95 protein-coding genes and 1 tRNA gene (2 of these 96 running past the window's edge) are annotated in these 115,343 nt (G+C 66.7%); 61 read left to right on the top strand and 35 right to left on the bottom strand.

What is annotated here, in order from left to right:
* From relB to ABD719_RS10195, 26 genes are all read left to right on the top strand, one after another.
* On the top strand, window positions 1-184 hold the 3' portion of the coding sequence (gene relB, locus ABD719_RS10070) for a type II toxin-antitoxin system RelB family antitoxin (protein ID WP_344693245.1). The gene continues 50 nt to the left of window position 1, outside the view; the window shows 184 of its 234 coding nt (coding positions 51-234); the start codon falls outside the window, past its left edge; its stop codon occupies window positions 182-184.
* The gene (locus tag ABD719_RS10075) at window positions 175-537 is read left to right on the top strand and encodes a type II toxin-antitoxin system PemK/MazF family toxin (RefSeq protein WP_344693246.1); all 363 of its coding nucleotides are present in this window, start codon (window positions 175-177) and stop codon (window positions 535-537) included. The genes relB and ABD719_RS10075 overlap by 10 nt, the downstream gene beginning before the upstream one ends.
* A gap of 43 nt (window positions 538-580) precedes the next feature.
* A complete protein-coding gene (locus ABD719_RS10080) occupies window positions 581-1,501 on the top strand; it encodes a class I fructose-bisphosphate aldolase (protein ID WP_344693247.1) in 921 nt (306 codons plus the stop codon).
* Between the two features lie 105 nt (window positions 1,502-1,606).
* On the top strand, window positions 1,607-2,290 hold the full coding sequence (gene thiE, locus ABD719_RS10085) for a thiamine phosphate synthase (RefSeq protein WP_344693248.1): 684 nt from the start codon (window positions 1,607-1,609) through the stop codon (window positions 2,288-2,290).
* Between the two features lie 64 nt (window positions 2,291-2,354).
* Window positions 2,355-3,356 (top strand): L,D-transpeptidase family protein, encoded by a 1,002-nt coding sequence (locus ABD719_RS10090; protein ID WP_344693249.1) that lies wholly within the window; start codon window positions 2,355-2,357, stop codon window positions 3,354-3,356.
* 6 nt (window positions 3,357-3,362) lie between these two features.
* The gene (locus ABD719_RS10095) at window positions 3,363-3,947 is read left to right on the top strand and encodes a M23 family metallopeptidase (RefSeq protein ID WP_344693250.1); all 585 of its coding nucleotides are present in this window, start codon (window positions 3,363-3,365) and stop codon (window positions 3,945-3,947) included.
* A 33-nt stretch (window positions 3,948-3,980) separates the two neighbouring features.
* Window positions 3,981-4,544, top strand: coding sequence for an elongation factor P (efp, locus tag ABD719_RS10100; RefSeq protein WP_192123347.1), 564 nt, complete (start codon window positions 3,981-3,983; stop codon window positions 4,542-4,544).
* Window positions 4,545-4,689: 145 nt separating this feature from the next.
* Window positions 4,690-5,502: an inositol monophosphatase family protein gene (locus ABD719_RS10105; protein WP_192123342.1), complete on the top strand. Its 813-nt coding sequence runs from the start codon at window positions 4,690-4,692 to the stop codon at window positions 5,500-5,502.
* A 128-nt stretch (window positions 5,503-5,630) separates the two neighbouring features.
* Complete coding sequence (locus ABD719_RS10110) at window positions 5,631-6,005, top strand: NADH-quinone oxidoreductase subunit A (protein ID WP_344693251.1); 375 nt, start codon at window positions 5,631-5,633, stop codon at window positions 6,003-6,005.
* Between the two features lie 5 nt (window positions 6,006-6,010).
* Window positions 6,011-6,565 carry a NuoB/complex I 20 kDa subunit family protein gene (locus ABD719_RS10115; protein WP_344693252.1) on the top strand — a complete coding sequence of 185 codons (555 nt, stop codon included), beginning with the start codon at window positions 6,011-6,013 and terminating at the stop codon, window positions 6,563-6,565.
* Window positions 6,562-7,422, top strand: a complete 861-nt coding sequence (locus ABD719_RS10120) for an NADH-quinone oxidoreductase subunit C (RefSeq protein WP_344693253.1) — start codon at window positions 6,562-6,564, stop codon at window positions 7,420-7,422. The genes ABD719_RS10115 and ABD719_RS10120 overlap by 4 nt, the downstream gene beginning before the upstream one ends.
* 56 nt (window positions 7,423-7,478) lie before the next feature.
* Window positions 7,479-8,693 carry an NADH-quinone oxidoreductase subunit D gene (locus ABD719_RS10125; RefSeq protein ID WP_192124228.1) on the top strand — a complete coding sequence of 405 codons (1,215 nt, stop codon included), beginning with the start codon at window positions 7,479-7,481 and terminating at the stop codon, window positions 8,691-8,693.
* On the top strand, window positions 8,693-9,361 hold the full coding sequence (locus ABD719_RS10130; protein WP_344693254.1) for a complex I 24 kDa subunit family protein: 669 nt from the start codon (window positions 8,693-8,695) through the stop codon (window positions 9,359-9,361). The genes ABD719_RS10125 and ABD719_RS10130 overlap by 1 nt, the downstream gene beginning before the upstream one ends.
* Window positions 9,361-10,662, top strand: a complete 1,302-nt coding sequence (gene nuoF / locus ABD719_RS10135; RefSeq protein ID WP_344693255.1) for an NADH-quinone oxidoreductase subunit NuoF — start codon at window positions 9,361-9,363, stop codon at window positions 10,660-10,662. The genes ABD719_RS10130 and nuoF overlap by 1 nt, the downstream gene beginning before the upstream one ends.
* Window positions 10,662-12,656: an NADH-quinone oxidoreductase subunit NuoG gene (gene nuoG / locus ABD719_RS10140; RefSeq protein ID WP_344693256.1), complete on the top strand. Its 1,995-nt coding sequence runs from the start codon at window positions 10,662-10,664 to the stop codon at window positions 12,654-12,656. Before nuoF ends, nuoG begins: the two co-directional genes overlap by 1 nt.
* Window positions 12,653-13,708: an NADH-quinone oxidoreductase subunit NuoH gene (gene nuoH, locus ABD719_RS10145; RefSeq protein WP_344693257.1), complete on the top strand. Its 1,056-nt coding sequence runs from the start codon at window positions 12,653-12,655 to the stop codon at window positions 13,706-13,708. The genes nuoG and nuoH overlap by 4 nt, the downstream gene beginning before the upstream one ends.
* Entirely contained in the window at window positions 13,705-14,190 is a 486-nt protein-coding gene (gene nuoI, locus ABD719_RS10150) for an NADH-quinone oxidoreductase subunit NuoI (protein WP_344693258.1), read from the top strand. The genes nuoH and nuoI overlap by 4 nt, the downstream gene beginning before the upstream one ends.
* 46 nt (window positions 14,191-14,236) lie before the next feature.
* Complete coding sequence (locus ABD719_RS10155) at window positions 14,237-14,848, top strand: NADH-quinone oxidoreductase subunit J (protein ID WP_344693259.1); 612 nt, start codon at window positions 14,237-14,239, stop codon at window positions 14,846-14,848.
* Window positions 14,845-15,150 (top strand): NADH-quinone oxidoreductase subunit NuoK, encoded by a 306-nt coding sequence (gene nuoK / locus ABD719_RS10160; protein ID WP_192123320.1) that lies wholly within the window; start codon window positions 14,845-14,847, stop codon window positions 15,148-15,150. The genes ABD719_RS10155 and nuoK overlap by 4 nt, the downstream gene beginning before the upstream one ends.
* A gap of 4 nt (window positions 15,151-15,154) precedes the next feature.
* Complete coding sequence (gene nuoL, locus ABD719_RS10165; protein WP_344693260.1) at window positions 15,155-17,278, top strand: NADH-quinone oxidoreductase subunit L; 2,124 nt, start codon at window positions 15,155-15,157, stop codon at window positions 17,276-17,278.
* Window positions 17,279-17,285: 7 nt separating this feature from the next.
* Entirely contained in the window at window positions 17,286-18,845 is a 1,560-nt protein-coding gene (locus tag ABD719_RS10170) for an NADH-quinone oxidoreductase subunit M (protein ID WP_344693261.1), read from the top strand.
* Entirely contained in the window at window positions 18,845-20,296 is a 1,452-nt protein-coding gene (nuoN, locus tag ABD719_RS10175) for an NADH-quinone oxidoreductase subunit NuoN (protein WP_344693262.1), read from the top strand. The genes ABD719_RS10170 and nuoN overlap by 1 nt, the downstream gene beginning before the upstream one ends.
* Window positions 20,297-20,324: 28 nt before the next feature.
* Complete coding sequence (locus tag ABD719_RS10180) at window positions 20,325-21,038, top strand: biotin--[acetyl-CoA-carboxylase] ligase (RefSeq protein WP_344693263.1); 714 nt, start codon at window positions 20,325-20,327, stop codon at window positions 21,036-21,038.
* Window position 21,039: 1 nt separating this feature from the next.
* Window positions 21,040-21,870: a type III pantothenate kinase gene (locus ABD719_RS10185; RefSeq protein WP_344693264.1), complete on the top strand. Its 831-nt coding sequence runs from the start codon at window positions 21,040-21,042 to the stop codon at window positions 21,868-21,870.
* Window positions 21,871-23,508: a ribonuclease J gene (locus ABD719_RS10190; RefSeq protein ID WP_344693265.1), complete on the top strand. Its 1,638-nt coding sequence runs from the start codon at window positions 21,871-21,873 to the stop codon at window positions 23,506-23,508.
* Between the two features lie 5 nt (window positions 23,509-23,513).
* Window positions 23,514-23,795, top strand: a complete 282-nt coding sequence (locus tag ABD719_RS10195; protein WP_344693266.1) for a DUF1467 family protein — start codon at window positions 23,514-23,516, stop codon at window positions 23,793-23,795.
* 135 nt (window positions 23,796-23,930) lie between these two features.
* Here the strand turns inward: ABD719_RS10195 and ABD719_RS10200 are convergent, their stop codons facing one another.
* From ABD719_RS10200 to ABD719_RS10210, 3 genes are all read right to left on the bottom strand, one after another.
* Window positions 23,931-24,419 (bottom strand): hypothetical protein, encoded by a 489-nt coding sequence (locus tag ABD719_RS10200; RefSeq protein ID WP_344693267.1) that lies wholly within the window; start codon window positions 24,417-24,419, stop codon window positions 23,931-23,933.
* Window positions 24,420-24,480: 61 nt separating this feature from the next.
* On the bottom strand, window positions 24,481-25,917 hold the full coding sequence (locus ABD719_RS10205; RefSeq protein WP_344693268.1) for an AMP nucleosidase: 1,437 nt from the start codon (window positions 25,915-25,917) through the stop codon (window positions 24,481-24,483).
* Between the two features lie 68 nt (window positions 25,918-25,985).
* Window positions 25,986-26,465, bottom strand: coding sequence for a peroxiredoxin (locus ABD719_RS10210; protein WP_344693269.1), 480 nt, complete (start codon window positions 26,463-26,465; stop codon window positions 25,986-25,988).
* Window positions 26,466-26,570: 105 nt separating this feature from the next.
* Here ABD719_RS10210 and ABD719_RS10215 point away from each other — a divergent pair, with 105 nt between their 5' ends.
* The 9 genes from ABD719_RS10215 to trxA all read left to right on the top strand — a co-directional run bounded on the left by ABD719_RS10215 (window position 26,571) and on the right by trxA (window position 40,082).
* A complete protein-coding gene (locus ABD719_RS10215) occupies window positions 26,571-27,131 on the top strand; it encodes a YqgE/AlgH family protein (protein WP_425567151.1) in 561 nt (186 codons plus the stop codon).
* An 87-nt stretch (window positions 27,132-27,218) separates the two neighbouring features.
* Window positions 27,219-28,628, top strand: coding sequence for an adenosylhomocysteinase (gene ahcY / locus ABD719_RS10220; protein ID WP_192123299.1), 1,410 nt, complete (start codon window positions 27,219-27,221; stop codon window positions 28,626-28,628).
* 201 nt (window positions 28,629-28,829) lie between these two features.
* The gene (locus tag ABD719_RS10225; protein ID WP_344693270.1) at window positions 28,830-31,178 is read left to right on the top strand and encodes a sensor histidine kinase; all 2,349 of its coding nucleotides are present in this window, start codon (window positions 28,830-28,832) and stop codon (window positions 31,176-31,178) included.
* Entirely contained in the window at window positions 31,175-31,624 is a 450-nt protein-coding gene (tsaE, locus tag ABD719_RS10230) for a tRNA (adenosine(37)-N6)-threonylcarbamoyltransferase complex ATPase subunit type 1 TsaE (protein ID WP_344693271.1), read from the top strand. The genes ABD719_RS10225 and tsaE overlap by 4 nt, the downstream gene beginning before the upstream one ends.
* Window positions 31,625-31,629: 5 nt before the next feature.
* Window positions 31,630-32,598 carry an aminoglycoside phosphotransferase family protein gene (locus ABD719_RS10235; RefSeq protein WP_344693453.1) on the top strand — a complete coding sequence of 323 codons (969 nt, stop codon included), beginning with the start codon at window positions 31,630-31,632 and terminating at the stop codon, window positions 32,596-32,598.
* A complete protein-coding gene (locus ABD719_RS10240) occupies window positions 32,595-33,350 on the top strand; it encodes a nucleotidyltransferase family protein (protein WP_344693272.1) in 756 nt (251 codons plus the stop codon). The genes ABD719_RS10235 and ABD719_RS10240 overlap by 4 nt, the downstream gene beginning before the upstream one ends.
* On the top strand, window positions 33,343-36,294 hold the full coding sequence (locus ABD719_RS10245) for a PD-(D/E)XK nuclease family protein (protein WP_344693273.1): 2,952 nt from the start codon (window positions 33,343-33,345) through the stop codon (window positions 36,292-36,294). The genes ABD719_RS10240 and ABD719_RS10245 overlap by 8 nt, the downstream gene beginning before the upstream one ends.
* Window positions 36,278-39,697, top strand: a complete 3,420-nt coding sequence (gene addA, locus ABD719_RS10250) for a double-strand break repair helicase AddA (protein ID WP_344693274.1) — start codon at window positions 36,278-36,280, stop codon at window positions 39,695-39,697. Before ABD719_RS10245 ends, addA begins: the two co-directional genes overlap by 17 nt.
* A 64-nt stretch (window positions 39,698-39,761) precedes the next feature.
* Window positions 39,762-40,082: a thioredoxin TrxA gene (gene trxA, locus ABD719_RS10255; protein ID WP_192123273.1), complete on the top strand. Its 321-nt coding sequence runs from the start codon at window positions 39,762-39,764 to the stop codon at window positions 40,080-40,082.
* A 196-nt stretch (window positions 40,083-40,278) separates the two neighbouring features.
* On the opposite strand, the gene argJ is transcribed toward trxA, so the two are convergent.
* Complete coding sequence (gene argJ, locus ABD719_RS10260) at window positions 40,279-41,505, bottom strand: bifunctional glutamate N-acetyltransferase/amino-acid acetyltransferase ArgJ (RefSeq protein WP_344693275.1); 1,227 nt, start codon at window positions 41,503-41,505, stop codon at window positions 40,279-40,281.
* A gap of 437 nt (window positions 41,506-41,942) precedes the next feature.
* On the opposite strand from argJ, the gene ABD719_RS10265 reads away from it, so the two are divergent.
* Both ABD719_RS10265 and secA read left to right on the top strand, forming a co-directional pair.
* Window positions 41,943-42,260: a hypothetical protein gene (locus ABD719_RS10265; RefSeq protein ID WP_344693276.1), complete on the top strand. Its 318-nt coding sequence runs from the start codon at window positions 41,943-41,945 to the stop codon at window positions 42,258-42,260.
* Between the two features lie 84 nt (window positions 42,261-42,344).
* Entirely contained in the window at window positions 42,345-45,089 is a 2,745-nt protein-coding gene (gene secA / locus ABD719_RS10270; protein ID WP_344693277.1) for a preprotein translocase subunit SecA, read from the top strand.
* 240 nt (window positions 45,090-45,329) lie between these two features.
* Here secA and rimO read toward each other — a convergent pair whose 3' ends face one another.
* Window positions 45,330-46,661, bottom strand: a complete 1,332-nt coding sequence (gene rimO, locus ABD719_RS10275) for a 30S ribosomal protein S12 methylthiotransferase RimO (protein WP_344693278.1) — start codon at window positions 46,659-46,661, stop codon at window positions 45,330-45,332.
* Between the two features lie 69 nt (window positions 46,662-46,730).
* Between rimO and ABD719_RS10280 the strand changes: the two genes are divergently transcribed.
* The gene (locus tag ABD719_RS10280; protein ID WP_344693454.1) at window positions 46,731-47,816 is read left to right on the top strand and encodes an anhydro-N-acetylmuramic acid kinase; all 1,086 of its coding nucleotides are present in this window, start codon (window positions 46,731-46,733) and stop codon (window positions 47,814-47,816) included.
* A gap of 90 nt (window positions 47,817-47,906) precedes the next feature.
* Window positions 47,907-48,050: a hypothetical protein gene (locus tag ABD719_RS10285; protein WP_344693279.1), complete on the top strand. Its 144-nt coding sequence runs from the start codon at window positions 47,907-47,909 to the stop codon at window positions 48,048-48,050.
* 10 nt (window positions 48,051-48,060) lie between these two features.
* Here ABD719_RS10285 and ABD719_RS10290 read toward each other — a convergent pair whose 3' ends face one another.
* The 3 genes from ABD719_RS10290 to ABD719_RS10300 form a co-directional block, all read right to left on the bottom strand.
* On the bottom strand, window positions 48,061-48,375 hold the full coding sequence (locus ABD719_RS10290; RefSeq protein ID WP_344693280.1) for a hypothetical protein: 315 nt from the start codon (window positions 48,373-48,375) through the stop codon (window positions 48,061-48,063).
* Between the two features lie 68 nt (window positions 48,376-48,443).
* Window positions 48,444-49,013, bottom strand: a complete 570-nt coding sequence (locus ABD719_RS10295; protein ID WP_425567152.1) for a CHAP domain-containing protein — start codon at window positions 49,011-49,013, stop codon at window positions 48,444-48,446.
* A 61-nt stretch (window positions 49,014-49,074) separates the two neighbouring features.
* A complete protein-coding gene (locus ABD719_RS10300; protein ID WP_344693281.1) occupies window positions 49,075-51,249 on the bottom strand; it encodes a S9 family peptidase in 2,175 nt (724 codons plus the stop codon).
* A gap of 149 nt (window positions 51,250-51,398) precedes the next feature.
* Between ABD719_RS10300 and ABD719_RS10305 the strand changes: the two genes are divergently transcribed.
* Entirely contained in the window at window positions 51,399-52,745 is a 1,347-nt protein-coding gene (locus ABD719_RS10305) for a TldD/PmbA family protein (protein ID WP_344693282.1), read from the top strand.
* 5 nt (window positions 52,746-52,750) lie between these two features.
* On the top strand, window positions 52,751-53,524 hold the full coding sequence (locus ABD719_RS10310) for a 3'(2'),5'-bisphosphate nucleotidase CysQ (protein WP_344693284.1): 774 nt from the start codon (window positions 52,751-52,753) through the stop codon (window positions 53,522-53,524).
* A 303-nt stretch (window positions 53,525-53,827) separates the two neighbouring features.
* Here the strand turns inward: ABD719_RS10310 and ABD719_RS10315 are convergent, their stop codons facing one another.
* From ABD719_RS10315 to ABD719_RS10335, 5 genes are all read right to left on the bottom strand, one after another.
* A complete protein-coding gene (locus ABD719_RS10315; protein ID WP_344693285.1) occupies window positions 53,828-54,628 on the bottom strand; it encodes a LytR/AlgR family response regulator transcription factor in 801 nt (266 codons plus the stop codon).
* Window positions 54,625-55,797 (bottom strand): sensor histidine kinase, encoded by a 1,173-nt coding sequence (locus tag ABD719_RS10320; RefSeq protein ID WP_192123252.1) that lies wholly within the window; start codon window positions 55,795-55,797, stop codon window positions 54,625-54,627. The genes ABD719_RS10315 and ABD719_RS10320 overlap by 4 nt, the downstream gene beginning before the upstream one ends.
* 138 nt (window positions 55,798-55,935) lie before the next feature.
* A complete protein-coding gene (locus ABD719_RS10325; RefSeq protein WP_344693287.1) occupies window positions 55,936-59,304 on the bottom strand; it encodes a TonB-dependent receptor in 3,369 nt (1,122 codons plus the stop codon).
* A gap of 364 nt (window positions 59,305-59,668) precedes the next feature.
* Complete coding sequence (locus ABD719_RS10330) at window positions 59,669-60,667, bottom strand: 4-hydroxyproline epimerase (RefSeq protein WP_344693289.1); 999 nt, start codon at window positions 60,665-60,667, stop codon at window positions 59,669-59,671.
* 12 nt (window positions 60,668-60,679) lie between these two features.
* On the bottom strand, window positions 60,680-61,594 hold the full coding sequence (locus ABD719_RS10335) for a dihydrodipicolinate synthase family protein (RefSeq protein ID WP_344693290.1): 915 nt from the start codon (window positions 61,592-61,594) through the stop codon (window positions 60,680-60,682).
* A gap of 89 nt (window positions 61,595-61,683) precedes the next feature.
* Between ABD719_RS10335 and ABD719_RS10340 the strand changes: the two genes are divergently transcribed.
* Both ABD719_RS10340 and ABD719_RS10345 read left to right on the top strand, forming a co-directional pair.
* Entirely contained in the window at window positions 61,684-62,895 is a 1,212-nt protein-coding gene (locus tag ABD719_RS10340) for an NAD(P)/FAD-dependent oxidoreductase (protein WP_344693291.1), read from the top strand.
* Window positions 62,896-62,906: 11 nt separating this feature from the next.
* A complete protein-coding gene (locus ABD719_RS10345) occupies window positions 62,907-64,088 on the top strand; it encodes a M24 family metallopeptidase (RefSeq protein WP_344693292.1) in 1,182 nt (393 codons plus the stop codon).
* 153 nt (window positions 64,089-64,241) lie between these two features.
* On the opposite strand, the gene ABD719_RS10350 is transcribed toward ABD719_RS10345, so the two are convergent.
* Genes ABD719_RS10350 through ABD719_RS10360 form a run of 3 tightly spaced genes read right to left on the bottom strand, consistent with a single transcriptional unit; the run spans window position 64,242 to window position 69,409 of the window.
* Window positions 64,242-66,008 (bottom strand): DUF885 domain-containing protein, encoded by a 1,767-nt coding sequence (locus ABD719_RS10350; protein ID WP_344693293.1) that lies wholly within the window; start codon window positions 66,006-66,008, stop codon window positions 64,242-64,244.
* Window positions 66,009-66,017: 9 nt separating this feature from the next.
* Window positions 66,018-67,031: an Ldh family oxidoreductase gene (locus ABD719_RS10355; RefSeq protein WP_344693294.1), complete on the bottom strand. Its 1,014-nt coding sequence runs from the start codon at window positions 67,029-67,031 to the stop codon at window positions 66,018-66,020.
* Window positions 67,028-69,409, bottom strand: a complete 2,382-nt coding sequence (locus ABD719_RS10360) for a beta-L-arabinofuranosidase domain-containing protein (protein WP_344693295.1) — start codon at window positions 69,407-69,409, stop codon at window positions 67,028-67,030. Before ABD719_RS10360 ends, ABD719_RS10355 begins: the two co-directional genes overlap by 4 nt.
* A 105-nt stretch (window positions 69,410-69,514) precedes the next feature.
* Between ABD719_RS10360 and ABD719_RS10365 the strand changes: the two genes are divergently transcribed.
* Entirely contained in the window at window positions 69,515-72,292 is a 2,778-nt protein-coding gene (locus ABD719_RS10365) for a DUF5695 domain-containing protein (protein WP_344693296.1), read from the top strand.
* A 28-nt stretch (window positions 72,293-72,320) separates the two neighbouring features.
* Here the strand turns inward: ABD719_RS10365 and ABD719_RS10370 are convergent, their stop codons facing one another.
* The 3 genes from ABD719_RS10370 to ABD719_RS10380 all read right to left on the bottom strand — a co-directional run bounded on the left by ABD719_RS10370 (window position 72,321) and on the right by ABD719_RS10380 (window position 80,300).
* Window positions 72,321-75,407: a glycoside hydrolase family 2 TIM barrel-domain containing protein gene (locus ABD719_RS10370; protein WP_344693297.1), complete on the bottom strand. Its 3,087-nt coding sequence runs from the start codon at window positions 75,405-75,407 to the stop codon at window positions 72,321-72,323.
* Between the two features lie 393 nt (window positions 75,408-75,800).
* Window positions 75,801-77,792: a glycoside hydrolase family 3 protein gene (locus tag ABD719_RS10375; RefSeq protein ID WP_344693298.1), complete on the bottom strand. Its 1,992-nt coding sequence runs from the start codon at window positions 77,790-77,792 to the stop codon at window positions 75,801-75,803.
* Window positions 77,793-77,912: 120 nt separating this feature from the next.
* Window positions 77,913-80,300 carry a TonB-dependent receptor gene (locus ABD719_RS10380; RefSeq protein WP_344693299.1) on the bottom strand — a complete coding sequence of 796 codons (2,388 nt, stop codon included), beginning with the start codon at window positions 80,298-80,300 and terminating at the stop codon, window positions 77,913-77,915.
* A gap of 272 nt (window positions 80,301-80,572) precedes the next feature.
* On the opposite strand from ABD719_RS10380, the gene ABD719_RS10385 reads away from it, so the two are divergent.
* Entirely contained in the window at window positions 80,573-81,013 is a 441-nt protein-coding gene (locus ABD719_RS10385; RefSeq protein WP_344693300.1) for a MarR family winged helix-turn-helix transcriptional regulator, read from the top strand.
* Window positions 81,014-81,025: 12 nt separating this feature from the next.
* On the opposite strand, the gene ABD719_RS10390 is transcribed toward ABD719_RS10385, so the two are convergent.
* The 3 genes from ABD719_RS10390 to ligK are packed head-to-tail and all read right to left on the bottom strand — an operon-like array spanning window position 81,026 to window position 83,662.
* Window positions 81,026-81,931, bottom strand: coding sequence for an amidohydrolase family protein (locus ABD719_RS10390; RefSeq protein WP_344693301.1), 906 nt, complete (start codon window positions 81,929-81,931; stop codon window positions 81,026-81,028).
* A complete protein-coding gene (locus tag ABD719_RS10395; RefSeq protein ID WP_344693302.1) occupies window positions 81,928-82,995 on the bottom strand; it encodes a 4-oxalomesaconate tautomerase in 1,068 nt (355 codons plus the stop codon). Before ABD719_RS10395 ends, ABD719_RS10390 begins: the two co-directional genes overlap by 4 nt.
* Window positions 82,988-83,662 (bottom strand): 4-carboxy-4-hydroxy-2-oxoadipate aldolase/oxaloacetate decarboxylase, encoded by a 675-nt coding sequence (ligK, locus tag ABD719_RS10400; protein ID WP_344693303.1) that lies wholly within the window; start codon window positions 83,660-83,662, stop codon window positions 82,988-82,990. The genes ABD719_RS10395 and ligK overlap by 8 nt, the downstream gene beginning before the upstream one ends.
* 120 nt (window positions 83,663-83,782) lie before the next feature.
* Between ligK and ABD719_RS10405 the strand changes: the two genes are divergently transcribed.
* From ABD719_RS10405 to ABD719_RS10435, 7 genes are all read left to right on the top strand, one after another.
* Complete coding sequence (locus ABD719_RS10405; RefSeq protein ID WP_344693304.1) at window positions 83,783-84,928, top strand: LysR family transcriptional regulator; 1,146 nt, start codon at window positions 83,783-83,785, stop codon at window positions 84,926-84,928.
* A 74-nt stretch (window positions 84,929-85,002) separates the two neighbouring features.
* Window positions 85,003-85,878 (top strand): NAD(P)-dependent oxidoreductase, encoded by an 876-nt coding sequence (locus tag ABD719_RS10410; RefSeq protein ID WP_344693305.1) that lies wholly within the window; start codon window positions 85,003-85,005, stop codon window positions 85,876-85,878.
* Window positions 85,875-86,897, top strand: coding sequence for an amidohydrolase family protein (locus ABD719_RS10415; RefSeq protein WP_344693306.1), 1,023 nt, complete (start codon window positions 85,875-85,877; stop codon window positions 86,895-86,897). The genes ABD719_RS10410 and ABD719_RS10415 overlap by 4 nt, the downstream gene beginning before the upstream one ends.
* Window positions 86,894-87,316, top strand: a complete 423-nt coding sequence (gene ligA, locus ABD719_RS10420) for a protocatechuate 4,5-dioxygenase subunit alpha (RefSeq protein WP_344693307.1) — start codon at window positions 86,894-86,896, stop codon at window positions 87,314-87,316. The genes ABD719_RS10415 and ligA (ABD719_RS10420) overlap by 4 nt, the downstream gene beginning before the upstream one ends.
* The gene (locus tag ABD719_RS10425; RefSeq protein ID WP_344693308.1) at window positions 87,316-88,173 is read left to right on the top strand and encodes a class III extradiol dioxygenase subunit beta; all 858 of its coding nucleotides are present in this window, start codon (window positions 87,316-87,318) and stop codon (window positions 88,171-88,173) included. Before ligA (ABD719_RS10420) ends, ABD719_RS10425 begins: the two co-directional genes overlap by 1 nt.
* Window positions 88,164-89,105 (top strand): Gfo/Idh/MocA family oxidoreductase, encoded by a 942-nt coding sequence (locus tag ABD719_RS10430; RefSeq protein WP_344693309.1) that lies wholly within the window; start codon window positions 88,164-88,166, stop codon window positions 89,103-89,105. The genes ABD719_RS10425 and ABD719_RS10430 overlap by 10 nt, the downstream gene beginning before the upstream one ends.
* Before the next feature lie 87 nt (window positions 89,106-89,192).
* On the top strand, window positions 89,193-90,200 hold the full coding sequence (locus ABD719_RS10435) for an aldo/keto reductase (protein WP_344693310.1): 1,008 nt from the start codon (window positions 89,193-89,195) through the stop codon (window positions 90,198-90,200).
* Here the strand turns inward: ABD719_RS10435 and ABD719_RS10440 are convergent.
* From ABD719_RS10440 to ABD719_RS10455, 4 genes are all read right to left on the bottom strand, one after another.
* A complete protein-coding gene (locus ABD719_RS10440; RefSeq protein WP_344693311.1) occupies window positions 90,197-91,513 on the bottom strand; it encodes an MFS transporter in 1,317 nt (438 codons plus the stop codon). The two genes, ABD719_RS10435 and ABD719_RS10440, sit on opposite strands and share 4 nt — an antisense overlap.
* Window positions 91,514-91,589: 76 nt before the next feature.
* On the bottom strand, window positions 91,590-93,701 hold the full coding sequence (locus ABD719_RS10445) for an acetate--CoA ligase family protein (RefSeq protein WP_344693312.1): 2,112 nt from the start codon (window positions 93,699-93,701) through the stop codon (window positions 91,590-91,592).
* 8 nt (window positions 93,702-93,709) lie between these two features.
* On the bottom strand, window positions 93,710-94,555 hold the full coding sequence (locus ABD719_RS10450) for a p-hydroxycinnamoyl CoA hydratase/lyase (RefSeq protein ID WP_344693313.1): 846 nt from the start codon (window positions 94,553-94,555) through the stop codon (window positions 93,710-93,712).
* Between the two features lie 46 nt (window positions 94,556-94,601).
* Window positions 94,602-96,053 carry an aldehyde dehydrogenase gene (locus tag ABD719_RS10455; RefSeq protein WP_344693456.1) on the bottom strand — a complete coding sequence of 484 codons (1,452 nt, stop codon included), beginning with the start codon at window positions 96,051-96,053 and terminating at the stop codon, window positions 94,602-94,604.
* Window positions 96,054-96,133: 80 nt separating this feature from the next.
* On the opposite strand from ABD719_RS10455, the gene ABD719_RS10460 reads away from it, so the two are divergent.
* The 5 genes from ABD719_RS10460 to ABD719_RS10480 all read left to right on the top strand — a co-directional run bounded on the left by ABD719_RS10460 (window position 96,134) and on the right by ABD719_RS10480 (window position 101,564).
* Window positions 96,134-96,565, top strand: a complete 432-nt coding sequence (locus ABD719_RS10460) for a MarR family winged helix-turn-helix transcriptional regulator (RefSeq protein WP_344693314.1) — start codon at window positions 96,134-96,136, stop codon at window positions 96,563-96,565.
* A gap of 192 nt (window positions 96,566-96,757) precedes the next feature.
* On the top strand, window positions 96,758-97,285 hold the full coding sequence (locus ABD719_RS10465) for a MarR family winged helix-turn-helix transcriptional regulator (protein WP_344693315.1): 528 nt from the start codon (window positions 96,758-96,760) through the stop codon (window positions 97,283-97,285).
* A gap of 48 nt (window positions 97,286-97,333) precedes the next feature.
* A complete protein-coding gene (locus ABD719_RS10470) occupies window positions 97,334-99,601 on the top strand; it encodes a TonB-dependent receptor (RefSeq protein ID WP_344693316.1) in 2,268 nt (755 codons plus the stop codon).
* 62 nt (window positions 99,602-99,663) lie between these two features.
* Window positions 99,664-100,197 carry a hypothetical protein gene (locus tag ABD719_RS10475; protein ID WP_344693317.1) on the top strand — a complete coding sequence of 178 codons (534 nt, stop codon included), beginning with the start codon at window positions 99,664-99,666 and terminating at the stop codon, window positions 100,195-100,197.
* Window positions 100,198-100,259: 62 nt separating this feature from the next.
* Window positions 100,260-101,564, top strand: coding sequence for a YceI family protein (locus tag ABD719_RS10480; protein ID WP_344693318.1), 1,305 nt, complete (start codon window positions 100,260-100,262; stop codon window positions 101,562-101,564).
* 536 nt (window positions 101,565-102,100) lie between these two features.
* Here ABD719_RS10480 and ligA (ABD719_RS10485) read toward each other — a convergent pair.
* From ligA (ABD719_RS10485) to ABD719_RS10495, 3 genes are read right to left on the bottom strand one after another with little or no spacing between them, the layout of a single operon-like run.
* On the bottom strand, window positions 102,101-104,284 hold the full coding sequence (ligA, locus tag ABD719_RS10485) for an NAD-dependent DNA ligase LigA (RefSeq protein ID WP_344693457.1): 2,184 nt from the start codon (window positions 104,282-104,284) through the stop codon (window positions 102,101-102,103).
* Between the two features lie 38 nt (window positions 104,285-104,322).
* Window positions 104,323-105,981, bottom strand: coding sequence for a DNA repair protein RecN (gene recN / locus ABD719_RS10490; RefSeq protein WP_344693319.1), 1,659 nt, complete (start codon window positions 105,979-105,981; stop codon window positions 104,323-104,325).
* A 58-nt stretch (window positions 105,982-106,039) separates the two neighbouring features.
* Complete coding sequence (locus ABD719_RS10495; RefSeq protein WP_344693320.1) at window positions 106,040-107,041, bottom strand: outer membrane protein assembly factor BamD; 1,002 nt, start codon at window positions 107,039-107,041, stop codon at window positions 106,040-106,042.
* Between the two features lie 119 nt (window positions 107,042-107,160).
* Between ABD719_RS10495 and ABD719_RS10500 the strand changes: the two genes are divergently transcribed.
* Window positions 107,161-107,985: a class I mannose-6-phosphate isomerase gene (locus tag ABD719_RS10500; protein ID WP_344693321.1), complete on the top strand. Its 825-nt coding sequence runs from the start codon at window positions 107,161-107,163 to the stop codon at window positions 107,983-107,985.
* A 70-nt stretch (window positions 107,986-108,055) separates the two neighbouring features.
* Here ABD719_RS10500 and ABD719_RS10505 read toward each other — a convergent pair whose 3' ends face one another.
* From ABD719_RS10505 to yajC, 4 genes are read right to left on the bottom strand one after another with little or no spacing between them, the layout of a single operon-like run.
* On the bottom strand, window positions 108,056-108,430 hold the full coding sequence (locus tag ABD719_RS10505; protein WP_344693322.1) for an Mth938-like domain-containing protein: 375 nt from the start codon (window positions 108,428-108,430) through the stop codon (window positions 108,056-108,058).
* Between the two features lie 22 nt (window positions 108,431-108,452).
* Window positions 108,453-109,439, bottom strand: coding sequence for a protein translocase subunit SecF (gene secF, locus ABD719_RS10510; RefSeq protein ID WP_344693323.1), 987 nt, complete (start codon window positions 109,437-109,439; stop codon window positions 108,453-108,455).
* Window positions 109,440-109,452: 13 nt separating this feature from the next.
* Window positions 109,453-111,054 carry a protein translocase subunit SecD gene (gene secD / locus ABD719_RS10515; protein WP_344693325.1) on the bottom strand — a complete coding sequence of 534 codons (1,602 nt, stop codon included), beginning with the start codon at window positions 111,052-111,054 and terminating at the stop codon, window positions 109,453-109,455.
* Window positions 111,054-111,392 (bottom strand): preprotein translocase subunit YajC, encoded by a 339-nt coding sequence (gene yajC, locus ABD719_RS10520; RefSeq protein WP_192123186.1) that lies wholly within the window; start codon window positions 111,390-111,392, stop codon window positions 111,054-111,056. Before yajC ends, secD begins: the two co-directional genes overlap by 1 nt.
* A 235-nt stretch (window positions 111,393-111,627) precedes the next feature.
* Here yajC and ABD719_RS10525 point away from each other — a divergent pair.
* A tRNA-Pro gene (locus ABD719_RS10525) sits at window positions 111,628-111,704 on the top strand.
* Window positions 111,705-111,760: 56 nt separating this feature from the next.
* Here the strand turns inward: ABD719_RS10525 and ABD719_RS10530 are convergent.
* Window positions 111,761-112,720, bottom strand: coding sequence for a 3-keto-disaccharide hydrolase (locus ABD719_RS10530; protein WP_344693327.1), 960 nt, complete (start codon window positions 112,718-112,720; stop codon window positions 111,761-111,763).
* Between the two features lie 17 nt (window positions 112,721-112,737).
* Window positions 112,738-113,742, bottom strand: a complete 1,005-nt coding sequence (locus tag ABD719_RS10535) for a LacI family DNA-binding transcriptional regulator (protein WP_344693328.1) — start codon at window positions 113,740-113,742, stop codon at window positions 112,738-112,740.
* Between the two features lie 179 nt (window positions 113,743-113,921).
* Between ABD719_RS10535 and ABD719_RS10540 the strand changes: the two genes are divergently transcribed.
* Both ABD719_RS10540 and ABD719_RS10545 read left to right on the top strand, forming a co-directional pair.
* On the top strand, window positions 113,922-115,121 hold the full coding sequence (locus ABD719_RS10540) for an MFS transporter (RefSeq protein WP_344693329.1): 1,200 nt from the start codon (window positions 113,922-113,924) through the stop codon (window positions 115,119-115,121).
* On the top strand, window positions 115,118-115,343 hold the beginning of the coding sequence (locus ABD719_RS10545) for a sugar phosphate isomerase/epimerase family protein (protein WP_344693330.1). The gene runs 842 nt beyond the window's last position; 226 of the gene's 1,068 nt are visible here — the first part of the coding sequence; its start codon is at window positions 115,118-115,120; its stop codon lies off the right edge, out of view. Before ABD719_RS10540 ends, ABD719_RS10545 begins: the two co-directional genes overlap by 4 nt.

Here is a 115,343-nt window from a genome sequence, read left to right on the forward strand (position 1 = left end):
GGCGCGTACCCAGGGCCGCAGCAAGAGCGATATCGCTCGTGAAGCGGTGCGACGTTACGTCGACCTGCACGACGAAGCGTATCGGCGCGAAGCCCGCCGCCAATCCCTGCGCGCCTCGAAGCGCGAGGGTGAGCCTCATCCCATCTGGGATGCGATCGATACGGACGATGCGGCATGGAACTGACACCGGTAGACATCGCCCCCAGCGACATCAGGCATGGCGCGATCGTGCTGGTGGCGTCGGCGCCCGACCGCACCGATCGCGCCCGGCCCTGCGTCGTGGTCCAGTCCGACCTGTTCAACGCCACCCATCGCACCGTCACCTTGTGTCCACTGACCGACATCGTCGGTGGCGAGGCCCTGTTCCGCGTCGCCTTTTCGCCACGCGAGCACACCGGCCTGACCGTCGAATGCGAGGTGCAGATCGACCAGATCACCAGCGTCCGGCGCGAACGCATCGTGCGCGTCATCGGCCAGTCATCGCCAACCCGCATGGAACAGGTCGACCAAGCGCTGCGCCGCTGGCTGATGCTGTGATTCCACCGTTTTTTCTACCATCGTCCTTCTCAGGGAGATTTCCATGTCCACGACCGTGACGCCTGTCGTAAAGGCCATTCTCGACAAGTATGAAGCCACCAGCCCGGCGGTGAAGGGCAACCTTGCCCGCATCCTGATGCAGGGAAAGCTGGGCGGCACCGGCAAGCTCATCATCCTGCCGGTCGATCAGGGGTTCGAACATGGGCCGGCCCGCTCGTTCGCGGTGAACCCGGCGGCGTATGATCCGCACTACCACTACCAGATCGCGATCGATGCCGGCCTGTCCGCCTATGCCGCGCCGCTCGGGCCGCTGGAGGCGGGTGCCGACACTTTCGCCGGGCAGATCCCAACGATCCTGAAGGTCAACAGCTCGAACAGCTGGGCGACCAGCATCGATCAGGCGGTGACCGCCAGCGTGTCCGACGCGTTGCGACTAGGTTGCGCGGCGATCGGCTTCACCATCTATCCCGGGTCGGACGGCATCTTCGAGCAGATGGAGGAAATCCGCGAACTGTCCGAGGAGGCCAAGTCGGTCGGTATCGCGACGGTGATCTGGAGCTATCCGCGCGGCGGCAACCTGTCCAAGGACGGCGAGCTGGCGCTGGATGTCGGCGCCTATGCCGCGCACATGGCGGCGTTGCTGGGCGCGCACATTATCAAGGTGAAGTTGCCGAGCGCGCATATCGAGCAGCCCGAAGCGCAGAAGGCATACGAGGGTACCGACTGGTCGCAGCAGTCCGAGCGTGTCCGCCACGTCGTCCAGTCCAGCTTCGCCGGACGCCGGATCGTGGTGTTCTCGGGCGGCGCGGCCAAGGGTGCCGATGCGGTCTATCAGGATGCGCGCGACATTCTGGCGGGTGGCGGCAACGGCTCGATCATCGGCCGCAACACCTTCCAGCGCAGCCGCGAGGATGCGCTGGCGATGCTCGACAAGCTGGTGTCGATCTACAAGGGCGAGGCCTGATCCGGCCCGGTGGCGGCGCGGTGTGTGCCGTGGTCGCCACCAAACGTCATGCGCTTGGCTAGGTCGCGGCTTTCGTCGCGGATGGGGTAGGGTTAGAGGGGGCGGATGATCCAAGACCCTCTCGGCCCGCTCGACCCCGATTTCGCTGCGAACTTCACGCGCGATCTTCGCCGTCCGCCCTGTCAGCTCTATCTCGTATCGCCGCTCGACGTCGGCGGTGCTTTCCCGGACCGGCTGGCGCGCGCGCTGGATTCGGGGCCGGCGGCAGCATTCCAGTTCCGAGTCAAGGATATCGACCAGCACGAAGCGGCGCGACTGGCCGAACCGTTGCAGCGCATCTGCGCCGACCGGGAAGTCGCGTTCATCGTCAATGATTCGATCGCGCTGGCCAAGCGGCTGGGAGCGGACGGCGTGCATCTGGGCCAAGATGATGGCGACCCGCGTGAGGCACGCGAGGCATTGGGGCCGAGCGTGCAGATCGGCGTCACCTGCCATGACAGCCGCCATCTCGCGATGGAAGCGGGTGAGGCGGGGGCCGATTACGTCGCGTTCGGTGCTTTTTATCCGACCTCGACTAAGGAAACCAAGCATCGTCCCGAACCGGTTATTCTCAGCTGGTGGTCGGCGGTGTTCGAACTGCCCTCCGTCGCGATCGGCGGGATCACACCGGACAATGCCGCGCCGCTGGTGAAGGCGGGGGCGGACTTCCTCGCCGCGTCCGGTGCGGTATGGGGTGGGGACGAGGCGGCGGCGATGCGCGCCTTTGCCGACGTGCTCGCTGCACGATAGGCACGGAGCCAAGCGGGATGCCGCTCGTTTGATCCGACAGCGTAACAGTCTGATCGGAACATCCATGCGCCGTTTTCTGCTCCTGCTCGCCCTCGGCTTTGCCGCGCCCGCAATAGCGCAGCCGGAAGTTTCCCGCGGGAAACAAATCCCGCTCGACCGCAACCTGCTGAAGATGCAGGTCGTACTCGATCGTCTCGGCTTCTCGCCCGGCGTCATCGACGGGCGGGCGGGCATGTCGTTGACGTCGGCGATCAAGGGGTTTCAGGAAAGTCGCGGGTTGCCGGTGACGGGGCAACCCGATGCGCCGACCATGCAGGCGCTAGCCCCCTATTGGGGGACCGAGGCGACCAGGACGCTCGAACTGAACGCCCGTGTGCTCGCAGGGCCGTATCTGCCGGAAATTCCGAAGAGCGAGGTCGACCAGGCGAAGCTGCCCGGCCTCTACTATCGCAGCCCGCTGGAGAAACTGGCGGAGATGTTCCACACCACGCCGCGCGTACTGGTGGAGCTGAACGGCCCGCAGACGATGCTGATGCCCGGCACCAAGGTGGTGTTTCCGAACGTGCTGCCGACCAGTCGCGCCTATGACCCCGAGCGGACCGACGAATGGCGGGCGACGCTCAACATGCTGAACGTCGATGCGGTGCAGCCCGAGGCGTCGAGGATCGTGGTCGACAAATCCGACAAGGTGCTGCGCGTCTATGACAAGGCGGACAAGCTGGTCGCACAGTTTCAGGTGACGACGGGATCGCAGCACGATCCGCTGCCTATCGGTAAATGGACGATCAAGGGCGCGGATTATAATCCGAAGTTCCATTACAATCCCGCCCTGTTCTGGGATGCCGACAAGAGCGACGATAAGGCGCAACTGCCGCCGGGGCCCAATGGGCCGGTCGGGGTGGTCTGGCTGGACCTGTCGAAAAAGCATTATGGCATCCATGGCACCCCCAATCCCGAACTGATCGGCCGCAGCGAAAGCCATGGTTGCGTGCGGCTGACCAACTGGGATGTGGCGCGGCTGTCGGTGATGGCGAAGCCGGGAACGCCAGCCATCTTCCAGGAATAGCCAAGGATGACGAAGCTCGGCTGGGGCATCCTGATCGCGCTGGTGCTGGTGGTAGGCGGCTTCCTGTCGATGCTGTCCTTTTCGGGCGACGGCGAACCGGGCGTGCGGGAGCGCTTACGCCGTGCAAACCCGTTCATCCGTACGCCCGCGTCGCTCGTGATCCCGGTGGCGGGCGTCGCGCCGGCGGCGATCGCCGATAGCTGGGGCGATGCCCGCGGGGGCGGCGCGCGGGCGCACCACGGCACCGATATCATGGCGCCGGGCGGTACGCCGGTGCTGGCGGCGGCGGACGGCATGGTCGAGAAACTGTTCGACAGCCACCTCGGCGGCACGACGCTCTATGTCCGGTCGCCCGATCGGGGCATGATTTATTACTATGCTCATCTGTCCCGTTATGCGGCTGGAATCGATGAGGGGGCGGTGGTGCGGGCGGGCCAGCCGATCGCCTATGTCGGCGATACCGGCGATGCTGGGCCGGGGAATACCCACCTGCATTTCGGCGTACAGCGGATGCGGGCCGATGAGGGGTGGTGGCAGGGCCAGGACATCAATCCCTATCCCTTGCTTGCCGGAACGGCTGTGCAACGCTAAGTCGCGCCATCGCTCTTTCCAGCAGGTACAGTCATGAAGATCAGCGGCGTGGACATCCGTCCCGGCAACATCATCGAGTATGAAGGCGGCATCTGGCGCGCGGTCAAGATCCAGCACACGCAGCCTGGCAAAGGCGGCGCGTACATGCAGGTCGAGATGAAGAACCTGATCGACGGACGCAAGAACAACGTCCGCTTCCGCTCGGCCGAGACGGTGGAGCGGGTACGGCTGGATACCAAGGATTTCCAGTTCCTGTTCAAGGACGGCGACCAGCTGACCTTCATGGACAAGGACAATTACGAACAGATCACGCTGGATGCCGGCATCCTCGGCGATGCCGCCGCATTCCTGCAGGACGGCATGGATGTGGTGCTGGAACTGTACGACGAACGTCCGATCTCGGTAGAACTGCCCTCCACGATCGAGGCGATGATCGTCGAGGCCGATGCGGTGGTAAAGGGTCAGACGGCCTCGTCCAGTTACAAGCCCGCAATCCTTGACAACGGCGTCCGCGTGATGGTGCCGCCGCATATCGGCGCGGGTACGCGGATCGTGGTAGACGTATACGAGCAGACGTACGTTCGGCGCGCTGATTGAGGCTTGCTGACGAGACGAATAGCATAGCTATTTGTCTCGTCAGCAAGTCCGGCCGGCGAGCCCCGCTCGACCGACGGCACGGGCTTTGCCTGTGACGCGCTAATTGCCCCTCTCTCCTGAAGGGAGAGGGAGAAGGAAAACTACCATGCCTTCCCATTCCGGTCTCTTCACCGTCATCGAGCGGGCTGCACGCAAGGCAGCGCCGCGGCTGCGACGCGACTTCAACGAGGTTCAGCAGTTGCAGGTCAGCCGCAAGGGGCCGGCGGATTTCGTCAGCCAGGCCGACCAGCGTGCCGAGCAGACGATCTACGAGGAACTGTCGCGTGCGCGCCCCGACTGGGGGTTCCTGATGGAGGAGCGAGGCGAGGTGGCGGGCGATCCCGACAAGCCGCGCTTCATCGTCGATCCGCTCGACGGCACCTCGAACTTCCTCCACGGCATCCCGCATTTCTGCATCTCGATCGCGGTCGAGGAGCCGATGCCGAACGGCAAGCGTGAGATCACGACCGCGCTCGTCTATCAGCCGCTGACCGACGAAAGCTTCTGGGCGGAAAAAGGTCGTGGCGCATGGCTGACCGACCAGCGGCTGCGTGTATCGTCGCGCCGCGACATGAGCGAGGCCCTGATCGCGACCGGCATCCCCTTCATGGGTCATGGCGACTTCGTCGAATGGAGCCGCATCTTTGGCGCGGTCGCGCCCGAAGTGGCCGGCATCCGGCGCCTGGGCGCGGCGGCACTCGACCTCGCCTGGGTGGCGGCGGGGCGATTCGACGGGTTCTGGGAATCGGACCTGCAGATGTGGGACGTGGCGGCCGGCCAATTGCTCATCAAGGAAGCCGGGGGCTTCGTCACCGACTATCGTGGTGGCGACAAGCCGTTGGAGCGCAAGGAAATGCTTGCGGCCAACGATGCGCTTCACTCCAAGCTGCACAAGCTGGTGGCAGGCGCCCTGCGCTGACGGCGCGGTAGGCCTCGGCCGGTCGGCCCGTTGCCAGTTGCGAGTTATTCTCATGGCTCGCAAACCTTGCCGCTTGGGCTTCACCGGCCTAAAGCGATCACTATCCGTTCGCACTTGCGAGATGCCCATTGGTCGACCTGTCGCAATATCTGCCGATCCTGCTGTTCCTTGGTGTCGCGATCCTGCTTTCCAGCGCGTTCGTGTTTCTGCCGATGGCGGTCGGGCGGCTCACCGGTTCGCACAAGCCGAACGAGCAGAAGCTCTCGGAATATGAGTGCGGTTTTCCCGCGTTCGAGGATTCGCGCAGTCGCTATGACGTGCGCTTTTATCTCGTCGCGATCCTGTTCATCGTCTTCGATCTGGAGGCGGCGTTCCTATATCCATGGGCGGTCAGCGTGTTCAGCATCGGCTGGACCGCGTGGATCTCGATGATGATCTTTATCGGCGAACTGGCCCTGGGCCTCGTCTATGCGTGGAAGAAGGGAGCGTTGGATTGGGAGTAGTCGACATGCACTCCGGTCCCGTCGAACTCAGCCGTCCGGCCGGTGACGGCAGCGTGCTGCCGCCCGATCAGGGGTTTTTCGACAGCCTTAACGGCGAACTGACCGACAAGGGTTTCCTCGTCACCTCGACGGAGGAACTGTTCCAGTGGGCGCGTACCGGCAGCCTGTGGTGGATGACGTTCGGCCTTGCCTGCTGCGCGGTGGAGATGATCCACGTCAACATGCCGCGGTATGACCTTGAACGCTTCGGTGCCGCGCCGCGCGCATCTCCGCGTCAGTCGGACGTGATGATCGTCGCAGGTACGCTCTGCAACAAGATGGCTCCGGCGCTGCGCCGGGTATACGACCAGATGTCGGAGCCGAAATACGTCATCTCGATGGGCAGCTGCGCCAATGGCGGTGGCTATTACCATTACAGCTATTCGGTCGTGCGCGGCTGTGACCGGATCGTCCCGGTCGACATCTACGTGCCGGGATGCCCCCCGACGGCGGAAGCGTTGCTGTACGGGATCATGCAGTTGCAGCGGAAGATTCGCCGCAGCGGGAGCATCGAACGGTGAGGGCGCCTGCTCCCGCCTATGCGCCCGCGGGCGACACGATCGAGGTCGCACGCGGCGCGATTGGCCCGGCGCTGCTCGACGCGCGTGAGCGGGTCGGCGAGGTGCAGTTGTACGTCCATCGCGATGGGCTGATCGATGCGATGATCGCGCTGCGCGATACCCCGGGGCTGGAATATCAGCAGTTGATGGAGATCGCCGGGGTCGATTATCCCGAGCGATCCGAGCGGTTCGATGTCGTCTACAACATGCTGTCGCTTACGCGGAACCACCGCATACAGGTGCATGTCGCGACCGACGAGGAACAGCCGATTCCGTCCGTCACCGGCCTGTGGCCGGTTGCCGGCTGGCTCGAGCGCGAGGTGTATGACCTGTACGGCGTGCTGTTCACTGGCAATCAGGACCTGCGCCGCATTCTGACGGATTATGGCTTTCGCGGCCACCCGCTGCGCAAGGACTTTCCGATGACGGGCTATACCGAACTGCGCTATTCCGAGGAGGAGAAGCGGGTCGTGTACCAGCCCGTGCAACTGGCGCAGGATTTCCGTACGTTCGATTTCCTGTCGCCATGGGAAGGTGCGGGATATGTGCTGCCGGGCGACGAGAAGGCAGCCGCCCCGGCGAGTGGCCCTGCGGTGCCCCAGGCCAAGGGTGCGCAGACGCCACTGACGGCGGATCAGATTCAGAAGGCGGACGCGGCCGGCGCGCCGAAGCAGGCGCCCGCGGCATCCAGCGAACCCTATGCCAAGACGACGGCGGAAAGCACCGCCGATACCGGCAAGGGCGCGCCGCAATCCGATGCGACGCCGAAGCCGAGCGATCCCGATGTCGTTCCCACCAAGGCAGGGCAGAATCAGTGAGTGATGCACCCGTGATCGCCCCGGCGACGACCACGATCGACCCCCATGTCGATCAGATGCTGCACAATGTCAGCGCGTCCGATCCGTCGACCGGCGACGTGACGATCCAGAACTACACGATCAACTTCGGCCCGCAGCATCCTGCAGCGCACGGCGTTTTGCGGCTGGTGATGGAACTGGATGGCGAGATCGTCGAACGGATCGATCCGCATGTCGGCCTGCTTCACCGCGGCACCGAGAAGCTGATTGAGGCCAAGACCTATATCCAGGCTCTGCCCTATTTCGACCGACTCGATTACTGCTCGCCGATGTGCATGGAGCATAGCTGGGTGCTCGCGGTCGAGAAGTTGCTCGACCTCGAAGTGCCCGTGCGCGCGCAATATCTGCGCGTGTTCTTTGCCGAGCTGACGCGTATTTGCAATCACATGCTGAATCTCGGCAGTCATGTCATGGATGTCGGCGCGATGACGCCGAATCTCTGGCTGTTCGAAATCCGCGAAGACTGCATGAACTTCTTCGAGCGCGCGTCGGGCGCCCGGATGCACCATAACTACATGCGCCCGGGCGGCGTCCATCAGGACGTGCCGCTGAAGCTGCTGACCGATATCGGTGACTGGCTCGATACGCGGCTGCCGCGCCTGTTCGAGGATGCGATCTCGCTGGTGGCGGATAACCGCATCTTCAAGCAGCGTAACGTCGACATCGCCACCGTCAGCCGCGATGATGCGATCGCCTGGGGTTTTTCCGGACCGATGATTCGCGCGGCGGGCATCCCGTGGGATTTGCGCAAGTCGCAGCCCTATGACGTGTATGACCGGATGGAATTCGACATTCCGGTCGGTACGCGTGGCGATTGCTACGATCGCTTCATGGTACGCGTGGAAGAGGTCCGCCAGTCGGCGCGGATCATGAAGCAGTGCCTTCGTGACATGCCCGAAGGTCCGATCGCATCGGACGACCGCAAGGTGGTGCCGCCCAAGCGGGCCGAGATGAAGCGCTCGATGGAGGCGCTGATCCACCACTTCAAGCTGTATACCGAGGGCTTCCACGTCCCCGCCGGCGAGGTCTATGTCGCGACCGAAAGCCCCAAGGGCGAGTTTGGCGTGTATCTGGTCGCCGATGGCACCAACAAGCCCTATCGCTGCAAGATTAGGCCGACCGCGTTCAGCCATTTGCAGGCGATGGACTTCATGAGCCGCGGCCACATGCTGGCCGACACGACCGCCATTCTCGGCGCGATGGATATCGTTTTTGGTGAGTGTGACCGCTGATGGCTGATGCCGTTCATATCCCCGATGAGGCTGAAACCCGCGCGCGTTGGGGCTCGTTCAAGTGGAACGACGAAAACCAACGCAAGGCGAACGAGATTCTCGGCCGCTATCCTAAGGGGCGGGAGCAATCAGCTTCGATTCCTTTTCTTGACCTGGCCCAACGGCAGGTCGGGGCGGAAACGCAGACGCAGGGCTGGTTGCCGGTCCCGGTGATTGAATTCGTCGCGCGCGCGATCGGCGTACCGTATATGCGCGTTTACGAGGTCGCGACTTTCTATACGATGTTCAATCTGGCGCCGGTGGGCCGTTATCACGTGCAGGTATGCGGCACGACGCCGTGCATGCTGGCCGGATCCGACGATGTTCTCGCGGCATGCAAGAACCGCGGACTGGTGAAGGGCGGTACGACGCCTGACGGCCTGTTCACGCTGACCGAGGTCGAGTGTCTGGGCACTTGCGCCAATGCGCCGATGGTCCAGATCAACGACGATAATTACGAAGACCTCGATTATGATCGCACCATCGCGGTGCTGGAAGCTCTGGCCAATGGCCAGACACCCGAGCCGGGATCGACGATCGGGCGGCGGGCCAGTTGCCCGGAGGGCGGGCCGACCTCGCTCAGGCAGATGGTCGATGCCAACCATGATTATCGGGGGGAGTGGGCGTAATGCTCGCCGACAGGGATCGAATCTTCACCAACGTCTACGGGTTCCAGCCATGGAATCTCGACGCGGCGCGTGCGCGGGGCGACTGGGACAATACCAAGGCGCTGCTGGAACTCGGCAACGACAAGATCATCGACGTCGTCAAGGCATCAGGTTTGCGCGGTCGTGGCGGGGCGGGATTTCCAACCGGCACGAAGTGGTCGTTCATGCCCAAGGAGCCAAAGGCGGAGCGGCCCAATTTCCTCGTCATCAATGCCGATGAATCCGAGCCGGGCAGCTGCAAGGATCGCGAGATCATCCGCCACGATCCGCACAAGCTGATCGAAGGCGCGCTGGTTGCGGGCTTCGCGATGCGGGCGCGGGCGGCATATATCTATATCCGCGGCGAATATATCCGCGAGGCGGAGACGTTGTTCGCGGCGGTGGCGGAAGCCTATGCCGCCGGCCTCATCGGCAAGAACGCGTGCGGGTCGGGTTATGATTTCGACGTCTTCGTCCATCGTGGCGCGGGTGCCTATATCTGCGGCGAAGAAACCGCGATGCTCGAAAGCCTGGAGGGTAAGAAGGGCCAGCCCCGGCTGAAGCCGCCATTCCCAGCGGGAGCGGGGCTTTATGGCTGCCCGACGACGGTCAACAACGTCGAATCGATCGCGGTCGCGCCGACGATCCTGCGGCGCGGCGCCGAATGGTTCTCCAGCTTCGGCGCAGAGAATAATCGCGGGACCAAGCTGTTCCAGATCAGCGGTCACGTGAGCAAGCCGTGCGTGGTCGAGGAGGCGATGTCGATCAGCTTCCGCGAGCTAATCGAGACGCATTGCGGCGGTATCCGGGGCGGCTGGGACAATCTGCTTGCGGTCATCCCAGGCGGATCGTCGGTGCCGCTGGTGCCCGCCGCGCAGATCATCGACGCGCCGATGGATTTCGACGGGCTGAAGGCCGTTGGCTCCGGCCTGGGCACCGCCGCGATCATCGTCATGGACAAGTCCACCGATATCGTTCGCGCGATCAGCCGTATCTCGTACTTCTACAAGCATGAAAGCTGTGGCCAGTGCACGCCGTGCCGCGAAGGTACCGGCTGGATGTGGCGGGTGATGGAGCGGCTGCGCACCGGCGACGCCGACCTGTCCGAGATCGATATGCTGCAACAGGTGACCAAGCAGGTCGAAGGCCATTCGATCTGTGCGCTGGGCGATGCCGCGGCATGGCCGATCCAGGGTCTCATCAAGCATTTCCGGCCCGAACTGGAGCGCCGGATCCACGAACGCGGGGGTGACCTCGCACCGATGCAGGAAGCGGCGGAATAATGCCCAAGCTGAAGGTAGACGGGATCGAGGTCGAGGTGCCGGCCGGCGCCACGGTCCTGCAGGCGTGTGAAGCGGCGGGGAAGGAAATTCCCCGCTTCTGCTATCACGAGCGCCTGTCGATCGCGGGCAATTGCCGCATGTGCCTCGTCGAGGTGAAGCCGGGTCCGCCCAAGCCACAGGCATCGTGCGCGCTGCCGGCGGCGGACAATCAGGAAGTCTTCACCACGACGCCAATGGTGAAGAATGCCCGTGAGGGCATCATGGAATTCCTGCTTATCAATCATCCGCTCGATTGCCCGATCTGCGATCAGGGTGGCGAATGCGATCTTCAGGACCAGTCCGTCGCCTACGGTCGTGGCGCGTCGCGCTACGCCGAGAACAAGCGCGCGGTGACCGAGAAATATATGGGGCCGATCGTGAAGACGATCATGACCCGCTGTATCCAGTGCACGCGCTGTATCCGGTTCGCGGAAGAAGTGGCGGGCGTCGAGGAGATCGGCGCGATCTATCGCGGCGAGAACATGCAGATCACCTCCTATCTGGAAGAGGCGGTCACCAGCGAGCTGAGCGGCAATGTGGTCGATCTGTGCCCGGTCGGGGCGCTGACGTCGAAGCCCTATGCCTATGAAGCGCGGCCGTGGGAACTGCGCCGGACGCTGACGATCGACGTGATGGACGCGGTCGGCACCAACATCCGGCTCGACAGCCGTGGGCGGCAGGTGCTGCGCTGCGTGCCGCGGATCAACGAGGACGTGAACGAGGAATGGGCGTCGGACAAGACGCGCCATGCCGTCGACGGTCTGGTGCGGCGCCGGCTCGACCGGCCGTTCATCCGGCGTGACGGCAAGCTGGTTCCGGCGAGTTGGGACGAGGCATTCGCCGCCATCGCGGCGGTGCCGCATGGCGGTCATGTCGCGGCGGTTGCCGGCGATCTGGTCGATTGCGAAACCATGTATGCGGCCAAGGCGCTGGTTCGCGCGCTTGGGTCCGATCTGCTCGAAGGCCGGCAGACGGGCATGGATTATGATACGTCGTCGCTGGCGGCGGTGAACTTCAACACGACAATCGCCGGTACCGAAGAAGCGGATGCGATCCTGCTGGTTGGTACCAACCTGCGCTGGGAAGCGCCACTGGTGAATACGCGCGTCCGCAAGGCGATCAAGAAGGGTGCGAAGGTTTTCGCGATTGGGCCGGAAACGGACCTTACCTATAAGGTGGAGTGGCTGGGCGCCGATCTGTCGGTGCTGGGCAATCTGCCGCAGGCGGTGCTGGACGCCTTTGCCGGCGCGACGAAGCCGATGGTGATCATCGGCGGTGCGGCACTGAAGGGCGCGCATGGCGCCGCCGTGAAGCTGGTCGAGACGCTGGGTCTGGTAAAGCCCGACTGGAACGGCTTCAATGTCGTCCATATGGCGGCCTCGCGGATGGGCGGGCTGATGCTCGGTTATGCACGGCAGGGCGGGATCGCCGACCTGCACGATGCGAAGCTGGCATTCTTCCTTGGCGCGGATGAAGTGGATTTCAGCCGCTTCACCGGATTCAAGGTGTTCGTCGGCCATCACGGCGACAAGGGCGCAGCGGCGGCGGATGTAGTGCTGCCGGGTGCGAGCTACGCGGAGAAGTCGGGCACCTGGGTCAATCTGGAGGGTCGGGTCCAGCGTGGTGAGCGGGCGGTATTCCCGCCGGGCGACGCGCGTGAGGACTGGAGCATTTTCCGGGCGCTGTCCGATACGATGGGCGTGACCTTGCCATTCGACAGCTTCGCGGGCGTGCGCGAGGCCATGTTTGCCGAAGTGCCGCCATTGCGCGAACAGGGGCTGGTGTCGTTCGATTGGCGGGCGCCGACGCTCGACGGCACGCCCTCGGGCGTGCTTGCCGGCTATCCCATCAAGGATTTCTATCTGACCAACGCGATCTGCCGCGCATCGCCGACGATGCAGCGTTGTTCGGCCGAACTGGTTCATGGCGAGACGTTCGCGGAGGCCGCGGAATGACCGCTTTCTTCAATACCACCGTCGGCTTGCCCTATGACTGGGCTTGGTTCGTCGCGACGATCGTCGGCATCCTCGTCATCGCGCTGCCGCTGATGCTGGCTGTGGCGATGATCATCTATGCCGATCGCAAGATCTGGGCAGCGATGGCATTGCGTCGCGGTCCCAACGTCGTCGGCCCGTTCGGCCTGCTGCAATCGTTCGCGGACGGCCTGAAGGTCTTCCTGCAGGAAACGATCATCCCGTCGGCAGCGAACAAGGGCCTGTTCCTGATCGCGCCGATCATCACCTTCACGGTCGCGCTGATCGTGTGGGCGGTGGTGCCGTTCCAGGCGGGGGTGGTGCTTGCCGACATCAATGTCGGGCTGCTCTATGTCCTCGCGGCCTCATCGCTCGGCGTGTACGGTATCATCCTTGCCGGCTGGGCATCCAACTCCAAATATCCGTTCTATTCGGCGTTGCGTGCGGCAGCACAGATGGTCAGCTATGAAGTCGCGATCGGCTTCATCCTGATCTCGATCGTGCTGTGGTCGGGTACGTTCAACCTCAGCGGCATTGTGATGGCGCAGAAGGGCGTGTTGAACACACCGATCAACGGCTTCTTCCTGAACCCGCTGCTGTTCCCGATGGCGATCATGTTCCTGATCTCGTCGCTGGCGGAGACGCAGCGGGCGCCGTTCGACCTGACCGAGGCGGAATCCGAGCTGGTCGCAGGCTATCAGACCGAATATTCGTCGATGAGCTTCGCGCTCTACTGGCTTGGCGAATATGCCAACGTCATCCTGATGTGCGTGTTGAATGCGACGTTGTTCTGGGGGGGCTGGTTGCCACCGCTCGATTGGGCGCCGCTTTACGCCGTGCCGGGGATCATCTGGCTGTTCGCCAAGATGATGTTCTTCTTCTTCGTGTTCAGCTGGATCAAGGCAACCGTGCCTCGGTACCGCTACGACCAGCTGATGCGACTGGGATGGAAGGTGTTTCTGCCAGTGTCGCTGTTCTGGGTTTTCCTCGTATCGGGCGTCCTGATGTGGATGCGCGTAGGATTCGGGTCATGAGTGTCGCGCAATATGTGAAGTCGTTCTTCCTTGTGGAGTTCGTAAAGGCACACGCGCTGACCTTGCGCTATTTCTTCAAGCCCAAGGCAACGATCAACTATCCCTACGAACGCAACCCGGTCAGCCCACGGTTTCGCGGCGAGCATGCGTTGCGCCGTTATCCCAATGGGGAGGAACGCTGCATCGCGTGCAAGTTGTGCGAGGCGGTATGCCCGGCACAGGCGATCACAATCGAAGCCGAGCCGCGTGACGACGGCAGCCGCCGGACGACTCGCTACGACATCGACATGACCAAGTGCATCTATTGCGGCCTATGTCAGGAAGCATGCCCGGTCGATGCGATCGTCGAGGGGCCAAACTACGAATTCTCGACGGAAACGCGCGAGGAACTGATCTACGACAAGAGCAAGCTGCTCGATAACGGCGATCGCTGGGAGCGGACGCTTGCGGCAAACCTTGCCGCCGACGCGCCATACCGTTAATGCGCGCCCACTTCGTTCCAAACGCCAGGCAAGGGGGCCTGACCGCGTGATCCAGGCAATCGCCTTCTATCTCTTCGCCGCCGTGGTGATCGTGTCGGGCGCGCTGACGATTTTGTCGCGCAATCCCGTCCATTCGGTCATGTGGCTGATCTTGGCCTTCTTCAACGCCGCCGGCCTCATGGTGCTGGTGGGGGCGGAGTTCATCGCGATGCTCCTCGTCATCGTCTATGTCGGCGCGGTCGCGGTGCTGTTCCTGTTCGTGGTGATGATGCTCGACATCGATTTTACCCAGTTGCGGGCCGGCGTGGCACGGTACGCCGGTATCGGCCTTGCGATCGCGGTGGCGTTGGCGGCCGAGGTGATGATCGCGCTGGGCGCATGGAGCGCCGGCAAGATCGACCTGACGCGTCGGGCTGCACCGGTCGATCCGACGGTGCCCAATATCCAGGCGATCGGCAATCTGCTCTATACGCGCTATGTCTTCGTCTTCGAGGCGGCGGGGTTTGTGCTGCTGGTCGCGATGATCGGAGCGATCGTGCTGACCCACCGTGAACGCGGCGGCAGCCGGTACCAGAATATCGCCCGTCAGAATGCGCGGCGTCCACAGGACGCGACGCGCAACGTTCAGCCGCCGATCGGGCAGGGGGTGAAGTTGTGATCGGATTGATCCATTATCTGGTCGTAGCTGCCGTGCTGTTCACCATGGGGGTGCTGGGCATCTTCGTGAACCGCAAGAACCTGATCGTCATCCTGATGGCGATCGAGTTGATCCTGCTGGCGGTGAACATCAATCTCGTCGCCTTCTCGGCCTATCTCGGCGATCTCGTCGGGCAGGTGTTTGCGATGTTCGTGTTGGCGGTGGCCGCCGGCGAATCCGCTATCGGGCTGGCGATTCTCGTGATCTATTTCCGCGGTCGCGGCACCATTGCGGTCGACGACGTCAACCGGATGAAGGGATAAACGGTTGATCCTCGCTATCGTCTTTCTGCCCTTGCTGGCGGCCGCCATTGCGGGGCTGGGCAACAAGGCTTTGGGTTTCGTGCCCACCAAGGTCGTCACAACCGGCGCGTTGTTCGTTTCCTGCGCGTTGTCATGGCCGATCTTCATCGGCTTCCTGTCGGGATCGTCGGTCGCCAGCGTCACGCCGGTACTGACATGGATCGTCTCGGGCGACATGACCGTCGACTGGGCGCTGCGGGTCGATGCGCTGACGGCGGTAATGCTGGTCGTCATCACCAGCGTGTCCGCGCTCGTCCACCTGTATAGCTGGGGCTATATGAGCGAGGACCCGGATCAACCGCGGTTCTTCGCCTATCTGTCGCTATTCACTTTTGCGATGCTGATGCTGGTGACGGCCGACAGCTTGGTGCAGATGTTCTTCGGCTGGGAGGGCGTCGGTCTGGCGTCTTACCTGCTGATCGGTTTCTGGTTCCGTAAGCCGTCTGCCAGCGCCGCTGCGATCAAGGCGTTCGTAGTCAACCGGGTCGGCGATCTTGGCTTCATGCTTGGTATCTTCGGCACTTTCCTGGTGTTCGGCACGGTGTCGATTCCAGAAATCCTGAATGCTGCGCCGGGTATGGCCGGATCGACCATCGGGTTCCTCGGACACCGCTTTGATACCATGACAGTCCTGTGCCTGCTGCTGTTCGTAGGTGCGATGGGCAAGTCGGCGCAGCTTGGTCTCCACACGTGGCTGCCCGACGCGATGGAGGGGCCGACCCCGGTGTCGGCGCTGATCCATGCCGCGACGATGGTGACCGCAGGCGTGTTCATGGTCTGCCGCCTGTCGCCGATGTTCGAGGTCGCACCGGTTGCGCTCGATGTCGTGCGTATCGTCGGCGCCGCGACGTGCCTGTTCGCCGCGACCTGTGGTCTGGTGCAGACGGACATCAAGCGCGTGATCGCCTATTCGACGTGCAGCCAGCTCGGCTACATGTTCTTTGCCGCGGGCGTGGGTGCATACGGGGCGGCGATGTTCCACCTGTTCACCCATGCCTTCTTCAAGGCACTGTTGTTTCTGGGCGCGGGGTCGGTGATCCATGCGATGCATCACGAACAGGACATGCGGTTCTATGGTGGCCTGCGGAAGGAGATTCCGTTGACCTTCTGGGCGATGATGATGGGTACGCTGGCCATCACGGGCGTCGGCCTGCCGGCGGTATTCGGAAATCCGCTGGGCATCGGCTTTGCCGGCTTCCATTCCAAGGACGCGATTATCGAGGCAAGCTGGGCGGCCGGTCAGCCGGGCGTGTGGTTCGTCGGTGTACTGGTGGCGCTGCTGACCAGCTTCTACTCGTGGCGGCTGATGTTCCTGACCTTCTGGGGCGCTCCGCGCTGGGCTGCGTCGGAACATATCCAGCATGCGTTGCATGATGCCCATGGGCATGGTGCTCATGACGGACATGGCCACGGCAACGATGGCCATCATGCCGACGAAAGCCATGGCAATCCCGCACAGGCCGAGGATGCGGGCGACGCTCCCTCCACGCATGGTCCTGCGCAACGAGATCTGCCGGTCGGTACGGGTGGCTACCATCCGCACGAAAGCCCGATCCCGATGCTGGTGCCGCTTGGCATCCTGTCGGTCGGCGCGGTCGCCGCTGGCTTTGCCTTCCATAGCTATTTCATCGAACCGGAGTCGGGCGAGCATTTCTGGCGCGGCGCGCTGGCGTTCCGCGAGCATCTGATGCACGCGATGCACGAAGTGCCGGTGGCTATTAAGTTGTCCGCGACGATCGCGATGCTGCTGGGATTGTTGACGGCATGGTACGCCTATATCCGCAACACCGCCTTCCCGGTTGCGATGGCCGAGCAGTTCCGTGTCCTGTACGGTTTCCTGCTACGCAAATGGTATTTCGACGAGTTATATCATCTGATCTTCGTACGGCCTGCCTTCGCCATCGGTCGTTTGCTGTGGCACCGGGGTGACGAGCAGACTATCGACCGGTTCGGTCCGAATGGATCGGCCTGGCTGGTTCAGTTCGGCGCACGCGGTGCGGCCAAGCTACAATCGGGATATCTCTATTCCTATGCCTTCGTCATGCTGATCGGGCTTACTGCCGCGGTCACCTGGGCCATTGCGGGTTGATCGGGTGATGGACGGCTTTCCTATCCTTTCCGTGATGCTCGCGATCCCGGCCATCGCCGCGATCGCCTGCCTGTTCCTGTCGGCTGACGGGGCACGCTGGACGGCGCTCGGTGCGACCTTCGTCGATCTGGCGCTCGGCATCCTGCTGTGGCTCAATTACGATATCGGCGGTGCCCAGTGGCAGTTCGTCGAACAAGGCATCCGCCTCGGATTCTTCAGCTGGGATCTGGGCATCGATGGCTTCGCGCTGATGCTCATCATGCTCAGTGTATTCCTGATGCCGATATGCATCGGTGCCAGCTGGCGCTCGGTGACAAAGCGCGTGCCGGAATATATGGCGGCGTTTTTGCTGACCGAAGTGCTGATGATCGGCACCTTTGCGGCGCAGGACCTGTTCCTGTTCTACCTGTTCTTCGAAGCCGGTCTGATCCCAATGTATCTGATCATCGGTATCTGGGGCGGGGCGAACCGGATTTACGCGTCATACAAGTTCTTCCTCTATACGCTGCTCGGCTCGCTGCTGATGCTGGTGGCCATGCTGTACATGGCGGGAACCGCAGGCACATCTAGCATCCCGGCGCTTCAGGCCTATGATTTCCCGGCTGGCGTACAAACGTGGCTGTGGCTGGCTTTCTTTGCATCGTTCGCGGTCAAGATGCCGATGTGGCCGGTGCATACCTGGCTACCGGACGCGCACGTTCAGGCGCCGACCGCGGGATCGGTGATTCTGGCGGGCGTGCTGCTGAAGCTGGGTGGTTACGGCTTCCTCCGCTTCAGTCTGCCGATGTTCCCGGAGGCGTCGGGTGGACTGACCTGGCTGATCTTCGCCTTGTCGGCTGTGGCGGTCATCTACACATCGCTGGTCGCGTTGGTGCAGGCTGATATGAAGAAGCTGATCGCCTATTCGTCGGTGGCGCATATGGCGATCGTGACGATCGGGCTGTTCGCGTTCAACCGGCAGGGTATCGAAGGCGCGATGATCATGATGCTCAGCCACGGACTGGTATCGGGCGCGTTGTTCCTGTGCGTGGGTGTGATCTATGATCGCCTGCATACGCGGGAGATTGCGCGATATGGCGGCCTGAGCATCAACATGCCGCGCTATGCGATCCTGTTCCTGTTCTTCACCATGGCATCAATCGGCTTGCCGGGCACCAGCGGTTTCGTCGCCGAGTTCCTGGCGCTGATGGGAACGTATCAGGTGTCGACCTGGACGGCCTTGCTCTGCACGACGAGCATCATTCTGGGTGCGGCGTATATGCTCTATCTCTACCGGCGTATCGCCTATGGCGAGATTCCGTCGGACGAGGTCAGGGCGATGCCGGACCTTTCGCATCGTGAGTTGTGGCTGATGGCGCCGATCGCGGCGGTGGTGTTGTGGATGGGTGTGTATCCGGAAAGCTTCCTGGCGCCGATGCGCAAGGACGTCGCGGTGCTGCTCCAGCGTATCGACCGCGCGGCGCCGGCCAGCGACTCCCGTCCGACCGCAGGCAATCCGGCGGCTGCGGCCGCCCATGGCGCGGCACATGCGCCCGAACACGAAGCGACGCCCGGGGAGGCGCACTGATGGATTATGCCGCCAATCTGGCGATGACGCTGCCCGAGCTGGTGCTGGGCGTCGGCGCGGTCGCGCTGATGCTGGTTGCCGCCTGGGCTGGGCCGGCATCGACCCGCGCCGTATCATGGGCCGCGGTGGCCATTCTGTTGGGGGCGGGGATCGCATTGACCGGTCCGGCAGGGTCGGGTGGTGACGCTTTCGACGGCCTGTATCGCGCAGACGCGTTTTCTACCTTCGCCAAGGTGTTGATCTATGGGGCGACGGCTGTGGCCGTTTTGATGGCTCCCGGATTTTTCCAGCGGACATCGGGCGACGACCTGCGCCCGGAATATCCGGTGCTGTTGCTGCTCTCCGCGGCGGGCATGGGTATCATGGTATCGGCGTCCGACATGCTGACGCTGTATGTCGGGCTCGAACTGCAGAGCCTGTCGGCCTATGTGTTGGCGAGCTTTATGCGACGCGATACGCGCTCTGCGGAGGCGGGGCTGAAGTATTTCGTACTGGGTGCGCTGGCGAGCGGTATCCTCCTTTACGGCATCAGTCTGGTCTACGGGTTTTCCGGAACCACGCAATTCGACGCGATCGCCGGCGCCTATGCGGCACCGGGCCGATCGATGGGGTTGTTGTTCGGGCTGGTCTTCGTGTTCGCCGGATTGGCGTTCAAAATGGCGGCGGTGCCGTTCCACATGTGGACGCCCGATGTGTATGAGGGCGCGCCGACTCCGGTCACCGCCTTTTTCGCCTCTGCGCCGAAGGTGGCGGCCGTTGCGCTCGGCGTGCGTGTGGCGGTCGAGGCGATGGGACCGGCATTGGCCGATTGGCGTCAGATCGTGATCTTCGCCGCGCTCGCTTCGATCTTGCTCGGCGCGGTGGCGGCGATCGGCCAGAACAACATCAAGCGGCTGCTGGCCTATTCGTCGATCAACAATGTCGGCTTCGCGCTGATCGGGTTGGCGGCGGGGACGCCCGAAGGGGTTGCCGGGGTACTGACCTATCTGGCCATCTATATCGTGATGACGTTGGGCAGTTTCCTCGTCGTGCTGGAAATGCGCGATGCGGACGGTCAGCCCGTCGAGGCGATCGACAGCCTGGCGGGGATGTCGCGGACACGGCCCGCCTTGGCGGCGGCAATGGCGATCTTCATGTTCTCGCTCGCCGGTATTCCGCCATTGTTCGGTTTCTACGCCAAATTCGCGGTCTTTGCGGCTGCGGTGGATGCAGGCCTGTTCCCGCTCGCGGTCGTCGGTATCGCGGCCTCGACGATCGGTGCCTATTATTACCTCCGGATCGTCAAGACGATGTACTTCGACGAGCCTGCGGTCGCGTTCGTCAAGGGTGACGAAGGGCCGTTGACGGGTGGCCTGATCGCGCTGAGTGCCGTGGTGATCTCTCCTCTCGGTTACCTGCTGATCCCGGCATTGGCTGCCTGGAGCCTCACGGCTGCCCGATCGCTGTTCTGACCGCACGACGACCGCCCCGGGGGAAATGGTGATCCACACCGTCCGGGAGACGGGGTCGACAAATGCCGACCTGCTGTCATTGGCGCAGTCTGGGGTAGCCGAAGGATATTGGCTGCGGGCCGAGCGGCAGGTGGCTGGGCGCGGGCGACAGGGACGTCATTGGGCATCACCGATCGGTAACTTCTATGCAAGCACGCTGGTACGGGTGCGGCGCGGCGATCCCCCCGCCGCTACCCTGGCATTACTGGCGGCGGTCGCGCTCGACGAGGCCATCGGCATTTTCCTGGCCGACCATGTGGCGATGGCGCTCAAATGGCCCAACGACCTTTTGCTGGCTGGAGCCAAACTCAGCGGCATTCTCCTCGAACGTATCGATGATGCGGTCGTGATCGGCATCGGGGTCAACCTCGCGCATCATCCCGATCTGCCTGACCGCGCGACGACCAGTCTGGCGGCGCGTGGTGTAAACGTGCTCCCGTCGACACTGGGAGAGGTATTGGCGGAAAGCATGGTGCGCTGGCTGACACGGTGGCGTGGCGAGGGGCTGGCACCTGTGCGGGCACGCTGGCTGGCGCGCGCGCATCCGCCCGGCACCGCCTTGACCGCCCGGCTGCCCGATGGCGGCAGTATCGAGGGGCTGTTCGACGGGCTGGATGCCGATGGCGCGCTGCTGCTGCGGTTGGCGTCCGGCGAGCGGCGTGTCATCCATGCCGCCGACGTCTTCCTGCTCGAAGGGGCCTGACATGCTGCTCGCGATCGATGCCGGCAATACCAACGTCGTCTTCGCCCTGGTCGAGGGCAGCGATATTCGGGGGCGCTGGCGCATTGCCACCGATCCACGGCGCACCGCCGACGAATATGCCGTCTGGCTCAGCCAGTTGCTGGCCCTCGAAGGTTATACCCGCGATGTGGTGGAGGCGGTGATCGTCGCTACGGTCGTGCCGCGTGCGTTGCATAACCTTCAGGTACTGGCATCCAAATATTTCCGGACAGAGGCGCTGATCGCCGGGCGGGCGCCGGTGGAATGGGGCATGGCCATCGATGTCGACGAGCCCGCCTCGCTGGGTGCCGACCGCGCGGTCAACACGATCGCGGCGCACGCGCTGCACCCCGGCGATCTGATCGTCATCGACTTCGGCACCGCCACTACGCTCGATGTCAGCGATTATCGCGGCGCCTATAAGGGCGGCATCATCGCACCCGGCATCAATCTGTCGCTGGACGCTCTGGTGACGGCCGCGGCGAAATTGCCGCGCATCGCGATCGAGGCGCCGGCGACGGCCAGCGTGATCGGGCGCAACACGGTCGACCAGATGCACATCGGCATCTATTGGGGCTATATCGCGATGATCGAAGGGCTAGTCGCCCGCCTGAAAGCGGAAGTCGGCCGACCGGTAACCGTGATCGCGACGGGCGGCCTCGCCACCCTGTTCGAGCGTCATACCGACGTATTTGACCGGATAGAACCCGACCTGACCATCCAGGGACTGGCGATGATGTGGCAAAGCGCCCATATCGGCAGGACCACGCCCCCGCCGGGCGACCATCCGGCGCTTCCGACAAGAAAGATTTGAATGACTCCCAAGAACGAACTTCTCTTCTGCGCCCTGGGCGGCTCCGGCGAGATCGGCATGAACGTCAACCTTTATGGTTGTCGCGGTAAATGGTTGATGGTGGATTGCGGCATCACCTTCGCCGACCCGGCTTATCCCGGCATCGATGTGATCCTCCCCGATCTGCAATTCATCGAGGATCGTCTCGATGATCTGGTGGGCATCGTGCTGACCCACGGTCATGAAGATCATATCGGCGCGTTGCCGTATCTGGCGGAAGACCTCGGCGTGCCTCTCTATGCGACGCCGTTCACCGCCGGGCTGATCCGTGGCAAGCTGGACGAAGAGGGTATCTCCGATCGCGTCAAGCTGAAGTTGGTCGAATATGGCAAGCGGATCGACCTGAAGCCCTTCGGCGTCACCTTCGTCCCGCTGTCGCATTCGATCCCCGAGGCTTCGGCACTGGTGATCGACACGCCCGAGGGCAAGGTGTTCCATTCAGGTGACTGGAAGCTCGATCCCACGCCGGTGCTGGGCAAGCCTGCCTCGCCGGAAGAACTGACCGCGATCGGCGATGCCGGGATCGACGTGCTGGTCTGTGATTCGACGAACGTCTTTAACAAGGAAGCCTCGGGTTCCGAAGCCAGCGTCCGCAAGGGGCTGGGCGAGACGATCGCGCGGGCCAAGGGGCGGGTGCTGGTGACCAGCTTCGCCTCCAACGCGGCGCGTCTGCATACATTGGGTCAGGTCGCGCGCGAAACCGGCCGGCGGCTCTGCGTCACCGGTCGGTCGCTCGACCGGATCCTGAAGGTAGCCAAGGCGACCGGCTATCTGCTCGATTTCCCGGAGACGATCGATCCGGAAGCGGCGATGCGCCTGCCCAAGAACAAGGTGCTGATCGTGGCGACCGGCGGTCAGGGCGAGGCCCGTGCCGCATTGTCGCGCGTGGCGGAGGGGTCGCATACCATCTCACTGGACGCCGGCGACATGGTGATCTTCTCGTCGAAACAGATTCCCGGCAATGAGGTGGCGATCGGCCGCATCCAGAACCTGCTGGCGGGCAAGGGCGTGGAGATGGTCACCGAGCGGCAGGCGCATGTCCACGTCTCCGGTCACCCCGGCCGTCCCGAACTCGCCAAGATGTACGAATGGCTGCGTCCGGACCTGCTGGTGCCGACCCATGGCGAGATGCGGCATATGATGGAGCAGGCCAGGTTCGGGCTGGCGCAGGGCGTCCCCAATTCGATCGTGCAGAAGGACGGCGATATAGTCCGGCTGCTGCCGGGGCCGGCCAAGAAGATCGGCAATGCGCCGATCGGACGGCTGGTGCTGGATGGCGATGTGATCCTGCCCGCCGATGGGTCGACCGTGAACGAGCGGCGCAAGCTGGCGTTGAACGGTCAGATTTCGGTCGCGGTGGCGATGGGCAAGGATGGTCGACTGATCGGGCGGCCGCAGATTCGCGTGCAGGGCGTACCGGTCGAAGACGAGCGGCAGGCGTTCGTAGACGATGCGGTCGACGCCGCGGCACAGGCAATGCGCGGCAACCGGCGCGGTATCGATCGCCAGCGTGAGGACGTGCGGCTTGCCGTGCGCAAGATCGCGACGCGCTGGACGGGTAAGAAGCCGATCGTCGACGTATTGCTGATCGAGGCCTGAAGGCCATGCGCTGGACGTCGGCTCTGGCGATATATATCCTGTTCTGGTCGTTCTCCGTCTTCCTCGTCCTGCCTTTCGGGGTCAGGACGACGCATGAAGCGGGGGGCGACCATGTTCCCGGAACCGCTGAAAGCGCCCCGCACGAATTTCGGGCAGGGCGGATCGCCTTACGGGTGACGGTGGTGGCGACCGTACTGTTTGTGCTGTTCCAGCTCAACTATCATTATGGCTGGGTCACCCCGCGCGATGTTGACCTGTTCGGTCGAATGGACATGGAAACGCGCTAGCCTGGCATTGAGCGATAGGGCAGATCGAGATTAATCAGTGGCTTGACTAGGACAGGTCAAGCCTCGTTATAGGTGCGGGCGGACAAATCGCCCATGTGACGGCGATCGATGTTCTGATCGCCGTCACATGGTCGATCAGTCTACGGTCTTTGCTGGCACCGTATTTTCGTCTGCTATACCCGCGTCGAAGGAGGCGGAAGAGTCACTGCCATCCGGCTGATGCGCGATCGCTTTGGTCTTGGCGATGGCAGGATCACCAGGTTTGGCAGAACTGCCGCGTAAGCTGAACAGGGCAGCGGCCGCTCCCGCAACCGCCAGCCCGGCGCCGATCGCCGCAACGCCCCACTTGCCGCCGACCCGATCGGTGGCGGTCTTTGCAGCTGCCCTGGTGCGCGTGGCCGCCTTCCGTGCGGGGGTCTGCCGCGATGCGGCGGCGGCGGTACGCTTGGTCTTGCGGGGCTTGGGCGGAGCCTTTGCCTTGACCGGTTCCGCCGCAGGGGCGGTCGCCGGTTTCGCCTTTGCTGTCCGGGGCTTGGCGGCGGCCGACTTGGCCGGAGTGGTCGAGCGACGACGGGCCGGCTTTTTTGGCGGAGTATCGGCGGCGGACGTGTCGGTATCGGCCATGATCGGCTCCCTTGGATTAGTTCCGGGAGCGTAACGCCACCGTCACGCGATGGTTGCGATTCTAGCGGAAGGGGGGCTCGTTGAACGCGCGGAGCTTGCGGCTATGCAACTTAGCACCTTCGAGCCGCAACTGCTCACATGCTTCGATTCCGATCCGCATATGCTCGCTGATCGCACGCTCGTAGAATCGGTTAGCTTGGCCGGGCAGTTTCAACTCGCCGTGTAGTGGTTTGTCCGACACGCATAGCAACGTGCCATAGGGTACCCGGAAACGATAGCCCTGTGCCGCGATCGTGGCCGACTCCATGTCGATGCCGACCGCCCGGCTGAGCGAGAAGCGCAGCGCGGAGCGGGAATAGCGCAATTCCCAGTTGCGATCGTCGGTGGTCACGATTGTGCCGGTGCGCAGGCGACGTTTCAGCTCGTCACCCGATTGGCCGGATACGATCTCCGCCGCCTTGGCCATCGCGACCTGCACCTCGGCAATGGCGGGTACGGGGATTTCGGGCGGCAGCACGTCGTCCAGCACATGGTCGTCGCGCAGATAGGCATGGGCAAGGACATAATCGCCAATCCGCTGCGACGGGCGCAAGCCGCCGCAATGGCCGATCATCAGCCACGCTTCCGGGCGCATCACCGCCAAGTGGTCGCAGATCGTCTTCGCGTTGGAAGGACCGACGCCGATATTGACCAGTGTGATGCCGGTATTGTCGTCCGCCATCAGGTGATAGGCCGGCATCTGGTGACGGCGCCACGCGCTGTCGGTGACGATCGTATCGACGTCCTCGGGCCGCGTGATCATTACATTGCCGGCGCCCGACAGCGCGGTAAAGCGGCTGTTCTCGCCCAGCTGCGATGCAGCCCAGCGAACGAATTCATCAACATAGCGGTGATAGTTCGTGAACAGCACGAACCGCTGCACATGCTCGGCCGGGGTGCCCATGTAATGGCGCAGCCGGGCCAGGCTGAAATCGGTGCGCAGGCCGTCGAACAGTGCGAGCGGGCGGGTGCCGTCCGCGGTCATCCACAACCCATCGGCGATCTCGTCGCCGATATGCGCCAGTTCGGTCGCAGGGAAGAAGCGGGACAGTTCCGAAGCGGACACCTCGTCCAGACTGAGCGCATGGCCGGGATCGAGGACATAGGGGAAAGGTATCTCCTGCCGCCCGGCCACCGCCTCGACCGTGACGTCATAATCCTCGATCAGCAGGTCGAGCTGTTCGGTCAGATAGGCGGCGAAGGTCGCCGGCTTGGTCACGCTGATCCGGTATTCGCCGGCCGATACCAGTCGGCCGAACGAGCGCAGCGGCGCGGGCCGGCCATGCTCGCCGGCGAACCGCAACCGGATTTCGGGATAGGCGAAGCTGCCGTCGGACCGTGCCGCCGCATCGGGCACGGTCCGATCGGTGAGATAGGCAGTCAGTGCCGCCTGCAACCGCGTGACGGAGGCGGTGTACAGGCGGTCGAGTTCGGCGACGATGGTGGAAGCGGTGGACATGCCCGATCGCTACGCCCCGACGAAGACGGAGGCAAGACATCGCCACCGCGCCGCCCGCCATGCGATCCCTACAGGGCGCCCAGCAGGTAATCGCCCGAACTGACGCGGAATTCGCCGGGCTGCTCGACGTTCAGCTGGGTCACCACGCCATCCTCCACCAGCATCGAATAACGCTGGCTGCGCGTGCCCATCCCGAACTTGGAACCGTCCATCGCCAGCCCGACCGCAGCAGCGAATTCCCCGTTGCCGTCCGCCAGCATGGTGATGCCCGCCGCCTCCGCCTGCTTCGCCCAAGCCTGCATCACGAACGCATCGTTGACGGATGTGCAGGCGACCTCGTCGACGCCCTTTTCCTTCAGCAGGTCCAGATTATCGACGAAACTGGGCAAATGGCGCGCCGAGCAGGTCGGCGTGAAGGCGCCTGGTACCGCGAACAGGGCGACGGTGCGGCCCGCGAAGAAGTCGGTGCTGTCGATGCTGTCCGGACCGTCGTCGGTCACCTTGACGAGGGTGGCGGAGGGAATGTGCTGGCCGATGGCGATGGTCATGGTGATCTCCTGAAGTTCGGGCGGCATGTCGATGGGGCATGCCGCCATTTCAAGCAATCATTCCGGCGTGGCGGAGGCGGCCATGACGCGCTATCATGACGATACGTGTCGCAAGCCGCTTATCTTACCGGACAATTCCTGTTGGCGATGCCCAGTATGGGCGATCGCGATTTCGATCATGCGGTGATCGCGATGTGCGCGCACGATGCCGAAGGGGCGGTCGGGATCGGGCTGGGTGACGTGATCGGGGGGATCGGCTTCCATTCGGTGCTTCGGCAATTCGGGATTGACCCGGGCGATGCGCCCGACGCGCCGGTCCATGTCGGTGGTCCAGTGGAGGTACGTCGTGGTTTTCTGATCCACTCGCTCGACTGGATGGGGCAGGATTCGGTCGACGTGGCCGGACGCTGGGCATTGTCGGGGTCGCTCGATATCCTGCGCGCGATCGCCGCTGGAGCGGGGCCGCGGCAATGGGTGATCGCACTCGGCTATGCCGGCTGGGGCGCGGGGCAGCTTGATGGCGAACTGGCGACCCCAGGCTGGCTGCCGGTCAAGGGAGGGATCGACCTGCTGTACGATGTGCCTGCCGCCGACCGCTGGCAGCGTGCCTTTGCGGGGGCGGGGATCGATCCGCGCCTGCTAGTGAGTGGGGCGGGAACCGCCTGACCTGATATAAAGATATCTTTATATTTGATCGCGAGGGACGAAGCTCGTAAGGACGGGCTCATTCATTCGCGTTCAGGAGCATCACTCGTGGCCACCGCACTTGCCGCCGAGACCAACGACTACGTCATCCGCGACATCGGCCTCGCCGATTTCGGCCGGGCGGAAATCCGCATCGCCGAAACCGAGATGCCCGGCCTGATGGCCTTGCGCGAGGAGTTCGGCGCGTCGCAGCCGTTGAAGGGCGCGCGCATCACCGGCTCGTTGCACATGACGATCCAGACTGCGGTGCTGATCGAGACGCTGACTGCGTTGGGCGCCGACGTGCGCTGGGCGACGTGCAACATCTTCTCCACGCAGGATCATGCCGCCGCCGCCATCGCCGCCGCCGGTATCCCGGTGTTCGCAATCAAGGGCGAGACGCTGGCCGAATACTGGGATTATGTCGGCTCGATCTTCGACTGGGGTGACGAGACCGCCAACATCATCCTCGACGATGGCGGCGACGCCACGATGTTCGCGCTGTGGGGCGCGAAGCTGGAAGCCGGCGCCTCGTTCGGCGAGCCGGAGAATGACGAGGAGGTCGAGTTCCAGCGGTCGGTCAAGGCGTTCATCGCCAAGCGTCCCGGCTATCTGACCGAGACGGTGAAGAACCTGAAGGGCGTATCGGAAGAGACGACCACCGGCGTCCATCGCCTGTACGAGATCGCGAAGAAGGGCGAGCTGCCGTTCCCCGCGATCAACGTCAACGACTCGGTGACCAAGTCGAAGTTCGACAATCTGTACGGCTGCAAGGAGTCGCTGGTCGACGCGATCCGTCGCGCCACCGACGTGATGCTGGCGGGCAAGGTCGCCTGCGTCGCCGGTTTCGGTGACGTCGGCAAGGGCTCGGCCCAGTCGCTCCGCAACGGCGGCGCACGCGTGATGGTGACCGAGGTCGATCCGATCTGCGCGTTGCAGGCGGCGATGGAGGGCTTCGAGGTGGTGACCATGGAGGACGCGGTGACCCGCGCCGACATCTTCTGCACCGCGACCGGCAATGCCGACGTCATCACCGCCGATCACATGAAGGCGATGAAGCCGATGGCGATCGTCTGCAACATCGGCCATTTCGACAGTGAGATCCAGATCGCCGCCCTGTCCAACTACAAGTGGACCGAGGTGAAGCCCGGCACCGACCTGGTCGAGTTCCCGGACGGCAAGCAGATCATCGTGCTGGCCAAGGGCCGGCTGGTGAATCTGGGTTGTGCGACCGGCCACCCGTCGTTCGTGATGTCGGCCAGCTTCACCAACCAGACGCTGGCGCAGATCGAACTGTGGACCAAGAGCGACCAGTACAAGAACGAGGTCTATGTCCTGCCCAAGCACCTCGACGAAAAGGTCGCGGCGCTGCACCTGGAGAAGCTGGGCGTGAAGCTGTCGCAGCTGACGCCGAAGCAGGCAGGCTACATCGGCGTGCCGGTGTCGGGGCCGTTCAAGCCGGATCACTATCGCTACTGATCCCGTGCCGGTTCCGGTGGGAAGCGGCATGACACTATCGACGGGCGTCGGCTTTTGCCGGCGCCCGTCGTCGCGCCGGGGCGATCCGGGCTTGCATGATATGGACTTTGGCGTAACCCAATGAACCGATCGTGAGTGTAACTGGCAGACCGAACCGATGATCCTTCCCCGTCCATCGGCGCCATGCCGTGGCGGCCGACGATGATCGTCATCCCGAACCTGACGGCAGTCGCGATCGGTGCGGTCGTGTTCGTGCTGCTGGCCGCCGGCGCCGCGCTGCTGTTCGTCGGCCTGCGTGCCCGGCGGCAGGCCTTGCAGGTGATCCACGACAATCGCGCGCTTCAGGCGATGCTGCGGACCAGTTCGTCGCTGGCGATGGTGGTGCGCGGCGACGGCCGGGTCGATATGCCGCCCAGCCTGGCCGACTGGTTCGGCCTGACGGTGCAGCCCACCTCGCTGGCCGCGCTGCATCAGGGCGATGCCGGGCTGACCGCCGATGACGCCGCGATGCTGGAACATGACGTATCGATCGCCCAGAAATCCGGCCGTCCGTTCGACCGGGCGATGCGGCCGCAAGGGTCGCCGCGATCGCTGACGCTGCGCGGCACCCGCGCACCGTCCGAACTGGGGCAGGGCGTGATCGTCGTCTGGGTCCATGACGCGACCGAGACGAGCGGAGAGATCGAGCGGCTGCGCGGCGTCAACGCGCGGATGCGCGATGCCTATGACGCGCTGACCGGGCTGATCGAGGCGGCACCGATGCCGATGTGGTATCGCGGTGCCGACATGCGGCTGGCGATGGTCAACTTCGCCTATGTCGAGGCGGTGGAGGGCCGCGATGCCGCCGATGTGATCGCGCGCGGACTGGAACTGATCGAGGGGTCGGACCGGGGCGGGCCGCTGGCCGGCGCCACCGCCGCGCGCAGTCATGGCCGCCCCAGCGAGCAGGTGCTGCCCGCCACGATCGATGGCGAACGCCGGACGCTGCGGGTGATCGACGTGCCGCTGCCGACCGGCGGGGTCGCGGGGTTCGCGGTCGATATCGAGGATCTGGAACAGGCCCGCAGCGGCGCGAAACGCTTTGCCGATGCGCAGCGCGAGATGCTCGACCGGCTGTCGGCGGGTGTCGCGCAGTTCGGGCCTGACCGGGCGCTGGTGTTCTTCAACCAGCCGTTCCGCCGGATGTTCGCGATGCGCGCCGAATGGCTGGCCGACCGGCCGGAGTTCGACCGGGTGCTGGAAAGAATGCGCGAGGCGAATCGCCTGCCCGAGGTACGCGATTTTCCCGGCTGGAAGGCGGAACGGCGCGGCTGGTTCATCGGCGCGGAAGGACCCACCGAGGAGAACTGGCATCTGCCGGGCGGGCTTCACATCCGCGTCGTGGCACAGTCACTGCCAGAGGGCGGGCTGCTGCTGGTGTTCGAGGACCGGACCGAACAGGTGCAGCTGGCGAGCGCGCGCGATACGTTGCTGCGCGTCCGCACCGCCACGTTCGACAATCTGTTCGAGGCGCTGGGCGTATTCGCGGCGGATGGACGGTTGCAGCTGTGGAACAACCGGTTCCGCGCGCTGTGGGATGTCGACGAGGAATTCCTGTCCGGGCACCCCCGTGTCGATGCCTTTGCCGAACGGGTGGCGAGCAAGCTGGCCAGCCCCGGTCGTGCCAGCCTGATCCCCGATCTCGTCCGCTCCGCCATCGCCGATCGCCAGCAACGCGGCGGGCGGATCGCGCTGGCCGATGGGCGCCATTTCGAATTCGGCGCCGTGCCGCTGCCCGACGGCAACGCGCTGTTCACGCTGCTCGACATCACCGACAGCCGTCGTGCCGAACAGGCGCTGCGCGAGCGCGCCAACGCGCTGGAGGCGGCGGACAAGGTGAAGACGCAGTTCGTCGCCAACATGAGCTACGAGCTCAAGACGCCGCTGACCTCGATCAGCGGTTTCGCCGAGATGCTGCATGGGGGTTATGCCGGTGCGCTGCCGGATCAGGCGGGCAGCTATGTCGAGGCGATCCTTGATTCGGTCGAGCGGCTGGCGCTACTGATCGACGACGTGCTCGACCTGACGCGTGGCGACGAGGGGGCGGAGATCGAGCGCGGCGATGTCGACCTCGGTGTGGTCGTGCGTTCGGCCGCCAAGGCGGTGCAGCCCGCGATCAAGCGGCACCATATCGATTTCGCGATCGAGGTCGGCCGGTCGGTCGGGCGCGTGCAGGGCGATGCGAAACGGCTGCGCGAGGTCGTCGAGCATCTGCTGCGCCATGCGATGGCGGCACTGCCGCAGGGCGGGCGCATCCTGCTGCATGCCGACGGCACCGCGACGCGGGCGCGGATCATCGTGTCCGACGACGGGCCCGGCCTCGATCCAGACAGTCTGGCGCGCGCGTTCGACAGGTTCGCCGAACCGAACCTCCAGCCTGGCGGCGAACGCGCGCTGGGGCTGGGCCTGCCGCTCGCCCGGCAGTTCGTGGAGGCGCATGGCGGCACCGTGCAACTGGTGTCCGAACAGGGGCAGGGCACGCTTGTAACGGTGGAGTTGCCGCGGCGATGACGGTCCTTGCCGATGCGACGGCGACCCACGCGGTCGGTATCGCGCTGGCCAAAGTCGTGCGGCCGGGTGATGTGGTGACGCTTACCGGACCGCTGGGTGCCGGCAAGACCAGTATCGCGCGGGGTCTGCTCGCGGCGCTGGGGCTGGCGGGGGAGGCGCCGTCGCCCTCCTATGCGATCGTCCAGCCCTATCGCCCGCCGGAGGTCGATCTGCCCGTCCTCCACGTCGACCTGTACCGGCTGGACGACCGCGACGCGGTGGCGGAACTGGGGCTGGAGGATGAGCGTGACGACGGCGTGCTGCTGGTCGAATGGCCCGATCGTGCCGGCCCGCATGCCTGGCCGGAGGCATTGGCGCTGGTGCTGGCGATCGAGCCGGACGGCACCCGTCGCTTGACAGCGACGATGCCCCCGGCTTGGGAAGCGCGATGGCCGATCCGACCCTGATGGCGATGGCGCCGCCCCCCGCCGCCGCCGCATTCCTGACGCACCATGGTTGGGGCGATGCCGCCATCGCCCCACTGGCGGGCGATGCGTCTTTCCGCCGCTATTTTCGGGTGACGGATGGTGTGCGCCACGCGGTGCTGATGGATGCCCCGCCGCCCCATGAAGACCCGCGGCCCTTTGTTGCCATGGCGCGCTGGCTGGAGAACCATGGCTTTCTGGCACCCGCGATCCTAGCGCTGGACGAGGTGCAGGGGCTGGTGCTGATCACCGATCTGGGCGACGTCCGCTTCCGCGAGACGGTGGATGCCGACCCGACGTGCGAGGAGGCGCTGTACGGTGGCGCGATCGATCTGCTCGTTGACTTGGCGCGACACCCCGCCGCGTCTCTTGCTCCTTATGACCGCGCGGTGCTGCACCGGGAGGCGGCGCTGCTTATCGACTGGTATTGCCCGGCGGTGGGGGTCGAGCCCGACCGGGATGGGTATGTCGCGGCATGGGATGCGGTGTTCGATCACGCGATCGTGGCCGCGCCGGTCACCGTCCTGCGCGATTACCATGCCGAGAACCTGATGCTGGTGGGCGAAGGCAGGCAACTGGGCCTGCTCGATTTCCAGGACGCGCTGGCCGGCCATCCGGCCTATGACCTCGTGTCGCTGCTGCAGGATGCCCGCCGCGACGTATCCCTCGCGATCGAAACGGCGATGCTGGCGCGATACCGCGCGGCGACCGGCGCGGACGAGGCGTTCCTGAACGCCTATCATGTGCTGGGCGCGCAGCGGAACGCGAAGATCGTCGGTATCTTCACCCGGCTGTGGCGGCGTGACGGCAAGCCCCGCTATGCCGACCTGTGTCCCCGCGTCTGGGCGTATCTGGAACGCGATCTGGCGCAGCCGGTGCTGGCACCGGTCGCGCGCTGGTTCGATGCCAACATCCCTGCCGACCGGCGCGGCGATCCGCTGGTGATCGCGGCATGAGCCGGCAATTGTCGATCCGCCCCGATCCGGGCACACCGGTGCCGCACACCGCGATGGTGATGGCGGCGGGACTGGGCAAGCGGATGCGCCCGCTCACCGCCACCCGGCCCAAGCCGCTGGTCGAGGTCGCGGGCAAACCGCTGATCGACCATGTGTTCGATCGACTGGGGGCGGCGGGCGTGACGCGCGCGGTGGTGAACGTCCATTACCTTGCCGATACGCTGGAGGCGCATCTGCAAGCGCGCGGCGACGGGATCGAACTGGTCCTGTCCGACGAGCGGGCGCAGTTGATGGAGACGGGCGGCGGGCTGGCGCAGGCGCTGCCGCTGCTGGGCGATGCGCCGCTGTTCGTCGTCAACAGCGACAATCTGTGGGTCGATGGCCCGGTCGACACGCTGAAGCAACTGGCGGCGCGGTGGGACGGCGACACGATGGACGCGCTGCTGCTGATGGTGCCGCTGGCGCGGGCGCACAATCATCGCGGCGCGGGCGATTTCCATCTGGGTGGCGATGGCCGCATCACCCGCCGGCGGCGGCCGGGCACGGTCGCGCCCTTCGCCTATACCGGCGTGCAGATCATCCATCCGCGCCTGATCGCGGACTGGCCGGCGGGGCCGTTCTCGACCAATCTGTTCTGGGATCGGGCGATCGCGGCGGGGCGCGCCTATGGGCTGGTCCATCAGGGCCTGTGGTTCGATGTCGGCACCCCGGCGGCGATCCCCCGGACCGAGGCGTTGCTGATCGATGGCTGATGCCCGGGCCGGGATAGGGGCCGGGGCAGGCGGCGTCGCCCGGCCGCGCCTGTACACCATCCCCGCCCACCGCGCCTTCGCGGATGCGCTGGTCGCCGGACTGATGCGGGCGCGCGATACGCACGAACTGGCACGGGGCATGGTGCTGCTGCCCAACAACCGGGCGGTTCGCGCGATCACCGATGCGTTCGTGCGGGCCAGCGGCGGCGGGCTGATCCTGCCACGGCTGGTGCCGCTGGGCGATCCCGATCTGGGCGAGGCGGTGGGCGCATCGCTCGATCCGGTCGATGACGAGGCGCCGCCGCCCCCTGCGGTCGCCCCCTATGCCCGGCGCATGATCCTGGCCCGGCTGGTGGGCGAGGAGCGGGCGCGGGCCGGCCATCCGGTATCGGGGGCGGAGGCGGTGCGGCTGTCCGGCGATCTGGCTCGCACGCTCGACCAGTTGCTGGTGGAAGAGGTACCGCCCGCGCGCCTCGGCGAACTCGATCTCGCGCCGGAGCTGACCGAACATTGGCGCCGCGCGCTGGCGACCTTTTCGGTGGTGCTCGATCGCTGGCCCGCCGAACTGGCGCGGCTGGGCGTGATCGACGCGGCGGAGCGGCGGGCGCGATTGCTGGGCCAGTTGGAGCAGCGATGGGTGCGGACGCCGCCGGCCGGCTTCGTATGTGCGGCGGGGATCACCGATGCCGCGCCGGCGGTGGCGCGGCTGCTGCGCTGCGTATCCGGCATGGCGCATGGACAGGTGGTGTTCGCCGGGCTCGACCTCGATATGCCGGATGCGGAGTGGGATGCGCTGATGCCGGCGGAGGGCCGGGCGATCGAAACGCACCCGCAGTTCCACCTTCGCCAGTTGCTGCATCGGATGGGTGTCGGCCGGGGCGAGGTGTCGCGCTGGCGCGGCGGTGGCGACGGCGCCGATGCCGATGCCGCGCGGGGCAGGGCGATCGCCAACGCGCTGGCGCCGGCCGATTTCACCGGCAAATGGACCAATCTCGCCGCCGCAGACCGTCGGCTGACTGGCGTGACCGCCGCCGAACTGGCCACCCCGGCGGACGAGGCACAGGCGATCGCGCTGGCGCTGCGGGAGGCGCTGGAGGAACCCGAACGGACCGCCGCGCTCGTCACCCCCGATCGCGCGCTGGCGCGGCGGGTGGCGGTGCATTGCAGCCGCTGGGGCATCGAGATCGACGACAGCGCCGGCCGGCCGCTGTCGCTGGCCGCACCCGGTACGTTGCTGCTCGCCCTGGCGGAGGCCGCGGCGCAGCGTTTCGCGCCGCTGGCGCTGCTCGCGCTGCTGAAGCATCCGCTGGTGCGCGGTGGCGAAGCGCGGTTGCCGTGGCTGGACGGAGTCCGCCTGCTCGACCGCGCCTTGCGCGGACCGCGTCCCCCCGCCGGGCTGGACGGGATCGGCGGCGCCCTGAAGGGGCGGGCGGCGGCGTTCTGGGCGGAAGCCTGCCCGGCGCTGGAACCGGTGGGCAGGACCTTCGCCGCCGGACCGCAGCCGCTGGGCGGGTTGATCGCCTGCCTGCGCGAGGCGGCGGTAGCGCTGTGCGGCGATCCGCTCTGGTCCGGCCCGGCCGGGCGGGCGGCGGCGGAGTTCATCGCCGATCTGGAGGCGGAGGCCCCCGCCGGCCCCGCGACGGTCGATCCGGTCGAGGTGCCGCAACTGCTGCGCACGCTGCTGGACGAGGTGGCGGTGCGGCCGGCGCAAGGGCGCGGACATCCACGCCTCGCCATCTATGGCCTGATCGAGGCGCGGTTGCAGACCGCCGACCTGATGATCCTGGGCGGCCTGAACGAAGGCGTCTGGCCGGGGCGCCCCGCCCCCGATCCCTGGCTGGCGCCGCGCATTCGCGCGACATTGGGCGTGATGGGGCTGGAACGCCGGATCGGCACCGCCGCGCATGACTTCGCGCAAGGGTTGGGCGCGCCGCGGGTGATCGTCACCCGCTCGCGTCGCGACGGGTCGTCTCCCGCGCTCGCCTCGCGTCTGTGGTTGCGATTGCGGGCGATGGCGGGCGACCGGTTCGAACGGGATCACGCGCTGGAGGAACGTGCCCGCCTGATCGATGCGGCCGCCGCGCACGAACCCGCCGCGCGTCCCGCCCCGTCACCGCCCGCGCAGCGCCGGCCGCGTGCGATCTCCGTGACCGAGGTCGATCGGTTGAAGGCGGACCCCTATGCCTTCTATGCGCGCCGGGTGCTGCGGCTGTCGCCGCTCGACCCGGTCGATGCCGATCCCACCGCCGCGTGGCGGGGCAATGCCGTCCACGACATTCTGGAGCAATGGTGGCGGCAGGACGCCTGCGCCCCCGATGCGCTGCGCCCGCGAGCGATGCGGATGCTGGAAACCGCCGAGGTGCATCCCTTGCTGCGCGCCCTGTGGCAGCCGCGATTGCGCGAGGCGATCGACTGGATCGCCGATCAGGTCACTGCCTTCGCCGCCGAGGGCCGCCACGTGCTGGCGGCGGAGGGCAAGGGGACGATCGAGATCGCCGGCGTCACCCTGTCGGGGCGCTACGACCGGCTCGACCGACTGGCGGACGGGCGGATCGGTGTGATCGACTACAAGACCGGCAAGCCCCCTAGCGCGGCGGCGGTGCGTGAGGGATTCAGCCTGCAACTCGGATTGCTGGGCCTGATCGCGGAGCGCGACGGGTTCGAGGATGTGCGCGGGGTGGCGGGCGCGTTCGAATACTGGTCGCTGGCCAAGCGGCGCGATGCGTTCGGCTATATCGAATCGCCGGTCGATCCGGAGGGCAAGCGCGACCGCATCGTCACCGGCGATTTCACCACGCTGGCGGCGGCCAATTTCACCGACGTGGTCGGCAAATGGCTGACCGGTACCGAACCGTTCACCGCCAAGCTGGTGCCTGATTATGCCCCCTATGCCGAATATGACCAGTTGATGCGGCGCGACGAATGGTATGGCCGTGACCGCTGAACTGCGTCCCCTCCCGCGTCTCAAGGGCGATCAGGCCGCCGCCAGTGACCCGCAGGCGCATGTCTGGCTGTCCGCCTCCGCCGGCACCGGCAAGACGCAGGTATTGTCCGCCCGCGTGTTCCGCCTGTTGCTGCAGGGGGTGGAGCCATCCGCGATCCTGTGCCTGACCTTTACCAAGGCGGGTGCGGCGGAGATGGCGCACCGGGTCAACGCCCGCCTCGCCGCGTGGGTGCGGCTACCCGACACGGTGCTGGCCGCCGATCTCCATGCGCTGGGCGAGCCCGGCGATCCGGTGCAGCGGGGCCGCGCCCGGACGCTGTTCGCCAAGGTGCTGGACGCGCCGGGCGGCGGCCTGCGCATCCAGACGATCCACGGTTTCTGCCAGGGGCTGCTCGCCGCCTTCCCGGTCGAGGCGGGGCTTACCCCCGGCTTCCGCCCGCTGGAGGCGCGCGAGGAGGCGGTGCTGGCGCGCGAGGCGCTGGCGACAATGCTGTCCGATGCCGAGCGCGAGGGACGCGGGATCGTGGTCGAGACGATCGGCGCGCTGTCGCTGCGGCTGGGCGAGGGCGGGGCGGAATCCTTCCTCCATGCCTGCGCGAAATCGCTGCGCGCGCTGGAGGCGTTGCCGTCCGGGATCGGACCGTGGCTGCGCCGGGCGCTCGATCTGCCGCAGGGCGACGCGGCGGCGGCGATCGCGGAGGGCGTCGCGGCGCTCGACCTCGATGCGATCCGCCGCATCGCCGGGGCCAATGCCGCCTGGGGCACCGCGACCGGGCTGGCCCATGCCGATATCGTCGCGCGCTGGCTGGCCGGCGGGGCGGAGGCGAGGGCCGCCTCGCTGCCGGAACTGGCCGGCGTGGTGCTGACCGGCAAGGGAGAGCCGCGCAAGGCGTCGCCCAAGCTGATCGCGGCGGAACCCAATTATGTCGAACTGGCGACCGTGCTGGGCATGCGATGCACCGACATCATCTCGCTCGGCGCGCGCATCGGCTATGCCGATCTGCTGGCCGGCGGGCTGGCGGTGGGGCGCGATTACGCCCGCGCCTACGACCTTGCCAAGCGCCGGGTCGGCGGGGTCGATTTCGACGACCTGATCCGCAGCACCGTCGCGCTGCTCGAACAGCCGGGCGTCGGCGAATGGGTGCGCTTCAAGCTGGATCAGGTGACCGAGCATGTCCTGATCGACGAGGCGCAGGACACCAATCTGGATCAGTGGCGGATCGTCCGTGCGATCGCCGACGAGTTCTTCGTCGGGCGCGGCGTCCATGCCCCGTCGAGCCGGACGCTGTTCACGGTCGGCGACTGGAAACAGGCGATCTTCGGCTTTCAGGGCACCAGCCCGTTCAACTTCGCCTGGGCCGAGCGCCATTTCGGGCAGCAGGCGCAATCGGTGGCAGGCGACGACGACTGGCCGGAGGAGGAACGCGGCCTGCCGTTCCATCGGCTGTCGCTGACCCAGAGCTTCCGCTCGACCCGGCCGGTGCTGGCCTTCGTCGACGCCGCCGTTGCCGAGGTGCCCGAACCGGGACTGGGCGCGATCGGCGCGATCGAGACCCATGCCAGCGAGGTGCCGGGATCGGGCAGCGTGACGCTGTGGCCACCCGTCGTGCCGGGCGACCATGGCGAGGACGAGGAAGAAGGCTGGGTAACCGACTCGGTCCGGCAACTGGCGGGTGATATCGCACGGGCGGTCCGCGGCTGGCTGGACGAGAAGACGATGCTGGGCGCGCGCGGCCGGCCGATCCGGCCCGAGGACGTGATGATCCTAGTCAAGCGGCGCGGCGATCTGGCGGCGCTGATCGTGGCGCGGCTCTATGCCGAGGGGGTGCCGGTGGCCGGGGTCGACCGGCTGCGACTGAACGCGCCGCTGGCGGTGCAGGACCTGCTGGCGGCGGTGCGCTTCGCGTTGCAGCCCGACGACGACCTGTCGCTGGCCAGCCTGCTGGTATCGCCGCTGATCGGGTGGACGCAGGACGAACTGATGGTTGCGGCACCCCGCAAGGAAGGCAGCCTGTGGTCGCATCTGGCCGATACCCAGACGACCGAACGGCTGGCGCCGCTGCGCCGTATCCTGGCGCGGGCCGATTTCACCACGCCCTATCAGTTCCTGGAGGAACTGTTGTCGGGGCCGCTCGACGGGCGGCGCAAGCTGCTCCACCGGCTGGGCGCGGAGGCGCGCGATCCGATCGAGGAACTGCTGGGCGCGGCACTGGCGTTCGAACACACCACGACGCCGTCGCTGCAACGCTTCCTCGACTGGTTCGATCGCGGCGATGTCGAGATCGTGCGCGACCCCTCCGCGCCGCTGGATGCGGTGCGGGTGATGACCGCGCACGGGGCCAAGGGGTTGCAGGCGCCGGTCGTGATCCTGGCGGATGCCTGTGTCGACCCCACCGCCTCGCCGCGATCGGTGCTGCGCTGGTCGCCGGAGGATGGCGCGGCGGCGATACCGGTATTTGCGCCACGCGCCGGGGAACGGGGCGGCCCGCTCGACGAGGTGCGCAGCGCCGCCGAGGCGCGCGAACTGGAGGAGCATTGGCGGCTGTTCTACGTCGCGGCGACCCGCGCCGAGGAACGGCTGGTGATCGCGGGTGCGCTCGGCCCCAAGGCGAAGGGGGAGCCGCCGGCCGCGAGCTGGTATGCCGCCGCCGCCCGCGCGATGACCACGCTGGGGGTGCCCGCGGTCGAAGGCGGCGGCGTCCGGCGATTCGAGGACGGCAAGCCGGTGCCGCCGGTCCGCGGCGAGGCGGCGATGGCGACCCGCGATCCGGTGCTGCTGCCCGACTGGGCGCGGACGCCCGCGCCGGTCGAGGCACGACCGCCGCGTCCGCTCGCGCCATCCGCGCTGGGCGACGACATGGTTTCAGACCCGCCACCCACCGCCGCGATGCGGGCGGCGGCGGAGCGGGGCAGCCTGATCCATGCGCTGTTCGAGCGGTTGCCGGCGGTGCCCGCCGCCGACCGGGCGCGGGCGGCGGATCGCTGGCTGGCGCAGGCGGCGGGTATCGGCGAGGCGACGCGGCGGGCGGAGATCGTGTCGGCGGCGCTGCGGGTGATCGACGATCCGGCACACGCCGCGCTGTTCGGCCCGGACAGCCTGGCCGAGGCGCCGATCGCCGCGACGATCGAGGGCGGGCTGGTGGTGTCCGGCCAGGTCGACCGGCTGCTGGTCGGCGACACCATCCGCGTGGTCGATTTCAAGACCGGCCGCCGCGTGCCCGATGCGCCGCCGGATTATCACCTGCGCCAGATGGCGGGCTATGTCGCGGCACTGAAAGTGATCTTTCTGGGGCGGCCGGTGGAGGCGTCGTTGCTCTACACCGCCGGGCCGGTGCTGGTGACGCTGACCGACGCCGATCTGGCGATGCACAAGCCACGCTATCCCGCCACGGAGCAAAGCTGATCGCCCATGTGTTGAGCGGGACGATCCGGCACCCTAAATCGTCCGGCGAAGGAGTATCACGATAATGGCAACCAAGCAGATCACCGACGCCAGTTTCGAGGCTGACGTGCTGAATTCCGACCGCCCGGTGCTGGTCGATTTCTGGGCGGAATGGTGCGGCCCGTGCAAGATGATCGGCCCCTCGCTGGAAGAGATTTCCGAGGAGCTGGGCGAGCAGGTGACGATCGCCAAGCTGAACATCGACGACAATCCCGACGCACCGGGCAAGTACGGCGTGCGCGGTATCCCGACGATGATCCTGTTCAAGGGCGGCGCCCCGGCCGCGACCAAGGTCGGTGCGGAGCCCAAGGGCCGGTTGAAGGCGTGGTTGCAGGGCGAGCTGTAGGCGCCAGCGACCAGAGTCTCTGAATTCAGCTTTTCTTCCCAATAGAATACACTTCCCCGGCGGGGGCCGGGGTCCAGTTGGGCAAATGCTGGTAAACGGTCAGCAAGGCTTTCCCAACTGGGCCCCGGCCGCCGCCGGGGAAGAAGAGCCAAGGTAGAAGGACAGGCTTCCCGGGACAATCCGGGAAGGGAACCGATCAGCTGCGATAGTCGGCGTTGATCGAGATGTAGCCATGGGTCAGATCGCAGGTCCACACTGTGGCGCTGCCCTCGCCCAGGCCCAGATCGACGCCGATCTCGATCTCGCTGCCCTTCAGGTGTGCGGCCACCGGCGCCTCGTCATAGCCCGCCACGGCTAGCCCGGCTTCGGCCACCTGCGTGGCGCCGAAGCGGATCGACAGGCGGTCGCGCTCCGCCGGTTCGCCGGCCTTACCCACCGCCATGACGATCCGGCCCCAGTTCGCATCCTCGCCCGCAATCGCGGTCTTCACCAGCGGCGAGTTGGCGATGCTCATCGCGATGCGGTGGGCGCTGCGGTCGTTGTCGGCACCGGTGACGGCGATCTCGATCAGCTTGCTTGCCCCCTCGCCGTCGCGGACGACGAGTCGGGCGAGTTGATGGCACAGGTCGGTGAGGGCGGCGCGGAAGGCGTCGGCCCCCGTGCTGTCGTCGTCGACCAGCGTCGCATTGCCCGCCGCGCCGGTGGCGAACGCCAGCACCGTATCGCTGGTCGAGGTGTCGCCATCGACGGTGATGCACGAGAAGGTGCGGGTATTGGCGGCGGTCAGCATCCCTTGCAGGAAGGCGGGGTCGACGCTGGCGTCGGTGAAGATGAACCCGAGCATCGTCGCCATGTCCGGCGCGATCATCCCCGACCCCTTGATGATCCCGACCAGCGTCACGGGCCGGCCATCGACGATCGCGGTGGTCGTCGCGCCCTTGGGATAGGTATCGGTGGTGCCGATCGTCTCGGCCGCCGCCTGCCAGTCGCACGGCGTCGCGACGAAGGCCGCGTCCAGCCCGGCTTCGGCGCGGTCGATCGGCAGCGGCACGCCGATCACGCCGGTGGAGGCGACGAACACGTCCGACGGCTGGCACCCGGCATGGGCGGCGGTGCGCGCGGCGATCGCCTCCACTGCCTGTCGGCCTCGATCGCCGGTGAAGGCGTTGGAATTGCCCGCGTTCACCACCAATGCCCGTGCCTGACCCAGCACCAGCGCGCGGCGGCACCATTCCACCTCCGGCGAGGGGCACCTGCTTTGCGTCAGCACGCCCGCGACCGCGGTGCCGGGGGCGAGCGTGACGAAGGTCAGGTCGCAGCGATCCCATGTCTTGTACCGTGCCCGCGCGACGCGCAGCGCGACGCCGGCGACCGGCGGCATGGCGGGGAACGGCAGGGCGAGGGGGGAGATGGCGTGGCTCATAACCGGGGGCTTTGCGGGAAAGGACGGGCGGTGGAAAGTCTCAAAAGTCGCATCCTACAGGGGTCCGCCAAAGGGGAGGTGTGACTTTCCGGGGACGACGCGGCGGACATGACCGATCCTTGCCATGAAGGCCGTTTGTAGGACAGCGTCGGCCCGAATCCACGTTCGATTTCCGGTGCCGGAGTGTGTGGGTTCACGCAAAGAGGCGAAGGCGCGAAGAGGGGGGTGTTCGCGCAGAGGCGCGGAGGGCGCGGAGGGCGCGGAGGGCGCGGAGGGCGCAGAGAAAGCCCCGCCCGCGTCAGCTGCCCCCTCCATCACCCGGTCGAGACGCGAAAGCCGCTGCGCGGAAAGAGGTGCAGAGGTCGCAAACGATATCTCGGCGCCCTCTGCGCCTCTGCGCGAACCCACCTTCTTCCTTCGTGTCTTCGCGTCTCCGCGTGAACCATCTTCCCACGCCCCGCGGGATGGACTGTTTCGCCCATGCTCCCTATGTCCGGGCGCGCATGAACCTGTTGCTGCTCCTGTCTGCCCTGTTGTCCGCCCTGACCGGGATCGGCGGCAGCGTGCGGTCGCCCGACGTGGCGCAGGCGGTGGCGGGGCAGTCGGTCGTCGCGGCGGCGACGACGGCGCGGCGCGCGGTGCCGACGCACCGGCCGGCCGATATGGTGCCGGAGGGGTCGCGAATCGCGGCCGTCGTCACGTCATGGTCGCTGTCGCCGACGCAGCCATTCTGGGCGGCACGCCGCCGCGAATAGCGGGCGGACGCCTTCACCCTGTCTTCAGCGGTGGCCTCTATACGGGGCGGGCCGCGCTTTTCTCGTTATCAGGAACCCGCCCACATGTTCGGTGGCCTCGCCAAATCGCTCTTCGGGTCGTCCAACGACCGGTACGTCAAGTCGCTCAACCCCATCATCAACAAGATCGCCTCGTTCGAGCCGACGTTGCAGACGTTGTCCGATGCCGATCTCGCCGCGCAGACGGTGAAGTTCCGCGCCCAGCTGGCGGAGGGCGCCAAGCTCGACGACCTGCTGCCCGAGGCGTTCGCGACGGTGCGCGAGGCGGCGCGGCGCGTGCTGGGCCAGCGGCATTACGACGTGCAGATGGTCGGCGGCATCGTGCTCCACCGCGGCGAGATCGCCGAGATGCGGACGGGCGAGGGCAAGACGCTGGTCGCGACGCTGGCTTGTTACCTGAACGCCCTGCCGGGCAAGGGCGTGCATGTCGTCACGGTCAACGACTATCTCGCCAGCCGCGACGCGACGTGGATGGCGCAGGTGTACGGTTTCCTGGGACTGACTACCGGCATCATCGTGCCGAACCTGACCGACGAGCAGCGCCGCGCCGCGTATGAATCGGACATCACCTACGCGACGAACAACGAACTCGGCTTCGATTACCTGCGCGACAACATGAAGTACGAGCGCACCGGCATGGTGCAGCGCCCGTTCAACTTCGCGATCATCGACGAGGTCGATTCAATCCTGATCGACGAGGCGCGCACCCCGCTGATCATCTCCGGCCCGACCGACGACAAGTCCGGCCTGTACAAGCTGGTCGACGCGGTGGTGAAGCAGTTCGCGCCGGAGGATTACGAGAAGGACGAAAAGCAGAAGTCGATCATCCTGACCGAGGACGGCACCGAGCGCGCCGAGCGGATGTTGGAGGCGGCCGGGCTGCTGGAAGGCGACAACCTGTATGATTTCGAGAACACGCAGGTCGTCCACCACCTGAACCAGGCGCTGCGCGCGAACATGATGTTCAAGGCGGACACGGACTACATCGTCAAGGACGGCAAGGTCGTCATCATCGACGAGTTCACCGGGCGGATGATGGACGGGCGCCGCTGGTCCGACGGCCTGCATCAGGCGGTCGAGGCGAAGGAGGGCGTGAACATCGAGCCCGAGAACCAGACGATGGCCTCGATCACCTTCCAGAATTATTTTCGCATGTATCCCAAGATCGGCGGGATGACCGGCACCGCCGCGACCGAGGCGGCCGAATTCTACGACATCTACAAGATCAACGTCGTGTCGATCCCGACCAACGTACCGGTGCAGCGGATCGACGAGCAGGACGAATTCTACAAGGACACGCAGGACAAGTTCCGCGCGATCGCCAAGAAGATCGCCGAACATGCCGCGCTGGGCCAGCCGGTGCTGGTCGGCACCGTGTCGATCGAGAAATCGGAACTGCTGTCCGAATTCCTGACCCAGGAGAATGTACCGCACAAGGTGCTGAACGCGCGCTATCACGAGATGGAGGCGCACATCGTCGCGCAGGCGGGCCGCAAGTCCGCGGTGACGATCGCGACCAACATGGCCGGGCGCGGCACCGACATCCAGCTGGGCGGCAATCTCGATTTCCGCATGTCGGACGAACATGCCGATCTCGATCCCGGCACCCCCGATTACGAGGCGGTGGCCGAGCGGGTGAAGGCAGAGATCGTGGTCGAGAAGGCCGAGGTGCTGGCGGCGGGCGGCCTGTTCGTGCTGGGCACCGAGCGGCACGAGAGCCGGCGGATCGACAACCAGCTGCGCGGCCGATCCGGCCGGCAGGGCGATCCGGGGCTGTCGCGTTTCTACCTGTCGCTGGACGACGATCTGCTGCGCATCTTCGGGCCGGACACGCTGTTCGCCCGGATGATGCGGTCGAACATGGACGATGGCGAGGCGATCGGCAGCAAGTGGCTGAGCAAGGCGATCGAAACCGCGCAGAAGAAGGTCGAGGCGCGCAATTACGACATCCGCAAGCAGGTCGTCGAATATGACGACGTGATGAACGATCAGCGCAAGGTGATCTACGAACAGCGCGCCGACATCATGGATGCCGAGACAGTCGGCGACATGGTGAGCGACATGCGCGCCGAGACGGTGAACACGATCGTCGGCGATGCCTGCCCGCCCAACTCCTATCCCGAACAGTGGAACGTGGAGGGGATGAAGGCGCAACTGGCGGACGTGCTGAACCTGTATCCGCCGATCGACGACTGGTTGCAGGAAGAGGCGATCGATCCCGAACTGGTGACCGAGCGCGTGCAGGCCGAGGCGGATGCCGCGATCGCCGCCAAGGCCGCCGATCTGGAGCCGGAGACATGGGTGCAGATCGAGAAGTCGATCCTGCTCCAGCATCTGGACCATCACTGGAAGGAGCATCTGTCGACGCTGGATGCGCTGCGTCAGGTGGTCCATCTGCGCGCCTATGCGCAGAAGACGCCGCTCAACGAGTACAAGCAGGAGGCGTTTTCGCTGTTCGAGCGGATGCTCGACAATATCCGCGAGGATGTGACGAAGACGGTGGCGCATGCCGACTTCCAGTTTCAGGCGGCACCCGAACTGCCGCCGCTGCCCGATTTCATCACCACGCATTTCGACCCGTTCACCGGCGAGGACGACAGCAACGACATCGATGCGGGATCGCGCGGTTACGTGACGACGCAGTTGCCGCCGCTCCAGATGGTGCGGCCCGAGGCGCAGGACATGGGCGAGGACCCGGCCGAATGGGAAGGCCGCGTCAACCGCAACGCGCCGTGCCCCTGCGGGTCGGGGCGCAAGTACAAGCATTGCCATGGTGCGGTAACGGGGTGAGGTGATCCGGGCGCGCCGGCTTCGTCGTGGCGAGGTGATCCGGCGCGTCGCGTGTGCGGCCGCTGGATTGCCGCGTCGCTTCGCTCCTCGCAATGACGGAGGAGGGCAGCCGTTGTATTCGAAACGGTGCGGGTTTCAGGATCGACCTGTCCGTTCCGTCATTGCGAGCGTGGCGAAGCAATCCAGGAACCTGCGCGTGTGACGCTCTGGATTGCTTCGCTACGCTCGTAATGACGGCGTTTAGACCGGCACGCCATACAGGTCGTGGTCGTCGGCATCCTCGATCGTGACGGGGACGATATCGCCGACCGTCAGATGGCCGGCATCGCGCAGGAAGACCTCGCCGTCGATCTCCGGCGCGTCGGCGGCGGAGCGGCCGGTGGCGCCGCCTTCCTCGTCCACCGCGTCGACGATCACCGACAGGGTGCGGCCGACCTTGGCGGCGAGCTTGGCGGCGGAGATCGCGGCGGTCTTCGCCATGATGCGCTGATAACGCTCCTCCTTCACCTCTTCGGGCACCGGATCGGGCAGCAGGTTGGCGGTGGCGCCCTCGACCGGCTCGAACCGGAAGGCGCCGACGCGGTCGAGCTGCGCCTCGTCCAGCCAGTCGAGCAGGTACTGGAAGTCCTCCTCGGTCTCGCCGGGGAAGCCGACGACGAAGGTGGAGCGGATCGCGATGTCCGGGCAGATCTCGCGCCAGCGGTGGATGCGGCCCAGCACCTTGGCGTCGTTGGCGGGGCGCTTCATCCGCTTCAGCACCGCGGGCGCGGCATGCTGGAACGGGATGTCGAGATAGGGGAGGACCAGCCCCTCGGCCATCAGCGGGATGACCTGATCGACATGGGGGTAGGGGTAGACATAGTGGAGCCGCACCCAGGGCGCGATCCGGCCGAGTTCACGCGCCAGATCGGTCATGTGCGCGCGAACCTCGCCGCCGCCCTTCAGCGGCCATGACGCGTGGCGCAGATCGACGCCATAGGCGGAGGTGTCCTGGCTGATGACCAGCAGTTCCTTCGTCCCCGCCGCGACCAGCTTTTCCGCCTCGCGCAGGATTGCGTCGGGCCGGCGGCTGACGAGATCGCCGCGCAGCGAGGGGATGATGCAGAAGGAGCAGCGGTGGTTGCAGCCCTCCGAAATCTTGAGATAGCTGTAATGGCGCGGCGTCAGCTTCAGGCCGGCGTCGGGGATCAGGTCGAGATAGGGTGACAGGTTGGCGGGCGCGGCGGCGTGGACCGCTTCCACCACCTGTTCGTACTGGTGCGCGCCGGTGACGGCCAGCACCTGCGGGAAGCGGGCCCGGATCGTCTCCGCCTCCTTGCCCATGCAGCCGGTCACGATGACGCGGCCGTTTTCCGCGATCGCCTCGCCGATCGCCTCCAGGCTTTCCTCCTTCGCCGAATCGAGGAAGCCGCAGGTGTTGACCAGCACCACGTCCGCGCCGGCATAATCGGGCGACATCTGGTAGCCGTCGGCGCGCAGCTGCGTCAGGATGCGTTCGCTGTCGACGAGGTTCTTCGGACAGCCGAGCGAGACCATGCCGACGCGCGGCGGGGTGGGGAGTATCGTTGCCATGGGAGCCGAAGCACATAGTGCGGAACGCGCCGATTTGCCAGCGTCGCGCTTTTATGCTCCGCAATGACCATGCTTGCCATCGGTCTCATGTCAGGAACCTCGCTCGACGGCATCGATGCCGCGCTCATCGATACGGACGGCGAGGGGATGGTGCGCCCGGTCGCGTTCCGGGGCGAACCCTATTCGGATGCGGCGCGCGAGCAGCTGGCGACGGCGACGGTGATCGCGCTGACCTATGACCGGCCGCGCGCCAGCCCGCCGCTGATCGAGGCGGCGGACCTGATCACCCGCGCCCATGCGATGGCAGTCCACAAGCTGCTGCGCGAGGCGCAGGTGGCGCCGGAGGCGGTCGGCGTGATCGGGTTCCACGGGCAGACGGTGGCGCACCGCCCCGATCGCGGCTGGACATGGCAGATCGGCGACGGCGCGGCGCTGGCGGCGGCATGCGGGATCACCACCGTGGCCGATTTCCGCAGTGCCGACGTGGCGGCCGGCGGGCAGGGCGCACCGCTGATCCCGATCTATCACGCCGCGCTGACCGCCGGGCTGGCCCGGCCGGTGGCGGTCCTGAACCTGGGCGGGGTGGGGAACATCACCTTCATCGGGGCGGACGGCACGCTGGTGGCGTTCGATACCGGGCCGGCGAACGGGCTGATCGACCATTGGGTGGGGGAGCAGACGGGCGCGCGCTACGATGCGGGCGGCGGGCTGGCTGCGGCGGGGCGCGTCGACCAGACGGTGCTGGGTGGGATGCTGGACCATCCCTTCTTCGATGCGCCCGCGCCCAAATCGCTCGACCGCAGCGACTTCACCATCCAGCCGGCGCGCGGGCTGTCGACGGCGGACGGCGCGGCGACGCTGACCGCGTTCACCGCCGAATCGGTCGCGCTGGCCCTGCCGCATCTGCCGGCCCGCCCGGCCCGGTTGCTGGTGGTCGGCGGCGGCCGGCACAATCCGGTGCTGATGCGGATGATCGCCGACGCCACCGGACTGGTGGTGGAATCCGGGGATTCACTGGGCTGGAACGGCGACGGGGTGGAGGCGGAAGGGTTCGCCTATATGGCGGTCAGGCGCCTGAAATCATTGCCGATCAGCTTCCCCGGCACCACCGGTGCACCGGTCGCGATGACGGGTGGTGTCGTCCATCCCGTATGATCCACGCCCCGTCGATGGCCACCACATTAATCATGGACTAACGGCTGTCATCGTATAACCCAGATCAACCACGCACCGGGAGGTTGATCGTTGGAATCTGATCGCCGTTATTATGCCCGTCGGCTCATCATCGAGCGCGCCGCCGCGCAGCGCGCGCTGACGGTGGAGGCGCGCGAGCGTCGGCTGCAACTGGTGGAAACCTACGAGCGCAAGCTGGAGGCGCTGCGCGCCTGACCGGCCGGGTTCAGTTTCCCGAACGGGGGCGACCGGCTCCGGCGCCGGGCATACCGACATCCCGGCGCACGACCAGCGGATCGGGGCAACCGTCCTTCGAGCGATAGACCGTCTTGATCTCCGTAGCGGGGGGCATGTCGCCAAGTTTCCCGAACGTGCCCGTCTGCTTCCCCTTCACCTGCACACGATCGCCCTTACGGCATTTTTCGGGCAGCGTGCCGGGATTGGGCATCGTGGTGACGGGAAGGTCGGTGGCGATCCGGGCCGGGGCGGTGGCGGGCGACAACGTGACAACGGCCGCAGCGGCAACGAGCATCAGGCGCATGGAACTTCTCCCGGAGACGATGGGGCATCCTATCTCCGCCGGGAACCCCGGGTCAATCGGGCGGACCGTCAGCGGAGCGGGCGGGCATCCGGGACATAGGCGTCGATCAGCGCGCCGACATCGTCGGGATGCGCGCCGGTGAGTTCGGGGGCGGCGCGCCCCTGCGCATAGATGAAGCCCTGTACGGGATAGATGCCGCCGCCCAGCCCGTCATTATCGCGGTACCAGACCTTTACCGACGACCAGTCGTTGCCGGGCGACACGTCGTACAGCGTGACATCCTGTTCGGCATGGCCCCGCTCGCCATTCTGGCGCGACCAGTTGGCGTGGGTCAGCATCAGCACCCGCTTCTCGACGATGCGGCTGACCACCGCGACATGGCCCATCGGCAATCGCGGCGTCTTGGCAAAGACCATCACCGATCCGACGCGCGGGCGATGGCCACGATCGTACCGGCCGGCGGCCTGATCCCACCAGGTCCAGGCATTGCCATAGATTTGAATGCCGGAGGCCGCGCGCGCGAAGGGGACGCATTCGCCGACATAATCGAGCAGCGACTGTGCGGATGCCGGTGCCACGACGGCCAGCGCCAGCACGGCGGGGAGCAGGGAGCGGCGGAACGATCGCATGGCGTGCATTATAGGCGGGTTCGCGTGAACCGGGCGTGGCCGTGGCCCGTCCACCGCCCCGTCGTGCCGCTCACCCGGCGACGCCCAGCTGCTGGAGCATGAACGCCTGCCATTCCGCATTCTGCCGGAAGCGTTCGAACCGGCCCGACTTGCCGCCATGCCCCGCCTCCATGTTGATGCGGAACAGCAGGGGGTTGGCGTCGGTCTTCAATTCGCGCAGCTTCGCGACCCATTTGGCCGGCTCGTAATATTGCACCTGACTGTCCCACAGGCCGGTGCCGACATACATCGCCGGATACGCCCTGGCCGTGACGTTGTCGTAGGGGGAGTAGCCGAGCATGTAATCGTAATAGGGTTTCTGCGCGGGGTTGCCCCATTCGTCATATTCGAAGGTCGTCAGCGGGATCGACGCATCGAGCATCGTCGTGACGACATCGACGAAGGGGACCTGCGCGATGATGACGCGGTAGTCGGCGGGCGCCATGTTGGCGATGCCACCCATCAGCAGGCCACCGGCACTGCCGCCCATCGCCGCCACCCGGTCCTTCGCGGCATATCTTTGCGCGACCAGATAACGGGTCACGTCGATGAAGTCGGTGAAGCTGTTCCTCTTGTTCAGCAGATGGCCGTCGTCATACCAGCCGCGCCCCATTTCCTGGCCGCCGCGGATATGCGCGATCGCGAAGACGACGCCGCGATCGAGCAGGCCGATCCGCCCCGGATCGATTCCCGGGTCCATCGAGATGCCGTAGCTACCATAGGCATATTGCAGCAGCGGGGCGGTACCGTCGCGCTTTACGCCCCTGGCATGGACCAGCGAGACGGGGATGCGCGTACCGTCGCGCGCGGGCGCCCAAACGCGTTCGGTGACGTATTTCGCGGGATCGTAGCCGGGCACGGGCGCGACCTTCAGTACGCGGCGTTCGCCGGTGCGGGCGTTGACCTCGTAGGTGGTGGTCGGCGTGACCAGCGAGCCATAGGTGTAGCGGACCCATGGCGTATCTGGTTCCTCGTTGACGTCGAGCGCCATGCGATAGCCGGGCTCGTCCGCCTTTACCGCCTGCGATGCGCCGGCATCGGTCAGCAGCCGGATCATGCGGTTGCCGCCCTCGCGCTGGTCGACCGCGACGAAGCCGGCGAAGGGGCGGAAATCCTCGATGAACACGGTGTCGCTGGCCGGCGTCAGGTCGCGCCAGCCAGCGGTGCCCCTCGCCATGTCGGCATCGGCGATGGTGACGAGCTTGTAGTTCTTCGCATCGCGGTTGGTCCGCACGATCCATCGACCGCCCAGGTGATCGGCGTGATAGCGGAATTCACGGGCGCGGGGGGCGATGACGGCGAAGGCGGCGGGTGACGTGGCCGCGCCGGCGACCGGGGCGCAACGCTGTTCGTCGCTGACGGTGGATTGCACCCCGATGCAGACGAAGCGATCGTCGGCGGTGCGGGCGATCCCCATTTGATAGGTGTCGTCCTTCTCCTCGTACAGCAGCCGGTCGGTGGTGGCGGGCGTGCCCAGCACATGCGCCTTCACCCGGTAGCCGCGCAGCGTGACGGGGTCCTTCTCGACGTACAGCACGGTGCGGTCGTCCGCCCAGACGACATTGGGTTCGATATTGGCGACGGTATCGGTCGTGATCCGGCCGGTGGCGATGTTCTTCACCTTCAGCGCAAATTGACGGCGGCCAACGATATCCTCCGCCCAGGCGATCCGCGCATCATCGGGGCTGACCGCATAGTCGCCGATCGAGAAATAGCTGAGGCCCTTCGCCATCGCCGGCTGGTCGAACAGGATTTCGGCAGGTGCGGTGACGCTGCCCTTGCGACGCTCGACGATCGGATAGTCCGCCCCGGTCTGGTAGCGCGAGCCGTACCAGTAGCCGTGCTTGCGATAGGGGACGCTGCCGTCGTCCTGTTTGATGTGCGCGACCGTCTCGTCATAGAGCCGGGTCTTGAGCGGGGTGAGCGAGGCTAGCCGGGCATCGGCCCAGGCGTTCTCCGCGGCAAGATAGCCGAGCATGTCCGGGTTCTTGCGGGTATCGTCGCGCAGCCAGTAATAATCGTCGTTGCGCGCTCCGTTGGGGGACGCGACCTGATGCGGACGTTTGGCGGCGCGTGGCGGGGCATCCGTCTGCTGCGCCGAGGCCGCCCCTGCGATCAGCCCCCCGATCAGCCCCCCGATCAGCGACGCGGCGAGCGCGCTTCCCGCCATGCCCGTTACCGCCGGTCTGCTGCGCCGCATCGTCATCCCCGATCACCCCTTTTCGCCGGCGGCAGCGTAGCGTCAGGATATCGCGTCGCGCAACGGCCGTTCGCGACGCCATCGGCGGCGGTTGCAGATCCCCGACCGGGCGGCGGCGGTTGCACGGGGGCGGGTGCCCCCCTAAGTCCGTCGGCATGCTGGATATCGATCAGGCGCGTGCGCGCGCGCACGACATCGTCGCCCGTGCCACGGCGGGCGGGGCGGACGCCGCCGATGCCGTGTTCGCGGCGGATGCCTCGCTCGACGTGTCGGTGCGGCTGGGCCGGCTGGAAGATGTCGGCCGGTCGGAAAGCGCCGAACTGGGCCTGCGCGTGTTCGTGGGCCAGCGGTCGGCGAGCGTATCGACCTCCGACCTGTCAAGTGACGCGCTCGATACGCTGGTCGAGCGGGCGGTGGCGATGGCGCGGGAAGCGCCCGAGGACCCTTGGGCGGGGCTGGCGCCGGCGGAACGGCTGCTGCACGGCGCACCGCCGCTGCTCGGGCTGGACGATGGCGGCGATGTGTCGCCCGAGGCGCTGCGCGATGCGGCCCTAGCGGCGGAAGCGGCGGCGCGCGACGTGCCGGGCGTGACCAACAGCGAAGGCGGCGGCGCCAGCGCGTCGCGCTCGGTCTGGGCGCTCGCGACCTCGACCGGCTTTGCCGGGGCCTATGCCGCGACGGGGTACGGCGTGTCGGCCAGCGTCGTGGCGGGCGAGGGCGGATCGATGCAGCGGGATTACGCGCATCACGCCGCGCGCCGCCGTGACCAGCTGGACGATCCTGCCGGCATCGGGCGCGAGGCGGGCGAGCGCGCGGTGGCGCGGGTCGGCCCCGGCCGGCTGACCAGCGGAGCGATGCCGGTGGTGTTCGACCCACGTGTAGGTTCCTCGCTGATCGGCCATCTGCTCGGCGCGATCGGCGGATCGGCGATCACGCGGCGGACGTCGTTCCTGCTCGATGCGCTGGGCACACCGGTGCTGCCCGCCGGACTGTCGTTGCGCGACGATCCCCACCGCCCGCACGGGCTGCGATCGCGCCCCTTCGACGGCGAGGGGCTGGCGGTGTCGCCGGTCGCGATCGTCGAGGACGGGGTGCTGGAGACATGGCTGCTCGACAGTGCCGCCGCGCGCCAGCTGGGGCTGGAGCCGACCGGCCATGCCGCGCGCGGGATCGGCGGCGGGCCGGGGGTGTCGGCGTCCAACCTGTATCTTGACGGGGGCCATGTGCCGGTCGACACGCTGCTCGCCGAGGTGGGCGAGGGCGTGTACGTGACCGAGCTGATCGGGCAGGGGGTGAACGGCGTCACCGGCGACTATAGTCGCGGCGCGGCCGGTTTCCGTATCTCCGGCGGCGTGATCGGCGAGCCGGTCGCCGGCTTCACGATCGCGGGCAATCTGCGCGACATGCTGCTGGCGATCACGGCCGGCAACGATCTGCAATTCCGCTTCGGCACCAATGTGCCGACGCTGCGGGTGGACGGGCTGACCGTCGCGAGCGGCTGACCGGGATGGCGCCGCTGCTGGACGCCGTCGTCGAGATCGCCGCCGCGGCGGGGCAGATGGCGCTCGCGCGCTGGCGCACCGATTTCCGCCGGTGGGAAAAGGAGCCGGGCAGCCCGGTGTGCGAGGTCGATCTGGATGCCGACCGGATGCTCCATGCCCGGCTGTCGGCGCTGCTGCCCGAGGCGGGCTGGCTGTCGGAGGAGACCGCCGATGCGCCCGACCGGCTGGCGCGGCGGCATGTCTGGGTGGTCGATCCGATCGACGGCACCCGCGATTACATCCGCGGGCGCGAGGGCTGGGCGATTTCGGTGGCGCTGATCGAGGATGGCCGGCCGGTGCTTGCGGTGCTGGACGCCCCCGCCCGGCGCGAACGCTGGTCGGCGACGGCCGGACGCGGGGCGTGGCGCAACGGCGTGCGGCTGGCGGCGGGCGACCGCACGGTATTGGCGGGCGCACGGGTACCGGCGGACGTGTTGCCCCGCACGGACCGCGATTTCGTGGCGGTGGCCAAGCCGAATTCCATCGCGCTGCGCATGGCGATGGTCGCCGCGGACGAGGCCGATCTGGTCGCGACGCTGCGCTGGGGCAATGAATGGGACATCGCCGCCGCGGTGCTGATCGGCGCGGAAGCGGGGGCGGGGGTGAGCGACGCGCTGGGCGCACCGCTGGCGTTCAACAAGCGCGTGCCGCAGGCCTTCGGCGTGGTGGTGGCGGCGCCGGGCATCCACGGCGCGGCGATCGAACGGCTGGCGGAGCGGGCGGCGGCGCTGGCCGGCTAACCCTCAAGCGGGCCGGGATGAGAGCGATGCGACTGCATCCGCCCCGTTTCAAACGAGATCTCTGCGACGATGTGCATCATGCGGAGCGGGATGACATTGGCTCGATCCATCACGTTATTGCGAGCGTAGCGAAGCAATCCAGGGCGTCACGCGCCGGGCTCTGGATTGCTTCGTTACGCTCGCAACGACGAATGGGGGGTACGTCACCATATTCTAAAAAATACTACCTTCCCGGCGGAGGTATGAGGCGTTTTGCAGAGGCACTGCCGACAGGGGCAGGAGGCGGTTGTCGCCCCCGCCCGGTCAGTGGACGAAGCGCGCCACCACGTCGCGGTACGAGCGGCTGACCTTCACCTGTGCGCCGGAGCCCAGCACCAGGAAACATTCGCCGTTGGTGTGCGGCTTCACCTGCTTGACGAGATCGAGGTTGACGATCGTCGAGCGGTGGATGCGCTGGAAGCGGCGCGGATCGAGACGCTTTTCGAGGTCCTTCATCGTTTCGCGCAGGATCAGCGTGTTGTCGCCGGTGTAGATGCACATATAGTCGCCGGCCGCGTCGATCCGCTCGATCGTGTCGACATCGACGCGGAAGATCTGGCCGCGATCCTTGATGTTGATGAGCTTCTCGAACCGGTTGGCGGAGACGTCGCCGCCATCGGCCTCCATGTCGGCGGCGGCATCGGGGGCGTGTTCGGCCAGCACCTCCTTCAGCCGGTCCACCTCCTCCACGCCGCGCTTTTCGGCCAAGCGCTGGCGCACCCTGTCGAGCGTGTCGGCGAGGCGGGTCTCCTCCACCGGTTTCAGCAGGTAATCGACCGCCTGCGCCTCGAACGCGCGCAGGGCATGATCGCTATAGGCGGTGACGAACACGAACAGCGGCGGCTCCACCTCCATCAGCCCCTGCACCACCGAGAAGCCGTCGAAACCGGGCATCTGGATGTCGAGGAAGACGAGGTCGGGCTTGTGGGTCTTGATGGCGCGGATCGCTTCGCGCCCGTTCATGCATTTTTCAATGATTTCCACGTCTTCGTGCGTCTGCAGCCGAAGCTCCAGCCCCTGGATCGCCAGGGGCTCGTCGTCGACGAGGATGGTACGGATGGTCATGCGGCCTCTCTGTTCACGTCTTCCAGCTGGTAGGGAATCTCGATCTCGACCGAGAAACCGCCAGCGGGCATCGAGCGCGTCTCGAACTTCTGGTCCGGCCCGTAAGCCTGGACCAGTCGTTCGCGTATATTGGTGAGCCCGACACCCGTTGAAAGGCTTGGACTGATCCGCGCTTCGTGCAAGCCGGGTCCGGTATCGGATACGGCGATCTGCACCCGTTCCCCGGCGAGCCGCACGCGAACCGAGATATCGGCGCCTTCCTCCTGCGGGGTGACCGCATATTTGATCGCGTTCTCGACCAAGGGTTGCAGCAGCAGCGAGGGCAGACGCGCGCGTTCGGCACGGGGATCGACCTCGAACAGCGGACGCAGGCGATCCTCGAAGCGCATCTTCTCGATCTCCAGATACAGCTTCAGCGTTTCCACCTCCTGCGCGACGGTGACGTGCGCAGTCGGTTCGTTGGCCAGCGTGTAGCGCAGGAACGACGACAGGCGCGACAGCATCGCATTGGCGCGCTCGGTCTGCTTCAGCAGCACGAGGGTCGAGATCGAGTTGAGCGTGTTGAACAGGAAATGCGGGTTGAGCTGGTAGCGCAGCATCGCGAGCTGCGCCGAGGATGCCTGCAATTCGAGCGCGCGCATCTCGTCGATCTGGTTTTCCAGCACGAGGAAGAAGTTGATCGCCACATAGAGCGCCGACCAGCCCGCCAGCACGACGAAGTTCAGGAACAGCGAACCGGCCACCAGCGTCACCGTGACGCCCGCCGTGCCCGTTTTCAGGAACGAGAAGGAGAAGGCGTTGATGGTCGCGTACAGGATCGTCGCCACCACCAGCGTCGCCACCGCCAGCGGCACGCCGGCGATGCGGGGGACGTGCCGGTAATAGCCGTAGCAGGCCGACAGCAGCATCGTGATGCAATAACCGACGATCGCCTCGACGATCACCGGGATGATGAGTTCGAGCCGGAAGCCGTTGGACAGCGACGAGACGCTGCGCAGGAGCAGGTATCCACCCCAGCCGACCGCCTGCAATGTCCAGAAGGCGCGGGCCTTGTTCTCGAAGAACGGCCGGACGTTGATCGTCCGCCCGTGCGGCCCACGGGCGACATAGGGCGTGGCGGGGGCGGCGGCAGCGGGGCCGGCGGCGGGGGAGGCGGGTAGCGTAGCCATCGATGAAGCGGCTTCTACACGCGGTGGCGCCGTCACGCAAAATGCCGAAGGGCCGCCGTTCCGTTGTGGAACGACGACCCTTCGTCAGGCGACCCGGCGGTGGCACGCGACCACCGCCTTCGCGCCGTGGCCGGCGGCTCAGAACGAGAAGCGGGCGCCGATGCGGATCGAGTAGAGCGACTGCTTCGAGTAGATCGTGTCGGTCGGCGGCGTATTGGGGGCGAGATAACGATACTGCGCGCAAGGCTGGCTGGAATTGTTGACCAATACCCCGCTCGCGGCGGTGCCGGTAGGCGTCGCGGCGGCCAGACACTGAACGCGGACGGCGACCTGCGTATACGGGAAGGCGTATTCGCGGATCTGGCCCCAGTTCTTGTTCAGCAGATTAGCGACGTTCTCGATATCGCCGAACAGTTCGATGCGCGAGCTGCCAAGGCCGGTCGGCAGTTCCTGCGCGACGTGAAGGTCGATCTTGGTGAACCACTTGGCATTGAAAGCATTGCGTGGAGCGATCCGGCCACGATACTTGTCGAGGCCCGTGGCGCCGATCAGTGCGTTAAACGTGTCGCGGGTGGCGACGCTGTCATAGGACACCCGGGCGTCGTCCAGGCCGGTCGGCACGTAGAGCAGGAAGCGGCTCTGGTTCAGCACGGTGCCGAACACGGGGCTGCGATTGTTGGAAGCATCCTGCATCGTGTAGCTGTAGGGGCGGCCGATCCGGGTTTCGCCGAACAGGGCGAACGTCGTTTTGTAATCGCCGAAGAGCGCCGGATTGAACGTCAGGTTGTACTTGATGTTGTACTTCACCTGATCGTTGGCGATGCCATAGGCCGCACCGTTGGCATCGAAGAACGCCGCGTTGCCATAGTTGGAGTTGGCGGTCGACGAGGTCGCCGGCGCCTGATCCTTGATGTCCTGATAGGTGAAGCTGGCGCCAGCCGACAGGCCGAAGTCGAACGTCTTGTCGACGCGGGCGACGGCGACGTAGCTGCGGCCCTTCTTGGTGTTGGTCAGCAGCAGATCATAGTTGTTGTCCGCGAAGCTGGTGATCGAGCTGTAGCGGGCACGACCGTCGGGCGTCAGCAGGCCGTTCGGACGCACGCGGCCGTCGGTGAAGAACACCTGGTTGCGGACCGACGAATAGAACAGGTCGGCGCCGAAGTTCACACCGCCGAGCGCGTCGGGGGCGTAATCGAACGACAGGGTGCTGCGCCACTGCGACGGCAGCTTGAAGTTCGGGTCCAGCGCGTTGACCGGGGGCGGCGAGGTGGTCGAAAGGGACAGGCTGTTGAGGTAGGTGTTCACCGCGCCCGGGATCGACGTGCCGCTGACGTTGGTCAACGCCGCCGACCCGATCGCCGCCGCCGCCGCGGCGTTGGCGGAACCCGGTGCCGTGAACGTGCCGGCATTGGTCTGCTGGATGTCGACCGAGTTGGTCAGGAAGCCGGTGTTCGAGAAGCTGTTCGAAACATAGACGTCAGGCGAACCGCCCGAGAAGATGCCGACGCCGCCGCGGATCGACAGATCCTTGATCGGCTTCACTTCGAACCCGATACGCGGCTGCACGATCCCACGACCGCTGATATAGGCGGTGTTGGGATAGCCGACCCGGTTCAGGAAGGTCTGGTTGAACGCCGGGCGCGTATCGCCGCCGTACATGTCGTAGCGCACGCCGTAATCCAGCGTGAACCAGTCGGTGACGCGCCAGTTGTCCTGGATACCGAAGGAATAGGACTGATACTGGAAGCGCGCAGCGCCGTTGGCCGGATCGTTCGACGGCGTCGCGTTGCCGTAACGCAGGCGCTGGGCATTGCCCGCCTGGAAATCGGCGATCGAGTCGAAATAATAGTTGCCGGCGGTGTTCTGCACGAAGAGGTTGAAGATCTTCGTGTCCTGAACGTCGGCGAAGATGCGCAGGTCATGATTGCCATGGGTCAGGCGACCTTGCACCAGGCCGCCATAGGTGCGGCTGGTCAGCGCGTTCGACTGGCGCGAGCTGTCCGGACCGAAATACACCGAGGCGTAACCGGGGGCGCATGCCGTGGCGAGATTGGCCGCGCCGCCGGGCGTGGTGCGGTCGGACGTCGGAGCGGCGCAGACCTGAAACTGCGCGAAACCACGGCCCAATACCGGGTCCTGACCGCGCTTATAGTCCTTGTAGAAGCCGCGGACTTCGGTCGAGAACTCGTCGGACCAGTCGCTGTTCAGCTGGAACACGCCAGTGTGCAGGCGGTTGGAGCCGATATAGCCGTTCGATTCCAGCCCGAGGCTTGGGGCGGTGACCGAGGCGTTCTGGTTAAACTGGATCGAGTCCTTGGTGTACAGATAGGTCAGCGATGCGCGCTGCGTATCCGACAGGTTGGCGTCGAGACGCGCTGCAAGCCGGTCGTCCTTGTCCTTCGAATTGCTGAGGACGCCGCCCGTCGCGTAATTGTAGCGCGACTGCGCAATGCCGCTGATCTGGCTGACGATGCTGTCGGTCAGCTGGCCACCCGGCAGGGCGGTGCTGGGGATCACGGTACCGGCGTTGGTTTCCAGCGTGCCTTCGGGGATCGGCGTACCGGCGCGGATACGCTCACCGGCAACCATGAAGAACAGCTTGTCCTTGATGATCGGCCCGGACAGCTGCGCGCCGTAATTCTCGATCTTGTAGTTCGGCAGGGTGACCCGACCGGTCGGGACGCCCGGACCCGCCTTGGTCTTCTTCCCGTTCAGCTCGTCCGAGGAATAGGAATAGAAGCCGGTGCCGTGGAAGCTGTTGGTGCCCGATTTCAGGATGGCGTTGATGGCGCCGCCCTGGAAATTGCCTTCACGGACGTCGTAGGGCGCAACCTTGGTCTGGAACTGACCGATCGCGTCGAGCGGCACGGGCGAGCGCCGGGTCGGCAGGCCATCGGGGTTGAGGCCGAAATTGTCGGTAACGGGGACACCGTCGACCGAGAAGCGGTTGAAGCGCGCATTCTGACCGGCGAACGAAACTGCGCGGCCGCCACCGGGGGTGTCGTCCAGCCGGGCGAACGGATCGCGGCGCATCAGATCGCGCACGTCGCGGTTGATGGTGGCGACATTGGCAATCTGGGCTGCGGTGAGCACGGTCGACGGACCCTGCGACTGGGTGCCGGCACCACGGATCGACGATGCGGTGACGACGATCTCCGCACCGGCATCGGCGTCGCCTGCGGCCAGTTCGACCGGCAGGTCATAGGGCTGGGCGATGACCGTGAAGATGTCGGTGATCTGCTTGGTCGGGAAACCCGGCGCGTTGATCGTGACGGTGAACGGCCCGCCGACGCGCAGGCCAGACGCGTTGAAATTGCCCTTCTCGTCCGTCGTGGCGGATGCCGTCGTGCCGGATTCGACGTTGACGATCGTCACGGTGGCACCGGCGACCGGTGCACTGTTGGCGGTGACCGCGCCACGGATCGCCGTGGTGGTTTCTTGCGCCATTGCGCCGGCGGGCGCGATGATCGCGATCGCGGCGACGCCCAAGAACAGATTGTTCCGCATCTGAATTTTCCCCTTTTGGGCTGACGCCCCGAACCCCGCGGCATCGCCGCTCTACGGCCACGCCCCTGTGCGTGGATTATGTCTGTTCCATGACAGATGCGAGTCGGTTCCCTCCGCACCTGCAAAGGTTTATGCTGCGTTGCCGAAATGCCACGACAGGATCGCAGCGGCCCGATCGCGGACGGGGGTGGTATCAATTGGCTCCGCCCGGCCGGGCTGGACCCGCGCGGGCCTCCGCGTCTCGCGACCACCCGGTTCCGGATGGGCGATGGGATAAGCCCCGGCGACGATTGCCAAATCTGGGTGGAGAGGTCATCCGATGCGGGAAGAAGCACGGCCGGCATCTTGGCGCGGGATGGTGCCGTTATTGGACGGCGAACCCCTTGGCGAATGGATCGGCCGCGTCGATCCATATCGTGTTGAAACCGGTGGCGACCGCCGATCCCTCGATCGAGGGAATGATCGCCGGTATCCCGCCGAGGTGCGTCGCCGCCTCCACCCGGCCGATGAAGCGGCTGCCGATATAGCTTTCGTGGACGAAGCGATCGCCCGGCGCCAGCGTGCCGCGATCCGCGAGATGCGCCAGCCGGGCGGAGGTGCCGGTGCCGCACGGGCTGCGGTCGATCGCACCCTCGCCGTAGAAGACGGCGTTGCGGCCGTCCGCGCCTTCACCGCGCGGGGCATCCGCCCATAGCACATGGCTGATGCCGCGGATGGTGGGGTCGAGCGGATGCACCGGATCGATCGCGGCCTGCATCGCGGCGCGCACGCGGCGCCCCATCTCGACCAGCCATTCCGCGCCCATCGCGTCCAGCCCGCGATAGCCGCCCTGCGGCTCGACGATGGCGTAGTAATTGCCGCCATAGGCGACGTCGACGGTCAGCGGCCCGACCCCCTCGACATCGATCACCACGCCCCTGGCCGCGACGAAGGCGGGGACGTTGGTGATGCGGACCGCGGTGACGCGGTCGCCCGTCGTCTCATAGGCGATATCGATGATGCCGGCGGGCACCTCGACGCGCAGCCGCCCCGGCACGGCGGGCTGGATCAGCCCGTGTTCCAGCCCGAAGGTGACGATCCCGATCGTGCCGTGCCCGCACATCGGCAGGCAACCCGAGGTTTCGATGAACAGGATGCCGATATCGGTATCGTCGCGCGTCGGTGGATAGAGGAACCCGCCCGACATCATCGCGTGGCCGCGCGGCTCGAAGCACAGCCCGGTGCGAATCCAGTCGAACCGCGCCAAAAAGTCCTGGCGGCGTTCCGACATCGACGCGCCGCGCAGGAGCGGCGCGCCGCCGACGACCAGACGGACCGGGTTGCCGGCGGTATGGCCGTCGATGCAGAAGAAGGTGTGGCGCATCGCTCGACGGTATCAGGCCGCCTTGGCGATCGAAAGCGTCGGCCGGGTCGCCGCCGCCTTCTCGACCATCGCGATCACCTCAGCACGGCGTTCGCCCTCCAGCGGATAGCGCGGCGGCAGGACCCGCTCCGAACCACGACCCATGACCTGCTCCGCCAGCTTGATCGACTGGACGAGATCATGTTCGGCATCGAGGTGGAGGAGCGGCATGAACCAGCGATAGATTTCCATCGCCTTGGCATGATCGCCGCGCTTGAACGCGTTGACCAGCTCCACCGATTCCCGGGGGAAGGCGTTGGTGAGACCGGAAACCCAGCCCTGCGCCCCGAGGTACAGCCCCTCCAGCGCGACGTCGTCCAGTCCGGCGAACAGGACGTAGCGATCGCCGAACGCGTTCTTCACATCGGTGAAGCGCCGCGTGTCGGGGGCCGATTCCTTGATCGCGACGATGTTCGGCACGTCCGCGACCAGCGCCAGCACCTGATTGTCGATCTGGGTGCGATAGGCGGGCGGGTTGTTGTAGAGCATGATCGGCAACCCGGTCTGCTCCGCCACGCCGCGGAAATGCGCCGCCAGTTCCTTCGCCTTGGGCACATAGACCATCGGCGGCAGCAGCATCAGGCCGTTCGCCCCCGCCTTCTCGGCCGCCTGCGCATAGCCGGCGGCACGGCGGGTGTCGTATTCGGACACGCCGGTGACGACCGGGATGCGGCCGTCCACCACCTCGACGATCGCCGTCAGCACCGATATCTTCTCGTCGAAGGTCAGCGAGTTGTTCTCGCCCACCGTGCCGAGGGCGATCAGGCCGGTGATGCCGTCGCGGATCAGGTCGTCGACCACGCGCTGGGTATCGGCCAGGTCGATCGACAGGTCCTCCCGAATCTGCGTGGTCACCGCCGGGAAGACACCTTGCCAATCGATCGTCATTATCATGTTCCGATACTTGTTTACGTGAATCGTATACGATACCATCATGCGGTGATCAAGAAGGAAAACCACATGCGGGGACGCAGGCCGTGACGGTGGCGGTGATCGGCGGCGGCGTCGTCGGGCGGGCGGTGGCGCTGTCGCTGGCGCGTCGTGGCGAACGGGTGAGGATGATCGATCCGGCTGCGGACCGGTCGGCACCATCGTGGGGCAATGCCGGACATCTGGCAACCGAGCAGGTCGCACCGCTCGCCTCGCCCGCGACGATCCGCAGCGTGCCGGGGCGGCTGTTCGCGCGGGGCGGTCCGCTCGACCTGCCGGTGGCGCAGGCAGGGACATGGTTGCCGTTCGCGATTCGGCTGCTGGCGGCATCCACCCCGGCGCGGTTTACGGCAGGATCGGCCGCACTGCGCGGGTTGCTGGCGGGGGCAATGCCGGCATGGCGGCGGCTAGTTGCGGCGGTCGACGCCGGCGACCTGCTCCGCGAGGACGGGCATTTCGTCACCTGGCCCGATGCCGTCCGCGCGGCGGCGGGGATCGCCCGGTGGCGGGCGGCGGATATCGGCACCACCCGGATCGATGCCGCAACCGACGCCGAATTCGCCCGGCTGCGGTCGCTGTCGCCGCAGGTGGCGGCGGCGATCCGCTTCACCGGCAGCGGTCAGATCGCCGATCTCGACCAGCTCGCGCAGGCACTGGACGCGGCGCTGGCGGCGGCCGGCGTCGAGACGGTGCGCGATACGGCGACGCTGTTCCGCGATGGCGACCGGATGACGATCCGGGGCATCGCGGCCGATCGCATCGTGATCGCCGCCGGGATCGGATCGGCCGCCCCGATGGCCGCCGCCGGCCACCGCGTGCCGCTGATCGCCGAGCGTGGCTATCATATCCGGGGGCAGGCCGAGCGGTGGCCCGCCGACGTGCCGCCGGTGGTGTTCGAGGACCGGTCGATCATCGTCACGCGCTACGCCGATAGCGTGCAGGTGGCGGGCTTCGTCGAACTGGGTCGGGCGGATGCCGCGCCCGACCCGCGTAAATGGGTGCGGCTGGAACGACACGTCGCCGAACTGGGCCTGCCGATCGCGGGGCCGTTCCGTCGCTGGATGGGCGCGCGGCCGACGCTGCCGGATTATCTGCCGGCGATCGGCCGGTCGACCCGCGCCGACAATCTATATTATGCCTTCGGCCACCAGCATCTGGGGCTGACGCTGGCGGCGGTGACGGGGGAGCTGGTCGCCGACCTGCTGACCGACGCCACGCCCGCGATCGACCTTTCGCCCTTCGCCATCGACCGTTTCTGAAAGCTGACGCCATGACCATCGGCAGTTCCGACGCCACCACCCAGCTCGCCGCGATCACCCCGCCGGCACACCGTGTGCCTCCGATCGCGGCGAGTGAATATGCCGCCCGGCTGGACCGCGCGCGCGCGTTGACCGCGGCGGCGGGGGCGGCGGCACTGCTGGTCCATACCGGTGCCAGCCTGCGTTACTTCACGGGCGTGCCCTGGGGCGCGACCGAGCGGATGGTGGCGCTGCTGCTGCCGGTCGCGGGCGAGCCGGTGATGATCTGCCCGCGGTTCGAGCGCGGCTCGCTGGAGGCCGATCTGACGATTTCCGCCGATCTGCGGCTGTGGGAGGAGGACGAGAGCCCGGTCGCGCTGGTCGCGGATGCCGCCCGTGGGATGGGAGTGGTCGCGGTCGATCCGCTGATGCCGTTCGCCTGGACGGAACGGCTGCGCGATTTCGGCATCGCCCTGGTCGACGGGGCGCCGGCGATCGACGGGTGCCGGATGGTGAAGTCGGCGGCCGAACTCGCCTGCCTGTCGGAGGCGAAGGCGATGACGCTGGAGGTACAGGCCCGCGCCGCGGCGATCCTGCGCCCCGGCATCGCCGCCAGCGAGGTGATCCGTTTCATCGATGCCGCGCACCACGCGATCGGGGGTGGCGGCTCGTTCTTCTGCGCGGTGCAGTTCGGCCGCGCGACCGCGTTTCCCCACGGTCTGCCCGGCGACCAGCGGCTGGCGGAGGACGAACTGGTGCTGATCGATACCGGCTGCCGCGTCCACGGCTATCATTCCGACATCACCCGCACCTATGCGTTCGGATCGGTGGAGCAGGACATCCGCGATATCTGGGATGTCGAACATACGGCACAGGCGGCCGCCTTCGCCGCCGCCGGACCGGGCGTGCCGTGCGAGGCGGTGGATGCGGCGGCGCGAGTAGTGCTGGAGGGGGCGGGACTGGGCCCCGGCTATCGCCTGCCGGGTCTGCCGCACCGCACGGGCCACGGCATCGGCCTGTCGATCCACGAACCCGCCAATCTGGTGCGGGGCGACACCACGCCCATGGCGCCGGGCATGTGCTTCTCCAACGAGCCGATGATCGTCGTGCCCGACCGGTTCGGGGTGCGGCTGGAGGATCATTTTCATGTCACCGAGACCGGCGCCGCATGGTTCACCACGCCGCAGCTGTCGATCGACCGGCCGTTCGGGTAAAGGGCGGGAGCGGGGCCGGGCCCGAGCGTGACGGCATGGGATCGATCCGGCCGTCATTGCGAGCACAGCGACGCAATCCAGAGCCCCGCGCGTGACGCCCTGGATTGCTTCGCTGCGCTCGCAATGACGGAACAGGAACGGGATACGCCGATATCAGGGCGTCAGCGGATAAGGCCCCTTGCCGCCATCGGCGATGAAGCGATCGACCCGCGCATCGACCATCGGCAACGGCACCGATCCCAGCGACAGCATGGCATCGTGGAAGGCGCGGATATCGAACTTCGTGCCCAGCGCCTTCTCCGCCTTCGCCCGTCCGGTGAGGAAGGTCAGTTCGCCCATATAATAACTGAGGGCCTGTCCCGGCCAGGCGATGTAACGGTCGACCTCGGTCGTGATCTCATGGGTCGACAGCGCGGTGTTGTCCCGCAGGAAAGCCTGCGCCCGTTCGCGCGTCCAGCCCTGCGTATGGATGCCGGTATCGACCACCAGTCGAGCGGCGCGCCACATCTGGTAGCTGAGCATCCCGAACGTCTCGTAGGGGGTGTGATACAGCCCCATCTCCTCGCCCAGCGCCTCGCAATATAGCGCCCAGCCCTCGCCATAGGCGGAAATATAGGTGTTGCGGCGATAGTCGGGCAGCCCCTCCAGTTCCATCGCGAACGGCATCTGCCAGGCATGGCCGGGCGCGCTTTCGTGCAGGGTCAGCGCGGGCAGCGAGTAGAGCGGACGCGCCGGCAGGTTCCAGGTGTTGACCAGATAGATGCCGGGACCGCCGCGCCCGCCGGTGTAGAAGGGCGCGAGATCGGCCGGCACCGGTTCGATCGCGAAACGGGCGCGGGGCAGGCGGCCGAACCAGCGCGCGGCCTTGCCGTCGAATTCCTTGGCGGTCCATGCCGCCCGATCGAGCAGCGCCTGCGGCGTCTTCACGTAGAATTGCGGGTCTGTCCGCAGGAAATTCAGGAAACCGGGCAGATCGCCCTGCCATGCCACCTGTTTCATCACCTCGCCCATCCGGGTGCGGATTCTGGCGACCTCGGTCAGGCCGATCGCGTGGATCTGGTCGGCCGACTGGTCGCGAGTGATGTATTCGGCGATCTTGGACGCGTAATAGGCACGGCCATCCGGCAGATCATAGGCCGCCAGCGTCTGCCGTGCGCCGGGAATGTAGTCGTCGCGCAGGAAGGCGAGCAGCGTCGCATGCGCCGGCACCACCGATGCCGCGATCAGCCGCTTCGCCTCCGCGCGCAACGCCCCTTGCGTCGCGACCGGGATGGTGGCGGGCATATTCCTGAACGGCGCGTAGAAGGGGGAGGCGTCGGTGCCGCCCGCCTTCACCACCTCGGCGACCCCGATGTCGCGGCCCGTGAGCGTGATCCGCGGCGGGGTGAAGCCGCGTTTCAGGCCGGCACGCATGTTGGCGATGTTCTGGTCGAAATAACGCGGGATATCGCCAAGCAGCTTCAGATAGCCACGATACGCCTTTTCGGTGCGGTAGGTCGCGCGGCTGGCATAGCCCAGGTCGATCCAGAAGCTGGTATCGGCGGTCAGGGGCTTTTCGTAATCCCGGAACCGCTGTTCGGCGAGCAATGCCGCCACCTGACCGCGATAGACGGCGTAATTGTCGCGTGCCGCCGGCGACAGGCTGGCCGGCGGCATTGCATCGAGCGCCGCCAGCGTCTCGGTCCACCGCTTCGTCTTGGTCGCCTGCATCGCGGGGCCGACATCGGGTAGCCCGCGTGCCTCGTCCTGCGGCGTATCCTCGTCCCCCGCCGCCAACGTGCCGCGCCACTTGTATTCGGCCGCCGCCAGCGCATTGAAGCGTGCATCGGCGCCGGTGGCGGCGGTCGCGGCCGGTGGCGTCTGCGCTGCGGCGGGCAGAGGGGCGAGGGCGGTCAGGAGCAGCGTCGGAAGGAACTTCATGTGATATCCTCAGGTCACGGCGTCGATGTCGGTGATCAGTTGCCGGGGGATCAGCACGCCATCGCGCAGGCTGACCGCGCGGGCGGCGTGGCGGCGCGATCCGGGCAGGCGCGCGCCCTGTCCCTCGATGCCGGCGAACACCGCCTCGGCCCGCGCCAGATGACCGGCGGCGGCATCGCCCAGGAAACCGGCGGGATCGATCGCGAGGATCAGCTCGCCCCCGATCGGCGAGCCCTTGCGGCCCGCGTCGGCGGCCAGCGATTCGGCGCTGGTCAGGTCGCCGATCAGCGGGCCGGCGACCAGTTCCACCATCGTCGCCAGCGCGGAGCCCTTGTGCCCGCCGAAGGTGCGCATCGCGCCGGCCAGCACCGTGGCCGCATCGTCGGTGTCGCCGCCATCGGGGGCGTGGCCCCAGTCGGTCGGTATCCGCTTGCCGGCGCGGCGGTGCAGCTCGATCTCGCCGCGCGCGACCATCGAGGTGGCGAAGTCGAACACGAACGGCATGCCGCCGGGGCGGGGCCAGCCGAAGGCAATCGGGTTGGTCCCGAACAGCGGTTTCGTGCCGCCGGCGGGGGCGACCCAGGCATGGCTGGGGGTGAAGGCAAGCGCAACGAGGCCGTCATCGACCAGCGCCTCGATCTCGGGCCAGAGCGCGGCGAAATGGACTACGTTGTTCAAGGCCAGCGCGGCGATGCCGCCCGCCCGCGCCGCCTCCACCAGCAGGGGGCGCCCGGTTTCGAACGCCAGCTGCGCGAAGCCGCCGCCGCCATCCACCCGCACCAGCCCCGGCTTCGGCCGCGAGGCGACGGGCGCCGCATCCGGCACCACCACCCCGCTCGCGACGCTGTGCGCGGCGACGAGCAGGCGGTACAGCCCATGCGAGCCGCACCCGTCGCGCTCGCCCGCCACCATCGTCTCCGCCACCGCGGCGACATGCGCGGGCGACAGGCCTACCCGGGTCAGCGTGGCGCGTGCGTAGTCGCGTACCTCGGCCAGCGTCATCCGGACATGATCGTCGCTCATGCGGTGGGTGCCGGGGTCGTCGCGGGCTTTGCGGTGAACAGCCGCATCCCGAACACAGGCCCGGCACTGTTCCGGTCATGCGGCACGACGCGCACCTTCACCTGCTTCTTGCCGCGGGTCAGCCCCTCGGGCAGCGGATAGTCGACATCGAAGAACTGGCCGGGCCGGTCCGCCTCCAGCGACTGGGTGGCGATGCGCTGGTTGTCGATCAGGATGTCGAAGCTGCGCTGGCGCTCGTCCCCCCAATAGGTCGCCTGCAATATCAGCGGCCCCGGCTTCACCGCCATCGTGAACTCGAAGAAGCCGCCGCTGCGCGCGTCGCGGCCGGAGCGACCGCGATAGGATACGGGATAGGAGATGTCCGAGGTCAGCTGGTGGTCGCGCTCGGGCTGCATCTCGCCCAGGTGCATCACGTCGACCGAGCGGGCGGCAAGATCCTTCTGGCGGGCCTGTTCCTTCAGGAAGGCGGCTTCCTCGACCTGCCATTCGGCCGCGGTGAAGCGCTTGAAATACACCGCGCTGCGGCGGTCATGCTGGCGATAGAAGGGCACGAAGCTGAGGTCGCCGGGGCGGACCAGACCATCGGTTTCATATTGCGCCTTGTCCATCGCGACGGGGCGGAAGCGCGCGATCAGGTCGGTGCCGACCATCGCGGGATCGGGCCGGTCCCATGCCCCGTCCGCGCGCCCCAGATCGCCGGCCAGCACCAGCGGACCGCGCAGCACCGCGACCGTCCGGCCATCGCCCGGTGTCGCCTCCAGCCGCAGGTCGAGCGGCAGGCGGATGGTGACCGTGTCGCCCTTCTTCCAGCGCCGCTCGACGATGGCATAGCCGCCGGCGCGCGCCGCCGTCACCGGCTTGCCGTTGACGAACAGGTCCGCCGAGGCCGCATAGCCGGGCACGCGCAGCGCGACGGGGAAGGTACCGGGCTTGCCCAGCGCGTCGAAGCTCAACGTCGCTTCGCCCTCGAACGGCCAGGCGGTGGCGAGGCCGACCTTCGCATCGCGCGCGGCCCAGCGTGCGTCGGCGGGGATGTAGAGGTTGACGATCAGCGTGTCGCCGCCTTCCCAGAAGATGCTTTCGCCGTGCTTGGCATGGCTTTCCATGCCGGTGCCGACGCAGCACCAGAATTCCTCGCCGTCCATCGCCGAATATTCGCGCTTCGCCCCGGTCATCAGCGGGGTCATGTAGGTGAAGCCGCCGTTCACCGGTTCCTGCTGCGCCATGACGTGGTTCAGGTGCGCGCGTTCGTAATAGTCGAACAGCGCGCCGTCGGGTTGCCACGAATAGAGCTGCCGCGTCAGTTTCAGCATGTTGTACGTGTTGCAATGCTCGCACGTCTGTTCGGTGATGTGCTGCGCGATGGTGTCGGGCGCGGTGAAATATTCGCGGTCGGCATTGCCGCCGATCACGTAGCTGTGGTGGCGCGTCACCTGTTCCCAGAAGAAGCGGGCGGCGGCGCCGTGCGCCGGATTGCCGGTGATCTCGTACAGGCGGGCCAGCCCGATCAGCTTGGGCACCTGCGTGTTGGCGTGGATGTTCGCCAGTTCGTCGCGCTTCTCGCTGAGCGGCGTCAGCACCTTCTTGTGATAGATGCGCTCCGCCAGCTTCAGCCAGCGCGGGTCGCCGGTGCGGGCGTGGAGTTCGGCGAAGCTTTCGTTCAGGCCGCCATGTTCGCAGGCCAGCACCGTCTGCACCTGTTCGTCGTCCAGCGCCGCGAACACCCGTTCGATATAGGCGCCCAGCCCGATGGCGATCGCCATCGCCCCGGGGTTGGGGCCGATATGGTCGATGACGTCGAACAGCCCGGTATAGAGCTTGTGCCAGTTGTAGAACGGCACCCAGCAGCCGTTGAGGTCGAACCCGGCGGAGCGGATGTCGCCGCGCATGATTTCCGGAAAAATCTCCTTGCCGTCGACGACCTTGCCGTCCTTGCGCTTGCGGGTGAAGCCCGCGACATAGCCGTCGCCGTTTCTGGTCTGACACGCGGCGAGTTCGTCGATGATGTAGGCGGCGCGGCGCGCGCAGTCGTCGCAGCCGATCTGTGCGTGAGTCAGCGCCAGCCCCGACAGGTAATGCCCCAGCGTGTGGCCGGCGATGGTGTCGCTTTCCCAGCCGCCATAGACCTTTGCCTTGGGGGGCAGGCCGGCGAAGGTATGGAAATTGTGGAGCAGTCGATCGGGTTCGAGCCGCAGCAGATAGGCACGGTTGACCTCGACCGCATGGGCGAAATCCGAGGGGCGCAGCCGGACGGCGGACAGCGGCAGCGCCTTGGCTTTGGCCGGCAGGGCGGCCGTCATGGCGCGGGCGGCGGCGGGCAGGGCGGCAAGCGGCAAGGTGGCGCCGGTCTTCAGGAAAGTACGGCGACCGATCGACATTTCCATCTCCTAATAATATAGTATACGATAATCAGGCAGTGGGCGATGGTCAACCACGGATGCCGTGTTATCATCGCCGAGGCGAGCCGGGGGAGAATATCGGGCGTGCGTATCAAAAAGCTGCTGCCGACTGTCCTGCTGGTGATCCCGCCGCTGCTCGCCGCCGCGCCGGTCGCCGTTTCCCAGACCCCTGCGGTTCCTGCGGTTCCTGCGGTTCCTGCGGTTCCCGCCGTTCCCGTCGCGCCGGCCGAAGACCGCTACGCCGTCGGGCCGTTCGACATGGCGCTGCGCCGCGACACGCAGACACTGGCGCGGCTGGCACCGCGCGGCGAGGGCGGGTTCGATTTCCTGCCGTCGAACCGCGCGGGCGAGCGGCGTGGCGACGGCTATAATCATGTCGGCGATATCCATATCCGGCTGCGCATCGGGGATGGCGCGTGGCGCGACTATTCCTCCGCGCGCACCCGTCGGCCGGTGACGCCGCTGGCTGGCGGCGGCGCGGTGATCGCACGGGCCGACATCACCGCGTCGATGGGCGACGGTTTTCCCCTGACCGTCGAGCGCGCCTGGGTGCGACAGGACAGGGTGCCCGCGATGCGCATCACCATCGCCAATCCCGGCAAGCAGGCGGTAGAGGTCGGCGCGCTGGGGCTGCCGATGGTGTTCGACAACATCATCAGCGGCCGGTCGCTGGAACAGGCCCATGCGCAGGCCAGCTTCGTCGATCCCTATGTCGGGCAGGATGCCGGCTATCTGCAGGTGACGCGGCTGAACGGCAAGGGCCCGGCTCTGCTGGTCGTGCCGGACGCCCGCACCCCGCTGGAGGAATACCGCATCCTGCGCGAGGCGGGGCGGCAGCCGGCGGGCGACGTCTTCACCGATCGCAGCCCGCGCGAACAGACGTCGGAGGGTTTCTACGACTGGATGGTCGCGAGCAGGGCGATGGCGGGCGAGGTGCCGAACCCCGTCGCCGGCAAGGCGGGGGCGCCATGGAACCCGGCGAGCGGCTTCACGCTGGCACCCGGCGAGCGGCGGACGATCGGCATCCGCTTCGTCGCGGCACCCTCGATCCGCGCGATCGAGCCGACGCTGGCGACAGCAGGCCGGCCGCTGGCGATCGGCATTCCCGGTTATGTCGTGCCGACCGACGCGCCCGCCGACCTGTTCGTGAAGGCGGCCCAGCCGATCCGGTCGGTCGCGGTATCCCCCGCCGGCGCGATGACGCTCACCCCGGCCAGGGCGCCGGCCGGCTGGGCGCGCTATACGGTGAAGGGCAGCGGCTGGGGCCGGGCGCGGGTGGCGATCACCTATGCCGATGGCAGCGTGCAGGCGGTGCATTACTATGTCACGAAGCCGCTGGCGCAGGTGTCCGCCGATCTCGGACGGTTCGCCACGACGCGGCAGTGGTTCGACGACAAGGCCGATCCGTTCGGCCGCGCGCCTGCAATCCTGACCTATGACCGGCAGGCGGACCACATCGTCACGCAGGACCAGCGGGTCTGGATCGCGGGGATGAGCGACGAGGGCGGCGCCGGCGCCTGGGTGGCGGCGGCGATGAAGCAGCTCGACCATCCCGAGCCGGCCGAGGTCGCCAGGCTGGAACGGCTGGTCGGCGAAACCATCGTCGGCAAGCTCCAGATCGCCGAAGGCCCCCATGCGGGCGGGGTGAAGAAGAGCCTGTTCTGGTACGATCCCGCGCGCTTCGGCCACTATTACGACACGTCCATCGACTGGAGCACCTGGGCATCGTGGAAGAAGGAACAGGCGGACGATCTCGGCCGCTCCTACAACTATCCGCATGTCGCCGCCGGTCACTGGGTGCTGTACCGGCTGGCGCGCAACCATGTCGGGCTGGTCACCCGCCACGACTGGCGCTGGTATCTGGGGTGGGCCCACAAAACGACGGTCGCGATGATGCGCGATGCACCGCATTATGCCGAGTTCGGCCAGATGGAAGGCGAGATCTTCGTCGAAATCCTGCTCGACCTGAAGCGCGAGGGGATGACCGCCGAGGCGACCGAGGTCGAAGGGCTGATGCGCAAGCGCGCCGATCACTGGCGCACGCTGGCCTATCCGTTCGGCAGCGAGATGGCGTGGGATTCGACCGGCCAGCCGGAGGTCTATGCCTGGATGCGGTATTTCGGCCATGCGAAGGAGGCCGCGATCACCCGCGAGGTGATCCTGGGCTATGATCCCACGGTGCCGCATTGGGGCTATAACGGCAACGCACGCCGCTATTGGGATTTCCTGTATGGTGGCAAGATCAAGCGGATCGAGCGGCAGTTGCACCATTATGGTTCCGCGCTGAACGCGGTGCCGCTGTTCGATGCGTTCCGCCGCGATCCCGCCGATCTCCACCTGCTGCGCGTCGCTTATGGCGGGTTCATGGGCGGGATCACCAATGTCGATCGCGATGGCTTCGCCTCCGCCGGCTTCCATTCGGAACCGGACGTGATGGACTGGGACCCGATGACGGGAGACTATGGCATGGGCTATTTCGGCCATGCCTATACCGCTGCGACCTATCTGGTGCGCGATCCGGCGCTGGGCTGGCTGGGCTTTGGCGGCACCGTGGCGGAGCGCGGGGACGCGGTGGCGGTGACGCCGCACGACGGTGCCCGCACGCGGCTGTTCGTGGCGCCGGCGGGGCAGTGGATCACGCTGGCGGCAGGCACCATCGCCCACGCCGAATGGCAGCCGGCGCGACGCCGCATCGTGCTGACGCTTGATGCGGCGAGTGCGACGACCCCGGCGGCAAGGCTGCTGGTCGAGGCGCCGGCGGGGGGCGCAGCCTATGCGCCCGATCGCGGCACGGCGGCGCGCGGCATGTGGACCGTGCCGCTGGGCCGGGAGCCGCAGACCGTGACCCTGTCGGTGCATTGATGGGAGACGGCGGGCCGATCCGCCGGCTTTACGGCCGGTCGGGGCCGATCGTGAAGCTGTAGGACAACGGCTTCAACGCGATGCGATAGGGCATGTGCGCCCGGCCATCGAGGTTCCAGCCGGTGTCGCCGCCGACCCCCGCCTGCGCCGCATCGATCAGCAGCGTGCCGTCACCGTGCGGGTGGATGTCGCTGCTGTGCCGGGCGGTTTCCAGATCGTCATAGGGGAAGGGCAGGGCGTTGACCGACAACGGCTTGGCGCCCGTCACGCGCAGCCCCGGCACGCCGGTGCCGGTCAGCGCGATCCAGCGCACATCCTGCTTGCTGCCCGACTCCTGCGGCCGGGCATAGCCGTGATACTGATCGGCCAGCGCCCCCTGCCAGATCGCGACCAGCCCGCCGGTCTTGCGGTCGGCATAGGTTTCGTGCGGTCCCCGCCCGAACCAGCGGACCCGGTCGAGCGCGGCGGGCGTGCGGAAGGCGAGGCCGACGCGCAGAGGATCGGGGAGCGTGGTGCGCAGCGGGGTGAAATCGACGTCCGCCCGCACCGTGCCGTCCGCCGCCATCGTCCACCGGGTGACCGTCTTCACCGATCCGACGCCCATGTCGTGGCGGACGACGATCGCATCGCCCTCATCCGCGACCCCGTCGACGCGGCGGTTCCGGGAGAACTGCTTCCACATCGCATGGCTCTTGGGCACGCCGCTGCCGATGTCGTTGTCGGTCGGCGCCCGCCAGAAATCGGGGGCGCCGCCGGTCAGCAGCGTCCTGCCGCCGCGCGCATAGCGGCGGACGAGGCCGGTGACACGATCGATCTCCAGCACCGCATCCCCCGCCGCCAGTCGCAGCACGTCACCCGCCACAACCGGGGCGACCGTGGCGGTGATCGCGGCTGCGCCGCGCGGGGCCGTCAGCGGAAACTGCTCCCAGCCGACGACATGGCCTGCCGCGACCATCGGGATCGCCCCCGGCTTCGCGCGCGCGCGCAAAACGAGTATGCGTTCCGCGCCTGCATCGCGCGCGGGTGGCGGGGTGAAGGCGAGGGGGGCGTGGCCGCCGGGCGCCACCACCGGCGTGGGGATCGTGCCGCTGGCGATGGCGCGGCCATCCTCCATCATCGTCCAGTCCAGCGTGAAGCGCGACAGGTCGATATGATCGTGCCGGTTCTCGACCGCGTATCCGGGCCGTACCTGCACGAAGGCGATCGGCGACTGGACCTTCGCCAGTTCGAAATATTCCGGGTCGGGCGTGCGGTCCGATCGGATCACGCCGTCGCCGACCGGGCTGTCGTCACCGCCCTTGTTGGCGAAATCCGGCCCTTGCGCGAAATAGTCGCGGCCCGCCTTGTCCTTCACGATGATCGTCTGGTCGACCCAGTCCCACACGAAGCCGCCCTGCAGCTTCGGGTAGCGGCGCATCACGTCCCAGTAATCGGCGAAGTTGCCCAGGCTGTTGCCCATCGCGTGGGCGTATTCGCACAGGATCAGCGGCTGGGTGAGGCCGGGTTGCTGCGCGTAGTCGGCCAGCTTCCACACATCGTCGTACATCGGCGCGAAGATATCGACATAGGTGTTCACCGGGTGACGCCAGCCGCTCATGCTCCAGCCGAGGAAACTGACGAGCCGCGACGGGTCGCGCGCCTTCACCCATTTCGCCGCCGCCTCGAAACTGGTGCCGATGCCGGTTTCGTTGCCCAGCGACCAGAAGATGATCGACGGATGGTTCTTGTCCCGCTCCACCATCCGTTCCACCCGGTCGAGATGCGCGGCGCGCCATTCGGACTTGTTGCCGAGGAGGACGGCGGGATCGTTGTCGTTCTGTTGCGACAGGCCGAGATAGCCGTGGCTCTCGATATCCGCCTCGTCCATCACGTACAGGCCATATTCGTCGGCGAGATCATACCAGCGCGGATCGTTCGGATAATGCGAGGTGCGGACGGCGTTGACGTTCGCCTGCTTCATCAGTTCGATATCGCGGCGCATCGTCGCCTCCGATACGATGCGAAAGCTGTGCGGATCATGTTCGTGGCGGTTGACGCCGCGGATCATGATGCGCCGGCCGTTCACCCGCACCTCGCCGCCGGCGATCTCGACGGTGCGGAAGCCGATGCGGCGGCTGGTCGCCTCGATCAACCGGCCCTTCGCATCGACCAGTTCGACCAGCAACGTGTAGAGGTCGGGCGTCTCCGCGCTCCATGGCCGGATCGCGGGCAGGGCGGCGTCGAGGGTCGCCTTGCCGCCCGCCACTGGCATCTCGCGCGTCAGCAGCGGGCGCTGGCCGTCGAGCAAGGTGGCACGCAGCCGGGCCGTCGGATCGGGCGTGCCGGCGACGTCGACCGCCAAGGTCAGGCGGCCGTCGCGATAGTCACGGTCCAGCCCGGCGCCGACCGACAGGTCGCGGATGCGCGTCGCGGGCGCGGCATAGAGGGTGATGCTGCGTTCGATGCCGTTGACGCGCCAGAAGTCCTGATCCTCCAGATAGCTGCCATCGGCATAGCGATAGAGTTCGATCGCCACCGTGTTGCGGCCCGGCCGGCGGGCGGCGGTCACGTCGAATTCCGCAGGGAGTTTCGAATCCTCTGAATAACCGACGCGGACGCCGTTGACCCAGATGTAATAGGCGGCACCCGCAGCCCCGACCGTCAGCAGCAGCCGCCGCCCCGCAAAATGCGCGGGCACGGTGAAATCGCGGCGGTACGATCCGACCTCGTTCAGCGTGTGGTCGATCCATGGCTGGTTGCGCGGAAAGGGATAGCCCGAGCCGACGAACACCGGCCCGCCATGGCCCTGCGCCTGCAGGATGCCGGGTACCGTCACCGTGCCCCAGCCCGATACGTCGTAGTCGGGCCGGTGGAAATCCGCCGGTCGCGCCTCCGGCGTCGGCGACAGATGGAAACGCCAGTCGCCATCGAGCGACAGATGATAACGCGACCGGCGCACGTCACGCGACAGGGCGCTCGCCCGCGTCTCGAACCCGTCGAAGGTCGCGTGCATCGGTTCCGCGCCCTGGCGGATCACCTCGGGCCGTTCCCATTCGGCGGGGGCCGGCACCTGCGCCGCCAGCGGCATGGCGACGGCCGCGAGGAGGAAGGCGATGGTCGGGGGGCGGCGCATCATGTGGGTCTCCGTTCGCAGCGGGCGGCGCATCGGCCCCTGCGCCTTGACCCACATGACATGGGGGCAGGTCAAGTCGTCGCGGCACCCCCCTTGCATAATCCTAATTCGGCCCAAACGGGCATCCTGCCACAAGCTGATGAAGTATAAAGCAAAGGCCTGCAAAAGGAATGGCGGCCCTATACGAGCGTCTGGCAGCCACGAGCATGATGGTAGCGGGCCGAATCGGCTCATTTGACGACGAAGTGGGTCTCCCACTATCTTGGGTCACCTTTGGAAAGCCACACCGACCCTAGAAAGGCAGGGATTCGTCCCGGAGGGATGTCAGGATGAGTACCCAGAGGGTCGTTCGCCGTTTGGCGCTGCTGGCCTTTCAGGAGAGTCGCCGCGACCTCGCTATTTTTCGGGCAGGGACAGCCCGGCGCCGAAGGCGTAGAGCGGCTTGCTGCTGTCGTCGGGATGAGCCGGGTTCTGCCGTTGCACGGCGTCCATCGAGCGGGGCAGTTCGAACGGAAGCCGGCCGCGGGGGGCGACGGCGCCGGTCACGGCCGCGAGTAGCGCATCGTCGCCGATGCCGAAATTACCGATGATGGCCCGCGCCGATCCAGCCACGCGGGTCAGCACGGCGGGGCGGTCGAGGAAGATCGCCATGACGACGGGCTTGATCCGCGCCAGCCGCACGACGGCGTCATAATCCTTGTCGCCGGGGCGCAGGTCCAGCCGTCCCTCGTGCTGGCGCGATCCGAAAAAGTGGAGCGGGTGCAGCGTCTCGTAAGGAGTAGCTGCGCGCACCAACGCGACATCGGCCTGTGCCGGGTCATCGACCACGGTCAATCCGTGCGCGCGTGCCGCCGCGCCATCGATGCCAGACAGATAGACGCGGGTTCCGGCGCGCAACGGCAGCAGGCCGCCGTCATTCTTTAACAGCACCTGCGCCGCCGCCTGCACTTCCTCGGCCTCGCGCCGGACGGCAGGAGCGCCGACGAGGCGGGCCGCCGCTTCGGGATCGACGACGGGGTTCTCGAACAGACCGAGCTGGAACTTGATCGTCAGGATGCGCGCAACCGACTGGTCGATCCGTGCCTCCGCCAACGTCCCCGCGCGCACCGCATCGATGATGACGCCGGGCGTCTCGACCCCGCCGAACTGGTCGAGGCCCGCCACTACGCCCTTCACGAAGCGGTCGCGCTGGGAAAGTGTCTCGACGCCCCACGGCATCGCGATCTCAGCCGGGCCCTGCGGCCGGGTCGGATCGGCGCATTCGCGCGCGCAGTCCCGCGTGATGCCCCAGTCCGACAGGATGATGCCGCCGAACCGGTATCGGGTGCGCAGCAGGTCGAGCAGTTGCCGGTTGAAGCCGGCGGCGACCGGCTCCACCGGCTGGCCGTCTATGGTGACGCCGGTGATGATGTCATAGGTCGGCATGACCCCCGCGACCTGTGCGGCGAAGGCGCCCTTGAACGGCTCGATGTGTTCCTGCAGCGAGGCATCGTCGAGCGCGGCGATCCGGCCATAGCGGTTATGCCCGTCGAACCCCTCCGGATTGGCGCCATAGCCGACCCAGTGCTTGACCACCGCCATCACGCCGTCGCGCGTCAGCCCCTGCTCGCCCCCCTGAAAGCCGGCGACATAGGCCTGGACCAGGGTGCGGGCGACGGCAGGGTCCGATCCGAACGTCCCGGTGCCACGCGACCAGCGTGGTTCGGTGAACAGGTCGGCCTGGGGCGACAAGGCCTGATGGATACCGGTGGCGCGATATTCGCGCGCGGCGATCGCCGAGAAACGCCGCATCAGCGCCGGATCGCGCAACGCGGCGAAGCCCAATGTCTCGGGCCATTGCGAATAGCCTGCGGGCCCGGAACTGGCCCCGACGACGGTCTGGAAATGGTGTCGCGGATCGGAACTGATCGTCAGCGGGATGCCGAGACGGGTGCGTGCCGCGATCGCCTGAAGCGCGTTGTTCTCCTCCGCCATGCGCCGCGGCGATACCGCCAGGCGGGTGATCGCGCTGGTGATCTTCAGGCCGGCGATCAGCCGTTCCACGCCGGCGCGGTCGTACCCGATCGATGATGCACCGATGACGCTGTCGGTGGCGGGCAGCGAGCCGTGCATCATCGTGCCGGCCTTGTCCTCCAGCGTCATGCGCTGCACCAGATCGTCGACGCGCCGCGCGACCGGCATGCGCCAGTCTTCATAGGGTGTCAGCGTACCATTGCGATCGAGATCGCGGAAACGCAGCCCTTCGACGATGATGACCGGACCGTTCTGTTCATCGAGTGCGACCTGAGCAGTCCGGGCGGCCTGCCCGGTGCCGGAGACGGGTGCGGGCGACGCGACGGCCGCGGCCGCGAGCGTCAGGGGTAGCAATGCGGCGATCGGCGTCTTCACGACTTGTCTCCCGGCGGGCGGCGGCGCGTCGTTCCTTGCCGATCGCTCCCCCGCCGGCAATGGGGCGATCGACGATCAAAGGCGGGCAGGCGCGGGACTGACGCGCCTGCCCGCAGGCCGTCAGAAGCGAACGCCGATACGGGCGCCGTACAGCCGTGGGTCGGTAAGCTGCGCGAGGCCGTCGTCGAACGCCGCGCCGAAATTGGCGCCCAGCACGGCGCCGCCAAGCGTTACCTTGTTCTCGATATTCTTGACGAAGCCCTGCACGTACAGCCGTTCCGAAGGCGTGGTGTAGGTGATCGTCAGATCCGATTTGGTGAAGCTCGGCTGGCGGAACTGCCCACGCAGCAGCGACGAGGCGATGAAGTAGGAATCCGACAGACGGGTCCGAAGGTTGAACGACACGCTGCCGTCATTGGCGAGCGGAACGCGCCAGTCATAGGCCGCCGACACCGTCCATTCGGGCGACCGATCCAGCTTGCGCCCCGCGAACTGCGCGAACAGCGGTCCGGCCGCATCCACCAGATAGTCGGTGTACCGTGCGTTGAGCCACGTCGCCGAGAAATCGAACCGATGGTTGGGGGCGGGCGCGATGATCCCTTCCAGTTCGACACCGTCGATCTTGGCCTGTCCGGCATTCAGCGTCCGTGCCGTCCCCGCCCCCGCGACCAGCGTGAGCTGCGTCAGTTGCAGGTTGGTATAGTCGTAATGGAAATACCCGCCGTTCAGGCGCAGCGCATTGTCGAGAAGCCGCGTCTTGAAGCCGATTTCATAGGCGGTGATCGTTTCGGGTTCGTAGAACAGGATATCGGCCGGGGTGATCGCGGAACCGGCGCAATTGGTGGTGCCCGCAAGGCAGCCATCGTTGAAGCCGCCCGCCTTGTAGCCGGTCGAGACCGAACCATAGAGCAGGGTCTGCGAACCGAGATCATATTCCAGACCACCGCGCCACGTGACCTTGCGATAGGAGACGTCGGCATCGTTCAGCGAATCGCGCGAACCCCGCGGATTGGTGGTGCCCGGCTGCGTTCCGGTCGTGAAGTCGCGCGGGTCCGTCAGGTTGGCATGGAAGATCGTCGCCCCGACCCTACTCTTGTCGTCCTTGGTCCAGCGCACGCCGCCGGTGGCGCGGAATCCGTCGGCAAGGGTCAGCGTGCCCTGACCGAAGAATGCCAGCGACTTCGACACCGTCTCCTGCGGGAAACCGAAGATGTAGCCGCGCTGGCCAGGCTGGAAACCCTGCGAACCGAACAGCAGAAACGAGATGTCCGACGTTTCGCGGAAGTAGAAGCCGCCAACCTGCACCTTCAGCGCGCTGCTGTCATAGGCAAGGCGCAGTTCCTGCGAATTCTGCGCATACTCGCCATCGAACGTCTGCGGCGTGGTGCTGTAGAGGCCGGTGGCGCGCACCAGCCCGGTCACGCCGGTGAATTCCTCGTCGCGCGTGAATTTGCGATACGAACCGAGATAGCTGGCGGTCAGCGCGTCCGACAATTCGTAGGTGATGTCGCCCTGAATGCCCCACGACGTGTTGTCGCGGTTCGATTGCTGCCGCTCCGCATAACCGACGGTGCTCAGCGCCTTCCGGTCGCCGGCGCGCGGGATCGGGTCCTGCCCCAGCTGACCGTCGGCCGGCGGAACGAACGGCGCCTGATAGAGCGTCGACAGCAGCACCTGCGGTCCGGGCTTCCCCTTGATGGTGCTGTAATCGCCGCGAACGACGACGGTCAGCCGGTCGGTCGGCTTGACCAGCAACGACAGGCGGCCCGACAGATTGTCCTTGAACGGATCGATGGCATAGGTGCCGTTGGCGGGGGTAAGGTAACTGTCCCGGCGGTCGTAATTGACGGCAGCGCGCAATGCCGCCGACGTGCCCAGCGGCACGTTCAGCACGCCCGTTCCCTGAACCGCGTTGTAATTGCCATAGCTGATATCGGCGCTGCCGCTGAACTCGCCCAGACGCGGTCGTGCCGACACCAAGCTGATGAGCCCCGCGGTGGTGTTGCGTCCGTATAGCGTACCCTGGGGGCCGCGCAGCACCTCGATACGGTCGAGATCGAAAAAGCTGACCTCCTGCGCCTGCGCCCGGGCGAGCGACACGCCGTCCAGCATGAATCCGGCCGAAGGATCGCCCTTTTCGCTATTGTCCGCGCTGGACACGCCGCGGATGGTGATCTGGAGGCCGTTGTTCCGGTCGATCGACACGCTGGGGGCGACATCGGCGATCTGCGTCGGATTGGTCACGCCCAGCTTGGTCAGCGACTCGCCCGTGACGGCGGTGATCGCGATCGGCGTCCGCGACAGCAGCGTGTTGGTTCGCGTGGCGGTTACGACGATATCAGTTGTCGCGGCGTTATCGTCGGCACTTTCCGGCAATGACGGCGAAGACTGGGGCGCAGGCGCGTCGGTCTGGACGGCATTTGCCTGCGGCGCATCGAGTTGACTGGTTTGCGCGGCAACCGGTGCAGAAAAAATCATGCACGACGTGGCCAACAGGAAACTTTTCATATGCCATCCTCCCCTGATCTTACGCGGCCCTTGCTGGCGGGACGCGTCCTTGACAGGCCGGATAGCCAAAACACCACCAATTGCAATGCAACATATCAATCTGCAATCACGATAATACGTGTTTTCGAGGTTTGATTTTCGTGATCACGGTAATCGGATAACCGCTATGCGTTATACATGTCTTTCAATTTTCAGCACAATCATACCAAAGCAGTTGTTGACCCTTCGGGTCCGAGTGAACACGGTGATCGCGGCAAAATTATAGGTATCGCGTGACGACGAAAAAGCGTGGGCAGATCGACACGAGCTTTCTGGACGCGTTCGTCGGCTATCATGTGCGACGCGTCGGAAACGGCTTCGACAGAAGTTTCACCGAAGCCATGGCGGGAACCGAGATTCGTCAGGCGCTATTTGGCGTGTTGTCGTTGATCGCGGCGAATCCCGGGATCAATCAGGGCGGCATCGCCGATGCCCTGGAGATCAAGCGTGCAAACATGGTTGGCCTTATCGCCGAACTGGAAGAGCGTGATCTGATCGCGCGCGCCGTCGTACCAAGCAACAGGCGCGCGTTCGCGCTGACATTGACTGCCGCGGGCAGTGCCATGGTCGCGGATTGTCTGGCTCGCATCGGTCGGCACGAGGATAGACTGCTTGCCAATCTATCAAGTGCCGAACGGATCATTTTAATTGGATTGTTGCGTCGTCTGGCATGATCCCGACTTTTCTTACAGGCTGAATGAGCGCTCCTCCGGCCAGTACAGCGTCGCCGGATTGGTCACGAGCAGCTTCCGCTGCAACTCCGGCGTCACCGCAATGCGCGGGATGATGTCGACCAGCGCGCCATCGTCGGGGACCGCATCCTGCATGTTGGGGTGCGGCCAGTCGGTGCCCCACAGGACGCGATCGGGATAATCCTCTACCAAAGGGCGCACCGCCGTGACGAACCGGTCCCAGGGCGGACCGGCGGGTTCTTCGAGGCGGTCGGGGCAGGTGACCTTGGTCCAGACGTCGTCGCGGCTGTCGAGCAGCGCCCGGAACGCCGTCATGTCCGCGCCGCCGGGCCCCTGCGCGACATCGGGGCGGCCCATATGGTCGACCACGATGGGGGTCGGGATCGCGTCGAGGAACGGCCGCAACTCCTCCAGTATATCGGCTTCGAAATAGATCACGACATGCCAGCCGAGCGACTGGATGCGGCGGGCGATGTCGAGGAACCTGTCCTTGGGCGCGTTGTCGACCAGTCGCTTCAGGAAGTTGAAGCGTACGCCGCGAATGCCGCCGTCGTGCAACGCTTCCAGCTCGCCATCGGTGATCGCCGGATCGACCACCGCGACGCCGCGGGCCGCGCCGGCGGAGCGGGCGATCGCGTTCAGCGTGGCGGCGTTGTCGGTGCCGTGGCAGCTTGCCTGCACGATGACGTTGCGCGCGAAGCCGAGCCGGTCGCGCAGGGCGAACAGCATGTCGGGCCCGGCATCGGCGGGCAGGTATTTCGCCTGCGCGCTGAACGGGAAGTCGGCCATCGGCCCGAACACATGGCAATGCGCGTCCACCGCGCCGGGCGGCGGCACGAAGCGCGGGACGGCGGGGTTCGGGTGCCAGCTCGTGATCCGGCCCGCTGCGTCGGTGCTCATGCGAAAACCTTTCCGTCCATCAGCTTGCGCGCGGTGCGCAGCATCGCCGCGGTCCGTACCGCGCCGTGTTCGTCCAGTTCGATCACGCAGGTCGTCTCCCCCGTGGTGTGTTCGACCGACAGCGTCTTGCGGCGGCCCGCGGCAACCGTCGCGACCTCTGCCGCGGGCGATCCCGCGATCAGGCAGGCGGTCGCGACGCTGACCGCGCCCAGCACGCCGATCGACGCATGCGCGCGGTGCGGGATGAAGCTGCGCACCGTGATCGCGCCGCCATGAAGCGGGGGTGCGACGAGCATCATCTTCGGCACCGACTTGTCGCGCACGTCGCCCAGATTCATGCGTTCGCCGACCGCGAGGCGGATCGCCTCGATCCGTGCCTTCAGGTCGGTGGCGGCGTCGAGTTCGTCGCGGCTTTCATAGCCGGTGATGCCGACATCCGCCGCCTTCATCACGACGCAGGGCATGCCATTGTCGATCAGCGTGACGCGGATGCCGTTCACTTCGTCGACCGCGTTCCCCGTCGGCAGTAGCGCGCCGCAGGAGGATCCGGCGGTGTCGCGAAATTCGAGCGGGATTGGGGCTGCGCCGCCCGGCACGCCGTCGATCCGCGCCGTGCCGGCATAGCGGACCACGCCGCCCGGCGTTGCCACGGTCGCGACCGCGATCTGGCCGGTATTCTCCATGAAGATCGCCACGCGCGTCTCGTCCCCCGTCGGCGCGACCAGCCCGCGCTCAATCGCGAAGGGGCCGACGCCGGCGAGGATGTTGCCGCAATTCTGCTGGTCGCTGACGACCGGGCGATCGACGAACACATGAAGGAACAGATAGTCGATGTCGACGCCCGCGCGGTCCGACCGCGATACCAGCGCGACCTTGCTGGTCAGCGGATCACCGCCGCCCATGCCGTCGATCTGGCGCGGATCGGGCGAGCCCATCGCGCGGAGCAGGAAGGCGTCGCGGGCATCGCGGTCGGCGGGTAGATCGTCCCTGACGAAATAACCGCCCTTCGACGTGCCGCCGCGCATCCACATGCAGCGGACGCCGTCGCGTGCCGGATCAGACATATTTCAGCCCCATCTGCGCCAGCCGGCCGCGCATGTCGTAGATGTCGAGGCCGAGTTCGCCCGCCGCCATCCGCTGGCGCTTGGTCTCCTCGATCGCCGCCCGCGCATCGGCCTTTTCCAGCACCGCCGCCGCATTGCCCGGCGGGACGATGCAGACGCCGTCGTCGTCGGCGATCACGATGTCGCCGGGGTTGACCAGCGCGCCCGCGCATACGACGGGGACGTTGACCGAACCGATCGTCGCCTTGATCGTCCCCTGTGCGTGCACCGCCTTCGACCAGACCGGAAAGCCCATCTGCGTCAGGTCGCGTATGTCGCGCACGCCGGCGTCGATGACCAGCCCGCGACAGCCGCGCGCCATCGCCGAGGTCGCGAGCAGATCGCCGAAATAGCCGTCGGTGCTGGGGCTGGTCGGCCCCAACACGATGATGTCGCCGGGCTGCAACTGTTCGATCGCGACATGGATCATCCAGTTGTCGCCGGGCGGAGCGGAGATCGTGACGGCGCTGCCCGCGATCCGTGCGCCGGGATAGATCGGCCGCATGTGCGGGGCGAGCAGGCCGGTACGGCCCTGCGCCTCGTGCACCGTCGCGACGCCGTGCTGGGCCAGCCCGTCGATGACCGCCCGGTCGGCGCGTGCGATATTCTGGACGACGATGCCCGACATGCCAATTCCCTTCGACCCTGTACGCTGACCCTGTACCCTGCCGGGGGTCATGGACAGCCGGCCCGATCAACCACAAATGCAATTCGTGCGCGCCACATAAGTTTTTGCTAATCGCGCATCATGGACCCGCTCAGTCTCAATAGCCGGCATCTGCGCGCGATGGTCGCGATCGTCGCGACCGGGCGGATCAGCAGCGCCGCGCGCGCGGTCAACCTGACGCAGCCGGCGGTGACGCAGGGGCTGGCCAAGCTGGAGGCGCAGATCCGCCTGACGCTGTTCGACCGGCGGGCGGACGGCATGATCCCGACCGATGCGGCGCATATCCTGGCCCCGCGGGCCGAGGCGGCGTTGCGGCGGATCGGCAGAGGCCATGCGACCGGCGCGCAGATCCGCGCGTTTCTGGCGGTCGCCGATGCCGGCAGCTATGCCGCGGCGGCCGCGGCGACGGGGCTGAGCGAGGCGTCGCTGCACCGGGCGGTGGGCGACCTGTCGGTCGGCATCGGCCAGCGGCTGGTCGAGCGGCGTGGCCGCGGCATCGCGCTGACCGCGCGGGGGCTGGCGGTCGCGCGCAATTTCCGGCTGGCGCTGGTCGAATTGCGGTCGGGCATCGCGGAACTCGCCGCGCTGCACGGGCGCGAGGTGGGGCGGATCGTGATCGGGGCGATGCCGCTGTCGCGGGCGCGCCTGTTGCCGCAGGCGATCGGCCTGTTCCATGCGCGGCATCCGCAGGTCGACCTGACGATCGTCGAGGGGTCGCACGCCGAACTGGTCGGGCCGCTGCGCGATGGCGAGATCGACCTGATGGTCGGCGCGCTGCGCGCGGACGCACCCGACGGGATCGCGCAACGGCCGCTGTTCGAGGATCGTCCGATCATCATCGGGCGCGCGGGCCACCCGCTGGTGGCGCGGGGCGGCACGGTGGATGCGCGCGACCTGACATCCTATCCGTGGATCGTCCCCGCGCCGGGGACGCCGCTGTACGCGCTGTGGGCGTCGATGTTCGCCGCAGCCGGGGTCGCGGCCCCGCATGTGCCGATCGAATGCGGATCGGTCATCATGGTGCGCCAGATCCTGGTCGGCAGCGATTTCCTGACGCTGTTGTCCACCGATCAGGTCCGTGTCGAACTGGAGGCGGGGTGGCTGACGGCGATCGGCGACGTGCCGGGCGAGGTCCGCCGGACGATCGGCATTTCGACGCGCGACGACTGGCGGCCGACGGCGTTGCAACGGCGCTTCGTCGAGACATTATCCGGTCAGGGCGAATGAGCATTCGCATAATCTAATGGGTGCGCGCGCAATCCGATTGGCCGGGCCGGCGCAAAGGCGGCAGGTCTGCGGCCATGGAGACGATGCCAGGATTGATCGGTTTCGGCGAAGCCGGACGCACTTTCGCCACCGCCGGCGGGTGGAGCGGGGCGCGCGTCCATGACCGGCTGACCGACCGGCCGGACGGGAACGCCGCGATGCGGGCCGCCTATGCGTTGGCGGGGGTCGGCGGTTGCGACCGGCTGGCGGATGCGGTCCGCGATGCGCCGGTCATCCTGTCGCTGGTGACGGCGGATCAGGCGCTGGCGGTCGCGACGGCAGCGGCGGCGGCGATCGCGCCCGGTGCGCTCTATTGCGACATGAACAGCGTCGCGCCCGATACGAAGCGGGCGGCGGCGCGGCTGATCGAGGCGGCGGGCGGCCACTATGTCGACGTCGCGGTGATGGCCCCGGTCGATCCGGCGCGGCTGTCGGTGCCGCTGCTGCTCAGCGGCGGTGCGGCCGATGCGGCGCAAGTGGCGCTGGCGGCGCTCGGCTTCGCGCGGATCGACATCGTCGGCGGCGAGGTGGGGCGCGCGTCGTCGATCAAGATGATCCGTTCGGTGATGGTGAAGGGGATGGAGGCGCTGACCGCCGAATGCGCGCTGGCGGCGGCTGCGGCGGGCGTGTCGGCGGAGGTGTTCGCATCGCTGGATGCCAGCGACCGGGCGAAGCCGTGGGCGGCGCGGGCCGATTACAATCTCGACCGCATGATGATCCACGGGCTGCGCCGCGCCGCCGAGATGGAGGAGGCGGTCAAGACGCTCGATGCGCTGGGCACCGGCAGCGCGATGACGCGCGGCACCGTGCTGCGTCAGCGCGCGATCGGTGAGTTGGGGGTGCAGCGACCCGCACCGGGGCTGGCCGCCAAGATCGGGCAGATCAACGACGACAGTAGGCACGCCGCATGACGATGATCGTCGATTGCCACGGGCATTACACCACTGCCCCGGCCGCGCATAACCGATGGCGCGAGGAACAGGTCGCGGCGTTCGCGGCGAGCCGGCCCGCGCCCGCCTATCCCGTGATCGCCGACGACGAAATTCGCGAGACGCTGGAGAAGAACCAGATCCGCCTGCTGCGCGAACGCGGGGCGGACATGACGATCTTTTCCCCGCGCGCATCGGCGATGGCCCCGCATGTCGGGGACGAGGGCGTGGCGATCGCATGGGCGCGCGCCAACAACGACCTGATCGCGCGGTGCGTCGATCTCTACCCCGACATCTTCGCCGCGGTGTGCATGTTGCCGCAGTCGCCGGCCGCCGACATGCAGGGCTCGATCGCGGAACTGCGGCGCTGCGTCGACATGAGCTTTATCGGGTGCAACCTGAACCCCGATCCGGGCGGCGGGCATTTCCGCCATCCGCCGCTGACCGACCGCTACTGGTATCCCTTCTACGAGGCGATGGTCGAACTGGACGTGCCGGCGATGATCCATGTGTCGGGCAGCTGCAATCCGGGGCTGCACGCGACCGGCGCCTATTACATCGCGGCGGACACGATCGCGTTCATGCAGTTGCTGGAAGGCGACCTGTTCGCCGATTTTCCGACGCTGCGCTTCATCATCCCGCATGGCGGCGGCGCGGTCCCCTATCATTGGGGGCGGTATCGCGGGCTGGCCGACATGCTCAAGAAGCCGGCGCTGGCCGGGCATCTGATGAACAACGTGTTCTTCGACACCTGCGTCTATCACCAGCCGGGGATCGACCTGCTGGCCGACGTGATCGACAACAAGAACATCCTGTTCGGATCGGAGATGGTCGGCGCAGTACGCGGTATCGACCCGCAGACCGGTCAATATTTCGACGACACCAAACGCTATGTCGACGCTCTGGAGATCAGCGATGCCGAACGGCACGCGATCTTCGAAGGCAATGCCCGCCGGGTCTTCCCGCGTCTGGACGCGCTGCTGAAGGCGCGCGGGCTGTGAGCGACCTTCCCCGCCAGCCGCGCGATATCCACGAATATCTCGCGCAGTTCGACGATATCCCGGGCACGCGCGTCTTCACCGCGCAGCGGGCGCGGCAGGGCTATCATCTCAACCAGTTCGCGATGAGCCTGATGAAGGCGGAGAATCGCGAGCGCTGGAAGGCGGACGAGCGCGCCTATCTGGAGGAATGGCCGATGACCGCCGAACAGCGGCAGGCGGTGCTGGACCGCGACTATAACCGGCTGCTCGATCTGGGCGGCAACATCTATTTCATGGCCAAGGTCTTTTCGACCGACGGCCAGAGCTTCCTGCAGGCGGTGAGCACGATGAGCGGCATGAGCCTGGACGATTATGCGGCGATGATGATCGCGGGCGGCCGGTCGCCGGTCGGCGCTCGCTCGATCAGGGACGGCAACTGATGGCGCGCATCACCGCCGGCATCGCCAGCAGCCACATCCCCGCGCTGGGCGTCGCGTCCGATCTGGACAGGACGGCCGAACCGTATTGGGCGCCCGCCTTTGCCGGCTATGACTGGACGAAGGCGTGGCAGGCCGAACAGAAGCCCGACGTCGTGATCCTGGTCTATAACGACCATGCGTCGGCCTTCGACATGAAGGTCATCCCGACCTTTGCGATCGGCTGCGCGGAATCGTTCGAGCCGGCGGACGAGGGCTGGGGACCGCGCCCGGTGCCGGTGGTGACGGGCCACCCGGATCTGGCGTGGCACATCGCGCAAAGCTGTATCCTCGACGAATTCGACATGACGATCATCAACGAGATGACGGTCGATCACGGGCTGACCGTGCCGCTGTCGATGATGTTCGGAAAGCCCGATGCCTGGCCGTGCCGGGTGATCCCGATCGCGGTCAACGTCGTCACCTATCCGCCTCCCACCGGCAACCGCTGCTGGGCGCTGGGAGAGGCGATCGCGAAGGCGGTGGCGAGCTTCGGCGAGGATCTGAACGTGCAGGTATGGGGCACCGGGGGGATGAGCCACCAGCTTCAGGGGCCGCGCGCCGGCCTCATCAACCGCGAATGGGACAATCTGTTTCTCGACCGGCTGGTGGGCGACACCGACGAACTGCGCCACATGCCGCATATCGACTATCTGCGCGAAGCGGGGTCGGAGGGGATCGAGCTGGTCATGTGGCTCATCATGCGCGGCGCGCTGGGCCGGCGCACCCGTGCGCTCCACCGCCATTATCACGTCCCCGCCAGCAACACCGCGGTCGGGCACATCGTCCTTCAACCCGAACAGGAAATCCCATGCGTATAGCACTGGCCGGCGCGGGCGCGTTCGGCGAAAAACATCTGGACGGCCTGAAGAATATCGAGGGCGTGACGATCGCCTCGATCGTCAGCCGCGAACTGGATCAGGCGCGCGCCGTCGCGGATAAATATGGCGCGGCGCACGCGACCACCGACCTGTCCGAGGCGCTGGCGCGGGACGATGTCGACGCGGTGATCCTGTGCACCCCGACGCAGATGCACGCCGCACAGGCGATCGCCTGCATGAAGGCAGGCAAGCACGTGCAGGTGGAAATCCCGCTGGCCGACAGCTGGGCCGACGCGCAGGACGTGCTGCGGGTGCAGCGGGAAACCGGCCTCGTCTGCATGGTCGGCCACACCCGCCGCTTCAATCCCAGCCACAAGTTCGTCCACAACCGGATCGTCGCGGGCGAGATCGCGGTCCAGCAGATGGACGTGCAGACCTATTTCTTCCGGCGCAAGAACATCAACGCGAAGGGGGAGGCGCGCAGCTGGACCGACCATCTGTTGTGGCACCATGCCGCGCACACGGTCGACCTGTTCGCGCATCAGGCGGGCCGGATCGTGCAGGCCAATGCGATCCAGGGGCCGATCCACCCCGAACTGGGCATCGCGATGGACATGTCGATCCAGTTGAAGAGCGAAACCGGCGCGATCTGCACCCTGTCGCTCAGCTTCAACAATGACGGGCCACTGGGCACCTTCTTCCGCTACATCTGCGACAACGGCACCTATATCGCGCGCTACGACGATCTGGTGAACGGGCGCGAGGAGGCGGTCGACGTGTCGCAGGCGGCGGTGTCGATGAACGGCATAGAATTGCAGGACCGCGAGTTCATCGCCGCGATCCGCGAAGGCCGCGAACCCGACAGTTCGGTCGCCAGGGTGTTCGACTGCTACCGCGTGCTGGGCGAGCTGGAACAACAGCTCGCCCGCTGACCGCGGCCGCGCCGATCCCGGTTGCGGCGCGGATCATGATCGCGGAAGAACGATGTCGATCCTCCGCCTTCATCCTGCGAGTTGCCCATGTCCCTCCTGCCATCCCGCCGCCTCGGTCCGATCGCGGTGTCCGCCGTCAGCCTCGGCTGCATGGGGCTGAACCACGGCTATGGCGATTTCCCGGGCGAGGCGGATGCCAGCCGCCTGCTCAACCACGCGCTGGATGCGGGCGTGACGATGCTCGATACCGCCGCGCTGTATGGCGACGGCGAGAACGAGCGGCTGGTCGCGCGCGCGGTCGGCCATCGCCGCCGCGAATACACGCTGGCGAGCAAATGCGTGCTGGGCATGTTCGACGGCAAGCGCGGCCTCGACGGCCGGCCCGAGGCGATCGCACGGACGCTGGACGAAGCGCTGGCGCGGCTGCGGACCGATCATATCGACCTTTATTATCTCCACCGGCTCGATCGCAACGTGCCGATCGAGGAATCGGTGGGCGCGCTGGCCCGCGCGGTCGAGGCGGGGAAGATCGGCGCGATCGGCCTGTCGGAGATGTCGGCCGCGACGATCCGCCGCGCGCATGCAGTCCATCCGATCGCCGCGATCCAGACCGAATTCTCCCCCTGCGTCCGCAACGCCGAGGTGGCGGTGTTCGACGCCTGCGCGGAACTGGGGATCGGCTTCGTCGCCTTTTCGCCGGTGTGCCGGGGGCTGCTGGCCGGCGCGATCAAGGCGGCGGATTATCCGGCGGGCGATCTGCGGGGCAATCTGCCGCGCTTCACCGAACCGAACCTGTCGCACAACCTGAAACTGGTTGCGCGCTTCGACGCGGTGGCGGCGGATGCGGGGATCACACCGGGGCAGCTTGCGCTCGGCTGGGTGCTGGCGCGCCATCCGTTCGTCGTCGCGCTGCCCGGAACGCGCAACCCGGCGCATCTCGACGAGAATGTCGCGGCGGCAAGCCTGTCGCTGTCCGTTGCGACGCTGGCGGCGGTCGATGCGATCTTCGTGCCCGGCGCACTGGCGGGGCGGCGTTACCTTCCCGCGATGCACGCGCAGGTCGACACCGAACTGCTGCCCGAGGAAGTCGCCTAGCCCGCCAGCGCGGCGCGCTCTTCATACCGCAGCAGGAATACCGCGCCGGCGGCGACCACCGATCCCAGCGCCATCGTCAGCGCGACACCGGCGAAGCCGATCCCGCCCTGGAACATGAAGCCCGCCACGATCGGGCTGATCGCCGCGCCGCCGCGCCCCACGCCGATCGCGAAGCCGGTGCCGCTCGCCCGCAGCGCGGTGGGGAAGGCGTGGGCGATCATGGCATATAGCCCGACGATCGCGCCGTTGGTGCAGAAGCCCGCAATCGCCACGATCACCGACAGCGTGGCGAGATTGGCCGGCGCATGGCCGAACCCCGCCACCATCGCGGTCGACAGCAGCATCGCGCCGATCGTCAGCCAGCGGACCGGCAGCTTTTGCGTCAGCAGGCTGAGCACCAGCGACCCGGTCGCGCCGCCGATATTCGCCCATACCAGCACGCCGCCGGCGGAGGAGGGCGAGAAGCCCATGTCGACGACGATCTTCGGTGTCCATTTCAGGATGAAGTAGAAGGTCAGGATATGCGCGAAATAAGCGAGGGTGAGCAGGATGGTGACGGCGGCCAGACCCGGCCGGAACAATTGCCCGATGCCGCCGCGCGATCCGCCGGGGGCCGGCGCGGGCAGCGCATTAACCGCGGCATGGCCGAGGCGGCGCATGACGGCGTTGACCCGTTCCAGCGCATTCGGACCACGTTTGTGGACGAGGAACGACACCGTTTCGGGCAGCAGGATCCAGGTCAGCGGAATGCAAAGTGCGGTGGCGACGGCCCCCAGCGCGAAGACGGATCGCCAGTCATGGCCGGCGGCGAACATCATCGACGCGATCGATCCGCCGATGATCGCGCCGACGGGATAGCCGCCCGCCATGATCGCGACCGCCATGCTGCGGCGGCGGCTATTGGCGAACTCGGCGGTGACGGCATTGGTGGCCGCGAGCATACCGCCGATGCCGATCCCGGTGAACAGGCGGAACGCGGACAGCGTGGCGATGTCCCCCGCGTGCATCGCCAGCGCCATGCCGGTCCCCATGATCGCAAGGCAGCCGAGGATGGTGGGGCGCCTGCCGATCCGGTCGCACAGCGCGCCCAGCGCGATCGACCCGGCCATCATGCCGATCAGTTCCATCGACAATACGATGCCGAGCGCGGCGCGATCGACGCCCCATTCCTTCGCGATGCCGGGCGAGGCGAAGCTGATCGACAGCACGTCGAACCCGTCGAGCGCGTTGAGCAACACGCATAGCGCGATCGCGACCACCTGCGGCCGCCGCATCGGCGCATCGGACAACGTCCTGCAAGGATCCTCTGCCATCCTCTGTCCTTCATTATGTTTTATCGGTCGAAAGCGGGTGTCATCATCGGGAAGGGGCATGGTGGCGCCCGCTGGGCTAGCCGCCCGTATCGAGCAGCATCAGCGCGTCGAGCGCCACCGCGCCCCTGCCCACCGGGTAGACCAGCACCGGATTGAGATCGATTTCGCGGATCGCGGGTTCGGCGGAGAGCAGGCGGCCGATCGCGATCACGATGTCGGCGACCGCATCGACATCCAGCGCCGGCGAACCACGGAACCCGTCGAACAGCGCGGCGCTTTTCAACTGGCGCAGTTCGGCGACGATCGCGTCGCGGGTCAGGTCGTGGGGCACGAGGCGGACGTCGTGGAGCAGTTCGGCCATCACCCCGCCAAAGCCGAGCAGGATCACCGGTCCCCATTCCGGGTCGTTGCGCGCGCCGACGATCAGTTCGGTGCCGCGCTCGCCCATCTTTTCCACCAGCACGCCGTCAAGGATCAGGCCGGGCCGGTGATGCGCGATGTTGGCGGCCAGCCGGTCCCACCCGGCGGCCAGCGCGGCCGGATCGGCCAGCCCGACGATCACGCCGCCGGCATCGCTCTTGTGCGACAGGTCGGCCGACTGCGCCTTCAGCACGACGGGCCAGCCCATCGCCTCGGCCGCGGCCAGTGCTTCTGCCGCGGTGGTGGCGAGCGTCGCCTGCGGGAAGGGGATGCCGAGCGGGCCGAGCAGCGCCTTGGCCCGGTATTCTGGCACGACGCCGCCCGCGCCGGCCAGCGCGGGCAGGGGCGTGGGTGCGCCGTCGGCCGCCGCGAAATCGCGGGCCGCACGGTCGGACAGCCGCTTGACCGCGCGATAGACGCGCTCCGTCGTCGGGAAATAGGGCACGCCCAGCGCGCGCAATTCGTCGATATAGGCGGCCGGCACCTCCGCCCCTTCGTCCAGCCCGACGACGATCACCGGCTTGGCGGGCGCCATGTCGCGGATCGCGGCGGCGATGGTCGGGAACTTGATCCGGCTGGTGCCGGGATCGGTCTGGATCAGCGGCACGATGATCGTGCCGAAGCGGTCGTCATCGACCAGCGCCGCGATGGTGCGGCGATACAGGTCGGGGTCGACCAGACCCTGCGCGGTGACGTCGAGCGGGTTGGACACTGGGACGAAATCGGGGATCGCCGCGCGCAGCGCCAGACTGTCGGCATCGTGGATCGCCGGCAGCGACAGGCCGATCTGCTCGCAGAAATCGAGCGTCAGCGCCTTGAACGCGCCGGATTCGACGATCACCGCGGTTCCGCCCTGCGGCAGCGTGGCACAGCGCAGCGCGATCTCGGCGATGTCGGCCAGTTCCTCCAGCGTTTCGGCGAAGATGACGCCCGCGCGCTGGACCAGTGTGCGCATGACCGCATAGTCGCCGGCCATCGCGCCGGTATGGGTGGCGGCGGATTCGCGTGCGGCGCTGCTCTGCCCCGGATGGAGCAGGACGATGTGCTTGCCGGCGGCGCGGGCGCGCCGCGCGGCGTCGAGGAAGCGGGCGGGCTTGCGGAACTGTTCGACGATCATCGCGATCACGCGGGTGTCGTCATGGTCGATCAGGTAATCGACATAATCCTCGACCCCGCTCGCCGCCTCGTTCCCGGTCGATACCGAGAAGGAGAGCGGCAGCGCGCGGCTGATGAGCGATACGCCCAGCACCGCGGCCATCGCGCCGGATTGCGACACGATGCCGATCCGCTTGCCGCTGTCGATCTTCACCGGCGGCAGTTCGACGAAGGTCAGCGGGATGCCGTCGATGAAATTGACGAGGCCGAGGCAGTTCGGCCCCTCGATCACCATGCCCGCCGCATCGGCGATGCGCGCCAGCTCCTGCTGTTCGGCCATGCCTTCCGCGCCGCCTTCGGCAAACCCTGCGGAGAAGATGATCGCCGCGCCGACGCCGCGCGCCGCCAGCGCGCGGACGGTGTCCAGCACGGCGACGCGCGGGATCGCCAGCACGGCGGCATCGACGCCGTCGGGCAGGTCGGCGATGCTGTTGATGCAGGCGCGCCCGCCGATCATGTCCCGCTTCGGGTTGATCAGGTGGATGTCACCCGCATAACCCTGTCGTTCCAGATTGGTGAGCACCGATGCGCCCAGCGCGCCGGGCTTGTCGGATGCGCCGACGATCGCGATCGAACGCGGACGGAGCAGTCGGTCGAGGGACGCGATCGTCATGGCGCAGGTCAGCCCTTCTGCTTGGAGATGTCGTACGCGCCCAGACCGGGCTTGTAGGTCTTGTCGTCGATGAACTGCTTGATGCCTTCCTTGCGGCCGTCATTGTCGTAGCTGTTGGCGGCTTCCTGCGCGCGGATCAGATAATCCTCGGCATTGTCATAGGTCATCTCGCGGACGCGGCGGATGGCGTCCTTGGTCGCCTTCAGCGCGACGGGATTCTTCTTCTTCAGGACGTCGGCCACCTCGGCGACGCGCGCCTTCAGCTTGTCGAGCGGCAACGCCTCGTTGACGAAGCCCCATTCGACGGCGGTCTTCCCGTCGATATTCTCGCCCATCATCGCATGGTACATGGCGTTGCGGAACGACGTCATCTCGGTCGCGATCTTGGCCGCACCGCCGCCGGGCAGGATGCCCCAGTTGATCTCCGACAGGCCGAACTGCGCATCCTCCGCGGCGAAGGCGAGGTCGCAGGCGAACAGCGGGCCATAGGCGCCGCCGAAGCACCAGCCATTGACCATCGCGATGGTCGGCTTCTGATACCAGCGCAGCCGCCGCCACCAGCCATAGCTTTCGCGCTGCGCGCCGCGCGTGCCCTGAAGCCCCTGCGCCTCGGTCTCGCGGAAATACTCCTTCAGGTCCATGCCCGCGGACCATGCGGTGCCCTCGCCGGTCAGCACCAGCACGCCGACGTCGCTGCGGAACTCCAGATCGTCGAGCACGCGCATCATCTGGCGGTTGAGGCGCGGCGACATGCAGTTGCGCTTGTCGGCGCGGTTGAAGCTGACCCAGGCGACGCCGTCCTCGACGGTGCAGGCGACGGTGGCGAGTTCGACGGGATCGATGGCGGTGGTCATGATCGGGACTCCTGAAAATCGGGGAAAATAATGGTGGTCGACCGGTTCAGATCGGGAAGTGGCCGGGTTCGGTTTCGATCGTGATCCAGCGCAGCTCGGTGAAGCTGTCGATGCCGGCCTTGCCGCCGAAACGGCCGTAACCGGACCCCTTCACGCCGCCGAACGGCATCTGCGCCTCGTCGTGCACGGTGGGGCCGTTGATGTGACAGATGCCGGACTTGATCTGGCGGGCGACGCGCAGCCCGCGCGCGGTGTCGCGGGTGAACACCGCGGCGGACAGGCCGTATTCGGTGTCGTTGGCCAGCGCGATCGCCGCCGCCTCGTCCGCCGCGCGGACGATCGCGACGACGGGGCCGAAGCTTTCCTCGCGGAACAGCTTCATCGCGGGCGTCACCCGGTCGATCACGTGGGCGGGCATCAGCACGCCGTCCGCCGCACCGCCGTTCAGCTGCGTGGCACCGGCGGCCAGCGCATCCTGCACCAGCCCGGCGACGTGATCGACGGTCTTGCGGTCGACCACCGCGCCCAGCGGGGTCTTGCCCGCGCGCGGATCGCCCACCGCCATCGTCGCCACCTTGGCGCTGAACTTCGCGGTGAAGGCGTCGGCGACCGCGTCGACCACGATGATCCGTTCGGTCGACATGCAAATCTGGCCCTGGTTCATGAACGCGCCGAACGCCGCCGCCTTCACCGCTTCGTCCAGATCGGCATCGTCCAGCACGATGAACGGCGCCTTGCCGCCCAGTTCCAGCAGCGCGGGCTTCAGATGCTCGGCGCAGCGTCTGGCGATCACCCGGCCGACCGCGGTCGATCCGGTGAAGTTGACCCGCCGCACCGCCGGATGGTCGATCAGCGCGCCGACCACCTCGCCGGCATCGGCGGGCGCGTTGGTGATGAGGTTGACGATGCCGTCGCCCAGCCCCGCCTCCACGAACGCCTCGACGATCAGGCCATGCGTGCGGGGGCATTGCTCCGACGCCTTGAGGATCACGGTGTTGCCGCAGGCCAGCGGCACCGCGATCGCGCGGACGCCGAGGATGACCGGCGCGTTCCACGGCGCGATGCCCAGCACGACGCCGGCCGGTTCGCGCAGCGCCATCGCGATGCAGCCGGGCTTGTCGGAGGGGATGACCTCGCCGCCGATCTGGGTGGTCAGGGCGGCGGCCTCGCGCACCATGCCCACCGCCAGCATCAGGTTGAACCGGGCCCAGCCCTCGGTCGCGCCGATCTCGCCCATCATCGCGTCGACGAAATCATCGGCCTTTGCGGCGAGCGCGTCGGCGGCCTTCGACAGCATCGCGCGGCGGGCGTTCGGGCCAAGGGCGGACCAGGCGGGCAGGGCGGCGGCGGCGGCATCGCCGGCCGCAGTGGCGTCTGCCGGCGTCGCGGCGGCGGCAATCGTCGCGACCTTGCCGGTTACCGGATCAAGGCGCTGGAAGGTCGCCCCCGGTGAGGCGGCGCGCGCATTGCCCCCGATATTCAGATCGATGTGCAGCATCATCCGTCCCTCTCCTTATTATGTTATGATGCATAACGATCTAGTTTGCTACCGGCAAGCCCGGATCGTAAGATGCCGGTATGACTCATTCGGCAGACCGCATTCTCGAAAACCCGTTCGGCGGCCACCTTGGCTATCTGTTGCGGCGTGCGTCCAATGCGATCATCGGCGAACTGGCACAGCGGCTCGACGCGATCGGATTAAAGGTGTCGGAGGCGTCGATCCTGCTGCTGATCGACCATAATCCGCGAATCACCCAGAGCGACCTTGGGCGGATGCTAGGGATCAAGCGCGCAAATATGGTGCCGCTTGCCGCCGGACTGGAATCGCGCGGTTTCGTGACGCGTGAGCCCGTAAACGGGCGGTCGCACGGCCTGATTCTCACTGAAACGGGGAAGGCGGCTTGCACCAACGCGCAGGAAATCATGGCCGAACAGGAACGATTCATCCTCAAACGACTCGGTGGCGACGACCGGACAGCACGATCGCTGCTGATTCGACTCTGGTCCTGACGGGGTCCGGCCCGATCCGGGCTGCCATCGTGCCGGGGATGGCCAGTATCGAAAGTTTTCGTCGGGATGGCGCAGGCTCTCACATACCCGAAATTCGATGATGTTTCCGCGTGATCCGATCGGCGATTGATTCGGCGACGGCTGTGGACCTGCCGTCCACGTCCGTCACTGTGTCGTTTTACGCTTGACGAATTGTATGCCTGGGATACTGTATCGCCAGCAAACAATAAAAAAGGAGAGGCGGTGGCGGACTTCGGCCCATTGTCCGAGCATCTCGGCTATCTGCTTCATCGCACCGAGGTGAAGTTGATCGCGCGGGTCGCGGCGGAACTCAGCGAAGTCGGCGTGACGCCGTCTCGGGCGACGGCGGTGATCTACGTCGCGTTGCATGAGGGCTGCGACCAGATGGCGCTGGGCGGGGCGCTGGGCATCAATCGCGCCAGCACCATGAAGGCCGTAAACGAACTCGTCGCGCTCGGCGCGGTAGAGCGTCGTCCCGGCCGCGACCGCCGTAGCCATGCCTTGTATCTGACGCCGCACGGTGCCGAACTGCGCACCGCGATCGAAGCAATCACAACACGTGCCGACGCGATCAACTTCAGCGTGCTGAGCGATGACGAACAGGTCGCGTTCCGCGCCATGCTTCAGAAACTACATGATTTCGAGCCGCGAAAACGCAGCGCGACCGGAAAAGCTCACAAGAGCGAGCGCACACCCTGACACGTCTGGCGTGCGCCGGACCATAACAAAAAACGGGGAGGATCAATCATGCTGTTCAAGGCATTTCTACGCGCGTCCGTGACATTCGGCGCGATCCTGTCGGCGCATCCGGCATCGGCGCAGGCGATACCCGCGGCGCCGACCGATCCGGTCGCGACGACGCCCGCCACACCCGCGTCGGCGGGGGCGGCGCAGGAACCCGACGTCGTCCTTGCGGAGGATGGTCTGGCCGACATCATCGTGACGGCACAACGGCGTTCGGAGAACCTTCAGACGGTGCCGATCGCGGCCACCGCGCTGTCGCCCACTGCACTGGCGGAAAAGGCGGTTACGCGCCTGTCCGACCTCCAGTTCGCGTCGCCGTCGCTGTCGGTGGTCGATGCGGGCCTGACCCAGTCGGTGAACATTCGCGGCATCGGCCTTGCCAGTCCGTCGCCCGCCGTGTCCAACGGCGTCGCGACCTATCTGGACGGGCTGTTCCAGCCACCGATCGCGGGAACGACGGCGTTCTACGACATCGCCGGGGTCGAGGTGCTGCGCGGGCCGCAGGGGACGCTGGTCGGATCGAACTCGACCGGCGGCGCGATCTTCATCAACTCGCAGAGTCCGAAGCTGACCGAGGTCGGCGGCTATGTTCAGGGCGCCTACGGCAATTTCGACACGACCAACCTGCAGGGCGCGGTGAACCTGCCGATCACCAATACCCTTGCGATACGGCTCGCGGGCAACTTTCAGCGCAACGACAGCTTCTACGACGATATCGGGCCGCTCGATAACGACCCGGGCCGGCTGAACGAGAAGTCGGGCCGTCTTGGGGTGCTGTGGAAGCCGGGCAATTTCGAAGCGCTGTACAAACTGGCGCTGACCGATCGCAACACCGGCGGCTATGCCTATCGCCCGATCCTCGGCACGCAGTTCGCGGCGTTGCGCACCAACGATATCCGCACGCTCAATTACAACGCGCCGACGCGCAACCACGAACGGACGCTGATCAACGGTCTCGATCTGCGCTATGTTCTCGACAACGGCATCACGCTCAGGTCGCTGAGCGGTTATCAGAACCGCCGGGTCAACAACCTCTATGACATGGATGGCACCGCGACGGCGTCGTTCACACAGAACCAGTCCGTCCGCGAACAGGTGACGACCGAGGAGATCAATATCATCTCGCCCACCGATGGCCCGTTCGACTGGATTCTCGGCGGCTATTACCAGCATAACAAGGTCGACCTGTTCAACACCAGCACGGGCAATCCCGCGCCGACACGGACAGTGGCCGCCACCACGAAGACGACCAGAGGCATCTTCGCGCAGGGCAATTATCACCTGACCGATGCGCTGGAGATCCAGACCGGCGTCCGTTACTCCCACTACAAGACGTCGAGCGAGGGCGGGATCTTCCGCGGCGCCTATGTCGGGGCGGGGACCGGCAATCCGGCCTTCACGACGGTCAACACCCGCATCGTCAACCTCGGCGGATCGGCGAGCGACGGCCGCGTCACCGGTAAGGTCGCGATCAACTATCAGCTGAATGCCGACCATTTCCTGTATGTGTTCGCGGCACGCGGGTACAAGCCGGGCGGGTTCAATTCGGCGACGTCGATCTTCAAGCCCGAAACGGTGTGGGATTACGAGGCCGGGCTGAAATCGACATTGGCCGATGGGCATATCCGCACCCAGATCGGTGGTTTCTGGAACGAGTATGACGGCTTTCAGTTTTCGATCACCGACGTGAACACCGGCACGGCCGGCGTCACCAACCTGCCCAGCGCGCGCATCCGCGGGCTGGAGGCGCAGGTGCAGGTGAAGTTCGGCGGTTTCTCCGGTGATTTCGGCGGGGCGTTCGTCGACTCGCGGCTCGGCAGCATCACGCTGGTCAATACCCGCCGCCTGCCGCCGGGCACGCTGGGGCCACAATGCACCACCGGGGTCGCATCCAGCCCGCCGACCTGCTTCAACTACGGCCCGTTCCTGCAGACCAACACGGGTGGGAAGAACCTGCTGTCGCCGAAATGGACCTATAACGCGGGCGTGCAGTACGGCATCAAGGTAGGCGGCAACGCGACGCTGACACCGCGCCTGAACTACGCCTATGTCGGATCGCAATTCACCACTTTGTTTTACAATCCGGTCACCGACCGGCTGAGCGGTCGCGGGTTGTTATCGGCGTTGTTGACCTATCGTTCCGGCGATTACCAGATCGAGGCATACGGGACCAATCTGGCCGACAAGGACTATGTTTCGGGCCAGACCGGCAACAACGAGTTCTACGGTGCGCCGCGCCAATATGGTGTGCGGGCCAGCGTCAACTTCTGATCGGGCGACCTCCGGCCGGCATCGTGAACATGCCGGCCGGCCATGACCAAAGGAAACCGACGATGCGGCGATCATATGCGATCATGATGCTGGTGGCAGGCTTCGCCGGATCGAACGGTGCGGCGGCGCAACCGGCACGTACCGTGGCGGATTGCGCGGCTCTGGCGCAATTGGCCAGCGGGCGGCCGGACGATGCGACCGCCTTGATCGAAACCGCGGCGATCGTGGAACGGCGGCTTGCGCCCGCAGACGGCAGGCGGAGCAGGTCGCCCGCGACCGGCCCCGCTCCGATGTTGCCGCGCCATTGCGAAATCTTCGGCAAGATGCAGGAGCGGGCGGGAGCGAACGGCCAGACCTATGCGATCCGTTTCCATATGCGGCTGCCGGCTGCATGGAACGGTCGCTCCTTCTTCCAGGGCGGGAGCAGATCGAACGGCGTCGTCGGCACCGGCACCGATCAGGTCGCCTTCTTCGCTGCGCTGGTCGCGTGGACGGAACAGGGCAAGGCGCCTGACAGCTTCGTCTCGACGGCGGGTAGGGGAACGAACTGGCCCGGGAGGAGGCGGCTGTTTTGCGCCTATCCCAAGGTCGCATGATATCAGGCTGGCGATACCGAGCAGGCAAGCTCGTTCGCCTGTCATTGACGGGAGCAGGCGGAATGGATCACGTTCGCAGCACGCCACGCTATGCCGGTGGTGCGATCGTCTTGCACTGGCTGACGGCGGCGGCCTTCGCGTTCCAGGTCGGGCTGGGCTGGCGGATGGGCGTCTCCCACAGTCCGGACACGTTCTCTGCATTCCAGCTTCACAAGTCGATCGGGATCACGATCCTGCTGCTGACGATCGCCCGGATCGGCTGGCGGCTGGCTTTCGCACCGCCGCCGCCATCAGCGGCGTTGCGGCCGATCGAACGGCAGCTGGCCAATGCGGTCCATATGGGCTTCTATGGATTGCTGCTCGTCTTGCCCCTGTCGGGCTGGCTGATCGTGTCGTCAGGCAAGGTCGCCGTGCCGACATTGCTCTACACCATCATACCGTGGCCGCCCGTGCCGGGGCTATCCGGTCTTTCGTCCGCCGGTCGAGACGCGATCAATGCTGCGGCATCCGCCGCCCATGTCGTGATGGTGTGGATCGCGTTGCTGGCGATCGCGCTGCATGTGGCGGGCGCGCTGAAGCACCAGTTCGCGGACCGCACGACCGATCTGGCGCGGATGGTGCCGGTTTCGCTTCGGCTGCTCAGTTCGACGGCGATCGCGATCGTCGTGACGTTCGCCGGATTGATGGTCTGGGGGCGGGGAGGATATTCAGCAGCGGCGCCGCATGACGTGGCCGCGCCATTGCCCGCTGTCTCCGCACCCACGCCGCCGGCAAAGGTGCCGGCGTCGGCCGTCGTGCCGCGACCGCTTCCCTCCGAAACGCCGGTAAAGCAGGCGACGACGCCCGGCGTCGCGAAACCGGCGAACTGGGCCGTGCGGATGAAGGCGTCGTCAATCCGTTTCCGCACTTCATGGTCGCAAGGGCCGGTCGAGGGAGGCTTCGAAGCATGGCGCGCCAGAATTCGCTTCGATCCCGATGCGCTCGCGACATCCTCGGCGGCGATCACCATCGACATGGCCTCGGTGACCGCGAGTGACAGCAGCCAGCAGGCTGCGCTGCCTGGCGACGACTGGTTCGCGGCAGCGACGCATCCCACCGCCGTCTGGCGCGCCACCCGGTTCCGCCATCTGGGCGGCGATCGCTATAAAGCCGATGGCACGCTGACGCTGCGTGGGGTCAGCAAGCCGTTACCCCTTGCCTTCACCCTGACCATTGCAGGCGATGTCGCGAAAATGGCAGGGACGGTGACGATCGATCGGACCGTATTCGGCATTGGTCAAGGCGAATGGTCCGCCACCACCGATGTCCCGGCGGCCGTCGCCGTGCGTATCGCGATCACCGCTGACCGGAAAACCGATACGCCCTGAAGACCCATGGCTGACGCGCGCATGACGCCATGTACGTCCGCTTGGAACGACCGTCAGGCCAGCTGGCGGCACCGTATGATCGATGTGCGAGAACGGCCTGCGCGCGCTGATGGTGGCGGAAGCAGAGGCCGATGCCGACGTGCGGGATGTGCACAGCAAGTTGTTCGCGGCGCCAGGACGCGGACGGTAGCTGGCGGTTCCCTTCCCGCAGCGCCGCTCGACAACGCCGGCTCCGGCTTTCCGGCAACGTGAGGGGGCATCGCGCAGCGCATCTGCGTGCTTGGCCCGCCTTGGCTGACGCACCCGAACTTCAGATGATGAGCGGGGGTGACATATTCAAGAATTAAAATATTGATGTATTACTTATCACATAACGGCATGCTTCAACTTCAAGTCGCATAGTCCCTGACTTGCAAACAGGATCCAAGATAAGATCATACATTGTGTTATCGATTTTATTACCTAACATTCCTACAATGTAAAATTTGCGTTATCCAAGGCAATGTCTGGCAATGAAATATGTCTAACGACGATATTTATTGAGTCTGCGGGTCGTTGGTCTCTTTTTGAATCTGGATCGGCGTGTCCGAAGCATCCGCCGCGGCGACGATCGCCGCCCATTCGGCTTCGTCGATCGTGCGGATGCCGAGATCGGCGGCTTTCTTCGCCTTCGATCCCGCGCCGGGGCCGGCGACAACGAGATCCGTCTTCCTGGAGACGGAACCGGAAACATGCGCGCCGAGCGTCTCCGCCTGCGCCTTCGCCTCGTCGCGGCTCATGGTTTCCAGCGTGCCGGTGAAGACGACGGTCTGGCCGGCAATGGCGGAGGCGCGGGTTTCGTGGACGACGTCCTGCGGGTCGACCTGCCGCAGCAGATCGGCGACGACAGCGCGGTTGTGCGGCTCCGCGAAGAAGCCGAGCAGCGCGTCGGCGACCTCCGGGCCGATACCGGCGGTGTCGATCGCCGCCACCAGCGCGCGGCCCCGGCGCAGCACGAACTTGCGCTCCGGCTCGCCGATCGCGGGCACGGTGGCGCGGCGGACGCGCAGGGCTGCGTGGATCATCGCCGCGAACCGTTTGGCGGATACATAGCGCCGGGCAAGATCGCGTGCGGTGATCTGGCCGACATGACGGATGCCGAGCGAGAAGAGGAAGCGATCCAGCGCGATGGTGCGGCGCTCATCGATCGCGGCGAGCAGCTTGTCGACCACCAGTTCGCTCATCCGCTCGCGTGCGATCAGCGCATCGCGGTGCGCGTGGAGGCGGAAGATGTCGGCGGGGGAGGCGATCAGGCCGTCGCGGAAGAACTCCTCGACCCGGACCAGCCCGAGACCGACGATATCGAACGCGTAGCGCGAGACGAAATGGATCAGTCGCTCGACCCGCTGCGCCGGACAGACGAGACCGCCGGTGCAGCGGACGACCACCTCGCCTTCGCCACGTTCCGCAAGGCTGCCGCATTCGGGACAGGTGTCGGGGAAGACGAAGGCGGGGCGGTCGACGTCGCGGGTCAGGTTCTCGACGATCTGCGGGATCACGTCGCCCGCGCGTTGCAGGATCACACGGTCGCCGACACGGACGCCCAGCCGCTCGATCTCGTCGGCATTGTGCAGCGTGGCGTTGGTGACGACGACGCCGCCGACCGTCACCGGTTCCAGCCGGGCGACAGGCGTGAGGGCACCGGTGCGGCCGACCTGGATGTCGATCGCGTTGAGGGTGGTCTGGGCGCGCTCGGCCGGGAATTTGTGCGCGATCGCCCAGCGCGGGGTGCGGCCGACGATGCCGAGTCGTGCCTGCCAGTCGAGGCGGTCGAGCTTGTAGACGACGCCGTCGATGTCGAAGGGCAGGTCGGCGCGTTCCCGTTCGATATCGCGGTACACGGCGAGGGCACCGGCGGCGTCATCGACGCGCGTGAAGGCGGCGGCGATCGGGAAACCCCAACGGCGCAGATGGTCAACGAGGTGGGTTTGCGTATCGGCGGGCACCTCGCTCGCCTCGCCCCAGCCATGTGCCAGGAAGCGCAGGGGGCGCCCGGCGGTGACGGTAGCTTCCTTCTGGCGAAGCGAGCCGGCTGCGGCGTTGCGCGGATTGGCGAACTGACGCGGTTCCTTGCCGGCGGCGGTCGCCTCGGCGAGGAGGCGCGCGTTGAGCGCAGTGAAATCGGCCTTGGCCATGTACACCTCGCCGCGCACCTCGAAGATCGCGGACGCGCCGGTGATCCGGTCGGGAATATCGGCGATGGTGCGGACGTTGCTGGTTACATCCTCGCCCGTGGTGCCGTCGCCGCGGGTCAGCGCCTGCACCAGCCGGCCGTCTTCGTAACGGAGCGAGCAAGACAGGCCGTCGATCTTGGGTTCGGCGGTGAGGGCGACGGGTTCGTCGTCCGACAGTTTCAGGAAGCGACGGACGCGGGCGACGAATTCGACGATATCCTCGTCCGCAAAGCCGTTGTCGAGGCTGGTCATCGGTCGCGCATGGCGGACCTTGGCCAGATGGCCGGCGGGGGCGGCCCCGACCTGCGTGTTGGGCGAGTCGGCGCGGATCAAGTGTGGAAAGGCCGTCTCGATCGCGGTGTTGCGGCGGACGAGTGCGTCATAATCCGCGTCGCTGATCTCGGGCGCATCGTCATTATGGTAGAGGCGGTTGTGGCGCGCGATCTCGGCGGCCAGCGTTTCCAGTTCGGCGGCGGCGGCAAGATCGGATTCGGGCAGCGGGTCCATGATCGCGGAGGTATCGGTGGCGGCGGAAGGCCGCAAGGTCAGGCGGTTTCCAGCAGCCGATCGGCCTGCGCCCGCGCCTCGTCCGTCACGGTGGCGCCGGACAGCATCCGCGCGATCTCCTCCCGCCGTTCAGCCTCGCACAACTGGCGGACGCCGGTGCGGGTGACGGTGCCGTCCGACGATTTGGCGATCAGCAGATGCGCCGCGCCACGCGCCGCAACCTGCGGGCTGTGGGTGACGACCAGCAACTGCGTGGCGCGGGCTAGGCGGGCGAGACGTTCGCCGATCGCGGAGGCGACCGCGCCGCCGACGCCGCGATCGATCTCGTCGAACACCATCGTCGCCGCCCCGCCCTGATCGGCCAGCGCGACCTTCAGGGCGAGGATGAAGCGCGACAATTCGCCGCCGCTGGCGATCTTGGTCAGCGGGGCGAAAGGCGCACCGGGGTTGGTCGAGATTTCGAACTCGACCCGGTCCTTGCCGGCACCGGACCAGCCGTCGGGCGATTGGGTGGCGACGACGGTGCGGAACCGGGCGGCATCCAGCTTCAAGGGCGCCAGTTCGCCCGCGACGGCGGCATCGAGCCCCGTGGCCGCGGCGACGCGCCGGGCGGTGAGCGCGGTGGCGGCCTTGTCATAGGCGGCACGAGCGGTGGCGACGGTCTTTTCCAGTTTGGCGATACCGCCTTCGCCGGCGTCGAGTCGTTCAAGCCGCGCGGTCAGTTCGGCGGCGAGGGTGGCGAGCCCATCGGGCTGGACCCGGTGCTTGCGCGCCATCGCCCGCAATTCGAACAGGCGGGCCTCGTCATCCTCCAGCGTGCGCGGATCATAGGCAAGCGCAAGGCGCGCCTCGTGCAGCCGTTCCTCCGCCACGCCGCTTTCGGCCACTGCACGATCGATCGCGGCGAGCGCATCGGCAAGCGCGGGATGATCCTCCGCGACGCGTTCGAGGACACGCGCGGCCTGACGCAACTGGGCGAGGCCACCATCGGAGCCGTCGAGGAAATCACCGATCGCGGCGAGATCGCCCGCGATCTTTTCGGCGCGCTGCATGGTGCGGCGCTGATCGGCGAGGGTTTCCTCCTCACCGGGCAGGGGATTGAGCTTGTCGAGTTCGGCGACGGTATGTTCGAGCCATTCGCGGTCGCGCGCGGCGGTTTCGATCTCCGCACGGGCGGTGGCCAGATCGGCCTCGGCGGTGCGATAGGCGATCCAGGCGCGCGCGACCTCCGACGGGTCGCAGCGGCCAAACGCATCGAGCAGCGCCCGGTGGCCCCGTGCGGCGAGCAGGCCGCGATCATCGTGCTGCCCGTGGATTTCCACGAGTCGCGGCGCGATCTCGCGCAACAGCGTGGCGGAGGCGGGCTGGTTGTTGATGAAGGCGCGGCTACCGCCATCCGCCTTCACCACGCGGCGGACGAGCAGGGGCTCGCCGGGTTCGACCTCGACCCCGTTGCCGTCGAGCAGCGCCGATAGTGACGCATCGGGGGGATCGAAACTGGCGGTCACCACCGCTTGGCCGGCGCCGTGGCGGACTAGCCCGCTATCGCCGCGCCCGCCCAGCGCCAGCCCGAGCGCATCGAGCAGGATCGACTTGCCGGCACCGGTTTCGCCGGTCAGCACGCCGAGGCCGGCACCGAAATCGAGGTCCAGTGCCTCGATCAGCACCACGTCGCGAATGGAAAGCGCGGTCAGCATCGGCAGCGATGTACGCCGGTTCGCGACGGATTTGAACCGCTTTTGTTCCGGGTCGCCCTTATTGGGGCGTCGGCTGGCCGGGCAGGGTGGCGGCACCCGCACCGGGGCCGACCGGGGCCGCCCCGCCGGGACCCGTGACCGGTGCGGTCGAGGGCTGGGCCGCACCGGGCACCGCATCGGGCTGCGCGTTGCGGGTGGCATCGGTGCTGAGGCCGGGCAGCGAATTGGGTTTGGTGCCCGGCGGCACGATCGCCGTACCGGGGGCGACCAGCGCCGCCTGCTGTACCGGATGGTCCTTCATCAGCTTGTAGGCGTGTTCGTACCAGTCGCTGCCGGGATAGTTCGCACCGAGCACCGCCGCGGACTTCTCCGCCTCGGCCGGGACGCCCAGTGCCAGATACGTCTCGGTCAGGCGCATCAGCGCCTCGGGCGCGTGGGTGGTGGTCTGATACCGGTCGATCACGCTGCGGAACCGCATGCTGGCGGCCAGCCACTGGCTGCGGGCTTCGTAAAAGCGACCGATCTCCATCTCCTTGCCGGCGAGATGGTCGTTGACCAGATCGATCTTGAGCCGTGCGTCCGATGCGTAGCGCGTGTTGGGGTAACGGCGGGTCAGTTCGCCCAGCGCGTCGAGCGCCTGCCGCGTGATCCGCTGATCGCGCGTCACGTCCTGGATCTGCTCGTAATAGCCGAGCGCGATCAGATAATAGGCATAGGGTGCATCGCGGTTGCCGGGATGGACCGAGATGAACCGCTGCGCCGACTGGATCGACGCGGTATAATCCTTGGCCAGATAATAGCTGAACGCGCTCATCAGCTGCGCGCGGCGTGCCCAGATCGAATAGGGGTGCTGACGCTCCACCTCGTCGAACAGGATCGCGGCCTCCTTGTACCGGCTCTGGTCGAGCCGGCGCCGGGCGGTGGAATAGAGCGTGCCGACATCGCGGGCGATATAGGGCGTGTCGCCCTTGGCCGCCTGGTTGCGGGCGCAGCCAGCGACCGGAAGGGCGACGGCGGCAAGAAGCGCAAGGGCAAGCGCGCGGGACTGGGGGATACGCATCGGCGACCGCCTTAGCGCAGCGGACAGCGCCCGAACAATAGGCTAGACGATGCCGAAGCGGAGCGGGCGGAGCCCCCGCGCGTTCCGCGATCATCTTAAGTCAGATTTCGAGGGATTCCATGCCGGCAACGCTGCTCCACACCCACCGCGTCGAGAAACCCTGGGGCCGGCGCGACCTGTATCCCGGCTTTGACGATGTTCAGGGCGGCGGTGAGCCCGTGGGCGAGGTGTGGTTCCAGGCGCCGGGCGATACCGCGCCCGACCTGCTGATCAAATACCTGTTCACGGGTGAGAAACTGTCGGTGCAGGTCCACCCGGATGACGAGGAGGCGCACAAGCGTGGCCTGCCGCGCGGCAAGGACGAATGCTGGACGATTCTGTCGGCGACCCCCGATTCGACGATCGCGCTGGGGCCGAAACAGGCGATCGGGGCGGACGAGTTGCGCGCCGCCGCGCTCGACGGATCGATCGAGGGCAAGCTGGACTGGGTGCCGGTGAAGGCGGGCGATTTCTATTATGCGCCGTCGGGCACGATCCATGCGATTGGCGCGGGCCTGACCCTGATCGAGGTGCAGCAGAATTCGGAGACGACCTATCGCCTCTACGATTACGGCCGGCCGCGCGAACTGCATCTGGATGACGGCGTCGCGGTGGCGCATCTCGATCCCTATCGGCCGATCGTGTCGCCGGGGCCGGCGGGCGACCATCGCACCGTGCTGGTCGAGGGGCCGAAATTCGTGCTCGAACGCTGGACCGGCGGCACGCATCCGGTGGCGCTGCCCGAGGGGCTGACGGCATGGATCGTGCCGGTGAAGGGCCGCGGCGAGGTGGCCGGTGTCGCCTTCAAGGCGGGCGAATGCGTGACGGTGACCGGATCGGAGACGATCACGGCCAGCGAGGATGCGGATTATCTGTTCGCCTATCCAGGCACGGTCCGCCTTTGATCGTGACGGGGGGTGGGGGCTGTCTCCTCCACCCCTTTCCGCTACAGGGGTTCCCCACGATAGGCGGGGATCAGGCGTCGAGCGGGTAGAGCGCCGCCGCGATCGGCCGGCCTTCCTCGCGGAGCATCCCCCAGGCACGGGCGGCGGCACGACTGTCCATCGCCTCCAGCCCGATCCCGCGCGCGTCGAGCGCGCGAACCAGCGACAAAGGCGGGCGGACCAGCCTGGCGCCGGTACCCAGCACGATGAATTCCGGCTTCGGGTCCAGCGCGGGTTCCAGCGCCGCGATCGTCAGTTCCGCCAGCGGTGGCGGCGTCCAGTCGCTGGCGCGATCGATCGTCAGCAACAGCGATGGCGCGACCGTTACGTCGTCGAGGCGATAGCCCGCGGTGGTGAAGCCACGGATCGCCGGCCCGTTCACGGGCTGACCGCGTTCCATTCTCATCGGGCTATCCTCATCACCCGCCTCAACGTTCCCGTGGGACGATCCGCTCCGCATCCGGGACGCGGCGCTTGTCGAGCGTACCGGGCTTTTCGCGGTTGGGTTCGGCACGAAGGCCGAGCGTGATGAGCAGCGACGACGAGACGTAGATCGACGAATAGGTGCCGACCACGATGCCCAGGATCATCGCCGCGGTGAAGCCGCGCAGCACATGCCCGCCGAGCAGCAGGAGCGCGCCCAGCGCCAGCAGGATGGTGAGCGAGGTCATGACGGTACGCGGCAGCGTTTCGTTCACCGACAGGTTGATGATCTCGCGCATCTCCATCTTGCGATAGCGGCGCATGTTCTCGCGGATGCGATCGTCGATCACGATCTTGTCGTTGATCGAATAGCCGATGATCGTCAGCACCGCGGCGACGGTGTTGAGATCGACTTCGAAATAATTCCTCATCAGCGCGAAGAAGCCGAGCGTCATCAGCAGATCGTGGACGATCGCCACCACCGTCGACACGCCGAACTGCCATTCGAACCGGAAGATGGCAAACAGTGCGATGCCGAGGATGGCGAAGAAGACGGCCATTCCGCCCTTCCATCTCAGTTCGTCCGATACCTTGCCGCCCACGGTGGAATAACGGCTGAAAGTCGCACCGGGGAATTCCCGCGCCAGTGCCGATTCCACCTTGCGGACGACGGCGTTGGTGGCGCCTTCATCGGCGCTGTTCTGCACCGGCAGGCGGATCGTGACGGTGCGCTGGTCGCTCGACTGCTGGAGCGCAGCCTGGCCGACGCCCTGCGCATCCACCACTTCCCGCACCCGGTCGAGCGAGGGCGGGGTGGGGAAGCGTTCCTCGATCGACAGGCCGCCGACGAAGTCGACGCCCATGTTCAAACCGCGCAGACCGACCAGCGAGATGGCGATGATCGACAGCGCCAGCGTCAGTCCGAAGGCCCATTTGCGCCAGGCGACGAAATCGATGTTGGTGTCGTCGGGGACGAGCTTGAGAAGTTTCATGGGGCCGCTCGCCTTAGATGTTGATCGTCTTGGGCTTGGTGCGGCGAATCCACAGCGCCACCAGCATCCGGGTGAAGGTGACGGCGGTGAACACCGACGTGGCGATGCCGATCAGCAGCACGACCGCGAAGCCCTTCACCGGGCCGGAACCCAGCACCAGCATGATGACGCCCGAGATCGCGTGCGTCACGTTCGCCTCGAAGATGGTGCGGCTGGCCTCCTTATAGCCCAGCTCCACCGCCTGCACGACGCTGCGTCCGCGATGCCGCTCCTCGCGGATGCGTTCGTTGATGAGGACGTTGGCGTCCACCGCGGTGCCGATCGTCAGCACGAAGCCGGCGATACCGGGCAGGGTGAGGGTGCCTTTGAAAAAGGCCAGCACGCCGACGATGACGAACACGTTGATGACCACCGCGAGGTTCGCATACAAACCGAACCGGCCATAGGTGACGAGCATGAACGCCACCACTAGCGCCACCGCGACGGCGGAGGCAAGGACGCCGGCGCGGATCGAATCCTGCCCCAGTTCGGGGCCGACAGTGGATTCCTCGATCACCTTCAACGCGACGGGCAACTTGCCCGAGCGCAACGCGATGGCGAGCTGATTGGCCGATTCGACGGTGAAGTTGCCCGAAATCGACGCGCGGCCGCCCAGAATTGGTTCATTGATATTAGGTGCCGAGATTACTTGATTGTCGAGGATGATCGCGAACGGCTTGCCGGTATTTTCCTGCGTCACGCGCGCAAAGCGGCGACCGCCTGTCCCGTCGAAGGTGATCGCCACCTGCGGCAGATTGTCCTGCGGATCGAAGGTCTGTGATGCGTCGATCAGCTGGTCACCAGAGATGATGACCGAACGCTTTACCGCGATCACCGGCGGGCCGGCGGGATTGCCCGGATAGGGTAGGATCTGGCTGCCTACGGGCGCCTGTTTCTGTGCCAGCTGTTCCGGCGTCGCGGTCAGGTCGACCAGCTTGAATTCCAGCCGCGCGGTCTTGCCGAGCAGGTCCTTCAATGCCTGCGGGTTCTGGAGGCCGGGGACCTGCACGACGATGCGGTCGGTGCCCTGGCGAATGATCGTCGGTTCGCGCGTGCCGAGTTCGTCGATACGACGGCGAACGACCTCGGTGGCGTCGCCCATGGCGGTATCGATCGCCTGCGCGAGGCCGGCTTCGGTCGGCTTCAGCACAAAGCGGCTGGTATCGACGACCTGGATGTCCCACTCGCGCTGACCGGTCATACCGGCGCCACCGCCGGCGATCGTCAGCAGGCGTTCGCGCGCGGCATCGACCTGCGACGGGTCGCGCAGCATGAACGACAGCTGGTTGCCGCGCGTGGAGATGTCGCCGATCGCAATGCGCGGCTTGCCCCGGCGCATTTCTGCCGTCACCTGATCGCGCATCGTCTCCAGCCGCGAATTGGCGAGATCGGCGGTGTCCGCCTCCAGCAGCAGATAGCTGCCGCCCGCCAGATCGAGGCCGAAATTGATGTGGGGGACGCGGGAACCCAGGCCGGCGGTTACCCGCTCCGGCAGGAAACTCGGGATCGCCAGCGCGACCAGCACCGCCAGCGTGGCGATGATCGACCACACCTTCCAGCGCGGAAAATCCAGCATCAGTCGTTCGCCGGCTTCGCGGTGGAACTCGTGATCTCGGCCAGCGTCGATTTCACGACCTTGACGCGGGTGTTGGCGGCGATCTCGACCTCGACGAAGATGTCCTCGACCTTGGTCACCTTGCCGACGAGGCCGCCGGCGGTGACGACACCGTCACCCTTGCGCACTGCGGCCACCGACTGCTGCAACAGCTTGATCCGGCGCTGCTGCGGGCGGATCATCAGGAAATAGAACACGACGAAGACGAGCAGCAGCGGCGCCAGGCTGAGAAACGAGGCGATCCCACCGTTCGCGGCGGCGCCGCCGGTCGTCTGGGCGTAGGCAGAGGGAATGAACATCGGACCCGTTTATGGCTGATCGGCGAGGGCACAGGCCCCTCGCGCACGAACCGGCCCGCTACCACCCGCAGCGGGCCGTGGCAACGGGCTGGCGGGGCGATGCCGGAGTGACGGGATCGGGATCATCAGGACGTCGGAGCAAGTCGGTGCAATCGGACGCTTGCATCCGTCCCGGAGCGCGCGTAGAGGCCGCGGCTCTGGAGCGTACCGGCCCTGTCGGTACGGCTTCATCGGTCGGGGCGTAGCGCAGCCTGGTAGCGCATCACACTGGGGGTGTGGGGGTCGCAGGTTCGAATCCTGTCGCCCCGACCAAATTATTCGATGATCTGATGGCGGGGCGGCAATGCCAGCGCCGCCCTTTGCGGCGATCACCCCTTTACGACGATCCGGGGCAGGGCATCGATCGGCTCGACGGTGATCGCGCGGAACCAGGTCTCTGCTCCTTCCGATTGCAGCTGGATATGTCCGTGCGTCAGCGGGCGTCGGCTGCCGTCGGGCGCGATCGTCGCGATGTCGGTGATCTCGGCGACCGGAACGCCGTTGACGACATGGATGGCGCGATCCCCCAGCACATAGAGGTCGAGCGTATTCCACTGCCCGGCCGGGCGTTCGGCGTCGGTTGCGGCCTCGACGTTCCATGTCGGGGTATTGTTGACCATATCAATCCGCCGGCCGCCAACCCGGAACCGCAGGTGCGGCGCGATCAGCGACGGATCGGTCGTGACGCTGGCCCGTCCGCGCATCTTGCCGCCGACCACCACCGCCATGCCGGTCGACCCCTGCATGATTTCGAACTCCATCGACGGGCGCCACGTGCCGAACACCTCTCCGGGCGATCCATGCGTGTGATAGAGCAGGCCGTTGTTGCGCGGTTGCCCGATACGGGGCGCCCACGTCCTGTCCCCCCATCGATATTGCAGTCGCAGATGATAATCGCGCAGGTCGGCGCGATGGACCAGGCTGCCCCAGGTTCGTCCCCTGATCCAGATGGCGGGGGCGCCATCGATCCGGCGGACCGCGAAATCGGCACCGTCGCTGCCGCCCCGCACCGCGCCGATCGGCCGGGCACCGGGATCGGCGCGATAGGTCAGCGCGGGATCGGCATAACCCAGCCAGCCCCGCCAGTCGTTCAGGGTGCGCCCGTCGAACAGCGTCACCCGCGTTCCCGTGGCGCGCGGCAGATCGGTCAGCACCAGTCGCTGGGGTGTCGCCGCCGGTTCGCCGCCGGTCGTCTGCGCCTGCTCGGGCGCGCCTTGCGCCGGCACCGCGACCGGCGCCAGCGCGGCGAGCGAAACGAGCGATAACAATCGGTTCCTGCGCATCGGCATCCTCTCGTCCTGCCGGTTCATGTCAGTGCCGGCGCTGCGGTACTATGGCGTATCACCAGCTCGTGACGCAACGTCACCTGCCGGCAGGGGCTGTCGACCCCGCGCAGGATATCGACCAGCAGGTCGACCGCGCGGCGGCCGATCATCCCCTTGGGCTGCGCGATGGTGGTGAGCGGCGGCCGGAAATACCGGGCGAGGGGCAGATCGTCGAACCCGACGACCGATATGTCCGCCGGACAGGACAGGCCGGATTCGTCGATCGCGCCCAGGGCGCCCATCGCCATCTCGTCGCTGAAGCAGAAGATCGCGGTCACGCCCAGCGCCACCAACCGACGGGTCTGTTCGAAGGCTGATCCGGCGGCATAGTCGCCGATGCCGATATGCAGGGCATCACGCAGCCCGTGGCGTTCGGCAGCGGCCACCGCGCCGGCCAGACGGTCGCGGCTGATCGGGCTGGCCTCGGGGCCGGTGATGACGCCGATCGTCCGGTGGCCAAGGCCGATCAGGTGTTCGATCGCCTCCGCGCCGGCGGCCGCATTGTCGATATGGACGCTGGGTACGCCGAGATCGGGGCTGTATTCGCAGCCGTTGACGATCGGGGCCGCCGCGCCTTTCCGCACCAGCAGCGCCGCCAAACTGGCGGGCAGCCGGTGGCCGAGGAAGATCAGCCCGTCGACCTCGCGGCGCGACAGCATGTCGGCATATTGATCCTCCACCTCCGGATCATGGCGCGTATCGCCGACCACGACCGAATAGCCCGCGTCCCGGGCCGCTTCCTCCGCCCCGCGGATCACGCTGGCGAAGAAGGTGTTGGAGATATCGGGCACGGTCAGCAGGATCTTCGCCGCGCGCAACGTGCGCAGGCTCCGCGCCGCGACGTTGGGCGCATAGCCGGAAGAGCGGACCACGGCGAGCACGTGCCGGCGCGTATCCTCCGACACCTGTTCGGGCCGGCTCAGCACGCGCGATACCGTGGCGGTGGAGACGCCTGCCAATGCGGCCACTTCGATGATCGTCGGCATATTCCGGCCTCTGTAACCCGTGATCGATCATGTCGATATACCGGTGATGTAATCCTTTACATCGGTTTCGCGGCCTCGTAGCCTGATCCTCGACAAGCAGGACAACTGCGATCGGAGAGGTGTGAATGGCGGCTGCATATGATGCATCCCACGCGACAGGCGTAAACCCGGCGGGCGGCATGCTGACCGGGCGACTCAGCGCGCTGATGTTCATGCAGTTCTTCGTGTGGGGGGCGTGGAACGTTACGCTCGGCCTGGTCATGCAGACGGTCGGGATCGGCAATCTGATCGGCAACGCGTTCTCGGTCGGCCCGATCGCGTCGATCGTCGGATCGTTCCTGCTCGGCATGGCGGCGGCACGCTATGTCAGCCCCCGGATGCTGATGGTGATCCTGCATCTGGTCGGCGGCGTGATCCTGTTCGTGCTGCCGTCGTTCGTGACCCCGGCGGCGGGCGGCACCTTTGTGTGGCTGCTGCTCGGCTACATGATCCTCTATATGCCGACGGTCGGGCTCGCCAACACGATCGCGCTCAAGAGCTTTGGCGATCGGACCGACAATTTCCCGTTCGTCCGCGCGTTCGGCACGCTCGGCTGGATCACCGCTGGCCTGATCGTCGGCTGGGCCGGCCTGTCCGCCAGCCCGCAGATATTCCGCGTCGCGGCGGTCGTTTCGGTCGCGCTGGGACTCTACAGCTTCACGCTGCCCAATGTCGCCTCCGATGCGCCGCGGGACGAAAGCGTGATCCGGCAGGTCTTCTGCGTCGAGGCGTTCGGATTGCTGAAGCAGCGGTCGTTCCTGATCTTCATGACCTGCGCGACGCTGATCTCGATCCCGCTCGCGATGTATTACGCCTATGCCTCGCCCTATGTCGGCGCGACGGGGATCGCCAATGTCGGCGGCACGCTGGCGATCGGGCAGATGTCCGAACTGGTCTTCATGTTCTCGATGCCGTGGCTGTACCGCCGGTTCGGGGTGAAGCCGCTGCTGCTGGTCGGGATGATCGCCTGGGCGCTCCGTTATGCGCTGTTCGCGATCGGCGACGGCGGTTCGTCGCTATGGGCGGTCTATCTGGGCGTGGCGCTGCACGGCGTCTGCTACGATTTCTTCTTCGTGGCCGGGGCGATCTACACCGGCACCGTCGCTACGCCCAAGGGCGTCAACGCGCAGGCGCAGGGGATGCTGACGCTGTTCACCTATGGCGTCGGCATGTTGCTGGGGTCGCAGATCGGCGCGATGCTTTATGCGCAACTGCCGGCCGTGCCCACCATCGCCGACTGGCAGCAGATGTGGTGGTATCCCGCCATTGCCGCGGCAGTGATCGCGCTGCTGTTCCAGTTCACCTTTCGCGACGATACGAGACGGGAGGTCGCGGCATGACGGCGATGATGAAGGGGCCGGCGATCTTCCTGGCGCAGTTTCTGGGCGTGGAGCCGCCGTTCGATACGCTGGGCGGGCTGGCCGAATGGGCGGCGGGGCTCGGCTATGTCGGGGTCCAGATTCCATGCAGCCCGCAACTGATCGACCTGACGCTGGCGGCTGAAAGTCGTGATTATTGCGACGATCTGCGCGGCACGCTGGCCCGGCACGGTATCGAGATCA

It is taken from the genome of Sphingomonas cynarae (genome assembly GCF_039537815.1).
GTDB lineage: Bacteria > Pseudomonadota > Alphaproteobacteria > Sphingomonadales > Sphingomonadaceae > Sphingomonas > Sphingomonas cynarae.

Coding starts and splice junctions, on each gene's coding strand:
- ABD719_RS10075 (WP_344693246.1), top strand. CDS start 175: ATGGAACTGACACCGGTAGACATCGCCCCCAGCGACATCAGGCATGGC.
- ABD719_RS10080 (WP_344693247.1), top strand. CDS start 581: ATGTCCACGACCGTGACGCCTGTCGTAAAGGCCATTCTCGACAAGTAT.
- thiE (WP_344693248.1), top strand. CDS start 1,607: ATGATCCAAGACCCTCTCGGCCCGCTCGACCCCGATTTCGCTGCGAAC.
- ABD719_RS10090 (WP_344693249.1), top strand. CDS start 2,355: ATGCGCCGTTTTCTGCTCCTGCTCGCCCTCGGCTTTGCCGCGCCCGCA.
- ABD719_RS10095 (WP_344693250.1), top strand. CDS start 3,363: ATGACGAAGCTCGGCTGGGGCATCCTGATCGCGCTGGTGCTGGTGGTA.
- efp (WP_192123347.1), top strand. CDS start 3,981: ATGAAGATCAGCGGCGTGGACATCCGTCCCGGCAACATCATCGAGTAT.
- ABD719_RS10105 (WP_192123342.1), top strand. CDS start 4,690: ATGCCTTCCCATTCCGGTCTCTTCACCGTCATCGAGCGGGCTGCACGC.
- ABD719_RS10115 (WP_344693252.1), top strand. CDS start 6,011: ATGCACTCCGGTCCCGTCGAACTCAGCCGTCCGGCCGGTGACGGCAGC.
- ABD719_RS10125 (WP_192124228.1), top strand. CDS start 7,479: ATGCTGCACAATGTCAGCGCGTCCGATCCGTCGACCGGCGACGTGACG.
- ABD719_RS10130 (WP_344693254.1), top strand. CDS start 8,693: ATGGCTGATGCCGTTCATATCCCCGATGAGGCTGAAACCCGCGCGCGT.
- nuoF (WP_344693255.1), top strand. CDS start 9,361: ATGCTCGCCGACAGGGATCGAATCTTCACCAACGTCTACGGGTTCCAG.
- nuoG (WP_344693256.1), top strand. CDS start 10,662: ATGCCCAAGCTGAAGGTAGACGGGATCGAGGTCGAGGTGCCGGCCGGC.
- nuoH (WP_344693257.1), top strand. CDS start 12,653: ATGACCGCTTTCTTCAATACCACCGTCGGCTTGCCCTATGACTGGGCT.
- nuoI (WP_344693258.1), top strand. CDS start 13,705: ATGAGTGTCGCGCAATATGTGAAGTCGTTCTTCCTTGTGGAGTTCGTA.
- ABD719_RS10170 (WP_344693261.1), top strand. CDS start 17,286: ATGGACGGCTTTCCTATCCTTTCCGTGATGCTCGCGATCCCGGCCATC.
- nuoN (WP_344693262.1), top strand. CDS start 18,845: ATGGATTATGCCGCCAATCTGGCGATGACGCTGCCCGAGCTGGTGCTG.
- ABD719_RS10185 (WP_344693264.1), top strand. CDS start 21,040: ATGCTGCTCGCGATCGATGCCGGCAATACCAACGTCGTCTTCGCCCTG.
- ABD719_RS10190 (WP_344693265.1), top strand. CDS start 21,871: ATGACTCCCAAGAACGAACTTCTCTTCTGCGCCCTGGGCGGCTCCGGC.
- ABD719_RS10195 (WP_344693266.1), top strand. CDS start 23,514: ATGCGCTGGACGTCGGCTCTGGCGATATATATCCTGTTCTGGTCGTTC.
- ABD719_RS10200 (WP_344693267.1), bottom strand. CDS start 24,419: ATGGCCGATACCGACACGTCCGCCGCCGATACTCCGCCAAAAAAGCCG.
- ABD719_RS10205 (WP_344693268.1), bottom strand. CDS start 25,917: ATGTCCACCGCTTCCACCATCGTCGCCGAACTCGACCGCCTGTACACC.
- ABD719_RS10210 (WP_344693269.1), bottom strand. CDS start 26,465: ATGACCATCGCCATCGGCCAGCACATTCCCTCCGCCACCCTCGTCAAG.
- ABD719_RS10225 (WP_344693270.1), top strand. CDS start 28,830: ATGATCGTCATCCCGAACCTGACGGCAGTCGCGATCGGTGCGGTCGTG.
- tsaE (WP_344693271.1), top strand. CDS start 31,175: ATGACGGTCCTTGCCGATGCGACGGCGACCCACGCGGTCGGTATCGCG.
- ABD719_RS10235 (WP_344693453.1), top strand. CDS start 31,630: ATGGCGCCGCCCCCCGCCGCCGCCGCATTCCTGACGCACCATGGTTGG.
- ABD719_RS10240 (WP_344693272.1), top strand. CDS start 32,595: ATGAGCCGGCAATTGTCGATCCGCCCCGATCCGGGCACACCGGTGCCG.
- ABD719_RS10245 (WP_344693273.1), top strand. CDS start 33,343: ATGGCTGATGCCCGGGCCGGGATAGGGGCCGGGGCAGGCGGCGTCGCC.
- addA (WP_344693274.1), top strand. CDS start 36,278: ATGGCCGTGACCGCTGAACTGCGTCCCCTCCCGCGTCTCAAGGGCGAT.
- trxA (WP_192123273.1), top strand. CDS start 39,762: ATGGCAACCAAGCAGATCACCGACGCCAGTTTCGAGGCTGACGTGCTG.
- argJ (WP_344693275.1), bottom strand. CDS start 41,505: ATGAGCCACGCCATCTCCCCCCTCGCCCTGCCGTTCCCCGCCATGCCG.
- secA (WP_344693277.1), top strand. CDS start 42,345: ATGTTCGGTGGCCTCGCCAAATCGCTCTTCGGGTCGTCCAACGACCGG.
- rimO (WP_344693278.1), bottom strand. CDS start 46,661: ATGGCAACGATACTCCCCACCCCGCCGCGCGTCGGCATGGTCTCGCTC.
- ABD719_RS10280 (WP_344693454.1), top strand. CDS start 46,731: ATGCTTGCCATCGGTCTCATGTCAGGAACCTCGCTCGACGGCATCGAT.
- ABD719_RS10290 (WP_344693280.1), bottom strand. CDS start 48,375: ATGCGCCTGATGCTCGTTGCCGCTGCGGCCGTTGTCACGTTGTCGCCC.
- ABD719_RS10295 (WP_425567152.1), bottom strand. CDS start 49,013: ATGCACGCCATGCGATCGTTCCGCCGCTCCCTGCTCCCCGCCGTGCTG.
- ABD719_RS10300 (WP_344693281.1), bottom strand. CDS start 51,249: ATGACGATGCGGCGCAGCAGACCGGCGGTAACGGGCATGGCGGGAAGC.
- ABD719_RS10305 (WP_344693282.1), top strand. CDS start 51,399: ATGCTGGATATCGATCAGGCGCGTGCGCGCGCGCACGACATCGTCGCC.
- ABD719_RS10310 (WP_344693284.1), top strand. CDS start 52,751: ATGGCGCCGCTGCTGGACGCCGTCGTCGAGATCGCCGCCGCGGCGGGG.
- ABD719_RS10315 (WP_344693285.1), bottom strand. CDS start 54,628: ATGACCATCCGTACCATCCTCGTCGACGACGAGCCCCTGGCGATCCAG.
- ABD719_RS10320 (WP_192123252.1), bottom strand. CDS start 55,797: ATGGCTACGCTACCCGCCTCCCCCGCCGCCGGCCCCGCTGCCGCCGCC.
- ABD719_RS10325 (WP_344693287.1), bottom strand. CDS start 59,304: ATGCGGAACAATCTGTTCTTGGGCGTCGCCGCGATCGCGATCATCGCG.
- ABD719_RS10330 (WP_344693289.1), bottom strand. CDS start 60,667: ATGCGCCACACCTTCTTCTGCATCGACGGCCATACCGCCGGCAACCCG.
- ABD719_RS10335 (WP_344693290.1), bottom strand. CDS start 61,594: ATGACGATCGATTGGCAAGGTGTCTTCCCGGCGGTGACCACGCAGATT.
- ABD719_RS10345 (WP_344693292.1), top strand. CDS start 62,907: ATGACCATCGGCAGTTCCGACGCCACCACCCAGCTCGCCGCGATCACC.
- ABD719_RS10350 (WP_344693293.1), bottom strand. CDS start 66,008: ATGAAGTTCCTTCCGACGCTGCTCCTGACCGCCCTCGCCCCTCTGCCC.
- ABD719_RS10355 (WP_344693294.1), bottom strand. CDS start 67,031: ATGAGCGACGATCATGTCCGGATGACGCTGGCCGAGGTACGCGACTAC.
- ABD719_RS10360 (WP_344693295.1), bottom strand. CDS start 69,409: ATGTCGATCGGTCGCCGTACTTTCCTGAAGACCGGCGCCACCTTGCCG.
- ABD719_RS10370 (WP_344693297.1), bottom strand. CDS start 75,407: ATGATGCGCCGCCCCCCGACCATCGCCTTCCTCCTCGCGGCCGTCGCC.
- ABD719_RS10380 (WP_344693299.1), bottom strand. CDS start 80,300: ATGAAAAGTTTCCTGTTGGCCACGTCGTGCATGATTTTTTCTGCACCG.
- ABD719_RS10390 (WP_344693301.1), bottom strand. CDS start 81,931: ATGAGCACCGACGCAGCGGGCCGGATCACGAGCTGGCACCCGAACCCC.
- ABD719_RS10395 (WP_344693302.1), bottom strand. CDS start 82,995: ATGTCTGATCCGGCACGCGACGGCGTCCGCTGCATGTGGATGCGCGGC.
- ligK (WP_344693303.1), bottom strand. CDS start 83,662: ATGTCGGGCATCGTCGTCCAGAATATCGCACGCGCCGACCGGGCGGTC.
- ABD719_RS10405 (WP_344693304.1), top strand. CDS start 83,783: ATGGACCCGCTCAGTCTCAATAGCCGGCATCTGCGCGCGATGGTCGCG.
- ABD719_RS10410 (WP_344693305.1), top strand. CDS start 85,003: ATGGAGACGATGCCAGGATTGATCGGTTTCGGCGAAGCCGGACGCACT.
- ABD719_RS10415 (WP_344693306.1), top strand. CDS start 85,875: ATGACGATGATCGTCGATTGCCACGGGCATTACACCACTGCCCCGGCC.
- ABD719_RS10425 (WP_344693308.1), top strand. CDS start 87,316: ATGGCGCGCATCACCGCCGGCATCGCCAGCAGCCACATCCCCGCGCTG.
- ABD719_RS10430 (WP_344693309.1), top strand. CDS start 88,164: ATGCGTATAGCACTGGCCGGCGCGGGCGCGTTCGGCGAAAAACATCTG.
- ABD719_RS10435 (WP_344693310.1), top strand. CDS start 89,193: ATGTCCCTCCTGCCATCCCGCCGCCTCGGTCCGATCGCGGTGTCCGCC.
- ABD719_RS10440 (WP_344693311.1), bottom strand. CDS start 91,513: ATGGCAGAGGATCCTTGCAGGACGTTGTCCGATGCGCCGATGCGGCGG.
- ABD719_RS10445 (WP_344693312.1), bottom strand. CDS start 93,701: ATGACGATCGCGTCCCTCGACCGACTGCTCCGTCCGCGTTCGATCGCG.
- ABD719_RS10450 (WP_344693313.1), bottom strand. CDS start 94,555: ATGACCACCGCCATCGATCCCGTCGAACTCGCCACCGTCGCCTGCACC.
- ABD719_RS10455 (WP_344693456.1), bottom strand. CDS start 96,053: ATGCTGCACATCGATCTGAATATCGGGGGCAATGCGCGCGCCGCCTCA.
- ABD719_RS10460 (WP_344693314.1), top strand. CDS start 96,134: ATGACTCATTCGGCAGACCGCATTCTCGAAAACCCGTTCGGCGGCCAC.
- ABD719_RS10470 (WP_344693316.1), top strand. CDS start 97,334: ATGCTGTTCAAGGCATTTCTACGCGCGTCCGTGACATTCGGCGCGATC.
- ABD719_RS10475 (WP_344693317.1), top strand. CDS start 99,664: ATGCGGCGATCATATGCGATCATGATGCTGGTGGCAGGCTTCGCCGGA.
- ABD719_RS10480 (WP_344693318.1), top strand. CDS start 100,260: ATGGATCACGTTCGCAGCACGCCACGCTATGCCGGTGGTGCGATCGTC.
- ligA (WP_344693457.1), bottom strand. CDS start 104,284: ATGGACCCGCTGCCCGAATCCGATCTTGCCGCCGCCGCCGAACTGGAA.
- recN (WP_344693319.1), bottom strand. CDS start 105,981: ATGCTGACCGCGCTTTCCATTCGCGACGTGGTGCTGATCGAGGCACTG.
- ABD719_RS10495 (WP_344693320.1), bottom strand. CDS start 107,041: ATGCGTATCCCCCAGTCCCGCGCGCTTGCCCTTGCGCTTCTTGCCGCC.
- ABD719_RS10500 (WP_344693321.1), top strand. CDS start 107,161: ATGCCGGCAACGCTGCTCCACACCCACCGCGTCGAGAAACCCTGGGGC.
- ABD719_RS10505 (WP_344693322.1), bottom strand. CDS start 108,430: ATGAGAATGGAACGCGGTCAGCCCGTGAACGGGCCGGCGATCCGTGGC.
- secF (WP_344693323.1), bottom strand. CDS start 109,439: ATGAAACTTCTCAAGCTCGTCCCCGACGACACCAACATCGATTTCGTC.
- secD (WP_344693325.1), bottom strand. CDS start 111,054: ATGCTGGATTTTCCGCGCTGGAAGGTGTGGTCGATCATCGCCACGCTG.
- yajC (WP_192123186.1), bottom strand. CDS start 111,392: ATGTTCATTCCCTCTGCCTACGCCCAGACGACCGGCGGCGCCGCCGCG.
- ABD719_RS10530 (WP_344693327.1), bottom strand. CDS start 112,720: ATGCCGATGCGCAGGAACCGATTGTTATCGCTCGTTTCGCTCGCCGCG.
- ABD719_RS10535 (WP_344693328.1), bottom strand. CDS start 113,742: ATGCCGACGATCATCGAAGTGGCCGCATTGGCAGGCGTCTCCACCGCC.
- ABD719_RS10540 (WP_344693329.1), top strand. CDS start 113,922: ATGCTGACCGGGCGACTCAGCGCGCTGATGTTCATGCAGTTCTTCGTG.